Origin of the sequence: Frondihabitans sp. PhB188, assembly GCF_003752365.1 — a bacterium.
Taxonomy (GTDB): domain Bacteria; phylum Actinomycetota; class Actinomycetes; order Actinomycetales; family Microbacteriaceae; genus Frondihabitans.
The window spans coordinates 490,988-593,192 of sequence record NZ_RJUO01000004.1 but is presented as its reverse complement, the minus strand read 5'-3'; the positions used below and the strand labels follow the sequence as shown (position 1 = coordinate 593,192).

The window sequence follows — 102,205 nt, the reverse complement described above, 5'->3', positions numbered from 1 at the left end:
AAGGACCAAACGCACCCGAAACCCGACGATCTAAACCATCTTCGCCCGAGGCAACTTTGAAACCTTATCCACCCGATCGGGCCCTGTCAAACCCGGTTCTAGACCGATGTTCAACTAGACTTCGACACTCTCGAGAGAGCTTCGCACCCAGTCCGAGGACTGGCGGTTGGAGTCTTGCTTGCTCCTCCGCATCCCACTGAAGTGAGGGGAGAAGGTGTCCCGCTTGAGGAAGGTTAGCAGCTATCTGAAGCGACAAGCACTTCAACCAGCGGCCCGTTTCCGTTCCTTTGGGGTGACAAGAGAAAACAATACGTGTCGATCCCGTTTCCGGCAAATCTCGACCGCATCCCGGGCGTGTCGCGCGACACCTGCCGCCTAGACACAGCCAAGTCCGCAGAAACGGCTCGTCCCCTCCCGAGTACAGGAGGGGACGAGCCGTGTCTGCGGGGCCAGCCGGCATCGCACTAGATCCGGGCGCGCGCCGGGTTGATCAGCGAGCCGAGGCCTTCGATGGCGATCTCGACCGTCGATCCCTCGGTGAACGGGCCGACGCCCGCCGGGGTCCCCGTCAGGATGATGTCGCCGGGGAGGAGCGTGAAGACATCGCTGACGTAGGCGACGAGTTCAGGAATCTTGTGGATCATCTGCATCGTCGACTCGCTCTGCAGCAGCTCGCCGTCGACTCGCGACTGGATCTTGAGGTCGCTCCAGTCCAGCTCGGTCTCGATGTACGGGCCGATCGGGCAGAAGGTGTCGTAGCTCTTGCCGCGGGTCCACTGTCCGTCCGACTGCTGCGGACCGCGGGCCGTCACGTCGTTGGCGATCGTGTAGCCGAAGACCACGTCGGCGTAGTCCTCCGCCTTGACACGCTTGGCGACGGCGCCGATCACGATGGCCAGCTCGCCCTCCAGGTGGATCTCGCCTTCGACCGGCGGGATCTGGATCGGGTCGCCGGGGCCGACCACGGTGGTGTTGGGCTTCAGGAACATCACCGGGAACTCCGGCGCCTCCTGGCCCATCTCGTCGGCGTGGTCGTAGTAGTTCAGCCCGATGCCGACGACCTTGGAGCGCGGGATCACCGGCGCGAGGATCTTCGTGCTGCGTAGGGGCACGCGCTCCCCCGTCGTCTCGTAGCCGGCGTACATGGGGTCTCCGGCGAGGACGACGAGGTCCTCGCCGTCGACGACGCCGAAGCGGGGGTCTTCACCAGGACTAGCAAAACGCGCGATCTTCACGCCCCGAGCCTATCCCGGCACTACAGGACGCCGTCGCTCCACGGGTCGGGGTTGCCGAAGCGGTGTGCGGTGACGGCGACGGCCTGCTCCCGGAGGAAGGGCAGGAGCTCGAGGCGGGGCGCTGCCGTGACCGGCTGGGCGTACACGGCGACGGACGGGTCGCCGGCGAGGGCGACGTGGACCGCGGCGACAGCGGTGGCCGGACCCACGAGCCGCAGGCGCGTCGCACCGAGCGCACCCCGCGACAGCAGGTCGGCGAACTCCGTGTCGGCGGCAGGCGCCGACAGCCTCGACCCGAGCGCCTCGACGACCGACGCCGGGAGCTCGACCGCCGAGCTGACCTCGACCGGCGCCCCCGCGCGGAGTGCGGCGCACAGCACGCGCGCGAAGTCGGCCACGGAGCCGCCTTCGGCGAGCCGCACGGCCACGGGGAGGGGGCGGTAGCGGAACACGTTGCGCTCGAGGCCGACCCCGGACACGTCGACGGCGGCGCCGAAGGACGAACGCCAGGCGTGCTCGTCGGCGGTGGCCGCCGCCCGGAGTTCCTGCGCCCCGAACGCCTCGACGATCTGCCGCACGGCGGGCATCAGGTCGACAGGCGCCGGCTCTGTCAGGAGCGCCGGCCGCCACGAGCCGAGGTGCACCAGGTAGTTCGGGCCGCCGGCCTTTGCTCCGGCGCCGACCGTGGAGCGCTTCCAGCCGCCGAATGGCTGGCGGCGCACGATGGCCCCGGTGATGCCGCGGTTGACGTAGAGGTTGCCGGCCTCGACGCCCTCGGCCCAGGTGGCCAGCTCGTCGCTGTCGAGCGTGTGGATGCCCGCGGTGAGCCCGAAGTCGGTGGCGTTCTGCAGCTCGATGGCCTCGTCGAGGGTCGCCGCCGTCATGATGCCGAGCACCGGCCCGAAGTACTCGGTGCGGTGGAACGGGCTGCCCGGTGCGACCCCGGTGCGGATGCCCGGCGACCACAGGCGGCCGGAGTCGTCGAGGCGACGCGGCTCGACGAGCCACTTCTCGCCCGGCGACAGCACCGTGAGGGCATCGAGCAGCTTGCCCGCGGCGGGTTCGACCAGGGGCCCCATCTGCGTCGTCGGGTCATCGGGCAGCCCCGCCCGAAGGCTCGAGGCGGCGTCGACGAGCTGGCGCAGGAAGCGCTCCGACGTCGCCACCGACCCGACCAGAATGGCCAGGCTCGCCGCCGAGCACTTCTGCCCCGCGTGCCCGAACGCCGACTTGACGACGTCGGAGGCCGCGATGTCGAGATCGGCGCTCGGCGTCACGACGATCGCGTTCTTGCCGCTCGTCTCGGCCAGCAGCGGCAGGTCGTGCCGCCACGAGCGGAACAGCTCGGCCGTCTCGAAGGCCCCGGTCAGGATCACGCGATCGACCTCCGGGTGCGACACCAGCTGACGCCCGAGGTCGCCCTCGTCGATGTCGACGAGGCGAAGCACGTCGCGCGGCACCCCCGCCGCCCACAGCGCCTCGACGAGAACGGCGCCGCAGCGCTTCGCCTGCCCGGCCGGCTTGATGATGACCGAGCCGCCCGCAGCGAGCCCCGCCAGGGTGGACCCCGTCGGGATCGCCACCGGGAAGTTCCACGGCGGTGTGACGACCACGAGAGCAGGGGGCAGGAACTCGGCCCCGTCGACGAGGTCGAGCTCTTCGGCGAGACCCGCGTAGTAGTTCGCGAAGTCGATGGCCTCCGACACCTCGACATCGCCCTCGGCGATGGTCTTGCCCGTCTCGCTTGCGGCGACCTCGATCAGGTCGGCGCGACGGCGACCCAGCTCGACGGCGCAGCGGCGCAGCACCTCGGCTCGGCCGGTCCCGCCCAGAGCGGCCCAGGAGGGCGCGGCGGCGACCGCTCCCCGGACGACCGACTCGAGCGTCGCGGAATCGATGATCCGTGCCGCGTCGATGGTCGCGACGCCGAGCTCGGACGACGGGACAGCGGCGAGGATCGCCCGGCCCCAGTCGCGGTTCGCGGTGAGTGCCGGGTCGGTGTCGGGCTCGTTGTGGAAGGTCTGACGCACGGCGAGCTGCTCGGTCGGCCTCGACTGCAGCCGGTGTGGCGCGGGCACCTCGTCTGTCGCTGCGCCGAGTGCCGCCAGGAAGCGATTCTTCTCGCGCTCGAAGAGGGCCTCGCTCGTGGCCAGCTCGAACACGGCCGACATGAAGTTGTCATGCGAGGCGTTCTCTTCGAGGCGGCGGATCAGGTAGCTGATGGCGACGTCGAACTCGCGCGGGTGCACCACCGGCGTGTAGAGGAGGAGCCCGCCGACGTCGGCCTTGACCAGCTCGGCCTGCCCCTCGGCCATGCCGAGCAGCATCTCGAACTCGACCCGATGGGCGACGCCGCGCTCGACGGAGAGCAGGTGGGCGAAGGCGATGTCGAAGAGGTTGTGCCCCGCGACGCCGAGGCGGACGGCGCGGGTGCGATCCTGCGTCATGGACCAGGAGAGCACCCTCTTGTAGTTGGCATCGCTGTCGAGCTTCGTGCCGTACGTCGCGAGCGGCCAGTCGTGGACGGCGGCGTCGACGAGCTCCATGGCGAGGTTCGCGCCCTTCACGACCCGCACCTTCACCGCCGCGCCGCCCGAGTCGACGCGTGTCGTGGCCCAGGCCGAGAGCCGCTGCATCGCGGCGAGCGCGTCGGGCAGGTAGGTCTGGAGCACGATGCCGGCCTCGAGCGAGTGCAGCTGCGGCTGGTCGAGCAGGCGCATGAAGACGGCGAGCGTCAGGTCGAGGTCGCGGTACTCCTCCATGTCGAGGTTGATGAACTTGGGCGATGGCGACTGCGCCGCGATCTCGTACAGAGGCGTGAGCCGCTCGACGACGCGCTCGACCGTCTCGTCGAAGGCCCACATCGACAGCTGGCTCACGATCGACGACACCTTGATCGACACGTAGTCGACGTCGGGCCGCTCGAGCAGCGCCTTCGTCCCGGCCAGCCGGTGCTCGGCCTCGCGGTCGCCGAGCACGGCTTCCCCCAGCAGGTTGAGGTTGAGGCGGGTGCCATCGGCCTTGAGCGCCGCGATCGCCCTGCCGAGCCGCTCGGGCCTCGCGTCGGCGATGAGGTGGCCGACCATCGAGCGCAGCACGCGCCGGGCGACGGGTACGACCACTCTCGGCGCGGCGGGTGCGAGCAGGCCTCCTGCGCGGACGGCCACCCTCATGTACCAGGGCAGGAACTCCGGTGCCCGCCTGGCCAGGTCGGCCAGGTTGCGTGCCGCTACCGAGAGGTCCTCGGGGCGCACGACCCGATCGACGAAGCCGATCGTGAACGCCAGCCCGGCCTCGTCGCGAAGGACCTCGGCGAGCAGCTCGGCCGAGCGAGTGCTCGGCGACGAGCTCGACTCGTGGACCCAGCGATGCGCGAGCGCGACCGCTGCTTCGCCCAGGTGGGTCGGGACGGGGGTGCTGAGGGACTCGTCAATGTCGGACACGCGGCAAGGATAGGAGCAAAACTTGCCGCTCGGCAAGGTCTGTAACGAGTTATTCACACGTGGGGAAATCCGCTCATAGAAATTCCACTGATGCTGATATATTGTCGGCCACCACCGCGGGGCGACCACGATCTGGAGGCACTGATGACGATCATCGAGGCGCGAGGACTGACCAAGCGCTACAAATCCAAGTCCGGGCCCGTCCACGCCCTCGACGGACTCGACCTGTCGGTGCCGCGGGGCACGGTCAAGGCGCTGCTCGGCCCCAACGGAGCGGGCAAGACCACCACGGTGAAGGTGCTCACCACGCTCACGCGTCCCGACGAAGGCAGCGCGACCATCGCCGGCATCGACGTGCTCGCCGATCCACGCGCCACCCGGCGGGTCATCGGCGTCTCGGGCCAGTACGCCGCCGTCGACGAGAACCTCACGGGCTTCGAGAACCTGGACATGATCGGCCGCCTCTACCACCTCGGGCGAGCCGAGTCGCAGCGGCGAGCGCGCGAGCTCGTCGACATGTTCGACCTGACCGCCGCCGGCGACCGGCCGGTCAAGGGCTTCTCGGGCGGCATGCGGAGGCGCATCGACCTCGCTGGCGCGCTCGTCACGAACCCGGAGGTGCTCTTTCTCGACGAGCCGACCACCGGACTCGACCCGCGGTCGCGCCTGTCGCTCTGGGGCATCATCACCGACCTGGTGAAGGAGGGGACGACCGTCCTGCTCACCACGCAGTACCTCGAGGAGGCCGACCAGCTCGCCGACGACATCTCCGTCATCGACGGCGGCCGGGTCATCGCCGAGGGCACGTCCGATCAGCTCAAGGAGCAGGTCGGCGGCCACCGCGTCGTCGTCTCGCTGATGACCTCCGATGCGAGAGAGGAGGCCGTCCGCATCCTCACCCGATACGGCGACGGCGAGCCCGTCGTCTCGAGCGACGGCCGCACCGTCGACGTCGGCGTGACGAACGGCCCGCAGTCGCTGCAGAGCGTGCTGGCCGACCTCGAGGCATCGGGCATCGAGCTCCACGACGCCGGCATGCGGCGCCCGACCCTCGACGACGTGTTCCTGCGCCTGACCGGCCGGAGCACCGAGGTCAACGCAGGCGATCCCGACGAGACCGCCGGCCCCTCGGGCACGAAGCCGAAGAAGCCTAAGAAGCCGAAGCGTTCGAAGGAGAAGGCAGCGTGACCGCCGTCATCGCCCCCGGCAGCCCCCGCGTCGCACCCGCGACAGGGGTGGCCAGCTGGTTCTCGGACGGCTGGGCCGTCACCAAGCGCAACCTCATCAAGATCAAGCGCTCCCCCGACATGCTGATCTTCGCCGTTCTGCAGCCGATCATGTTCGTGCTGCTCTTCAGCCAGGTCTACGGCGGGGCGATCGCCGTCAAGGGCACGGACTACACGCAGTTCCTGATGGCGGGCATCTTCGCCCAGACCGTCGTCTTCGGAGCGACGTTCTCGGGGTCGGCGATGGCCAACGACCTCAAGAACGGCATCATCGACCGCTTTCGCACCCTGCCGATGTCGTCGTCGGCCGTTCTGATCGGGCGGACGAACTCCGACCTCGTGCTCAACGGGATCTCGATGGTGATCATGATGGCGACCGGGTTCGCCGTAGGCTGGCGGGTGAACGGCACGCCGCTCGAGTTCCTTGCCGGCGTCGGGCTGCTGCTGCTCTTCAGCTACGCGTTCAGCTGGGTGATGGCCCTGCTCGGCATGAGCGTGAAGTCGCCCGAGACGATCAACAACGCCTCGTTCATGATCCTGTTCCCGTTGACCTTCGTCTCGAACGCCTTCGTGCCGAGCGACACGCTGCCCACCGCGCTGCGCATCTTCGCGGAGTGGAACCCGGTGTCATCGCTCGTGCAGACGGCGCGCGAGCTGTTCGGCAACGAGGGCTCCACCCCGACCCCCGACGTGTGGACGCAGCAGCACTCGCTGGCCACCGTGCTCATCGGGATCGCGGTGATGCTCGTCGTGTTCGTGCCGTGGTGCATCCGACGGTACGAGTCGATCAGCTCGCGGTGAGCGCGGCACCGGCGAGCGCCGCCTCTAGCGTTCGGCCACGAGCCGGTCGAGCTCGTCGAGCGGGACCGTCACGATCGTGACGATCACGAGCCGCATCGCCTCGGCGACCTTGACGGCGTCCCGGTCGTAGAGCCACTGCAGCTGCAGGCCGTCCTGCACGGCGAGAACGACTCGGGCCGCTGTCTCCGCCGTGAAACCAGGCGCGAGCAGGCCGCGCTCTTCGGCGACCTCGAGGTACTGCGTCGTCGAGGCGATGATCCGCTCGTAGAAATCGGCGTAGTAGTCGTGCGCCGGGTGCTCGGGAGACGTCGATTCGGCCGACGCAGTATTGAAGAGCTGGATGACGCCGGGCACGCCGACGTTGTACTCGGCGAGCTCGACCAGCTCGCCGAGCCGCATTCCTCCCGGATCGTCGAAATGCGTGCGAAGGCGCTCGTCGCGGCGACGGAGGACGGCCAGCAGCAGGGCGTCCTTCGTCGGGAAGTAGTGCATCAGCGACTGGTGCGAGACGCCGCACTGCCGCGCGATCTCGCGGAGCGACGCCCCGTGAAAGCCGGACTGCCCGAACACGGGCAGCGCCGCGTCGAGGATCGCCTCGCGCTTCGCCACGCCCTTGGCATAGCTGCCGCGGCGGGTGGCGACGCGCTCGTCGTCTGCGGTCGTCTCGATGCTCACGACACCGACGATACGGGAGGTCGGCGTGAGTAGGCTCTGCCGGGTGAAGCCCGTCGACCCTGCGACCGGTGCGGTTCGCAGCAGATCCCGGCGCCGATGAACTGGTCGCTGCTGCGCCGCCCGGCTTTCCGAGCGCTCTGGTGGGGCCGGCTCCTGTCGTGGGTCGGCAGCGGTGTCGGGCCGGTGGCGATCGTGTTCGCCGCTATCGACCTGGGTGCCGGAGTCACGGTGCTCGGCATCGTGATCGCGTGCCGGTCCATCCCGAACGTCCTTCTCGTGCTGTTCGGCGGAGCGGTGGCCGACCGGGCACCGAAGTGGGCGGTGGCGGTGACGGCCTCCGCCGTGTCGGCGGCCTCGCTCGCCGCGCCGGCGCTGCTTCTCGCGACCGGCGACGCCAGCCTGCCGCTGCTCGCCGGAGCCGCGGCCGTGAGCGGCGCCGGCTCGGCGTTCTTCGCTCCGGCCACGGGGGCGCTGCTCCGCGACGTCGTCGAGGCCGAGCAGCTCCGCGACGCGACGATCCTCAACCGGCTCGGCATGAACATCGGCCTCGTCGCAGGCACGGCCCTCGGCGGCGAGCTGGTCGACATGCTCTCGCCCGAGATCGCGCTGGCGGTGGGGTCTCTGCTCTTCACGGCCGCCATCCCCGTCTTCGCGGGCCTCCCCCGGCGAGCGCTGGGAGCGATCCGCGGCGGCTCGTTCGCGCACGACCTCCGCGAGGGCATCGCGTTCGTCCTCCGCACCCGCTGGCTGCGCTCGACGCTGGCTCTCCTCTTCGTCGCCCAGTTCGCCTTCGCCGGGGGCGTGCAGGTGCTCGGCCCTTTTGCCGCCGACGCCTCGTTCGGCCGGTCGCTGTGGGGCTTCGCCGGAGCCGTCCAGACCGTCGGCCTCGTCGTGGGAGCAGTGGTGGCCGGCAACCTGCGCGGCCGGCTGCGTCTGGCCACCGCGACCCTCGGCGTCGCCGGCATGGCGCTCCCCCTCGGAGTCCTCGCGCTCATCCTGACGGTCGACCCGGTCGTGATCGACCCGCTGCACTGGTTCTTCTGGCTGAGCGTCGCGTTGGCCGGCGCGAGCATCGGGCTCGAGATCTTCACCGTCCCGCTCGACGTGATGATCCAGCGCCAGGTGCCCCGCCCGTACCTGGCCCGCGCCTACGCCTGCCTCACGCTCGCCTCGCTGGCGGGAATGCCCGTCGGCGAGCTCGTGGTCGGCCCGGTCGTCGGCCTGATCGGCGCACCGCTCACTCTCTGCGGTCTCGGCACCCTCGTGCTCCTGGCGGCAGCCGCGGTCGCCGTGAGCCCGCGGGTGCGCCGGCTCGACCGCTCGAAGGCTTAGAGCAGGAACTGCCCGCCGACCCGCAGCCGCCCTCCGAGCGCACGGCATCCACGCCGTCAGACCGAGAAGCCGCCGTTGCTCGTGATGAGCTGCCCCGACACCCAGGCCCCCTGCGGCGACAGCAGGAAGCGCACCAGGTCGGCCGTGTCGGACGGCCGTCCGAGGCGGCCGGTGGGCTGGCGGGCGGTGAGGGCCTCCCTCGTCTCGTCGTCCATCCACCCGGTGTCGATCGGGCCGGGGTTGAGCGCGTTGGACGAGATGCCGAGGTGCCCGAGCTCGCGCGCCGCGGCGATGACGATGCGATCGAGGGCGCCCTTGCTCGAGCCGTACGGCATGTTGTCGACGACGTGGTCGCTGGTGAGGGCGACGATTCGCCCGCCGGGGCCGGTCACCTGCTCGGCGAAGCCCTTGATCAGCAGCCACGCCGCCCGGACGTTCACGGCGAAGTGGCGGTCGAACGCCTCGACGGTCGTGTCCAGGATCCCGGAGTCGACGCTCTCGGAGTGCGACAGCACGATCGCGTCGATCGGCGCGAGGGCGGCGGCCGCCCGGTCGACCAGCGTCGACGCGTCTGCGGCATCGGCGAGGTCGGCTTCCATGACGACGGCCCGGCGGCCGAGCGCCTCGATGTCGGCGACCAGGGCGGGGACATCATCCGGCCGGGAGCCCCAGCGCATCCGCTCCTCGTAGGCGGCGTTGGTCACCAGCACGAGGTCCCAGCCGTCTTCGGCCAGGCCCAGCGCTGTCGCGGCGGCGATGTTCTCGCGGCGGCCGGCGCCGGTGAGCAGGACTGTTCGGGACGTCTTCGTCATGCCGCCATCCTGCCAGGCCGCCATCCTGCCAGGCTGCCTGACTACCGGCGGCGAGGGCTCAGCGGCGGCGCTTGCGCGACGGGCGCGGCACGAACTTGCGGGGCTTCGCCGCCGGTCGAGGCGCTCGCGCGGGCTTCGCCGGAGCCGGCTCCTCGACGGGGGCGCGGTCGCGCGAGCTGTTCGCGGTGCGGCCTCGCACGACGCCGATGAAGTCGCCCATGGCGTCCGACTGGTCGCCCTCCGGCCAGACGAGGGCGATGGTCGTCGGCGGAAGCCCGTCGACCTGCCGGTTCACGGCACCCTTGCGACCGTAGAGACGAGCGAGCGACTGGGGCATCACGGCGACGCCCGTGCCGGTCGCGACGACGCCCACCGCCTGGTCGAGGTCGAGGGTCGGGTCGAGGTCGAACCGGGTCTCGCCCTCGAGATCGGCGAGCGCGACGAGCTTGTCGTCGGCGAGGACGTGCTCGCGGGGCAGCACGACGAACGGGAGCTCCTCGTAGAGGGGGATGGCATGCAGGCCGGAGCCCCGGAGCGGAAGGCGGGCGAAGGCCATGTCGGCCTGGCCCTCGGTCAGGGCCGTCTCGAGTTCCTGCGCCGTTGCAGCGATCAGGACGAGCGGGACGTCGGGGTAGCGCTCTTCCCAGATGCGCGACCACTTGCCGAGGGTCACCCCTGGCACGAACGCGATACGGAGCTCCACGCCCGAAAGGCTACCCTGGGGCAATGACCACCGAGAACAGCGATCAGCCGGACACCGCTCAGACGGCTCCGACCACGAAGTCGCGCGCGTCGCAGACCATGAAGCCCTTCACCGCCGCCAAGAAGCTCGGAGTGCACCTGCCGGCGACGCCCCAGGAGTTCCAGGACGCCCCGGTGACCCGCGAGCAGTTCGCCGATCTGCAGAGCGACCCGCCGGAGTGGCTCGTCGAGCTGCGCCGTACCGGGCCGCACCCTCGCCCCGAGGTCGCTCGCAAGCTCGGAATCACCATCTCGGGCCTGGCCCGCGGCGGCGTCGAAGACGCCCTCACCACCGACGAGATCCAGGCGCTGCTCGAGGAGATGCCGTTCTGGCTCTCTCAGGAACGCTACAACCTCGCGCAGGTGCGCGACGAGGAGATCCGCATCCGCCAGCGCGACGAAGAGCGTGCGGCGAAGCGAGCGGCCGAGGGCGAGTAGCCCCGCGGCTCTCCTCGGGAGATCGGCGCCCCCCGGGTCCTGAAGGTCGGCGCCTCGGGCATGTCTCACGTTGTCATGGCGTCCGTTAGTCTGTGGCCGTGAGTCAGTACGCGCTGGCCGTCGATATCGGCGGCACCAAGGTCGAGTCCGCCCTCGTCGACGCCGACGGGCAGCTGCTCGACGGCAGCCGAGATCGTCGCCCGACGGGGCACGGGTCGACGTCCGACGAGCTCGCGGATGCGGTCAGAGCCGTCGTCGCGCACGCGCTCGCGGCCCTGCCCGAGGGCGCCGTGATCCTCGGCACGGGCATCGGCAGCGCCGGCCCGGTCGATCTCGCCGCCGGAACGGTCTCGCCCATCAACCTCCCGGCCTGGCGCGGCTACCCCATCGTCGAGCTGGTCGCCTCGCTCGTCGGGCCGGGCGCTCCGGTCACCCTCCGCCTCGACGGGGTCAGCCTCGCCCTCGCCGAGCACTGGGTCGGCGCCACGCAGGGCATCGACAACGCCCTCGCCATCACCGTGTCGACAGGCGTCGGCGGCGGCCTCATCGTCAACGGCCGCCTGCTCTCGGGCGGCACCGGCAACGCGGGTCACATCGGCCAGCTGCAGGTGCGCACGCGCCCCGAGGGCGAGTCGTCGGAGTCGGTCACCCTCGAAGTGCTCGCGTCCGGCCCGCACACCGTGAGATGGGCGCAGGAACTCGGGTGGTCGGGTTCCCGAGGCGAAGACCTGGCCCGAGACTATGCGGCCGGCGTCGAGCTGGCCGTCGCCGCCGTGCGCCGCTCCGCCACCGCGCTCGGCGAGGCCATCACGTCGGTGACGACGCTGCTCGACCTCGATGTCGTGGCCGTCGGCGGCGGGTTCTCTCGGGTCAGCCCCGACTACCTCGACCTCGTGCGCGCCGTGATCGACGAGGCCGCGTACAACCCGTACGCCACGCGGATCCGGGTCGTCCGTTCGGGTCTCTCCGACGAGAGCCCGCTCATCGGGGCGGCCGCTCTCGTGCACCAGGCCCACCTGCTCGGCTAGTCCACAGCTCGGCAGCGTGCGCCCCCGAGCCCCGTCACATCTTGGGTTCGGCGCGTTTCTGGCGTGCGAATTCTGCGGGATTCTCATCGCCGTTCCAGACGGTGATGATGCCCCAGGCGACGGCGGCGATCGGCACCGCGAGGACGGCGCCCACGATTCCGCCGATGATCGTGCCGGCCGTCAGGGCGATCAGGACGACCAGCGGGTGCAGCGACAGCGAGCGCGCCATGACGACCGGCTGGAGGAAGTTGCCCTCGAGCTGGTTGACCGCGACGACGATGATCACGACGATCACGGCGGGCCAGAAGCCAGCGGCGACGAGGGCCACGAGCGCGGCCAGGACGCCGGCGACGGTCGCGCCGACGAGCGGGATGAACGCCGAGAGGAAGACGATGACCGACAGCGGCAGGGCCAGCGGGATCTGCAGCGCGAAGAGGCCGATGCCGATTCCGATGGCGTCGACCAGAGCGACCGTGGCAGTGCCGCGGACGTAGCCGCCGAACGTGGAGACCGTCTTCTGGCCGACCCGCTGAGCACGCTCGAACTGCTCGCCCGTGAAGGGACGCTCGAGGAAGGCCCAGATCTTCGGGCCGTCTTTCATGAAGAAGAACAGCACGACGACGAAGAGAGCCAGCCCCGTGACGAAGCTCGTCGCGGCCGAGACGCCCGCGAAGGCGCCGCTGGTGAACGTGCTGCTCTGGACGAAGTCGACCAGGGAGTCGAGCGCCGTCTGGATCTGCTTGTCGCTGATGTGGAAGGGGCCGTTCTTGGCGAAGTCCTGCAGCTGGGCGATGCCCTGGGTCGCCGAGTCGACGAGCTCCCCCACCTGGTTCTGGATCGCGTTCACGATGAGCCAGACGACGAGGCCGAGCACCACGACGATCGCGACGAGGGCGATCCAGGTCGCGAGGATCGAGGGGACGCCGTGGCGGCGCATGAGGTCGAGCAGCGGGTACATGGCCGACGCGATGATGAGCGCCAGGATCACCGGGATGACGACCAGGCTGAGCTGTGTCATCGCGAAGACGAGGCCGGCGGCGACGATCACCACCAGGATGATCTGGAGGCTGCGGGTCGCGAGTCGGCCGAACGCGTCGGACCAGATGGTGCGCTGCGCCGACCATGTCAGGGCACGCTGCTTGTCGAGGGGTTCGGGTGGCCGTGTGTCTTCGGCCCCGCTGCGGCGCGGAAGGATTGCATCGAAAAGGCCCACGTGGTCTTCTGCTTTCGTCGTCGTCCGGTAACCGTACCGGCGGTCGCCGACGGCCGCCCGGACCTACTTCTTCTTGCTCGACTTGGTCGGAGTCGGAGTCGGCGTCGGGGTCGGCGTCGCCGTCGCGGTGTCGGTGTAGCTGTTGCCGGCCGCGGTCACGATGAAGTTGCTGAACTCCTCGTTCGTGAACGGCGTCGTGTACTTGTACTGCTGGCCGTTGACGAGGACGGTCGGCGTACCGGCGACCTTCTTCACGTCGGTGCCGTCGAGCGGGCCGGTGAGCGCCTGCTGCGTCGCGGTCAGGACCCACGGCGCGTACGTCTGATCGGTGACGCACTTCTGGATCTTGTCGGTGTCGGTGATACCGGAGACGCCCTTGATCAGGGTGACGAGCTGCGCGTTCGTCAGCCCCGCGGTCTGCTCTTCAGGCTGGCGGTCGAACATCGCCGTGTTGAAGTCGAAGAAGGAGTCGGGCGAGTACGTCGCTACGCAGGCTGCCGACGCGGCTGCACGCTGGGAGTACTTGGTGCCGAGCGACGAGTTCGTCAGGATGGCGATCGGATGGTACTCGACGGTCGCGGCGCCCGACTGCACCAGGCCCTTGATGTAGTCGTTGTTGGCCTTCTCGAAGCCTCCGCAGACGGGGCAGAGGTAGTCGAGGTAGATGGAGATCTTCACCGTGTCGGCGCTTCCGGCGGTCGCTGTCGACGTGGGATCGGCCGACGCCGACGTCGTGGTCGAATCGCCCGAGACGAGCTTCAGCCCCTTGCCGATGGTGATGCCGTTGCCGGCCATGTTGCGCGGGTTCGTCGCCGCATCGGGAACGGAGCTGACGACTGCGTAGCCGACGCCGACGATGAGCGCGACCACGACGACCGCGACGCCGGCGATGAGGGCCCAGCGGCCCCGTCGCGCTCGGGCCTTCTGCCGAGCTCGGGCCAGCCGTGCCTTCTCGCGTGCCACCTGGCGGCGGTCGCCGCGCGAGGGTCGACCGGATCCGGAAGGCGAGCCGTTGTCGTTGTCAGTCATGGAACAGGTTCTCCGAGCGCGGCCGAGAAGCGGCGACGCAGATGCTGGGGATCGACGAGCGATCAGTGAACAGCCGTCGAGGGAATGGCCGGACGAGGCCGACATCCTCCAGGTTATGAGGATCCGCTGGGAAAAGTCCAAGCGGCGACGAGGGGCGAATTCGTTCTACCCCCGTCCGGGGGGTGTACGGGACGGTTCGGACTGCCATAATGAGCGAGGCCATCACCGTGGATTGCCTCGGTGATAGTCATCCATTCACAACGGATCGTCCGGCACGTACCTGCCGGTGAAGGAGAAACATCATGGCGTCAGTGACGTTCGAAAAAGCAACCCGCCTCTACCCGGGCTCGACCCGCGCTGCAGTCGACCAGATCGACCTGCAGGTCGCCGATGGCGAGTTCCTCGTGCTCGTCGGCCCCTCGGGTTGCGGCAAGTCCACCACCCTCCGCATGCTCGCCGGCCTCGAAGAGGTCAACTCGGGCGACATCTTCATCGGCGACCGCAACGTCACCGACGTGCCGCCGAAAGACCGCGACATCGCGATGGTGTTCCAGAACTACGCGCTGTACCCGCACATGACCGTCGCCGAGAACATGGGCTTCGCGCTCAAGATCGCCGGCGTCGGCAAGGACGAGCGCGCGACCCGCGTCCTCGAGGCCGCCAAGCTCCTCGACCTCGAGCCCTACCTGGCCCGCAAGCCGAAGGCCCTCTCGGGTGGTCAGCGTCAGCGCGTCGCCATGGGCCGCGCCATCGTGCGTCAGCCCCAGGTCTTCCTCATGGACGAGCCGCTGTCGAACCTCGACGCCAAGCTCCGCGTCCAGACGCGCACGCAGATCGCGTCCCTCCAGCGCCGTCTCGGCGTCACCACGGTCTACGTCACGCACGACCAGACCGAGGCGCTCACCATGGGCGACCGCATCGCCGTCCTGAAAGACGGAGTCCTCCAGCAGGTCGGCACCCCCCGCGACCTGTACGAGAAGCCCGACAACGTGTTCGTCGCCGGCTTCATCGGCTCGCCCGCGATGAACCTGCTTCCGGCCGACATCGTCGACGGCGGCGTCCAGTTCGGAACGAGCGTCGCATCCGTCGAGCGCGACATCCTGTCGCAGGCCACGCAGAAGAACGTCACCGTGGGCGTCCGCCCCGAGGACGTCGTCGTCTCGACCACGGGCGAGGGCCTGAAGGTCGCCGTCGACGTCGTCGAAGAGCTGGGTGCCGACGGCTACCTCTACGGTCACGCCGACGTCAACGGCCAGCGCGCCGACATCGTCGCCCGCGTGGACGGCCGCTCGCACGCCAGCGCCGGCGACACTGTCTACATCACCCCGCAGGCACACCACCTGCACGTCTTCGACACCGAGTCGGGCCTCCGCCTCGGCGACAAGGCAGTCGTCTCCGCGTAATCTCGCTTCACCGCATGGCCCGTCGTCGCCGACCTTCATCGGCACCGGCGGGCCTTGCTCGTTTCCCCTCGAACGGACCCCCGTGACCTCGCTCAACATCACCTCGGCCACCGCCGACCCGGCTCTCCTCGACCTCCCCTGGGACCTCCCCCTCGACGTCTGGCCCGAAGACGCCATCGCCACCCTGCCCAAGGGCATCTCGCGGCACCTGGTGCGCTTCGCGTACCTGAGCGGCTACGTGATCGCCATCAAGGAGACGTCGGGCGAGATGGCCCGCGGCGAGTACGAGATGCTCCGCACGCTGCAGCGCCTCGACATCCCGTGCGTCGACCCGCTCGCCGTCATCACGAACCGTCGCGATGGAGACGGCAACGAGCTCAACCCCGTGCTCGTCACGCGCCACCTCAAGTTCTCGCTCCCCTACCGCGCGCTCTACTCGCAGAGGCTCCGCCCCGACACGGCGGCCCGCCTTGTCGACGCGCTGGCGCTGCTGCTCGTGCGGCTGCACGTCATCGGCTTCTACTGGGGCGACGTCTCGCTCTCCAACACGCTCTTCCGCCGCGACGCCGGCGCCTTCGCCGCCTACCTCGTCGACGCCGAGACCGGCAAGCTCTACCCCGGCGGCCTCTCGAACGGCCAGCGCGAGAACGACCTCGAGGTCGCGCGCGTCAACATCGCCGGCGAGCTGCTCGACCTCGAGGCGGGCGACCGTCTCGACGAAGACCTCGACGCCGTCGAGGTGTCGAACGGCATCGTCGCCAAGTACCGCAGCCTCTGGGTCGAGCTGACGGGCACGGAGACGTTCTCGAACTCCGAGCGCTGGCGCATCAACGACCGCGTCGAGCGCCTGAACGACCTCGGCTTCGACATCGAGGAGCTCGCCATCAAGACCACCGAGGGCGGCACGCAGGTGCGGATCCAGCCCAAGGTCGTCGACGCCGGGCACCACTCGCGGCGCCTGCTCCGGCTCACCGGGCTCGACGCCCAAGAGAACCAGGCCCGCCGCCTGCTGAACGACCTCGACTCGTACCGCTCGAAGAACAACCGCGCCGAGCTCGATGAAGAGATGGTGGCGCACGAGTGGGCCGCCCGCGTCTTCGAGCCGGTCATCCGGTCGATCCCGCGCGACCTGCGCGGGCGCCTGGAGCCGGCCGAGATCTTCCACCAGCTGCTCGAGCACCGCTGGTACCAGTCGCAGGCCGAGAACCGCGACGTGCCGATCGCCGAGGCGCTGACCTCCTACGTCAACGACGTGCTGCGGCACCGCCGCGACGAGCAGATGGTGATCGCGCCGCCGACGGGCGCCATCACCCTCCCCGTGGCCATCCAGGAAGAGAACGCGCAGGCTGCCGAGGCCGAGGAGGACTGGCGCAGCAAGGTCTGAGGGCGCAGGAACTCGCCCCCGCCCCGAAATTCACGGAGTCTCTCGGCCGGCCGCTAGCCCGGTCGGCACGACCGGCCCGGCGCAGGCAGAATCTCCGTGAATGTACGGGGCTACTTGCGTTCGGCCCGCAGATTGCTGATCTCGTAGAGGGTGACGCTGGCGGCGATACCGGCGTTGAGGCTCTCGGCCGCAGCGGTGATCGGCACGGACACGATGGCGTCGCAGGTCTCGGTGACGATGCGCGACAGACCTTTGCCCTCCGAGCCGACGACGATGACGAGGGGCTGATCGGCGAGCTCGAGCCCGGGGAGCTGCACGTCGCCGCCGCCGTCGAGGCCGAGCACGAACACGCCCGCCTCTTTGAACGACTTCAGGGTCTGCGTGAGGTTCGACGCCATGGCCACCGGGACGCGGGCAGCGGCACCCGCCGACGTCTTCCACGCCGACGCGGTCACTCCGACGCTGCGGCGCTGGGGCACGATGACGGCCTGACCGCCGAACGCCGCGACGGAGCGGATGATCGCGCCGAGGTTGCGCGGGTCGGTGATGCCGTCGAGCGCGACGAACAGCGGCTTCTGACCGCGGCGACGCGTCTGCTCGAGCAGCTCCATCGGGTGCGCGTACTCGTAAGGCGGCACCTTGAGCGCGAGACCCTGGTGCACCGAGTCGGGGCCGGTGAGGCGGTCGAGCTCCGGGCGCATGACCTCCAGCACGGGGATGCCGCGACGGGTGGCCAGCGTCAGCACCTCCTTGACGCGGTCGTCCATCTCGAGGCGGGCGGCGATGTAGAGCGTCGACGCCGGGATGCGCGCGCGCAGGGCCTCGAGCACCGAGTTGCGGCCGGTCACGATCTCGCTGTCGTCGGAGGCCTTCTTCGAGCGCGGCGGAACGGTGCGGTCGACGGCGGTCCGGGCCGTGCGGATCGGACGCTCAGCCTGGCTGCCGGCCTTGCCGCGGGCGGAGGCCAGGCGATCCTGCGCCGCCTTGCGCTTTCCGGCGGGGTGGTACGGACGGTCTTCGGCCTTCGGCGTGGGCTTCTTGCCCTCGAGGGCCTGGCGACCCTGGCCGCCGGACCCGACCTGCTTGCCCTTGCCGCCCTGGCGGACGGCGCCCGGGCGACCCTTGCGCTCACCTGACGTGTTCTTCATTGTTCAAGACTCCAATGCGACCCCGAGGGGCTGTCTTCGATCGTGATGCCCGCAGCGGCCAGGTCGGCTCGAATGCGGTCGGCGTTCGCGAAATCCTTGGCGGCCCGGGCGCTGTTGCGAGCCTCGAGCAGCTTGTCGACCAGGGTGGCCAGCGCGGTGTGCGCGGCGCCCTCGTCGGACCCCCTCCACTCGGGAGCGTACGGGTCGAGCCCGAGGACCTCCACCATGGCACGGGTGTGCTGCCATTCGCGCGCGGCGGTGTCGAGGTCGTCGTCGTCGAGGGCCGCGTTGCCGCGGCGGACGCTGTCGTGCAGGGCGCCGAGGGCCTGGGGCACGTTGAGGTCGTCGTCCATGGCCTCGGCGAAGGCGTCGGACACGACCCGGCTGCCGACTCCGACGAAGCGGGTGCCGGCCAGGCGGCGACCGGCCCGGCCGAGGAACACCTCGACGCGGTCGAGTGCGGCCTCGGCCTCTTCGAGGGCGCCGTCGTGGTAGTCGATCGTCGAGCGGTAGTGCGCCGCGGCGAGGAAGTAGCGGACGACGATGGGGCGCGCCATGGCCAGGAACTCCGATGCGAAGATCGAGTTGCCCAGCGACTTCGACATCTTCTGGCCGTCGACGTTCACGAGGCCGTTGTGCATCCAGTGGTGCGCGAAGTCGTCGCCCGCGGCCGTCGACTGCGCCAGCTCGTTCTCGTGGTGCGGGAAGCGCAGGTCGAGCCCGCCACCGTGGATGTCGAATGCGGCGCCCAGGTAGCGCTTCGACATGGCGGAGCACTCGATGTGCCAGCCCGGGCGGCCCGGGCCCCACGGCGACTCCCAGCTCGCCGACTCGGGCTCGCCGGCCTTGGTGCCCTTCCAGAGCGCGAAGTCGCGCGGGTCGCGCTTGCCGCGCGGATCGGCGTCGGTCGCCGACACCATGTCGTCGAGCTTCTGATTGGTCAGTGCGCCGTAGGTCGGCCACGAGACCGTGTCGAAGTAGACGTCGCCCGAGCCGTCGGGCGCCGGGTAGGCATGGCCTCGCTCGATGAGAGTCGCGACGATGGCCTGCATCTCGGAGACGCTCGCCGTCGCGCGCGGCTCGTAGGTCGGCGGCAGGATGCCCAGCGCCGTGTAGCCGGCGGTGAACTCGAGCTCGTAGCGGTAGGCGCGCGCCCACCACTCCTCCGCGGTGTCGGCGGCGAGGTTCAGGATCTTGTCGTCGATGTCGGTCACGTTGCGCACCAGCGTGACGCGCAGCCCGCGGTAGGTGAACCAGCGGCGCCACAGGTCGTAGACGAGAGCCGAGCGGAGGTGGCCGATGTGCGGCGACGACTGCACCGTCGGGCCGCAGACGTACAGGCCCACTTCACCGTCGACGAGCGGGACGAAGTCGGTGATCGACTGCGCGCGGGAATCGTAGAGGCGAATGGTCACCGCCACAGCCTAATCGGCGTGCGGCTCGCGAGTCAGCGCCGGCAAGCCGAGCCAGCGCCGGCATGGACCGCTCAGCGGGCGGCGACCTCGACGAGCGCCGTCGCGATGACGGTCACGCCCTCGCCGCGGCCGGTGAACCCGAGGCCGTCGGTCGTCGTCGCCGAGACCGAGACGGGAGCGCCGACGATCGCGGTGAGCGCCGCCTCCATCTCCATGCGGCGAGCGGCGAGGCGCGGGCGATTGCCGACGACCTGCACCGACACGTTCACGATCCGGGCTCCGGCCTCGGCGAGCAGCTCGAGCGTGCCCTCCAGGAAGACGGCGCCCGACGCACCGGCGTAGCGCGGGTCGGCCGTTCCGAACCGCGACCCGATATCGCCCAGCCGGGCTGCCGACAGGATCGCGTCGACCATGGCGTGCGCGACCGCGTCGCCGTCGCTGTGCCCCGCCAGCCCGGGCTCGCCCGGCCAGTCGAGCGTGCCGAGGCGAAGCGTCTGGTCGGCGTCGAAACCATGGACGTCGATCCCCACCCCCACACGGTGCTCGACAGGGGCATCGGGCGCAGGAACCGCACTGCCCCCGGCGAGCATCTCGGCTCGCTGCAAGTCCCACGGCGTCGTGATCTTGAACGCGTCGTGCGAGCCCTCGACGACGACGACGTCGTGCCCGGCGGCGGAGAAGAGGGCCGCGTCGTCGGTGTGGTCGACCTCCGCTTCGGCGTACGCGGCGTCGAGCGCCGCCCGCGGGAAGCCCTGAGGCGTCTGCATCGCGACGAGCTCCGACCGGTCGACGGTCTCGGCGACGAGGCCCGAGGATGTGATGCGCTTGATCGTGTCGCTGACGGGGAGCCCGGGAACGACGCCCCCACCCGTCTGCTCGACCATCAGGGCGACCGCCTCGAACTGGGCGGGCGGCGTGAAGCAGCGCGCTGAATCGTGAACCAGGACGGTGGTGACCGCGGGGGCGACGGCGGCGAGGCCGGCCGCCACGGAGGCCTGGCGGGAGGGGCCGCCCGCGACGACGGTGACGAGCGGGGCGGCGTGGCCGGCGGTGGTGGCGGCGAGTTCCTGCGCCCGGGTCGTCAGGCTCGGCGGGACGACGAGGACGATCTGGTACGGCACCGGGCACCGGAGGATGCCGCGGATCGACCACTCGAGGATCGTGCGGCCGGCGACCTCGACGAACGCCTTCGGGAGCCCCTGCGCCAGGCGGGTGCCGCTGCCGGCGGCGACGACGACGACCGCGCGGCTCGGAGCTTCGCCTACGATGCGAGGACCTCGTCGAGGACGGTCTCGGCCGCCGCCTCGTCGGTGTTCTCGGCCAGGGCGAGCTCGGACACCAGGATCTGCCGCGCCTTCGCGAGCATGCTCTTCTCGCCGGCGGAGAGGCCCTTGTCGTGGTCACGGCGCCACAGGTCGCGGACGACCTCGGAGACCTTGATCACGTCGCCGGAGGCCAGCTTCTCGACGTTCGCCTTGTAGCGACGCGACCAGTTCGTGGGCTCTTCGGTGAAGGGAGCGCGCAGCACGTCGAACACCTGCTCGACGCCCTCGCGGCCGATGACGTCGCGGACGCCCACCAGGTCGACGTTCTCGGCCGGGACCTCGATGACGAGGTCGCCCTGCGTGACCTTGAGGGTGAGGTACAGCTTCTCTGCGCCCTTGATGACGCGCGTCTTCACAGCCGTGATCTCTGCCGCACCGTGGTGCGGATAGACGACGGTCTCGCCGACCTCGAACTGCATGCTGGGGCTCCGTTCCGGTGGCCCAGATTACCATGCGGGCGCCCTACCAGACCCGCCCGTGACATCGACGAGGGCCGCTCTAGGCTAGGCTGGGAGAGCATTCGAAACCCGTTCTGGAGGAACCTGTGAGAGCACGCACCACGGCAGCCGTCGTCATTGCCGGAGCCGTGATGGTCCTCACCGCGGGCTGCAACTTCATCAGCCCCCAGGCCACCACCGAGCACTACGACGCGAGCGACGGGGTCAGCATCAACGTCGGCGACGTCGAGGTCCGCAACGCGATCGTGTTCACCGACAACGGCGACGAGGCCAGCCTCAGCGTCACGCTGCTCAACGAGGGCTCCTCCGACGCCAACGTGAAGATCCAGTACGAGTCGCTCGGGTCGCCGAAGACCGTGAGCGTCGACGTCCCGGCCGGCGAGACCGTCAGCCGCGGCACGCAGGGCGGTGACGAGCAGATCCTGATGAACGGCATCGGCGAGCAGGCCGGCTCCCTCCTCAAGGTCTACATCCAGTACGGCTCGTCCACCGGCAAAGACCTCAAGGTGCCCGTGCTCGACGGCTCGTTCGCCGAGTACGCGACGCTCCTCCCGTCGCCGGTCGCGACCAATGACGTCGTGCCGACCGACTCGGCGACGCCGACTCCGTAGCGATCAGCCCACCCCCCGCACTTCTCACGAAGGCCCCCACCTCGCGGTGGGGGCCTTCGTCCTCCTGCGCTGTGCGCGCTCAGATGATTGGGCGGGTGCCCGTCAGCTTCGGCGCGTCTCCGGAGACGCCCCGAAGCCGACGAACCCCCGCCGATAGCGGGACACGATCACTGAGCGAAGGGCGAGACGGCAGCGGTCTCGACGGCGGACACGTACGTGCCATCTTGGTCGACAAGGACGGTGACGGGCCGGCCCGTGCCTGTCATCGCATCAATTTCAGCGCGTGTCTGCAGCCCTCCAAGCGATTCGAGCTGCTGCAGGACGGGATCAGCCGCCTGCAATCCCCCTCCGGCCGTGGCCGACCGAGCACTTGTTGCCCCAGTGGCGAGCATCAGCCCGCACGTAGTAGCCGTGACTACAGCGGCCATGTATTTCTTCATGCATTTCTCCTAGCGTCGCCCCTACGGCGCTCAAAGAATACACATGTGAAACGTCAGGCCTCGATGCGATAGCCGAGACCGCGGACCGTCACGAGCGCCTTGGGCTCGGAGGGGACGGACTCGATCTTCGAGCGGATGCGCTTGATGTGCACGTCGAGGGTCTTGGTGTCGCCGAAGTAGTCGGACCCCCAGACGCGGTCGATGAGCTGACCGCGGGTCAGGACGCGGCCAGCGTTGCGCATGAGCAGCTCGAGGAGCTCGAACTCCTTCAGCGGCATGGCGATGTCCGTGCCGCGGACCGTGACGACGTGGCGCTCGACGTCCATCGAGATCTCGCCGGCGGTCAGGGTCGAGTCGCTCAGCTCCTCGAGGTCGACGCGGCGGCGAAGGACGGCCCGGATGCGAGCCAGCAGCTCGCGCGTCGAGTACGGCTTGGTGACGTAGTCGTCGGCGCCGAGCTCGAGCCCCACCACGATGTCGACCTCGCTGTCCTTGGCGGTCAGCATGACGATCGGCACCTGCGAGCGGTTGCGCAGCTCGCGGCAGACCTCGGTGCCCGGCAGTCCCGGCAGCATCAGGTCGAGCAGCACGAGGTCGGCGCCCTCCCGGTCGAACGCCGCGAGCGCCTTGGGGCCGTCGTCGGCGACCGTGATCTGGTAGCCCTCACGCTCCAGGATGAACGCGAGGGGCTCGCTCAGGGATTCTTCGTCTTCGACGATCAGGATGTGGGTGGGCATGTCAGTTGTCTCCTCGGACGGGGACCGTGGCCGTTGAGGCCTCGGGAAGACGGATGGTGAAGGTGGATCCGGAGCCGAGCTGCGACCACAGGCGGATGTCGCCGCCGTGATTCTGCACCACGTGCTTGACGATCGCGAGGCCCAGGCCGGTGCCGCCGGTGCGACGCGACCGCGCAGGGTCGACCCGGTAGAAGCGCTCGAAGATGCGCTCGCGATCGGCATCGGAGATGCCGTCGCCCTGGTCGGTGACCGCGACCTCGACGATCCCCTGGTCGGTGATTGTCGCCCCGATGCCGATCCGCGAGCCGTCGGGCGAGTAGTGGACGGCGTTCGCCACGAGGTTATGGACGGCCATGGCCAGCTGATCGGCGTTGCCGACCACGGTGGCCTTCTTGCCGCCGCGGGCGAGGATCTCGATCCCTCGCGCGTCAGCCTCGACGCGATTGCGCTCGACGGCCGCCCGGATGACTGTGCGGATGTCGACGATCGACGGCTCGGACAGCGGATCGACCGCCTGCAGGCGCGAGAGCTCGATGATGTCCTGCGTCAGGCGTCCGAGTCGGAGCGACTCGCGAGTGAGGCTCTTGGCGAAGTAGCGCACCTGCTCCTCGTCGTCGGCGGCCTGCTCGAGGGCCTCGGCCAGGAGGCCGACCGCGCCGATCGGAGTCTTGAGCTCGTGGCTGATGTTCGCCACGAAGTCGCGACGGACCTCCTCGAGGCGGTGCGACTCCGTGTTGTCCTGAGCGAGGACCAGTACGTAGCGCGTACCGAGCCGGGCGGCCCGGACATGCATCCGCAGGTCGGTCTCCTGGCGGAGGGTGCGCGCGATCAGGAGGTCTTCGGTCACCGGGTCCTCCGAGAGCCGCGCCCGCTCGATGAGGTCGACCATCTCCGAGTGCGACACCTGCTGCATCGCGACGAGGCCGTGGGCGATAGCCATCGCGGAGGCCTTCTGGACGTTGTTCGACGGATCGACGACGAAGCCGGCGGTGTCGAGCGCGTCGAGAATGGCGCCGACGCCATCGGGAAGGGACACGTCGCTGAGAGCACGAGCCCGACGACCGCGTTCGGCCGCAAAGAAGATCAGGAGAACGAGCCCCGCGCCGATGACGATGCCGAATGCCAGGGAGATCGGCACCAGCCAGGGGGAGTACATGGTTCTCAGGTTAGTGAACAGCAGGTGGACCGCCAGTGCCGCGGTGTCGGCGGCCGCACTAGGTTGGAGACTGTTCTCCTGCGGCTCACCGGTCGTTAACCTGGGCGGTGGAGGCTCGGTCACACTGCGCGGGCGAGATTCTGCGGATCGAGACAGATAATTCTTGACGGGCGCGTCCTGAACCAGGACGCCCCGCACCATGCGGCATGCCGCAACGAAAGGGTCGACCAAGACAATGCGCGAGGTATTCCAGCTAGAGCTCCAGGAGGTCCAGGAGCGGCTCGTAGAGATCTCGTCGATGGTTGCCGTCTCGATCGAGAACGCCACGCGCGCGTTCGGCGAGTCGAACGTCAGCCTGGCCGAGCAGGTCATCGTGGACGACGAGCGGATCGACTCCCTCGCCATCAGCCTCGACGAGCTCGCCATCGACATCCTGGCCCGCCAGCAGCCGGTCGCCCGCGACCTCCGCATCGTCGTCAGCGCTCTCCGCATCTCGGCCTCGCTCGAGCGCATGGGCGACATGGCCGAGCACATCGCCCAGCTCGCCCGCTACCGCTTCCCCGAGAAGGTCGTGCCGAAGAGCCTCCGCCCCACGTTCACCGAGCTCGGCCAGCTCGATGTCGCGATCGCGAAGAAGCTCACCGAGCTCCTCACCACCGAAGACATGCGTCTCGCCGAGGAGATCCGCAACGACGACGACCGCATCGACGAGCTGCACCTGAGCGTCTTCGACAAGGTGCTCGGCGAGACCTGGAAGGGCGCTCCGGCCGACACTGTCGACGCCACGCTGGCCAGCCGCTACCACGAGCGCTTCGCCGACCACGCGGTCTCGATCGCCAAGAAGGTCCAGTACCTCGCGACCGGCGACTGGGTCGGCGCCGAGGTCTAGGTCCGCGAGAAAAGGGGGCCTCGAGCACTGCTCGAGGCCCTTTTCAGTTGCGTCTCGGTTTGCGTTCAAGTCTTGACGACAGTCATTTCGAGGGCAATGATTCGAGCGTGTCAAATCTCCAAGGTCCACCGGCGGACCGCAGGCAGTTCCCGCCTGCCGGGCAGAGTCCCGGCTCGCAGACCTCCCTCCGCAAGCGCAATCAGCAGCGTGTCGTCGAGACGCTCATGCGCGTCGGGGCATCTACTCAGGCGGATCTCGCCCGCCGCACCGGACTCAGCACCGCGACCATCTCGAACATCGTCACGTACATGGCGAAGAACGGCATGGTCAGTCTCACCCCGACGACCAGTTCCGGCCGCAGAGCGGTGTCGGTGCAGCTCATCACCCAGAACGGCACGGTCGCCGCGGGGATCGGCTTCGGCCGCCGGCACCTCAGGGTCGTGCTCGTCTACCCCGACTACACGATCGCGGCCGAGGAGAACGTCGTCCTCGAGCAGAAGTACGATCCGCGCCACGGCTTCGACGTCGCCAAGCAGGTCCTCACTCGCCTGATGGAGCAGACGGGGGTCTCGTGGGAGGCGCTCTCGGGTGTCGGCGTCGGCATCCCGGGATCGATCGACCGCCGCGACCTCATGCCCGTGATCGGCACCGTCTGGGCCGAGTGGGCGTTCGTCGACGTGGTCGTCGAGCTCGAGGACCGCCTCGGCGTCCCAGTCGTGCTCGACAACGACGCCAACCTCGGCAGCGTCGCCGAGACGATCTGGGGGCTCTACGGCGGCACCCGCAATCTCGTGTACCTCAAGGTGGGCTCCGGCATCGGCGCCGGGCTCATCCTGAACGGGCAGCCGTTCAACGGGGCCACCGGCGTGACCGGCGAGGTCGGGCACGTGCAGGTCGTGCCCGACGGTCAGGCCTGCCGCTGCGGCAACCGCGGCTGCCTCGAGGCAGAGGCCTCGATCACCGCGATGCTCGACCGGCTCGGCACCGTCACGCCCATCCAGTCGACGGAGCAGCTCGTCGCCTCGGTCCAGGCGGGCGACGTGGCGGCCCTGCGCGTCATCGAGGATGCCGGCCGTCTCATCGGCCGCGTGGTCGGCGACCTCGCCAGCATCATCAGCCCGGAGGTGATCGTGCTCGGCGGCCCCCTGGCCGTGCTCGGCGACACCCTCCTCGAGCCGATCTCGCGCTCCTTCGCGCGTCACGTCCTGCCACTGGTCCGCGACGCGACCGAGATCGTGGCCTCCACGCTCGACGATCGGGGCGAGGCGCTGGGCGCCGCGGCCCTGGTCTTCCACCAGGCGGCAGTCCGCGTTATCTGAACCTTGCTCGCCTTCAGGCCGCAACGGGAGTAGACCGAATGTGAGCGCTCCCAATGGCAGAGGTTCGTGAAGCCGTTACAAATTCGTTGCGTTAACCTTTTGACGCCAGCGCCGGATCGGCCTACTGTGATCCCGGGCCAAGTGGCCAGCGGGGCGACGAAGCTCAACCCGACAACGATGTCTTTAGAAAAATGGCGGTGCACAATGGCTGGTTCACCAACCATCCTCGAGATGCGCTCGATCACCAAGGAGTTCCCTGGTGTGAAGGCCCTCTCTGACGTGAACCTGACCGTGAAGGCCGGCGAGATCCACGCGATCTGCGGCGAGAACGGTGCAGGCAAGTCGACCCTGATGAAGGTCCTCTCGGGCGTCTACCCCTTCGGGACGTACTCGGGCGACATCGTCTACGAGTCGCAGGTCGCCCAGTTCTCGGGCATCAAGCAGTCCGAGGCCGCAGGCATCGTGATCATCCACCAGGAGCTCGCGCTCATCCCCGAGCTGTCGATCACCGAGAACATCTTCCTCGGCAACGAGCCCGGCAAGCGCGGCGTCATTAACTGGATCGAAGCCCAGCGCACGGCGAAAGACCTGCTGGCCCGCGTCGGACTCACCGAGAACCCCGACCAGAAGATCAAATCGCTCGGCGTCGGCAAGCAGCAGCTCGTGGAGATCGCGAAAGCCCTCAACAAGAGCGTCAAGCTGCTCATCCTCGACGAGCCCACCGCCGCGCTCAACGAGCAGGAGTCGCAGCACCTCCTCGACCTCATCGTCGGCCTCAAGGCCCGCGGCATCACCTCGATCATGATCAGCCACAAGCTGAACGAGATCGAGCAGATCGCTGACACCATCACGATCCTCCGCGACGGCAAGACGATCGAGTCGCTCGACGTCAAGGCCGACGGCGTCAACGAAGACCGCATCATCCGCGGCATGGTCGGCCGCTCGCTCGAGAGCCGCTTCCCCGACCGGACGCCGAACATCGGCGAGAAGTTCTTCGAGGTCACCAACTGGACGGTGCGCCACCCGCTCGACCCCGAGCGCCTCGTCTGCAAGAACGAGAACTTCTTCGTCCGCCGCGGCGAGATCGTCGGCTTCGCGGGCCTCATGGGCGCCGGCCGCACCGAGCTCGCGATGAGCATCTTCGGCCACTCGTACGGCACCTTCGTGTCGGGCGAGGTCTACAAGGACGGCCGCGAGATCCGCACCGACACGGTGGCCCACGCCATCAAGAACGGCATCGGCTACGTCTCCGAAGACCGCAAGGCCCTCGGCCTGAACCTGCTCGACACGATCAAGCGATCGACGGTCGCCGCGGGCCTCCCCAAGATCACGCACAACGGCGTCGTCTCCTCGGTCGAGGAGTACGAGGTCTCCGAGCGCTACCGCCGCAGCCTCCGCACCAAGGCCTCGAGCGTCGACCAGGGCGTCTCGAAGCTGTCGGGCGGCAACCAGCAGAAGGTCGTCCTCGCCAAGTGGATGTTCACCGACCCCGACCTGCTGATCCTCGACGAGCCGACCCGCGGCATCGACGTGGGCGCCAAGTTCGAGATCTACGGCATCATCCAGGACCTCGCGGCCCAGGGCAAAGCCGTGATCCTCATCTCCTCCGAGCTCCCGGAGCTCCTCGGCCTCTCGGATCGCATCTACACGATCTTCGAAGGCTCCATCACCAATGAATTGACCGCAGCCGAGGCCGACCCCGAGTCGCTGATGGTGAGCATGACCTCGAAAAGGACAACGGTTCGATGACGAACATCAAGAAGAACATCGACAGCATCCTCGGCAACAAGGGGGGCGGGATCAGCCAGTACGGCATGATCATCGCGCTGATCGTGATCATCATCGGCTTCCAGATCTGGACCGGTGGCAACACCCTCGCTCCCGGAAACGTCATCAACGTCTTCCAGCAGTACTCGTACATCCTGATCCTGGCCATCGGCATGGTGATGGTCATCGTCGCCGGTCACATCGACCTGTCGGTCGGCTCCGTCGCGGCGTTCGTCGGCATCATCGTGGCGCAGGCCATGGCGGTCTGGCACTGGTCGTGGTGGGCCGCGATCATCCTCGGCCTCGTGGTCGGCGTGCTCGTCGGCGCATGGCAGGGCTTCTGGGTCGCCTACGTGCGAGTCCCCGCGTTCATCGTGACCCTCGCCGGTCAGCTGATCTTCCGAGGCGCCAACCAGGCCATCGGCAACTCGACCGCCGTGCCGGTGCCCGACGACTTCCAGAACATCGGCAACGGCTACATCAGCGACTTCGGCCCCAACACCGGCTTCAGCAACGGCACCCTGCTCCTCGGCATCGTCACGATCGTCGCGATCGTCATCTTCGAATTCCGTGCCCGCAACAACCGCGTCAAGATGGGCGCGCAGCCGGCTCCGCTGTGGACCAGCATCGTCCGCATCGTCGTGCTCGGCGGCGTCACCGCCTACGCCACCATCCTGTTCGCCTCGGGTCGCCCCAACACGTCCGTCCCGATCGTCGCGATCATCCTCGGCGTGCTCGTCATCATCTACGGCTTCGTCACGAACACCACCACCTTCGGCCGCCACCTCTACGCAGTCGGCGGCAACTCGAACGCCGCGGTCCTCTCGGGCGTCAACTCGCGCCGCGTCAACTTCCTCGTCATGCTCAACATGTCGGTGCTCGCCGCCGTCGCCGGCATGGTGTTCGTCGGCTACTCGGGTTCGTCCGGCCCGGCTGACGGAACCGGCTGGGAGCTCGACGCGATCGCCGCCGTCTTCGTCGGTGGAGCCGCGGTCGCGGGTGGCGTCGGAACCGTCGTCGCCTCGATCATCGGTGGTCTCGTCCTCGCGTTCCTGGCTAACGGCCTCTCGCTCAAGGGCATCGACACCAACCTGGTCCAGATCATCCGCGGTCTCGTCCTCCTGATCGCCGTCGCGTTCGACGTCTACAACAAGACTCAGGGCCGCCCGTCGATCACCGGCTACCTGACCCGCGGCTTCGGTCGCAAGAACAAGAAGGACGACGGACCCACGTCCGGCGGCCTGAAGGGCTCCGGCGCGCAGCCGCAGTCGATCGACCAGGACTCACAGGTTTTGCTTCCCTGAGCGGCGCACTCGCAGGCCCCTCAGGCACCAGCAGAAACACGGGATGCACCACTCGTCCCACAGCACCGGATGCACCAGCACCCACACCACGTGCGCCCAGGCGCACACCACCACAGAAATGAAAGAAGCCTTTCAATGAAGAAACAGCTCATCGGCGGCCTCGCGGTCGCTGCTCTGACCGTCGTCACGCTGACCTCGTGCTCCGGAACCGCCCGCGGCGGCTCGGACTCGGGTTCGTCGGTCGACATCCCCAAGGGCTCGACCATCGGCGTCGCGCTGCCCGCCAAGACCTCGCAGAACTGGGTGCTCGCCAAGGCCGCGTTCGAGAAGTCGCTCGCCGCCGCCGGCTTCAAGGCCGACGTGCAGTACGCCGCCGCCTCGTCGACGGTCACCGACCAGCAGAACCAGATCTCGGGCATGGTCACCAAGGGCGACAAGGCGATCATCATCGCCGCCCAGGACGGCTCGCAGCTCGGCACCCAGGTCAAGCAGGCCAAGGACGCCGGCATCCCCGTCATCGCATGGGACCGCAACATCACCGGCACGAAGAACGTCGACTACTACGTCGCGTTCAACAACTTCAAGGTCGGCCAGCTGCAGGGCCAGGCGCTCCTCGACGGTCTCGCCAAGCTGAAGGGCGACGGCCCGTACAACATCGAGCTGTTCGCCGGTTCGCCCGACGACGCGAACGCCCCGGTGTTCTTCAACGGCGCCATGGACGTGCTCCAGCCGAAGATCGACGACGGCACGCTCAAGGTCGTCTCGAAGCAGACCACCTTCAAGCAGGTCTCGACGCAGGGCTGGCTCGCTCAGAACGCCCAGTCGCGCATGAGCAACCTGCTCCAGGCCGACTACTCCGGTTCGACGAAGCTCGACGGCGTCCTCTCCCCCAACGACACCCTGGGCCGTGCGATCCTGCAGGCCACGAAGTCCGCTGGAAAGCCCAACCCGGTCGTCACGGGTCAGGACTCCGAGACCGCGTCGATCCCGCTCATCATGAACGGCACGCAGTACTCGACCATCTACAAGAACACCGACACCGAGGCTCAGGCCGCGGTCGACCTCGTCACCACCCTCTCGAAGGGCGACAAGCCGAAGACGGTGCTCGACAAGAAGAACAACTACAACGGCGTCAAGACGGTTCCGGCCATCGAGCTGACCCCGATCCTCATCACCAAGGACAACGCGGTGAAGGAGTACGCCAACAACTCGACCCTCGAGGCGCTGGCCAAGGCCGGTCAGTAACACCTCCCGGCTCGCACAGGACCCCCGCTCGGCTTCGGCCGGGCGGGGGTCCTTGCGTCGAGGCGCGGGCGCAGGAACTCCCTGCCGTCGATCAGCTGAGCCGTCATCGGCGGGTACTCCTCCGTTCGGGCTCACCCCCGGAGGCCTGCCCGTTCCGGCGGGCACCCGCGAAGCGCCCCCTACTGCCGCGCGGCGATCTCGCGGTCGAGCCACTCGCCCAGCAGCTCGCGCTCCGGCACCGACAGCGACTCGAGCGAGGGCGCGACAGCACGCAGGGCCACCGCAGCGGCCAGGACGCCTGCGTCTGCGGGCGGGCCCGCCGGCGCGTCGGTCAGGATCTGAGCCAGCACGGCCTCGTACATCGCATCGGCGGTGCCGAGGTCGTAGCGCTCGAGGACGCTGGCCCGTTCGTCGCCGACCGGGCCGCGCGCCAGCGTCGTGGTGATCGCGCCGACGCCCGCCGAGCTGATCATGTCGACGGCGCGGCTCTCGCTGACGCGGAGCCGCCCGGTGAGCGCTACGCGGTGGAGCCTCGCCTCGAGCACGCGCTGCCCGGCCTTCGCGGACGGCGAGTGGCGCACCCGCAACGGGTCGCTGAGCAGGGAGAAGAGGGCCGGGCTCGACAGTCCGAACTCGAGCTGAGCCGTCCAGCCCGCGCGAAGGTCGACGAGCGGATCGATGTCGCCGGCCTCGGCATCGGCCACGACCGCCGCCTTAGCCGAGACGAACTCCTCCATGACCGTCTCGGCGACGGCCTCGAGCAGGCCCTCCTTGTCGCCGAAGATCCGGTAGATGGTCGGGGCCTGGACGCCCGCGGCCTGGGCCACACCCCGCGTCGTGACGGCGACAGGCCCCTCGTCGCGGAGCAGCCGGGCAGCCACGTCGACGATCCGGGTGCGTGTATCGGCACGGTCGCTGGCCTTGGCGGTCTCGGTCATGAATCGACGATAACGCAGTCTTGCTATCACTGTGTTTCCGCTGGTAGCGTTCCACGGTATTCATCGATAACGGTGATTCGTCGAACGCACGAGAGGCACACCCATGATCGTCATCACCGGAGCCACCGGCGCGCTGAACGGCGCGACCGTCGACCAGCTGCTCACGAGGGTTCCCGCCGCCGAGCTCGCAGTCGTCGCGCGCGACGTCGCGAAAGCCCAGCGCTTCGCCGACCTCGGCATCGACGTGCGCCGCGGCGACTACGCCGACGCTGAGTCGCTTCCCTCCGCGTTCGACGCCGCCGATCAGCTGCTGCTCGTGTCGTCCAGCGACCCCCGCGCCGATGCCGTCGAGCTGCAGCGCACGGCCATCGGCGCCGCCGCAGCCGCGGGCGTCGGCCGGATCCTCTACACGAGCCACCAGGGCGCCGCCGCCGATACCCCATTCGGCCCGGGCCGCGATCACTACGCGACCGAGAAGCTCCTCGCCGAGTCCGGCGTTGCATGGACCTCGCTCCGCAACGGCTTCTATGCCCACAGCCTCGCCTGGCTGCTCGGCCCCTGGCGCGAGACCGGAGTGATCGAGGTGCCCGCCGACGGACCCGTCTCGTGGACCTCGCGCGGCGACGCGGCCGAGGCTGCGGCGCATATCCTGACCGCGGCGACTCCGCGCGAGGGCCTCGTCACGATCACGGCGAGCGCCGCCCCCACCTTCGTCGAGGTCGCCGCGATCGCCTCCGAGCTGACCGGCCGCGAGGTCACGACCCGCGTGGTCGACCCGGAGGAGTGGGTCGCCCGTCAGGTGGCAGCGGGCCAGCCGGAGTTCCTGGCGCGATTCATGCTGGGCATGTACGAGGCTGCCGACTTGGGCTTCTTCGCCGGCACCGATCCCCTGCTCGGCGAGCTGCTCGGGCGCCAGCCGGTCACGGTGCGCGACGTGCTGGCCGCCCCGGCACCCCAGGGGCACTAGGCGGGGCGCCGGCGGAGACGCGAGCGGCCCCGCCGTCGGGGTGCGACGGCGGGGGCCGATTCCTGCGCCCGTGTCGGGACTCAGATGGACGAGGTCAGGCCTCTTGCAGCGTGGCCTCGGCGCGCTCGGGAGTGCCCTCGGCGAGACCCGTGGCGATGGCCCGGCGCGATGTGAGCCACAGCACCACAGCGGCGACGAACACCAGGATCTCGGTGACGGTGAGCGACCAGATGATTCCGCCGAGGCCGAACCAGAGGTTGCCGAAGATCACGATCGGGATGAACAGGACACCCTGCGCCATCGAGATGACGATGGCCGCCGTGGCACGGCCGGTCGCTTGGAAGAGCGAGGTGAGAAGGCCGGTGAAGCCGTTGGCGATCATGGCGACGAGCTGCGCCGTCATTATGGTGGCGCCGATGGCCAGCACCTTCGGGTCGCTGACGAAGGCCGAGAAGATCGGGTCGCGGAAGACGAAGACGACGACGGCCGAGACGACGGTGATCGTTCCGACAGTCAGTGCGCCGGCTCGGAGCGCCGAGGCGAGACGAGCGCCGTCGCCCTTGCCGAACGAGTAGGCGAGGAGCGGCAGGATGCCTAGCGTGACGCCCATCACCAGGAACTCCGGCACCTGAGCGATGCGGACGGCGACTCCCATGGCGGCGAGCGGGCCGTCGCCGTAGCCGGCGGCGAGGTTGTTGAGCACGAGCGACGTGACGATGAGGAAGGCCGACTGGAGCAGCTCGCCGACTCCGACGCCGAAGACCGGCTTGACGATGGCGGGCGAGAGGCTGAACCACTTCGGCGCCAGGCTGATGTGCTCGCTATGGCGGGTGAGCCAGGTGACGAAGTAGACAATGGTGACGACGTTCGAGAGGCCGATCGCCAGAGCGGCGCCTGCGACGCCCCAGTGGAGCACGAGGATGAACAGCACGTCGAACACGAGGTTCGCGACGGTGGAGGCGATCAGGCCGATCATGACCTGGCGGGCTGCGCCCTCGGCGCGCACGATCTGCTCGAGGCAGAACGCGGCGGCCAGCACGGGCACGAACGCCAGCATCACGCCGACGAAGGCGGCTGTCGGTGCGACGGCCACCCCGTGGGCGCCGAGGACCCCGACCAGCGGGTGCAGGAGCACGAGGCCGAGGCCGCCGAGCACGACGCCGACGACGACAGCGCCCCACACCGCGAACGACGCGACGTGCTTGATGTCGCCGGCCTTCTCGGGATCGTTCTCGCTGGCTCCGAGGAGGCGCGAGATGAGTGCGCTTCCGCCGACGCCGAAGACGCCGCCCACGGCCATGACCAGGCCGAGGATCGGCGAGCCGAACGTGACTGCGGCGAGGAGGGCGGTGTCGTGGAGCGAGCCGATGAAGCCGGCGTTGATGACGTTGTAGACGGCGCCGACGATCATCGCGGCGGCCATGGGCACGCAGAGGTGCAGGAGGGCACGCACCATGGGTGCGTTGGAGAGGTACCACCGGTTGGACCGCGCGGACGTCTCGACGTTCGGGGAGGGGGTTTCGGTGCTCATGACTGCTCCTTTCCGGGCAGGGCAAAGCTTCTCGTCGACGGGGCCGACGAAGAGAGAGGTAAGAGGGAGCGCTACTCGGGCCGGGTCGGCTGCGGAAGCACGGAGGTGATCTTGGCGAGCAGGTCGTGGAGCGTGACACGCTCGGCCTCGTCGAGGGGGGCGAGGATCGACTCCTCGGCATCGCGCATGGCGACGTCGAATCCGTCGATGAGCTCGACGCCGGCCGGGGTGGCGAACACGCGCTTGCTGCGCGAGTCGCCCCCGGAGGTGCGGCGCTCGATGAGCCCTCGCCGTTCGAGCCCCTGCAGGAGGCTCGACACGCTCGCGGCGCTCGTCCGGGTGATCGCAGCGATGTCGCGCTGGATCGATCCGGGGTTCTGAACGAGGAATCCCAGTGCGAAGCTCTGCTCGTGCGTGAGCTCGCGCTCGCGAATCCAGTCCATGCCGGCTTCGCGCTGCGCCCAGCCGATCCAGCGCAGGAGGTCCAGGCTGGTCGTGAGGGGTGGGGTGTCCGCGTTCATGGTTAGAACTCTAACCGTTCGAGTTCTAACTGTCAATACTCGAACCTTTAGCGGGTGGCGAGGTGGCCTTCGCCGTCGCACGGCGGACGGCGACCCGACGACGAGGGCCATCTCGAGCCCCGGCGGGCACCGACGTAGGGGACCGTTCGATCTCCAGCGCCGCCCGCGGCACGCCCGCCGACCCGGGGCTGCCGCCCGGCATCGGCGTGTCCTTCGTCGGCCACGGGATCATGCTCGTCGTGCTCGTCATCCGAGCGATCTTCGGCATCATCGCGTCGGTCGCCGCGGGGCGTGGAAGGTTCTACCGCTACCCGGTTCGCGAAGGCGTCGGGGCGCGGCGCACGGCCGAGGTGGCCCCTGCCGTCACCTCGCGGACGCCGACCCGACGCGGGAGGCCACCTCGCGGACGCCGACCCGACGCGGACCGGACGCGGCGCACGCCGGCGCGAAGAGCGCCGACACATCCGGCAGGATTGACCCATGGCCCAGGTCGCAATCATCGTCAACGGCACCCCCGATCCCCGCAAGACCGAGATCGCCCGCGCGCTCGGAATCCTGCTCGGGTGCCCCGTGCTCGACCCGTCCGTCGTTCAGGAGGCGATCACGAAGCAGACCGGCCCGGTGGCACCGCGTGAGGCCGTGCGCACGCTCGGCGTCGAGACCGTGTGGCGGACGGCTGGGCTCATCGAGGCGGGCGTGATCGTCGACGCGACCCTCACGGCCGACGACGCCGAGACCGTTCGCGCCGGCATCGCGACGGCCGGAGCCCCCCGCGTCGTCGAGGTGTGGTGCGGCCCGGACGGCGGCGCACTGGACATCACGCCGCTCGTCGAGGTCGACGATGTAGCGACCGTCGACATGGACGCCCTCGTGCAGCAGATCAGCGCCCTGTTCGTCTAGCTGCCGCCCGCGACCCGCGCCGCTGAGCCGCTGAACTGCGGCAGCGCGGCAACGCGGAGGCGCTGAAGCCTCCCGATCGGCGCCAGCGATAGTCCCCGGACACCTGTTCAGGCCGATCTCGAGGGTCGAGCGGAGCGGGCGGGCGGGACGGGCGCGGCGGAGCGGGCGGGGCGGGCGGAGCTACAGCAGCCGCCGCTCCAGCGCCCACGCCGTCAGCTCATGGCGCGACGAGAGCTGCAGCTTGCGCAGCACGCTCGACACGTGCGTCTCGACGGTCTTGATCGAGATGAACAGCTCGCTCGCGACCTCCTTGTAGGCGTAGCCGCGCGCGATGAGGCGCATCACCTCGCGCTCGCGGGCCGAAAGGCGGTCGAGCTCGTCGGCCGCGTCAGCCTGCTCGCCGCTCGCGGCCCCGAAGGCGTCGAGCACGAAGCCCGCCAGCCGCGGCGAGAACACGGCGTCTCCCCCGGCGACCGCACGCACGGCGGCACTCACCTCGGCACCCGAGCTGGTCTTCGTGATGTAGCCGCGGGCGCCGCCCCGGATGACCCCGACGACGTCCTCTGCCGAGTCCGAGACGCTCAGCGCCAGGAAGCGCGTGCCGGGAACCCGCGACACCGTCCGCTTCAGCACCTCGGCCCCTCCACCGCCCTGCCCTCCGGGAAGATGCACGTCGAGCAGCACGACGTCGGGCTTCCGCACCAGGATCTCCTCGACGGCGGTCGGCACGTCGGCGGCCTCGGCGAGGACGTCGAGGTCGGGATCGAGGTCGGCGCGGAGTCCCGACCGGAAGATGGAGTGGTCGTCGACGATGAGCACCGAGATGCGCGGGGCCTGGTCGGCGCCGGGGAGTTCCTGCGCGTCGGTCATTCGTCGTCTGCCTTCTCGAGATGGAGCTGCACTTCGGTGCCCACGCCGCCAGCGCCCGGCCGCACGCGGGCGGTTCCGCCGGCGCGGCGCATGCGACCCAGTATCGACTCCCGCACGCCGAGGCGGTCTTCGGGCACGTCGTCGAGCCGGAATCCGGGGCCGCGATCGCGCACGAAGACGTCGACCGAGGCCCGCGTGCTCTCGAGGTAGACCGACACCTCGCCGCCGGCGTGGCGCGCGGCATTGAACATGGCCTCGCGGGCGGCCGCGGCAAGCTCGCCGGTGCCGAGCTCGCTCGTGTCGCCGACCACGACGACCTCGATGCGCACGGCGTAGTCGAGCTCCAGGGCGGCGGCGAACTCGCGGAGCTCTCCGGCCAGGTCGCGCCCGGAGGAGGTCGCGCCGGCGTAGAGCCAGTCGCGGAGCTCGCGTTCCTGCGCCCGGGCGATGCGCGCCACCTCGCTCGAGGCGCCCGCCCGGTTCTGGATCAGCGCCAGCGTCTGCAGCACCGAATCGTGCAGGTGCGCGGCCATCTCGGCGCGCTGCTCGTCGCGGACAACCGCGGTGCGGCGGTCGGCGGCATCTCGACGCAGCGTGAGCACCTGCGGCCCCACGGCGACGGCCGCGGCGGCAGCGGCGACCACGGCGACCAGCAGCCACAGCCACCCCGCCCGCGGCAGTGTCGCGGTCGCCGCCAGCAGCACTGCCACCAGCACGAGACCACCGAAGACCCCGACGCGCAGGAACTGCGCCGACCGCCGCCCCTCCCCCGTCAGCGGCGGCTCGATCGACCGCGACCACCCGACCGCGCCGAGTCCCAGCGCGACCGCCAGCGGCACCGTCACCCCGAACGCCGACGTCGTGCCGGCCCTCAGGGTCACCCCGAACGCCCCCGCCACGAGCACCGCTGCGGATGCGACGAGAAGCGCCGGGACGGAGACCGTCCGGGTCGGCGTCGTATCGCCGGGACGGACGGGCGTCAGCGCCCACAGCCACAGGTAGAGCAGGACGCCCGCCCCGGCGGCGAGGTTCGACAGCACGAAGGCCCACCGCACCGCGGACGGGCTCCAGCCGAGGTGCTCGGCGACTCCGGCGCTGACCCCGCTCACGACGCACTCGCGCGGACGCGTCACCACGCGCGCGGATCGAGGGGTCGGAGTGGTCACCCCAGAATCAAACCATCCGCGGGCTGGTCATCGGGGGCTCGGGGCCGGATCTCAGGGTGCGATCAGGGTGTCACCCCATAGCGGGGACCGCGACGCGGGGCCACCATCGGAGCATGTCAGATCACACCTCCTCTCCGTCCCCGGGGGCCTCGACCTCCGGACGACCCGCGCCGACTCCCGGCCAGGGCTTCTTCGACTGGGTGCGGCGCCTCGGGATCGTCCGTGGCGACGCCTGGGTCGGCGGCGTCTGCGGCGGGATCGCCGCGCGCCTCGGCATCGACCCGCTCATCGTCCGCGGCATCGCCGTCGTCGTCGCACTCCTCGGCGGGCCCGCCTTCCTCGTCTACGCGATCGCCTGGCTCCTGCTCCCCGACGAGGTCGACCGGATCCATCTGCAGACCCTCATCGGCGGTGTGTTCGAGGCGGCGACGGCCGGCGTGATCGTGTTCGTGCTGCTGTCGTTCCTGCCGTTGGCGCAGGGCGTGTGGTGGGCGGCCGCCTGGCCGTTCGGCAGCAGCATCGGCTGGGCCGACAGCCTGGGGCGCGTCTTCTGGAGCGCCCTGGTCATCGGAGCCATCGTGTGGCTCGTCGTCTGGGCGACGCGGCGAGCGGGGTGGAACGGCCGCTCGTGGGGGGCGTCGGCTTCTCAGGACGCACCGTCCAGCGCTTCGGCCCCCGCTGCTCCGGACTCTGCTGCGCCGGCCCCAGCTGCTGCGGCGGCCGCGGACGCCCGGACCATGGCGGCCAGCTTCCTCGACAAGGAGCCGGCGGGCGCCGCACCGACCGCACCACCTCGTCCCGCGGCCGGCGCGACCCCGGCCGCCGTCGACGAGTGGCGCGCACGGCAGGACGAGTGGCGCGCCCGCTACGACGAGTGGAAGGACCGGCAGGCCGACTCCAACCGCGCCGCCCGCGAGCAGCGGAACGCCGAAGCTGCGGCGCGCAGCGCCGAGGCCTTCGAGCGGGCCCGACTCGACCGCATCGCCAACCCGCGCATCAGCGGCTCCTTCGTTGCGATCACGCTCGGACTCGCCCTGATGGCCGGTGCGATCTGCGTGGCGGTGGGCTGGTCGATGCCCGGGGTCCGCGGCTGGGAGGCGGCGGTCGGCACGGCCGCAGCGACGGTCGTCGTCGGCCTGGCGATGATTGTCGCCGGTGCCCTGAAACGACGGAGCGGCGTCCTGGCGTTCTTCGCCATCGTGCTGACCGTGGTCACCGCGATGCTGCTCCTCGGCACGACCTTCATCGGTCGCGGCTACTCGCTCTACTTCACGTACTGAACCGAAAGCGATCATCATGAACGACACCAGCACTCCGGCTACGCCGTCGCGCGAAGGGCCCTCGGGCCCGGCTTCAGAACCCGCCACCGCGCCGTTCGCCGCCACCCCGTTCGCCGCCCCGCCGGCCCCCTCGACTCCGGCGCTCCCCCGGGTCCGCTGGGCCGGGATCGTCTGGGGCGCCGTGTTCGCCGCCCTCGGCATCACGGTCATGAGCGTGCTGTCGAGCGACGCCTCCCGCTACTCCTTCGCCGTCTGGGCGCAGAGCCTCGGCCCGTGGGGGGCCGGCCTCGTGGCGGTCGTCGCGCTCGGGGCACTGCTGCTCGTGACCGGCGTGCTCGGCGCGATCGCGCGAGCTCAGCGGGCGCGCTGAGCCTCCGCTCGCTGAACTTCCGCTCGCCGACCCTCCGCTCGCTGACCCTCCGCCCCGCCTGAACTCTCCGATCCGGGCCAAACCCTCCGAACCGGGCCGAACCCTCCGAATCGGCCACCGGACCCGCCCGCGGACGGGTGCTCAGCCCGGATCAGGGGGCCTAGCGTGTCCGGGCCTAGGACGACCAGGCCTGACGCACCCCGGCCTGACGCTCCCGGGCCTGGCGCACCCGGGTCAGGCGCCGAGCGCCCCCGTCACGAACCGGAGCGCATCGGCCTGCGAGACGCCGAGCCGCGCGATCCTCTCCGCGTAGGCCTGAGCGGCCTCCTGGGCCTGCTGCGCGGCGACCTCGCCCTGAGCCTGCACGACCGTCCCGTTGCGTCCGCGTGTCTCGACGAACCCGTCGGCTTCGAGCTCTCGGTAGGCGCGCGCCACCGTGTTGGGAGCGATCCCGAGGTCCTCGGCAAGGCGGCGCACCGTCGGCAGTCGCTGGCCCATGGGGAGGGTGCCGTCCCGCACCTGCTCGGCGAGCTGGAGGCGCAGCTGCTCGAAGGGCGGTACCGGCGACCGCGGGTCGAGGACGATCATGCGTGCCGCGCCTGGGCGCTCTCGCGTTCTCGACGCGCTTGACGCTCCTCCGGCGTTCCGCGCCGCGCGTTCGGCCACAGCTGCGTGAGGTACCAGGTCGGGGTCGACCGGTAGATCCAGGCGAACACCGCGTACACGCCCAGAAGAGACAGCGCCACTCCGATCGACAGGCCCGACGGGCTCGCCGGGCCCGGCGTGATCACCGTCCAGTACGAGCCGAGGCCGACCGCGAGCACGGGCGCGTAGAGCATGGCGCGGAGAGCCGACGAGGTGAGAGCGTCGTTCCAGACGAGCTCGTCGGTGGAGGTCGACGGACGCCCCCGCCGCACGAGTCGGCGGCCGAGCACTTCGAACAGGATCAGGCACGCGACGGCGATCACCACCAGGACCTCGCCCGGCCCGACGCTGAGGCCCGGGCCTCGCAGCGCGCCCTGCTGCCAGCGGACCACGGCGACGGTCACCGCGGCGAGCACCACGACCGCCCAGGCGAGCCCTCTGAGCAGAGAGACGATGTAGTCCGAGATCGTCACCACGTCGGCGCGTGCGATTCGCGGTCGATCGTCGAGTCGCGTCTCGGCCCGTAGCGCCGCCCACGCCGTTCCCAGGGCCGTCCCAGTGGCGGAGCCAGCAAGGACGACGTACAGGGCGACCAGCTGCTCGTTCATGTCGCCGCGGGTCCAGCCGTAGCCCCACGATAAGAACACGCCGGGCACCAGCCCGATGACACCGCCGATGCTGCTGGCCAGGAGCCGCGAGGCCACTCGGTCGCGGATCATGCCGTCGAGCTCGTCGGGCACGCCGAGCCCGACGCGTTCGGCGAGCTTGCCGATCCGCCAGGTCTGGAACGCAGGAACTCGCGAGAGCACCGCCGTGCCCACCAGCAGGCCGCCCAGGATGACGCACTCTGCCACGAAGAAAAGACTCATCGACCACTCCTTTGTAGCGATGATTGTCTCAATGTGTTGCTACAAAAGCAACACTGCAGATGTACGCCCTACTTCTTGCCCTGCGCGGCGACAGCAGCAGCACCGGCGGCAGCGGCCTCGGGGTCGAGGTACCTGCCCGGGCCGGTCGGGTGGAAGTCGTCGTCGAGCTCGTAGACGAGCGGGATGCCGGTGGGGATGTTCAGCTCGGCGATCTCGTCGTCCGAGATGCCGTCGAGGTGCTTGACCAGCGCGCGCAGCGAGTTGCCGTGCGCAGTGACAAGCACGACGTCGCCGGCGGCCAGGCTCTCCGTGATGTCGCTCTCCCAGTAGGGGATCATGCGCTCGATGACGAGTGCGAGCGACTCCGTGCGGGGGGCGTCGATCCCGAGCTCGGCGTAGCGCTTGTCGTGCGCCTGCGAGAACTCGCTGTCGTCATCGAGCGGCGGCGGCGGCACGTCGAACGAGCGGCGCCAGGTCTGGAACTGCTCGGGGCCGTACTCCTCGAGGGTCTGCGCCTTGTCTTTGCCCTGGAGGGCACCGTAGTGACGCTCGTTCAGACGCCAGGATCGCTTGACGTCGATCCAGAGGCGGTCAATCTCTTCGAGAGCGATGTCGGCCGTCTGGATCGCCCGGGTCAGGCGCGATGTGTAGAGGATGTCGGGCAGCAGGTCGGCGTCGCGGAGAAGCTCGCCGGCGCGCTTCGCCTCGGCGATACCCTGCTCGCTCAGGCGGACGTCGACCCACCCGGTGAAGAGGTTCTTCTGATTCCACTCGCTGTTGCCGTGCCTGAGGAGGATGAGGGTCGAAGTCATGGCCACGATCCTATCGCCGCCTCTCGGCAGGCGACGCCGTCTTACGATGGGTGCCATGCCGATCGGTCAGGTCACTCGGGGGACGACGGGCGCGAACCGTCTTCGCCGCGTCGATCGGTGGATCGCCGCGCTTCCCGAGTTCCTGCGCTCCCCTGATCCGCTCGTGGTCGACCTCGGCTACGGTGCCAGCGCGACGACTCCGCTCGAGCTGCACCAGCGCCTCTCGCGGGTGCGCGACGACGTCGAGGTGATCGGCATCGAGATCGAGCCGGAGCGCGTGGCGACAGCATCGCTGTCGGCGAGGCCCGGGGTGTCGTTCCGGCTCGGCGGCTTCGAGGTGCCGCTCGACGGCGACCGGCGGCCCGCAGTGATCCGCGCGTTCAACGTGCTGCGGCAGTACTCCGAAGCAGATGTCCCCGCCGCCTGGGACCTCATGACGTCGCGCCTGGCTCCTGACGGGGTGCTCGTCGAGGGCACCTGCAACGAGGTCGGCCGGGTCGCGAGCTGGATCGACCTCACCGCCGACGGCCCGCGCACCTTGACTGCCTCGCTGCATCTGGCGTCGCTCGAGACTCCGTCGATCATCGCCGAGCGGCTTCCCAAGGCGCTGATCCACCGCAATGTCGAGGGTGAGCGTGTGCACGCCTTCCTCGACGACCTGAGCCGGAACTGGCAGTACAACGCCGGGCTCGCCGTCTACTCGCCGGTGCAGCGGTGGCTCGCCACCGTCGATGCCATGCGCGACGGGGGCTGGCCCGTGCTGCACGGCCGCACCCGCTGGCGTCTCGGCGAGATCACGGTGCCGTGGGCCTCGGTCGCGCCGGCTCCTGCGACCCTGCCGCCGGGGGCGCAGTAGCGGCCAGCTCAACCCCCGTGCTCGCCGGGCCGGACGCCGGCTAGAGCGCCGGCAGACGCCCGCGGGCGTCGTCGTGCGCCATCCCCGTCGCCATGAGCAGGTCGATGACGAGCGGGCGCAGCATCAGCACGAGCACGGTCTCGCCGACCGGCGCTCCGGGCAGGACGAGAGCCGGGTCGAGCCTGCCGCCGACGGCCTCAAGCGCGTCACGGGCAGCGGGCCGCTTCTCGACGTCGGAGAGCGACTCCCCCAGCACCTGGGTCGCGACGGCGATCCGCGAGACGAGGTCGGCCAGCTCGGGACGTCGTCGGCCGTCGCCGATCGTCGTGTCGATTCGGCGCGTGACGACCCGCAGGTTGCGGACGGCGAGGTCGAGGTAGCGCAGCAGGCGGGCCTCCTCGGTCACGGCAGGGAGCCGCCGCCTCAGGAAGGGCGAGATGCGCGAGATCGACTGCGCCGTTCCGAGGGTCGCCGCCCAGTCGTCGAGAAGCGGCTGCGTCGCCCGCAGCCGGTCGAGCGCCGCGTCGGCCCGGCGCACGTCGTCATGCCGCAGAGCGGCGACGATCGCGGCGAAGGCGGGCTCGAGCTCGGCGAAGAGACGCCGGGCGTCGGCGCGAGCGAGGCCGATCGGGTCACGCGGGATGATCGCCGTGACAGCGATCGCGACGGCGCCTCCGACCAGGCCGTCGAGCGACCGGGTGAAGGGCCCTCCCGCAGGATCCGGCAGCAGCATCACGAACATCGACTGGGTCGCTGCCGCCACCGCGAACGCGCTCGACGCCGAGAAGAACCTGGCGATCACGAGCGCGGCGAGCAGCACGACGCCGTACTGCCAGACGCCCTTGCCGAACACGATGAGCAGCAGCTCGCTCAGGGCGATGCCGATGACGACGCCGATCGCATTCTCGAGCACCCGCCGGGGGCGTGCGTCGCGGGCGAACCCGAGCGACGAGATGGTGACCGTCACGGCCAGGATCGGGATGGCATGCCCGATTCCGTAGTGCGTGATGGCGTAGGCCGCGCCCGCGGCGAGGACGATCTGGATTATCGCCGGGATCGACGACCGGACCCGGGCGAGGGAGGTGACGAGATCGGTACGCGAGAAGAACGGGACGCGCACGGTCAGCGCCGCACGGCTCCCAGGCGCGGCAGACGCGGGACACCCGCGGCGGCACCGGCCTCGGGAGGCACGATGACCTCCTGCGCGGCCGCGATCTCGATGCCGTCGGCGCGCACGACGAGCTGCGCGCTCACGTCGACCGTCCGCTTGACGACAGCCAGCGCGATCGGGCCCAGCTCGAAGTGGATCGCGTTCGACGTGATCGAGCCGACCTCGTTCTCACCGGCGAAGACGGGGGATCCCGGCGCCGGCAGCACGGTGTCGGAGCCGTCGAGGTGCAGCATCACGAGGCGTCGCGGCGGGTGCCCCAGGTTGTGCACCTTCGCGACGGTCTCCTGGCCGCGGTAGCAGCCCTTGTCGAGGTGGACGGCCGACCGGAGCCAGTCGAGCTCGTGGGGGATCGTGCGCTCGTCGCGCTCGTGCACGAGGCTGGGCCGCCAGGCGGCGACGCGGAGCGCCTCGAGGGCGAGCGAACCGGCCACGGGCACGCCGGACGCCGCGACCTCGGCCAGCGACTCGGGGCTCACGACGGTCTCGCGGTACGACCAGTCGCGCGCGGGGTGGGTGGCGGCGTCGGAGTAGCCCACGCCGCCGACCGCGATGGACGCCCACGGGTCGAGCCAGACGAGCGGGACGCCCGACGGCGCGGCGGCGGGAAGCCCGAGCTCGCCGAACGAGCCGAGCACGGCGAAGTCGGCGCTGCGGTCGGCGACCTCGACGCGGAGCATGAATCGCATCCGGTCGAGCCAGACGGCGAACGACTCGACGGCAGCCGCGTCGACGAGGAGCCACGTCGTCTCGCCGTCGTCGACGACACCGGCAGCGTGCTCGACACGGCCCGAGGGATCGAGGAGGAGCGTCTCGGTCGAGACACCGGGAGCCAGCCTCTTGAGGCTCTGGCTGGTGAGCGAGTCGAGCCACGAGAGGCGGTCCGGGCCTGTGACCGTGATCAGACCCCGGGACGGCACCTGGACGACCGCGGTGCCGGCGCCCAGCACCCTCTGCTCCACCAGCGGATTGCCGAAGTGCGCGGCGACGCCCGTCGCCTCGTCGGCGACGAAGCCGGGCCGGGTGGAGAACGGAGAGGGAGTGCTGATCGACGCGTCAGTCGACATGAGCGAGCCGCCCCGATGCATGGGTGCGGAGCTCGTGGCCGAGCGCCGCTACGTCCCACGCCCAGAGGAGGTGGTTGTCGACGAGGCCGTACATGCGGGTGGCCGCCGAATACTCTTTGGCGTTGCTCGACCGCACGACGGCGTCGGTCGAGAGGTCGATGCGCGGGCCCTTGACCCGGCCGAGGTAGAGCTCGTTGACACCCGTCGGGTGCACCAGCGACACCTCGAGGTTGAAGCCGTCGTCCGGGGTGCGCAGGACCTCGACGGCGCGAGCGGTCGTGAAGGGCTGAATGCCGACGCCCGGGAGCATGCCGGGACCGCGGTCGCCCTCTTCGGCGGGGCGGTCGAGCCGCCAGTAGCCGGTCTCGCTCACCAGCGGCGTGCGCTCATCGTCGAGCAGCCAGCTGTACGAGCTGTAGTTGAGGAACGGCAGGCCGTCGTGACTGAAGCTCACGCGCTGCCCGAACTCGTGGGTGCGTCGCGAATCGGGGTCGTCGCCCGTCTTGTAGTCGACGACTCCGGTGCCTTCCCAGACGCCGAGGAGCCACGACAGGGGCACGAGCTCGGCCGGCAGATCGGTGGGGATGTCGATCATGCGGCGCCGATCTCAAGGGCCACTAGCGCTGTCCTTTGAACAGCTTGACCAGAACGGTGACCGCGACGAAGGCGATGCAGAGGGAGGCCAGTACGAGCAGGCCGATGTAGAACATCTCGAGGGGAAGCAGCGAGTCCATATCATCCATGCTACCCGCGACCCCCGTCAGAGCGAGAGAAGAGCGAGGACTCCGGTTGCGATTCCCAGCACCACGAGACTGCCGCTCAGGCTCAGCATCGTGCGGTCGACGAGGCCGTCCTTCTCCCGCGTCGCCAGCTGCAGGCAGAATGTCACCAGGATCGAGGCCCCGAGCACCAGAGGCAGCCAGGTCAGGAACCCGTCGCCCTTGACCGTCAGACCGACCACGATCGCCCCCGCGAGAGCGACGCACCAGACCGGAATCGTCGTGGCGAGACGGAGACGGGTGCGGCGCGAGATGGTTTCCACGACCACCATCCTCCCCCACTCGAGCCTTGCGGGCACCCACTAGGGTTATCGGGGGCAAGTTCGGCGTGACTTAGAATCGTCGAGAGTACATCTACTGGAGGTCGTGTGGCGCAGCTCTTGGTCCTGACCTCTTCCGGTACGTCTGAAGTCCTTCCGGCGCTGGCTCTCCTCAGCCACCGCACCCGGCAGATCCCCGCAGAGCCCGCGCACCTCGTGAACGCCCCGTCGAGCGACCTCATCTTCGTCGACGCCCGCACCGACCTCTCCAGCGCCAAGGCGCTCTGCAAGATCCTTCGCACCACCGGCGTCACCGTTCCCCTTGTCCTGGTGCTCACCGAGGGCGGCCTCACCGCCGTCAACTCCGAGTGGGGCGTCGACGACGTCATCCTCGAGTCGGCCGGCCCCGCCGAGGTCGATGCGCGCATCCGCCTCGTCACCGGCCGCCTCGCGCAGAGCCAGTCGGGCTCCAAGATCCAGGCCTCCGGCGTCGTGATCGACGAGGCCAGCTACTCGGCCAAGGTCCACGGCCGCCCGCTCGACCTCACCTTCAAAGAGTTCGAGCTCCTCCGCTTCTTCGCGACGCACCCCTCGCGGGTCTTCACGCGCGAGCAGCTGCTCAGCGAGGTGTGGGGCTACGACTACTTCGGCGGCACCCGCACCGTCGACGTCCACGTTCGGCGCCTTCGCGCCAAGCTCGGCGACCTCGAGTCGCTGATCGGCACCGTGCGAAACGTCGGCTATCGCTTCAACGTCTACGACGACGACCAGCGAGATGTCCTCACCTCATAGTGCGCTGACGACGCTGGCCGCCGAGGCGGCGGCGGCGGACGGCGCTCCTCCTTTCTCCGACCAGGCACTGGTCGAGGCGCGCTCGGGCGACGCCCGCGTGATCGGCGGCGACGACGCCGCCGCGATCCTGCGCCCGGGCGAAGCCGAGCTCGTCGTGCGTCCGTCCGCGCGCGGCAGGGGCCTCGGAACCTCCCTGCTCCACTCCGTGCTCGACGCGACCACCGGCCCGCTCGCCGTCTGGGCGCACGGCGACCACCCGGGTGCGCGCCGTCTCGCCGAGGGGTTCGGGTTCACCCCCACGCGTCGGCTCCTCCAGCAGCGCGCCTCCGTCCCTTCGGGATTCACGGCGCAGGAACTCCCTGGCGGCACCACCGTCCGAGCGTTCCGCCCCGGCGCCGACGACACCGCCTGGCTCGAGCTCAACGCCCGCGCGTTCGCCTCGCACCCCGAGCAGGGCTCCCTGACGCAGCTCGACCTCGATGCGCGAATGGCCGAGGAGTGGTTCGACGCCGACGACTTCCTCCTCCTCTCGCTCAGCGACGAGCTCGTGGCGTTCGCCTGGCTGAAGGTGGAGCCGGACGCCTCGGTCGGCGAGTTCGCTGCGCCCATCGGCGAGTTCGCTGCGCACATCGGCGAGTTCGCTGCGCCCATCGGCGAGTTCTATGCCGTGGGCGTCTCCCCGGATCACCAGGGCGAGCACCTCGGAGGAGCAGTGGTCGACGCCGGCCTGGCACGCCTGGCGGCGCGCGGCGTCGCGACCGCGTCCCTCTACGTCGAGGGCGACAACGACGCGGCCCTCGGCCTCTACGCGACCCGCGGCTTCACCGACCACGCGATCGACGTGCAGTACTCCCTCGCCCGCTGACCTCGCCGCCCGCCCGCCCCGGCACTTCGTCGGGGTACTGCAGGGCGACGATCCCGAGCGGAAGAGCAAGGACGATCGCCACCACGCCGACGGCGACCCCCGATCCGGTGATGGTGACCGTGGGCGTCGCGCTGACATCTCGAACGCCATCGAAGGTCGCGACGAGCGGGATGCCGATGCTCGTGCCGTTCGCGAAGGCGACCGCTGCCAGCACCATGCCGACGACCACCACGACTCCGATCGCGATCAGGAGAGCGCAGACGACAACGAAGACGCGATCGATTCTGGGAGACATGCGTCGGGACGAAGGGCCACCCGTTTCCCAGTCGGGGAGCCGATCGGCGAGACCTATGTCAATCACTGACCACGACCTCCGGGCCGACGGTTGCTACGGGTGGAAACGCGAAGCTGATCATCGTGATGACCGGAATGGCCGTGATGACTCCGGCAACCACCCAGAGCATCACCATCGCGCGCTTCGACTGACGCACAGTCGTGAAGCGCGCGGCGAGCGCGACCAGAAGACCCCCGCCCGGGACGATGGCGCCAAAGACGATGATTCCCAGAACGAATAGGGCCACCGCACGACCGTCCACGGCGACCTTCCCGACCGGCACTGCCTCAGGACGCACGGCTCGTCATCGTTCCGTTGGCCTTCAGCATCATGGACATCGCCAGCGTCCAGTTGATCGGACTGCCGTTCGCCACCGCCTGCACCTTGTAGGTCTCGCGGTTCACGACGTTCGCGCCGGAACGCGGCTGAGTGCAGGCGACCGTAGCAACGTTCACCCCGAAGCCCCAGCTGCCGGCGACACCGCAGGAGTGCGATCCTTTCTTGCCTCGGTACGTCTGCTCCTTCGACCAGGCCCTCGCACCGTCGTAGTAGAACGTGCCCTTGTGAATCTCCTTGTACGTCCCGCCGTACTTCGTCTGACTCCACGCCTTCGAGCGGACCGTGCCGGCTTTGACGGCGCGAGCGAAGCCAGTCTGGTCCGCGTCGACCACGACGTCGTCGAGCTCGGACGCATCGACGACGATCGTGGGGCCAGACGTCGACTCCGTCACGACGGAGCAGACGCTCGCGACCTCCGTCATCGATCCCCCCACCTCGACCACGGCCTGCTTGCAAGCCGAATCCACTTCTGTGGCGCGCCCACTCCTCGGCTCCCCATCAGCGGCAGAGGCCGGCAGCGCATTCGCCCCGACGAGAAGCCCGACAACCGCGAGTCCGGCAACGATCCTGCTCTTCACAACCCCTCTCAATCCCCCTGCGGCCATTCATTAATACATCACACACGGATTCCACCGCAATGCGGCCGGAGTTACGAACAGTTCACGCTCGGCCGCACGGTCGGGCACCGGCGGGTGGCAGGATTGAGCAATGGACAGCGAACCCTACGTTGACGGCGCAGCCGTGAGCAACGACCTCATGGACGATTTCGACGACATCGTCTCGTTCGACGGCGATGGCACCCTGCCCACCGACCGCTTCCTCGACCGCGAGATCAGCTGGCTGGCGTTCAACCAGCGCGTTCTGGAGCTCGCCGAAGACCCCACGACGCCGCTTCTCGAGCGGGCCAACTTCGCCGCCATCTTCGCCAGCAACCTCGACGAGTTCTTCATGGTGCGCGTCGCCGGTCTCAAGCGCCGCATCTCGACCGGCCTCGCGGTGCCCACCAACATCGGCACGGCCCCGAAAGACGTCCTGGCCTCGATCAACCGCAAGGCGTACGCCCTGCAGGCCCGGCACGCGGCGGCCTTCCAGGACTCCATCAAGCCCGACCTCGACACCGCCGGCATTCATGTCGAGATGTGGTCCGACCTCGCCGAGGCCGACCGCGCGACCATGCACGACGTGTTCTCGAACCAGATCTTCCCCGTGCTCATGCCGCTCGCGGTCGACCCGGCGCACCCCTTCCCCTACATCTCCGGCCTGTCGCTGAACCTCGCTGTTCGCGTCCGCAACCCGAAGAACGAGAAGCAGGAGTTCGCGCGCCTCAAGGTGCCCCAGGTGCTCCCGCGGTTCGTGCAGCTCCCCGACGACTCGAGCGGCCGCCTGCGGTTCATCCCCCTCGAAGACCTCATCGCGAACCACCTCCAAGACCTCTTCCCGGGCATGGAGATCATCGAGCACCACGTCTTCCGCGTCACGCGAAACGAAGACGTCGAGATCGACGAGGACGAGTCCGAGAACCTCATCCAGGCCCTCGAGAAAGAGCTCCTGCGCCGTCGTTTCGGTCCGCCGATCCGTCTCGAGATCACTGAAGACATGGATCCCGTGACGCTCGAGCTCCTCGTCCGCGAGCTCGACATCACCGACCAGGAGGTCTACCGCCTCCCGGCGCCGCTCGACCTCGCCGGTCTGTTCGAGATCGCCAAGATCACGAACCCCGAGCTCCACTTCGCCAAGCACCTGCCGACCACTGCCGTCCAGCTGCTCCCGACCGAGCCCAACATGAAGCCCGACATCTTCGCGAGCATCGGCCGACGCGACGTGCTGGTGCACCACCCCTACGAGTCCTTCGCGACGAGCGTCCAGGCCTTCCTGGAGCAGGCCGCCGCCGACCCCAACGTGCTCGCCATCAAGCAGACGCTCTACCGGACGTCGGGTGACAGCCCGATCATCGAGGCGCTCATCGACGCCGCCGAGGCCGGCAAGCAGGTGCTGGCCCTGGTCGAGATCAAGGCCCGCTTCGACGAGCAGAACAACATCACCTGGGCCCGCAAGCTCGAGAAGGCCGGCGTCCACGTCGTCTACGGACTCGTCGGCCTGAAGACGCACTGCAAGCTCGCCCTCGTCATCCGCCAGGAGAAAGACGGCCGGCTGCGTCACTACACGCACATCGGCACGGGCAACTACAACCCCAAGACGAGCCGCATCTACGAAGACCTCGGCCTCTTCACCGCCGACGATCAGGTCGGCAAAGACGTCACGCGCCTGTTCAACGAGCTGTCGGGCTACGCGATCGAGAAGAAGTTCAAGCGCCTCCTCGTCGCACCGCTCCACCTGCGCAAGGGGCTCATCAAGCGCATCGCCGTCGAGGCCGAGAACGCCGCCGCGGGCAAGCCCTCGGGCATCCGCATCAAGATCAACTCGATGGTCGACGAGGAGATCATCGACGCGCTTTACCACGCGAGCAACGCCGGGGTGCCGATCGACATCTGGGTGCGCGGCATCTGCGCGCTGAAGGCGGGCATCCCCGGTCTCAGCGAGAACATCCGCGTCCGCTCCATCCTGGGCCGCTACCTCGAGCACTCCCGCCTGTTCTGGTTCCACAACGAGGGCGACCCCCAGGTCTACATCGGCAGCGCCGACATGATGCATCGCAACCTCGACCGTCGCGTCGAGGTCCTGGTCCGCCTCGTACAGGACGACCACCTGGCCGAGATCTCCGCGCTCTTCGACCTCGCCATGTCGCCCGAGACCACCTCCTGGCACCTCACGCCGGACGGCGAGTGGACCAGGCACGCGCGCGGTGACGACGGCCAGATCCTCTCCGACATGCAAGACGGCCTCATGCGGCAGATCAGCAAGAGAAGGCGCTCCGCCCGGTGAGCATGCGAGACGCTTCGACGGTCCACCCCGGCGCGCACTCCTCGGCGACCACCGTCGTCGCCGCGGGAGCCGTGTGCTGGCGCATGGTGGAGGGCAAGGTCCGGGTGCTGCTGATCCACCGCGACCACCGCCACGACGTCTCCTTCCCGAAGGGCAAGGTCGATCCCGGCGAGTCCACCCCGCAAGCCGCCGTGCGCGAGATCGCCGAAGAGACGGGCTACCGCGTCGGCCTCGGCGCCCCCCTCGGCACAGCCGAGTACCTGCTGCCCGGAGGGCGCGACAAGGTCGTCCACTACTGGGCGGCCGAGGTGACCGACGAGCAGCATGCCGCCGCCGGCGTCTTCGCACCGAACGACGAGGTGGCACGGATCGAGTGGGTCCCGATCGCCAAGGCCCGCCACCAGCTCACCTACGAGCGCGACGCCGAGATCCTCGATCGCTTCGCCGACCGCGTCGCTGCCGACCAGGCCAGGACGTTCGCCATCGTCGCCCTTCGCCACGCCAAGGCCATCTCGCCCGGCGAATGGGCCGGGAGCGACTCGACGCGGCCTCTGCTTCCCGCCGGCCGCAAACAGGCCAGGAGCGTCGCGCCCGGTATCGCGGCCTGGCGCCCCCGGAAGATCGTCAGCAGCACGGCCGCCCGGTGCCTCGCGACGGTCGAGCCCCTGTCGACGGCGACGCGCGTCGGCGTGAAGGACAGTGATGCGATCAGCCAGGACGCCTACGAGTCCGGCACCGATGACATCGCCGGCGCTGTGAAGAAGCGGCTCAAGAAGCAGGTCGACGCCGTGCTCTGCAGCCACGGACCCGTGCTGCCCGAGATCATCCGCCAGGTGGCGTCGCAGACGCGCGGCGGCCACCGCCTCGATCTGAGGCAGTACGCGTCGCTGGGGCTGGCCGACTACACCGTGCTTCACGTCGCGCACTCGGACGGCACGCTGGTCGCCGTCGAGACGCACGGTCCGACCGTCTAGCGACCACCCCGAGTTCCTGCGCCCGATTCGGGCCCCGCGCCCGCGCTCATCGCGACGAGGCGGACCGTGAACGGCTCATTACTCCGCGGCGGCCTCGAAGCCGCGATGCCCGGCGCTTGTTCCCCCGGCGTTAACCTTCCGTTCACCCAATCGGACGAACGTCGTTAACGCGCAAACGTAGCCTCGCTCGCGGGTCAGCACCGGCCCGATGCTCGACGAGGTCCAGCGCCTGAGGCACTGCGATGCGACGAGCAGGTCCAGCATCACGACACGACTTCCCCGAAAGGAAATCTGTGAACATCAAGCGAGTTGGCAGCATTGCCGCCATCGCCCTCGTCGGCACCATCGCGCTCTCCTCCTGCGCTTCGAACGAGGATGCCGCCCCCGGCAGCTCGTCGAGCGGCGGAACCAGCCTGTCCGGCACCATCAACGGCATCGGCTCGTCCGCCCAGGGCGTCGCCGAGACCACCTGGGCCGCAGGCTTCCAGGAGGCCAACGGAACCGGCGTCACCGTCAACTACGACCCGCAGGGCTCCGGCGCCGGGCGCACCAGCTTCATCTCGGGTGCCGCCGACTTCGCCGGCTCCGACGCCGCTCTCTCGGACGACGAGATCAAGTCGACCTTCGCCGGCTGCGCAGCCGACTCGAAGGCCATCGACCTCCCCGTCTACATCTCCCCGATCGCCGTCGCGTACAACGTCGACGGCCTCAAGGACCTGATCCTCGACGCCGACACCATCGCCGGCATCTTCAGCGGCAAGATCACCAAGTGGAACGACTCGGCGATCACCAAGCTGAACCCCGACGCGACGCTGCCCAGTGCCTCCATCACGGTCGTGCACCGCTCCGACGACTCGGGCACCACGCAGAACTTCACCGAGTACCTCGCCGCCGAGGCGAAGTCGGTCTGGACGAAGCCCGCTTCGCAGACCTTCCCCTACTCGGTGGGTGACGCGGCCAAGGGCACCTCGGGTGTCGCCGACGCCACGAAGAACTCGAAGAACTCGATCACCTACATCGACGAGTCGGCCGCAACCGGCCTCTCGGTGTCGCAGCTCGTTGTCGGTGGCACCGCCACCAAGATCAGCGCCGACGGTGCTGCCGCTGTCGTCGCGAAGTCGCCGCTCGTCGAGGGCCGCGCCGACAACGACCTCGCCATCAACATCGACCGCACCCTCACGGACTCGGGCGACTGGCCGATGGTCCTGGTCTCGTACATGATCGCCTGCGACACGTACAAGGACAGTGCCAAGGGCGACCTGGTCAAGGCCTACGCCACCTACGCCGCGAGCGACGCCGGCCAGAAGGCCGCCGCTGCTCAAGCCGGTTCCGCTCCCCTCGACAGCGACCTCGCTGCCAAGGTCGCGACCGCCGCTGCGACGATCAAGTAGCACCCGCTCCACCCAGCATCACCTGGTCCGGGTCGCGGCCCCCGCGGCTGCGACCCGGACCTCCTCTGATTCACCTGGCATTCGCCCAACGCGCTTCACCACCCGACAGTCATGCGGCCCCCGGCCAGAGCAGGATTTCACTTCATGACCGCTTCCGCGGAAAGCCCCACGAAGACCGCCACTCCCCCGAAGGCGGTCATCCGGATCGGCGACCGGGTGTTCTCGCTCGCGACCGTGCTGTCCGGCTCCCTGATCCTGGTCGTGCTGGCTGCGACCGCTGTCTTCCTGATCGTCCAGAGCCTCCCGGCGCTGACGGCGAAGCCGGGCCAGATCCCGAACGACGCGGCCAACTTCTGGGTCTACGTCGGCCCGCTGGTCTTCGGCACCGTCTGGGCGGCCCTGCTCGCGCTCATCATCGCGACCCCGCTCTCGATCGGCATCGCGCTCTTCATCTCGCACTACGCGCCGCGCCGGATCAGCCAGCTGCTCGGCTACATCATCGACCTCCTGGCGGCCGTCCCCTCCGTCGTGTTCGGCCTCTGGGGCGTGCTCGTCCTGGCCAAGTTCATCCAGCCGTTCTACACGACACTGGTCAACACACTGGGCTGGATCCCGCTCTTCCAGGGTCCGGTGTCGGGCACCGGCAAGACGATCCTCACCGCCGCCATCGTGCTGGCCGTGATGATCCTGCCGATCATGACCGCGGTCATGCGCGAGATCTTCCTCCAGGCCCCGCGCCTCCACGAAGAGGCCGCTCTGGCCCTCGGCGCGACGCGCTGGGAGATGATCCAGATGGCCGTCCTGCCGTTCGCCCGCTCCGGCATGGTGTCGGGCATCATGCTCGGCCTCGGTCGCGCGCTCGGCGAGACCCTCGCCATCGCCATCGTCCTGTCGCCGGCGACGGTGATCAACGTCTTCCTGCTGACGAGCCAGAACCCGAACACCATCGCGGCGAACATCGCGACGCAGTTCCCCGAGGCCCAGGGCGTCGCCCTGAACACGCTCATCGCGTCCGGCCTCGTCCTCTTCGTCATCACGCTGCTGGTCAACATGGCCGCGCGATTCATCGTCAACCGCCGCAAGGCCTTCTCGGGAGCCAACTGATGTCGGTCGCCGTCCGCAACACCAGCGCGAACACCCTGACCGCCGGGAAGCTCCCCAAGGGCGCACCGTGGGGCCTGCTCATCGTCAGCTGGCTCATCTTCATCGGCGTCTTCGCTCTTCTGCAGGCATCCGGCACGACCACGGACTTCAACGTCGTGGGCGCCTTCTTCTTCGGCACGATCCTCTTCGACATCCTCATCGTCGTCATCTCGATGGTCGTCGAGGGCGGTCGCAAGGCGAAGGACCGCCTCGTCACCTCGCTGGTGACGACGGCCTTCATCATCACGCTGCTGCCGCTGATCTCGCTGATCTACACGGTCATCTCGCGAGGCGTCGCACGGTTCGACTCCGCCTACTTCAACGAGTCGATGCGCAACGTCATCGGCGCCGGCGGCGGCGCGGTCCACGCCATCGTCGGAACCCTCGAGGTCACCGCCTTCGCCGCGCTCATCTCGATCCCGATCGGACTGCTCACCTCGATCTACCTGGTCGAGTACGGCCGCGGTCGCCTGGCCCGCGCCATCACCTTCTTCGTCGACGTCATGACGGGCATCCCGTCGATCGTCGCCGGGCTCTTCGCCTACTCGCTCTTCGCCCTCTTCGCCGGCCCCTCGATCCGCGCCGGCATCGTCGGCTCGGTCGCGCTCAGCGTCCTGATGATCCCGGTCGTCGTCCGGTCGTCGGAGGAGATCCTCAAGATCGTGCCGAACGAGCTGCGCGAGGCCAGCTACGCGCTCGGCGTGCCGAAGTGGCTCACGATCGTGAAGATCATCCTGCCCACGTCGATCGCCGGCCTCACGACAGGCGTCATGCTCGCCATCTCACGCGTCATCGGCGAGACCGCGCCGCTGCTGATCACCACGGGCTTCACGACGAGCATGAACTACGACCTCTTCAGTGACCGCATGATGACGCTCCCCGTCTTCGTCTACACGCAGTACGCGAACCAGGGTCCTGACGCGACGCCGTTCCTCGAGCGCGCCTGGACGGGCGCCCTGGTGCTCATCCTGATCGTCATGGCGCTGAACCTCCTCGCTCGCCTGATCGGCCGCCTCTTCTCTCCCAAGCTCCGCTAGACAGCGGAAGCAACAGCCTCCGCTAGACAGCGGAAGCAACAGCCTCCGCTAGACAGCGGAACTAACAGCCTCCGCTAGACAGCGGATGCAACAGCCTCCGCTAGCCAGCAATCTCGACTAAGGAAACCGTGTCCAAGCGCATCGAAGTCAAAGACCTCAACGTCTACTACAGCAAGTTCCGCGCTGTCGAAGACGTCAACATCACCATCGAGCCCCGCACCGTCACCGCCTTCATCGGCCCGTCCGGTTGCGGCAAGTCGACCTTCCTCCGCACCCTCAACCGCATGCACGAGGTCATCCCCGGCGCGTACGTCGAGGGCGAGGTGCTCATCGACGGCAACGACCTGTACGGCGAGGGCGTCGACCCGGTGCTCGTGCGCCGCCAGGTGGGCATGGTCTTCCAGCGTCCGAACCCGTTCCCGACGATGTCGATCCGCGAGAACGTGCTCGCCGGCGTGAAGCTCAACAACCGCCGCATGGGCAAGGTCGAGGCCGACGAGCTCGTCGAGAAGTCGCTGACCGGCGCCAACCTCTGGAACGAGGTCAAGGACCGCCTCGACAAGCCCGGCTCCGGCCTCTCGGGCGGTCAGCAGCAGCGCCTCTGCATCGCGCGCGCCGTCGCCGTCTCGCCCGACGTGATCCTCATGGACGAGCCCTGCTCAGCCCTCGACCCGATCTCGACCCTCGCCATCGAGGACCTCATCGAGGAGCTCAAGCAGCAGTACACGATCGTCATCGTGACCCACAACATGCAGCAGGCCTCGCGCGTCAGCGACAAGACCGCGTTCTTCAACATCGCGGGCACCGGCAAGCCGGGCAAGCTCATCGAGTACAACGACACTGCGACGATGTTCTCGAACCCGTCGGTCCAGGCCACCGAAGACTACGTCTCGGGCCGCTTCGGCTGATCGGCGGCCACGCGCCAAAGGCGTGAGCCCCAGTCGTCTGACTGGGGCTCACGCCTTTCGCGGTTGCGCTCCCTCACACACAGAGAGGCGCAGGAACTTCCTGGCGGCGGCTAAGCGCTCTGCAGCGCGACCACCGGCGTCGAGGTCGGCTGCTTCGACCCTCCGGCCGGCTCGACCGTGATGCCCACGGTGTCGCCCTTCTGCAGGTCGCCCTGGAGCACCTGCGTCACGGAGTTGCCGTTGACGGCCATGGTGCCGGCCGACTTGACATCGGAGCCCTTGATGTACCAGAGCTGGTAGGTCTTGCCCGAGGGCAGGGCCGTGGCGCCGTTGACGACGACAGCCGAGCGCTGGAGGTCGTTCGACCAGTACAGGGTCGCCTTGCCGCCTGTCGAGAGGTCGGACGCCGTGTGCTGCACGTCGCTCGCGGCCAGGATCGCGCCGACGTCGCCGGCCGCGATCGGAGCGCTGCTCGTCGACGGAGACGGGGTGAACTGGTTGGCCATGCCCACGCCGCCGAAGAACAGGCCGACGGCTGCGGCTGCGCCGATGAGGAGCACGCCGGGACGCATGAACCAGCGCTGACGCGCCAGCGGGATGGGCTCGAGGATCTCGGCCTCGGTCGATGCGGCGGGGGCGTCGGCGGCGGGCCGGCGTTCCTGCGCCACATCCGTGACGTCGGGAGCGGAGAGCCGGGGCAGCTGCGGCGTCGAGCCGATGAGGTCGAGGACGCTCGCACGGAGAGCCGGCGAAGGAGTGATGGGCTCGACGGCGTAGCCGAGGAGCAGGGCCGTGTCGGTCAACTCGGCGGTCTCCTGTCTGAGGTCGGGGTCGTCCGCGAGGCGGGCTTCGAACGCTTCGCGCTCGGCCTCGTCGAGGGCGTTGAGCGCATATGCGCCGGAAAGGGTGTCGATGTCAGGGTTCATGGGGCCGCCGCCGGACGTCGAGCTGTGCTTGCTCATGACGCCACTCCTAGTTCGTCGCGAAGGCGGATCATGCCGTCGCGGAGTCGGGTCTTCACCGTGCCGATGGGAACGTGAAGCATGTCGGAGACCTCGCTGTGCGAGAAGCCCCCGTAGTAGGCGAGAGTCACAGCCTGTCGCTGCAGCTCCGTCAGGCGGCCGAGCGCTCGCTCGACCCGCTCGTGCTCGATGCGGATCTCGACCTGCTCGGTGACCGAGTCGTAATCGGTCTCGAAGTCGCGGATTCCGATCTTGGTGTCGCGGTCGCGGCTCGACTGGCTGGCCCGCACGCGGTCGACCGCTCGGCGGTGGGCCATCGTGAGCATCCAGCTCGAGGCCCCGCCCTTGTTGTGGTCGAAGCGGGTCGCGGTCTGCCAGATCTCGAGGAACACCTCCTGGGTGACCTCTTCGGACTGCGAGTGGTCTTTCAAGAGTCGCTTGATCAAGCCCAGCACGCGGGGTGCCGTCATGTCGTACAACTGCGCGAAAGCGTCGCGGTCGCCTTCGGCAACTCGCTCGAGGAGTGCCTCGGGAGTCGGCGGGACTCCCGTGTCACGCCCGGGATCATCCATATCTCGGCTCACAAGCTCCAGCATGTCAGGTTGCACCTCCATCCGCACTTGTCGTGGTTGTCGGCGCTGGTACTGAGGTGGCCCTCCCGCACGAACGCCGTCTGGGATGGCCGGAGCCCGGGTGCGTGCGAGAGGACCACCTCGGTGAACCGGACCTAGGGAGTCCGATTAGCGCCTGGTGGAGATGTTTGCGGGTTGTTCTCTCGCAAGGTGTTCGGCACCGCGGCCCAGGGGGTTTGGCCTGCCTGGGAGGTTTCTTGAAAGACCTCGTTAGCGAGAAAGCGCCGGGCCGCAGAAACGCCTCTCGGCGCGAGGCCGCTCGAAGCGGCTAATTTTGGAGCCCGGGGTTTGCTGCGGCCCGGCGACATCCACTGTAGCGAGAACCTCGACCGCGGGCCGGGGAGTCCGCACAGAGCGAACTCGGGAATAGCCGGGCGTGTGTCTTGCTCGTCTTGTCGAGGCTGCCGTCTAATCCAGGCTGCCGTCGCGCCACCGGGCCGAGCAGGCGTGCAGGTCGGTCGCCAGCTCGGTGAGGCGGAGCGCGCGACGGGTGAGCTCGACGGAGCGGTCGGGCTCGATGACGTCGAGGTCGTCGGCGACGCTGGCCGCACCCGACGCCGCCAGACGGGCGAAGGCGGCGCCGCGCTCGAGAGCGAGGCCGAAGTCGCCCTCGAAGACGCCGCGCAGGATACGGTCGGCGAGCTCGAGAATCTCCTCCGGGCTGGCCGGCATCGGCGCACCCGCCACGATCGGGTCGATGGTCGCGCTGATGCGGGAGCCGCGCTCGAACAGGTAGGTGATGTCGTCCGGGCTCTGGCGGATCACGGCGCGCAGCAGGTAGATGCGCCAGAGCGCGCCGGGCAGGCTGTGCGGGGTCGCGCCAGCCCACAGCTCAGCGAGCGCGTCGATCCCGTGCGAGTCGGTGAAGGCGACCAGGCGGTCGAGGATCTCGGGGGTGGGATCGTTGCGGACCCGCGCCAGAAGGGCCGCGGCCGACTCGTGGGCGACGCGGTGCATGACGGCCGGGTCGTCGCCGCCCTGGAACGCCTCGAACTCGTGGCCGGCGAACTGCGTGGGACGGTGGAAGTCGCGTGGGGGCACTCGCCCAAGGGTACGCCTGGTCGCCCACGAGGTTGCTAGGCTTGATGACTGCACGGGCCTCTAGCTCAGTCGGTAGAGCATCGGACTTTTAATCCGTTGGTCGTGGGTTCGAGCCCCACGGGGCCCACTCGTTTCGTAACGGCGGCGACGTTGCCTTCTCAGACAGCTGCGGGGCCGTCCGCCGGGTCTGTCGCCCGCTGGAGGGCGGCGACTAGGGGGCCGGGGAGTAGGCGACGCCCCACCGGCCGGTCCAGGTCTCGCCGGGGGCGAGCCACACCAGGCCCTCGCCCGAGACCAGCGCGTTGGCCGGAGCACTCATCGGCTCGGCCGCGAAGGCCAGGCCCTTCACGCCGTCGCGCGGGAAGTTGCGGGGCGTGAACACCTGCATGTACGGGTACGCGGCGTCCATCCACATTGTCGTCGACGAGCCGTCGGGGGCCGCGAGCGTGATGTGGCGGTGCCCCTCGCCGTCGGTGGCGATGTCGGTGTAGCCGGCGTCGATGTCGAGGTCGCCGAGCAGCGGGGAGCCGGTCAGGTCGAACGGAGTGCCCGCGACGGGCGCCGTGCCGACGGGGATGCTGCGGACGTTCGTCTCGAAGCGGGTGGCGGCGTCGAGGGTGACCCGGAGGGAGGCGGGGTCGTGGCCGCCGACACGGAAGAACGGGTGGGCCCCGACGGCGATCGGCGCAGTTCCTGCGCCCCGGCCGGTCACGGTGTGCGTGACGACCATGCCTCCGTCGACGAGCTCGTGCCGCACGGTGGTGTCGAGGCGGAACGGGTAGCCGTGCTGCGGGAAGACCGACGCCGACTGCGTGATCGCGTGCTCTTCGACCGAGACGGCGCGGTAGGGCGAGAAGCGGAGGAGGCCGTGGCTGGCGTTGCCCTTGGCGACCTCGGTGATGTCGAGCTGCTGGGGCTTGCCGTCGAGGGTCCAGGTGCCGCCGTCGACGCGGTTGGGCCACGGGACGAGGGTGATGCCGGAAGCCGACGGGGGCGCCTCGTGCTCGGAGAAGGTCTCGGCGACGGCCACTCCGCCGACCTCGAGGGCGCGGAGACCCGCGGCGACCTCGGTGACGATGGCCGTAACGACGCCGCCGGGGGCGTCGAGTCGGAGGTGGTACTGCTCGCCGGTGGGCGGGGCGACGTCGGTCACGCGGGACTCCTAGGTCGGGATGTCAGCTGGAAAGAGGCGCATCCGCCTCGACCACGGCGAGCCCGGCCGCTCGGAGGGCGGCCACGCTCTCCGTCGAGGCACCGGCGGTGACGAGCCCGTCGAACCTGTCGAGCGGACCGATCACGCCGAGATGCGCTTCTCCCATCTTGCCCCCGTCGGCCACGATGATCGAGCGCCGGGCGGTCTTGACCATGAGGCGCTTGAGGTCGGTCTCGGGGAGGTTCACGTTGGTGACCCCGTGGTCGACATCGATCCCGGTGCAGCCGAGGAAGGCGATGTCGGCGGTGATGCCGTCGAGCACGGTGGTCGCCAGGGGATTCACCAGCGAGTGCTGCAGCGGGCGGAGCGTGCCGCCGGTGACGATCACCGTCAAGCGCGGCACGGCGCGCTCGAGCTCCAGGGCGATCGTGAGGCCGTTCGTCACGACGGTCACGCCGATCAGGTCGGTGCGCTCGAGGAGGGCGAGAGCGACCTGCGTCGTCGTCGTGCCGACGTCGAGCACGACGCACTGGCCGTCGCGCACCATCGCGGCGGCTGCGACCCCGATGGCGCGCTTGGCGTCGGAGCCGACGGCCTCGACCTCTTCGAACGACCGCTCGACGGGGGCCTGGTCGACGGCCATCGCTCCCCCGTGCACGCGGACCACGCGCGAGGACGCCGCGAGGGCCTCGAAATCGGTGCGGATCGTGACCTCGGAGGTGCCGAACTCGCGCGCCAGGTCGGCGGTGCGGGCGAAGCCGTGCGCCTCGACGTAGGCGACGACCCCATCTCGCCGACGTGCGGCTGTGGCGCCGGAGGTGGATTCCATGACCCGATCTTCGTATACTTTCAACTGCCTTCGCAAGCGAAAGACGCACTGCGGCCTGGCACCGTGCACACCCAAGGAGGGGCATGCCCATCGCGATCCGCCCGACCGTCCTCGCCGACGGTCGCGAGCTCATCTACTTCGACGACGCCGACACGACGCTGTCGCCGGAGCGCAAGCCCGACCTGCGCCCGCTCGACCCGCGCCCCGAGACCGCGACGATGCGGCAGGACGTCCTGACGGGCGAGTGGGTGTCGATCGCCGCATCACGTCAGAACCGCGCCTTCCTTCCCCCGGCCGAGCTCGACCCGCTGGCTCCGGCCAGCGAGACGAACCCGTCCGAGATCCCCGACAACTACGACGTGGCCGTGTTCGAGAACCGCTCGCCGTCGTTCGGCCCCGAGCTCCCGCCCGACGCCGCCAACCCGCCGCACGACCTCGCCGACCTCTCGTCGCTCGGCTTCGGCCGCACTCGCACGTCGGTCGGCCGCTGCGAGGTCGTCTGCTTCAGCCCCGACACCTACGGCTCGTTCGCCGGGCTGTCGGAGTCACGCGCCCGCACGGTCGTCGAGGCGTGGGCGCACCGCACCGAGGCGCTCAGCGCGCTGCCGGGCATCCAGCAGGTCTTCCCGTTCGAGAACCGCGGCGAGGCGATCGGCGTCACGCTGCACCACCCGCACGGCCAGATCTACGCCTACCCCTACGTCACGCCGCGCACCCAGCGCCTCCTCACGAGCATCGACCAGTACGGGCCGACGCTGTTCGCCGACCTGCTCGAGAGCGAGCGCACCGGCCCGCGCGTGCTTCTGTCGGGCGAGCACTTCACGGCGTTCGTGCCGTTCGCCGCGCGCTGGCCCGTCGAGATCCACCTGCTGCCGCACCGCCACGTACCCGACTTCGCCGGGCTCACCCCCGACGAGCGCGACGAGCTCGCCGTGATGTACCGCCGCCTGCTGCGCGGCGTCGACGCGCTCTACGACGACCCCACGCCGTACATCGCCGCGTGGCACCAGGCGCCGATCAACGTCGGTCGCGATACGGTGCGTCTCATGCTGCAGATCACGTCCCCGCGCCGGGCGGCGACGAAGCTCAAATTCCTGGCCGGCTCGGAGGCCGCGATGGGCGCCTGGATCGGCGACCTCGTCCCCGAGAAGAGCGCCGAACTGATCCGAGAGGCAATCGAGCGAGCATGACGTCACCATCTTCTTCCGAGAGCAGCGCATCTTTCGAGGGCGCCACCTCCTTCGAGGGCGCCTTCGACACCGCCGTCGTCGGGCGCTGGGCGGCCCCCGGCCGGGTCAACCTGATCGGCGAGCACACCGACTACAACGACGGCTTCGTGCTTCCGCTCGCGATCGACCGCGACACGACCATCACCGTCGGAGTCCGCGACGACCGCCTCCTCCGCGTGGCCTCCTCCTTCGAGGCCGGCGTCCACGAGATCTCGCTCGACGACCTCGACACGACGCAGATGTCCGGCTGGTCGGCCTACGTCTTCGGCATCGCGTGGGCTCTGCAGCAGAAGCTCGGGGCGCAGGGTACTGACGCGCAGGGCAGTGATTCGCAGGAACTCACCACCGCCGCCGGCCTCGACATCTGGGTCGACTCCGACGTTCCCGTGGGCGCGGGCCTGTCGTCGTCCGCGGCCATCGAGTGCGCCGTCGCCGTCGCCCTCACCGACCTCTGGCACCTCGACGTGACCCGGCCGTTCCTGGCCTCCGTCGGGCAGCTCGCCGAGAACGACGCCGTCGGAGCCCCCACCGGCATCATGGACCAGTCGGCGTCGCTGCTCGGCCGGGCCGACTCCGCCGTCTTCCTCGACTGCCGCAGCCTCGACGCCGAGGTGATCGACCTCGGCTTCTCCGCCGCCTCCCTCGAGCTGCTCGTGATCGACACCCGCGTCGAGCACGCGCACGCCACCGGCGGGTACGTCGACCGCCGCGTCTCGTGCGAGCGCGGAGCCCGCGAGATGGGCGTGTCGTCGCTGCGCGACCTCGACGTCGACGACCTGCCTCGCGCCGCCGAGGTGCTCGACGACGAGACGTTCCGCCGCGTGCGGCACATCCTCACCGAGAACCGGCGCGTGCTCGACACCGTGCGCACCCTCCGCGAGAAGGGCCCGGGCGCCATCGGCGCGCTGCTCGACGCCTCCCACGCGTCGATGCGCGACGATTTCGAGATCTCGGTGCCCGAGCTCGACCTGGCCGTCGCGACGGCGCAGGCCACCGGCGCCGTCGGCGCACGCATGACCGGCGGCGGCTTCGGCGGCTCGGCGATCGCGCTCGTGCCGACCACCGCGCGTGACGCCGTGACGGCGGCCGTGCTGGCGGCGTTCGCCGCCGCGGGGTATCGCGAGCCGACGGTCTTCGCGGTGCACGCCGCCGACGGGGCGCGACGGGTCTAGCTCGCTCTCGAAGCCGGCCGCCCCGAGTTCCTGCGTCCCCGGGTCGCGGGTGCGCTCACTGCGCCTGGCGGGGCCGCGCCTGGCGGGGCCGCGCCTGGCGGGGCCGCGCCTGGCGGGGCCGCGCCTGGCGGGGCTGCGCCTGCGTTGCCCGCCCCGCCGAATCGGCACGATCCCGCCTAACAGACGGCGGGGCTCTGCCGTTCCGGCGGGTGTCCGCGCCCGAACCCACGGGGCTAAGCCGTTCCGGCGGGCACCGGCCGGTCCGGCGGGGCCACCGCCAGCCAGCGGCCACGCCCGCCGAATCGGCACGATCCCGCCCAACAAACCGCGGGGCTCTGCCGTTCCGGCGTGTATTCGCGCCCGAACCCACGGGGCTAGGCCGTTCCGGCGGGCACCGGCCGTTCCGGCGGGGCCACCGCGGCCAGCGGCCAGCCCCGTCGAATCGGCCCGATCCCGCCCTTAAGACGGCGGGGCTCTGCCGTTCCGGCGGGGCCGCGCCCGGAGCCGCGGGGCTTAGCCGCTCCGGCGGGTGTCCGCGCCCGAATCCACGGGGCTAAGCCGTTCCGGCGGGTACCGGCCGGTCCGGCGGGGCCACCGCCGGCCAGCGGCCACGCCCGCCGAATCGGCACGACCCCGCCCAACAAACCGCGGGGCTCTGCCGTTCCGGCGGGTGTCGTGTCCATGACCGCGCGGCGAAGTGCCGGTGGGACGTTCTCAACAGGGCCGCTCCTCACGGCGGGCTCTCCACAGATCGGCGGATCGTGCCGCGCGGGGGCGAGGCCATCGGACACCATCGGTGCATGACCGACGAGCTCCCCCTGATCCTCCGCACCGCCGACCGCCGACGCACAGGTCTCGACGACCGAGGGCTCCGGACCGACCACGCTCGGGGGCTCCTGCACCGGGTCGCTCCGGGAAGCTACGTCGACGCTGCCGAATGGCGCGCGCTGTCCGAGCGCACACAGTACGAGGTCGTGATCCGGGCGCAGATGGCGCGGTTGTCGCCCGACGTCGTCGTGTCGCACGACTCGGCGGCGGCCCTCTGGCGGATGCCGTCACTCGACGGCTGGCCAGGCCGCGTGCACGTGATCGACCCGGCGCGCGAGACCCCGTTGACGCGCGGACTGGTGGCTCGGCACGTGGGCCCCTTGGACGAGGCCGATGTGGTGGGCGGCCGGGAGTTCCTGGTCACGAGTGTCACGCGAACCGCCCTCGACCTCGCGCTTCGCGACGGCTTCCTGGTCGCGCTGCTCGTGTTCGACCACGCGCTCCGCTACTACGGCGTCACCCAGGACGATCTGCGGGCGGCGCTCGGCCGACGCGAGAAGGCCCGGCGCCGGGTGGCCGTCAGTCGCGCGATCGACTTCGCTTCGGCCGACTCCGAATCGCCGGGCGAGTCGATCAGCCACGCGCAGATGCTGCTGCTCGGGTTCGAGCCGCCCGAATTGCAGAAGGAGTTCACGGAAGACGATCGCGTCGTGGCGCGAACCGACTTCTACTGGAGCGGGGTCGGCGTCGCAGGAGAGTTCGACGGAGACGAGAAGTACCTCTCGGCCGCGATGCGCGGGGGCCGGAGCGCCGAGCAGGTGGTCGTGGACGAGAAATGGCGGACGGAGGAACTCCTCGACCGGCACGACGTCAACCGGGTGGTGCGCTGGAACTACCGCGTGGCCCGGACGCCCGCTCTGCTGGAGGAGCGACTCCGGCGTGCCGGTGTGCCGCGACGGAGCCCCGCCGGAGCGGCACCGCCCCGCCGAAACGCTGGAGGGGATGTGCCGATTCGGCGGGGCTGAGGCCAGCACGGGGGCGGGGCCGCGGGCAGGGCGCCGCCGCCGGGGCGCCGCAGGGCCGCGGCTAGCGGCGCTCGGCCGCCTCGACCACGTTCTTGAGGAGCATTGCGCGGGTCATCGGGCCGACTCCGCCGGGGACGGGCGAGAGGTGCCCCGCGACGGAGGCGACCGACGGGTCGACGTCGCCGCGCAGCTTGTACTTGCCGGTCTCCTCGTTCAGCACTCGCGTGATGCCCACGTCGATGACCGCGGCGCCGGGCTTCACCCAGTCGGGCTTGACCAGGCCGGCGACCCCGGCCGCGGCGATGACGATGTCGGCGCGGCGCACCTCGGCTGCCACATCGACCGTGCGCGAGTGGGTCAGGGTCGCCGTCGCTTCCAGGCGCGTGAGCAGGAGCCCGAGGGGGCGCCCGACCGTGAGACCCTGGCCGATGATCGTGACGTGACGCCCCGCGATCGGGATGTCGTAGGCGCGGAGCATCTCGACGATGCCACGCGGGGTGCACGGCAGCGGGGTGTCGATCGAGCCCTTGCCGCCGGGCACGGCCAGCACCAGCTCGCCGAGGTTCAGCGGGTGCAGCCCGTCGGCGTCCTTCGACGGGTCCATCAGCTCGAGCATCGACGTCGGGTCGATCCCGTCGGGCAGCGGCAGCTGGATGATGAACGCCGTCACGAGGGGGTTCTGGTTCATGAACCGGATGGCGTCGCGGATGTCGCTCTCGGACGCCGTCTCGGGCAGGTCGAGGCGGATCGACTCGATGCCGACCTCGGCGCAGTCGCGGTGCTTGCCCGCGATGTACGAGAGCGAGCCCGGGTTCGAGCCGACCAGGATCGTGCCGAGCCCCGGGTCCACGCCGGTCGCCTTGAGGGCGGCGACGCGCTCCCGGAGGTCGTCCTTGACGGACGCCGCCAGGGCGGTGCCGTCGATGGAGACTGCCCGGCTGACGCCGATCTCTGCCGACATCAGGCGTAGAGCGGGAAGGCCTCGGTGAGCGCCTTCACGCGGGCGGCGAGGGCCGCGATGTCGGGGTTCGGCATCAGGGTCAGCGCGATGATGTCGGCCACCTCGGTGAACTCGACGTCGCCGAAGCCGCGGGTCGCGAGCGCCGGCGTGCCGATGCGGACGCCCGACGTGGTCATCGGCGGGCGAGGATCCCACGGCACCGAGTTGCGGTTGACGGTGATGCCGACCTCGTGGAGGAGGTTCTCGGCCTGCTTGCCGTCGACCTCGCTGGCGCGGAGGTCGACGAGCACGAGGTGCACGTCGGTGCCGCCGGTGAGGACGTCGACGCCGGCGGCCTTCGCGTCGGCCTCCATCAGCCGCGAGGCGAGCAGCTTGGCACCGCGGATGGTGCGCTCCTGGCGGTCCTTGAACTCGGGCTCGGCCGCGAGCTTGAACGCGGTCGCCTTGGCGGCGATGACGTGCATGAGCGGTCCGCCCTGCTGGCCGGGGAAGACGGCCGAGTTGAGCTTCTTGAAGAGCGACTCCTCGTTGGAGAGGATCACGCCCGAGCGCGGGCCGGCGAGCGTCTTGTGCACCGTCGACGACACCACGTGGGCGTGCGGGAGCGGCGACGGGTGGAGGCCCGCGGCGACGAGCCCGGCGAAGTGCGCCATGTCGACCCACAGGTACGCGCCGACCTCGTCGGCGATGGCGCGGAACGCGGCGAAGTCGAGCTGGCGGGGGTACGCGGACCAGCCGGCGATGATGACCTTCGGCTTGTGCTCGAGCGCCTGCTGGCGGACGGTCTCCATGTCGATCAGGTAGGTCTTCGGGTCGACCTCGTAGGCGACGGCGTTGTAGAGCTTGCCCGAGAAGTTCAGCTTCATGCCGTGCGTGAGGTGGCCGCCGTGCGAGAGCTCGAGGCCGAGGATGGTGTCGCCGGGGGTCGCGATCGCGGCGAGGACGGCCGCGTTGGCCTGTGCGCCGGAGTGCGGCTGGACGTTGGCGAAGTCGGCGCCGAAGAGCTTCTTGGCACGCTCGATGGCGAGGTTCTCGGCGATGTCGACGAACTCGCAGCCGCCGTAGTAGCGGCGGCCCGGGTAGCCCTCGGCGTACTTGTTCGTGAGCACGGAGCCCTGCGACTCGAGCACGGCGCGCGGGACGAAGTTCTCGCTGGCGATCATCTCGAGGTAGTCGCGCTGGCGGCCGAGCTCCTGCTCGAGGACCGCTGCGATCTCGGGGTCGACCTCCGAGAGCGGGGCGTTGAAGGTGGAGGGCAGGCGATCTGAGGTGACAGTCATGGAAAGCTCCAATGCACACGGATAGAAGGAGATGGTCCAGCGGCAGCCCAGGCGTACGGCTGCCGACCGTGTGAGTCGCTCCCCGGTGGTAGACCACCCGAACGCCAGTTGCGACTCCTGGAGCATAACAACTCACAGGCACGGCTCTCAATAAGTCGTGCCACCCTGGACTCTGTGAGCATGACCCTCGACGAGACCGACCTGCGTCGTCTCGAAGCCCCCGACGTCCCCTGGGTGACGCTCGTCTGGGACGACCCCATCAACCTGATGTCGTACGTGTCGTTCGTCTTCCGCACGTACTTCGGATTCCAGTCGAAGGAGGCGGAGCGGCTGATGATGCAGGTGCACACGAAGGGCAAGGCCGTCGTCGCGACCGGCGCACGGGAGCAGATGGAGATGCACGTCGAGGCGCTGCACGGCTACGGACTCTGGGCGACCGTGTCGAAGGCCGACGAGTGAGCCTGTTCCCGTTCTCCCGGAAGCGCGACGGCGTCCACTTCTCGTTCGCCGGTCACGAGAGGTCGCTCATCGAGCAGCTCGTCTCGCAGATCGTGACCCTGCTGGAGGAGCGCGACGAGGCCGACCCGGCCGTCGCGCGCCTGCTGCCCGCCGGCTATCGCGGCGACGACGACGCCGATGCGGAGTTCCGGCGACTGACGGTCGACGATCTCACGGCGCGCAAGGTCGAGACGGCGACGCTCGTGCTCGAGACCCTCGCGGGAGACCCGAAGGCGCCGCTGTCGAAGGAGGCCGAGCAGGCCTGGCTGCGCACGCTGAACGACGTGCGGCTCACGCTGGGCACGCGGCTCGGCGTGACGGCCGACGGCTTCGACGCCCCGGCCGACCAGGAGGCCGCCTACCTGCGGGCCGTCTACGAGTGGCTGGGCTTCGTGCAGGAGACCCTGGTCAGGGCCCTCGACCGCTAGGCGCCGAGGCGCCGCGCCTCTCGTGCAGCCCTCCGAGCGGCCTTCCGCCGGGCATCCCGGCGCGTGAGCAGGCGGTCGGAGAGCAGCACGACGGCGAGCATGACGACCGCGATCACGATGTAGAGGCGCGGCAGCGCGCCCAGCCCGGCGCCGGACAGCACGAAGCCGCCGACGAGCGCGCCCGAGCCGATGCCGAGGTTGAACGACGACGTGTAGAACGACGAGGCGAGGTCGCGGATGCGGGCCGGGGCCATCTGAAGGAGGCGCGTCTGCAGCAGCGGGGGCAGGGCGCCGAAGGTGATCCCCAGCACCACGAACACCACGAACGAGGCCACGGGGTTGCCCTCGAACACCAGGAGGCCGACAACTGTGACGGCGACGAGCGCCATGAACAGCGGGATGCTCAGCGACACCCGCTTGCCGAGCACGAGCCCGACGAGCAGGAGGCCGAAGGCGCCGGCGATCCCGTAGGCGAACAGCGCGACGCTGAGCGAGTCGCCGGTGAGCCCGCTCGACCGCGTCAGGAACGGGGCGACGTAGGTGTACAGCGAGTAGTGCCCGACCATGAAGAGGCCCGTCACGATGCACGTGAGCACCACGCCGAGCACGCTCGGGTCGACCTCCTCTCGGGGCAGGCGTCCGTTGCGGATGATCGGGATCGAGCCGGTCGCGAGGGCGCCGGGGCCGACCGGCGTCGCACCGGTCATGGCGTCGCTGGCCTCGCGCCGGAGGGTCGCGGCGTCTTCGGCACCCGATCCGACGTCGGGCAGGAGCCGCCAGACGAGCACGGCCCCGACGACCATGAGGCCGGCGAGGATGCCGAACGCGATCCGCCAGCCGACGGCCTGGCCGAGGGCCGTCCCGAGCGGCACGCCCAGCACGAACGCCAGGGTTCCGCCCGACGACGACACGGCGAGCGCCCGACCGACCTGCTCGCGCGGCACCAGGTGGGCGGCGTAGGCGCCGGTGATGGCCCAGAAGACGCCGTGGGCGAGTCCTCCGACGACGCGGGCGGCCACCATCCACGCGTACGTGGGCGCCAGCGCGGTGCCGACGGCGCCGATCGCGATGATCAGGATCAGGCCGACGAGCAGGCGGTGTCTCGGAAACCGGGCCGTCAGCGAGGTGAGGACCGTGCTGGTGCAGACCACGGTGAACGCGAAGACGGTGACGAGCAGCCCCACGGCCGACTCGCTGACGTGCAGGTCGCGCCCCATCTCTGGCAGGAGGCCCGTGGGCAGCATCTCGCCCGAGATGGAGAGAAACGAGGCGATGGCGAGGGCCAGCAGACCGGCCCAGGGAAAGCGGGCACGGGTGGTCGTCGTCACCGGAAAAGCCTAGTGGCAGGTCGGACGAGTACAACGGACCGGTGGACGAGAAGACCTGCCGATCGTGCGGACGGCGCATCGAGCGGCGCGCGAAGTGGGCGAAGAACTGGGACGAGGTCGCGTACTGCAGCGACGCCTGCCGCAAGCGGAAGGTGCGCCCGGTCGACCGGGAGCTCGAGGCGAGCATCCGCCGGCTCCTGGAGGCACGCGCCGCGACGTCGACCATCTGCCCGTCCGACGCGGCTCGCGACGTCTACCAGGGCGACGACGAGGGCTGGCGAGAGCTGATGGAGCCGGCCCGTCGGGCGGCGAGGCGCCTCGTCGCCGCGGGCGAGGTCGACATCACCCAGGGCGGCAGCGTCGTCGACCCGTCGACCGCGAAGGGCCCGATCCGCATCCGGCGGCACCGCTAGGTTGGTCGGCGTGCGCCGAGTCCTGACCGAGAGACCATGGCTCGCGGTGCTCGCGGTCTACGCCGCGTCGCGCGTGCTGTCGTCGGCTCTCCTCGGCGCGATGTTCGCGCTTGCGACCGCTCAGGGCTGGACGTTCGCGAGCCACCGGTCGAATCCGTCGTTCTTCACGTTCTCCGGCTCCTGGGACGCCTCGTTCTACAAGACGATCGCCGAGCACGGGTATCCGACGACGCTCCCGGTCGACGCGAGCGGCCACGTGGTGCCGAACCCGTGGGCCTTCCTCCCGGTCTTCCCGGGGATCGTCCGGTTCGTGTCGGGCGCGACGGGGCTCGGCTTCTATCCGGCGGGCGTCGTGGTGGCGATGCTGTTCGGCGCCGGGGCCGCCCTGATGCTCTACCGCGTGCTGGTGCTGCGAGTTCCTGCGCCCCGGGCCCTGTTCGCAGTCGCGCTGTTCTGCGTGGGGCCCATGGGGTTCCTGCTGCAGGCGGCGTACGCGGAGAGCGCCTTCCTGTTCTTCCTGTTCGCGGCGCTGTGGTGCCTGCTGACGCGGCGCTACCTCGCGCTGATCCCGTTCGCCGTGCTCGCCGCCTTCACCCGGCCGGGGATCCTCGCGCTGGCCCTGGCGCTCGGCGTCCACCTGCTGATGCGGTGGCGGTCGCGGGAGACCGACCCGCTTCCCGGGCGCGACGTCGTGCGGATCGTCGTCGCGGGAGCCGTGACGTGCGCTGCCGGCCTGGCCTGGCCGCCGATAGCCACGGCTGCGACCGGCCACCCGAGCGCGTACCTCGACACCGAGCTGTCGTGGTGGGTCGGCTTCGTCGGCCGGCGGCACTTCACGCCGCTCACGCCGTGGTTCACGATGGCGTCGACATATCTGGGGTGGGCGGGCGTGGCCGTGGTGCTCGCCGCGATCGCTGCCGGCGTGTTCTGGCTGACCCGCAGATCGACGCAGGAACTCGGCCGCGACCTCGTAGCGTTCACGGCCTCGTACTGGCTGTACCTCGTCGCCGTGTTCCTCCCGCAGCAGAGCCTCGTCCGCCTGATGATGCCCGTCGCGCCCCTCCTCGGCAGCGAGCTCTTCTCGAAGACGCGCCGCCGACGCGTCGTCGTGCTCGCGTCGGCCGTCGTGCTCCAGGCCGTCGCGGTCGTGCTGCTCTGGTTCGTCGGCTACCCGTGACCGATTTATACAGCTAGACTGTAGATCTCCGTGACTGCAGAGTAGGCGATCCCCCACGTACAAAGAGACCGGCTTCGGCCCCCGCTTCGTCATCCCGATCCTGTTCGGGCCCCTTCTGAACCCGATCAACACCACCATGATCGCCGTCGCGCTGGCGCCCATCTCGAGAGACCTCGGCATCGGCAGCGACCAGGCCATCTGGCTGGTGTCGTCGCTCTACCTGGCGAGCGCCATCGCACAGCCGACGATGGGCAAGCTGGCCGACCGGTTCGGGCCGAAGAAGATCTTCCTGATGGGGATGGCCGTCGTCATCGTCGCCGGCATCCTGCCCGCGGTGCTCCCGACGTTCGGGGCGGCTCTCGTCTCGCGCGTCCTGATCGGCATCGGCACCTCGTCGGCCTACCCCGCGGCGATGAGCGCGATCCGCAACCAGTCCGACCGCCTCGGCATCGTGACGCCGCCGCTCGTGCTCGGCGGGCTGTCCATCTCGTCGCTCGTGTCGGCCGCGGCAGGCCCTCCGCTCGCCGGCGTGCTCATCGGCGCCTTCAGCTGGCACGCGATCTTCCTGGTCAACGTGCCGCTCGCCGGCATCGGCCTCGTGCTGGGCGCGCTGTGGCTGCCGTCCGACCGGATCCGCCCGATCCGCGCCACCCCGCTGCCGATCCGCCAGGCCATCGACCCCGCCGGCCTCGCCCTGTTCGCGATCACGATCGGCAGCCTGCTGGTCTTCCTGCTCGACCTGTCGTCCGGGCTCTGGTGGCTCCTCGTCGTCACGGCGCTCGCCCTCGCGGCGCTGATCCTGTGGGAGCGCCGCGCGGTCGCGCCGTTCATCGACGTGCGGATGCTCGCCTCGAACGGCGCGCTGACCCGCACCTACCTGCGCCTCTTCCTGCTCTACGGGATCGCCTACACGATGACGTACGGCTTCTCGCAGTGGGTGCAGGACGTCGCGCACATCTCGTCGCAGACGGCCGGCCTGATCCAGCTGCCCGGCGCGATCCTGGCGGGCGTCGCCTCGTTCTGGTTCGCCCGCAAGGCCGGCGTGCGCCTGCCGCTGATCGCGGCGGCCGTCATCCCCCTCGTCGGCGGCTTCATCGTGCTGTCGCTCACCGGCGGCTCGCCCGTCTGGCTGTTCGTGGTCGCGACGGTCTTCTTCACCATCCCGCAGGGCCTCGCGTCCGTGTCGAACCAGGCGGCCCTCTACCGCCAGGTCGACCCGGCGACGATGGGCGCCGCGGCCGGGCTCTCGCGCACGAGCATCTACATCGGCGCCATCGCGTCGACCAGCCTGATCGGCGTCGCATACGGCGACGCCCCGACGACCGGCGCCCTCCACGAGCTCGGCTGGGTCATCGTCGGGATCGCGGTCGTGCTGAGCGCGCTGACCATCCTCGACCGCGCCCTGCGACGGGGGCGCGCCCCCGTCGTCGCTCCGGAGCCCGAAACCGTGCCGGCAGCCTAGGCCTGGCCTCTATCCTGGACCGGTGAGCGAAACCCACTGGACCCTGACCCTCGTCTGCGAAGACCGCCCGGGAATCGTCCACGCGATCAGCGGCGCCGTGGTCGACGCCGGCGGCAACATCACCGAGTCGCAGCAGTTCTCGAGCCACGACACCGGCACGTTCTTCATGCGCCTGCAGGTCGTCTCCGAGACGGGCCGCCAGACGTTCGTCGACGCGCTCGCGCCGGTGACCGAGCGCTACGGCATGGAGTGGAAGCTCGACGTCGTCGGCCGCCCCCTCCGCACGCTCGTGCTCGCGAGCAAGGCGGCGCACTGCCTGAACGACCTGCTGTTCCGCCAGCGCGCCGGGCAGCTCCCGGTCGAGATCCCGCTCGTGCTCGCGAACCACCCCGACCTGGGCGGCCTCGCCGAGTTCTACGGCGTGCCGTTCGAGCACCGCCCCGTCGTCGGCCCGGAGCTCAAGGCCGAGTTCGAGCGCCGCGTGCTCGACGTGGTCGAGGAGCACGACGTCGAGCTGGTCGTCCTGGCCCGCTACATGCAGATCCTGTCGCCCGAGCTGTGCGCGGCGCTCGAGGGACGCGCCATCAACATCCACCACTCGTTCCTCCCCGGCTTCAAGGGGGCCAGCCCCTACCGCCAGGCGCACGCCCGCGGGGTGAAGCTGATCGGCGCCACCGCGCACTTCGTCACGAGCAACCTCGACGAGGGCCCGATCATCGAGCAGAACGTCGTGCGCGTCGATCACACGCGCACCCCCGAAGACCTGATGGCGATCGGCCAGGACGAAGAGAGCCGCACGCTCACCCAGGCCGTCCGCTGGTTCGCCGAAGACCGGGTGCTGCTCGACGGCGCCCGCACGATCGTGTTCCGCTAGCGAGGCGCCGTGTTCGACACTCCCAAGCGCAGGCCCGGTCGCGGCGGCGGCGACGGCGGTCGGGGCTTCACGCTGACCGCCAACGACGTGCTGCGGCTCGTGCTCGAGCTGTTCGCCTTCTTCAGCCTCGGCTTCTGGGGCTACTACGCCTGGCCCTACCCGTTCCCGGCCTGGTTCTTCATCGTCGGCGCCCCGCTGTTCGCCATCGTGCTCTGGGCGCTGTTCCGGTCGCCGAGGGCGCCGGTGAAGACCGACCCCGTCGGGCGCGCCATCGTCGAGATCGCCGTCATGGGGTCGGCGGCGTACTGCTGGGTGAGCCTCGGCTACCCGCTGGTCGGCGCCGTGTTCGCCGTCGTGGCGCTGGTGTCGGGAGTGGTGAACTTCCGCCGCGAGAACCGCGCATGAGGTCGTTGCTGCGCGATGCGGCGGTGCTCGATGCGCGGGGTGAGCGGGCGAGTTCCTGCGTTCTCATCGAAGCGGGGCGGATCGCCGCCGTCGGAGGCCCCGGCGACTTCGTGGGCGCCGTCGTCGACGAGGAAGTCGAGCTCGGCGGCGCGACGCTCACGCCCGGCCTCATCGATCTGCACGGCCACGGCGGCGGCGGCTTCTCGTTCGACGACGGCGCCACCGACCCCGCGGCGTTCGCGGCTGCGCTGGCCGTGCACCGCGCGCACGGCACCACGCGCTCGGTGATCAGCCTCGTCGCGAATCCGGTGCAGGAACTCCGCGCCTCCCTCGCCGCGATCAGCGACCTCTGCGCGTCCGACCCCCTCGTGCTCGGCGCGCACCTCGAGGGCCCCCTCCTGTCGCCCGGCAACTGCGGGGCGCACAACCCGGCTTTCCTCTCGGCCCCCGACGGTGCCGTTCTCGACGCGCTGCTGGAGGCCGGCGGCGCCGCGCTCCGTCAGGTCACCGTCGCCCCCGAGCTGCCGGGAGCGCTCGATGCCATCGCGCGGCTGTCGGGGGCGGGCGTCGCCGTGGCACTGGGGCACACCGTCGCCGACTACGCCACGACGCGTGCGGGCTTCGACGCCGGCGCGCGGCTGCTGACGCACGCCTTCAACGCCATGCCCGGCATCCACCACCGCGCCCCGGGCCCCGTCGTGGCCGCGGTCGACGACGGGCGCGTGACGCTCGAGCTCATCCTCGACGGGGTGCACGTGCATCCGCGGGTCGCCGCGATGCTGTTCGCCGCCGCCCCCGGCCGCATCGCGCTAATCACCGACGCGATGGCCGCCGCCGGTGCGGACGACGGCGAGTACCGTCTCGGCTCGCTCGACGTCACGGTCGCCGACGGAACCGCCACGCTGTCGGGAACCGAAACGATCGCGGGCTCGACCCTCACGCAGGACGCGGCGCTGCGCCTCGCGATCGACCAGGTCGGGCTCCCGCCGGCTCACGCGGTGGCCGCCCTCACCCTCACGCCGGCCGCCGCGCTCGGCCTCGAGCGCACGCTCGGCCTCGTCGAGCCGGGCTTCGCCGCCGACCTCGTCGCGTGGACGCCCGGCTGGACGGTGGAGCGCGTCTGGGCCGCGGGGTCGCCGATCGTGCCATGATCGTCGGATGACAACGACGTCACTCCTGTTCATCGGCGGTACCGGCCAGATCAGCGCCTCGTGCGTCCGAGAGGCGTGCGCGAACGGGATCGCGGTGACTGTCCTGAACCGAGGCACGACCCTGTCGCGGGAGCTGCCCGCCGGGGTGGAGGTCATCACCGCCGACATCCGCGACGAGGACGCCGTCCGCACGGCCCTCGGCGACAGGCGCTTCGACTCGATCGCCGACTTCATCACGTTCACGCCCGCCGAGGTGTCTCGCGCGGTCCGGCTGTTCGGCGACCGGACCGAGCAGTACGTGTTCATCAGCTCGGCGTCGGCGTACCAGAAGCCGCCGGCCCGGCTGCCGATCGATGAGGCGACCCCGCTGCACAATCCGTTCTGGCAGTACTCGCGCGACAAGATCGCGTGCGAGCGGCTGCTGCGCGACGAGCACGCCGCGGGGCGCATCCGGGTGACGGTCGTGCGGCCGTCGCACACGTACGACCGGACGCAGGTTCCCCTGCTCGGCGGCTGGACGGCCATCGACCGGATGCGCCGCGGCCTGCCCATCGTGCTGCACGGCGACGGGACCTCGCCCTGGGCGATCACGCACTCCGACGACTTCGCGACCGCGTTCGTGCACGTGCTGGGTGCGCCGGAGGCGATCGGCGAGGCGTTCAACATCATGTCGCCCGAGCTGCTCACCTGGAACTCCATCGCGCTGGACCTGGCCGACGCCGCCGGCGTGGAGGTACCCCATCTCGTGCACCGGACGACCCACGATCTCGTGCAAGAGGCGCCCGTCTGGGACGAGGCGCTGCGCGGCGACCGGAGCCACGCCGCCATCTTCGACACCTCGAAGATCGAGTCGCTCGCCCCCGGCTGGGCGCCGCGCATCCCCTTCGCCGAAGGGGCCCGGCGCATCCTGGCCTGGCACGACGCCGACGCGAGCCGCCGGGTCGTCGACCGGGATGTCGACGCGCTGTACGACCGCCTCACCGCCTGAGCCCGGGGGCTCGAGGGTGTCCCCCGAAGGTCCGACTGCGCCGGTGCCGCCCGGCCCCTAGCCTCGGGGTATGAACTCAGGCGCGCGCGGACTCACCGAGCGGATCGCCATCATCTCGGGGATGGTCGGCGGTCTGTTCCTCATCGCCGCGATCACTCTCGTGCTGACGACCGCGCCCATCATGGCCGCGGCGATCTGCCTTCCGATCGGGTTCGTCGGACTCCTGCTCGGCATCGGGCTGACCCTGTACCTGCGTCGTGGTGTCGCTGGCGACACCTGGCCGAGGTCGGGTCGCAAGGCGCCGCGCTAGCGGGACCCCTACCCCGCACAGCGCCACCGCGCCCTCGCCTCGTGCGGGGGCGTGCCGTGGTTGCGCGGCTTCCGGCGTGCCGTCCTCGTCGCCCGGGTCAGAACCGCGTCTCTATCGTCGACGTCACCAGAGGCAGGCCGCGGGCCTCGCCGAGGTGGTCCTCGATGACGGCGATCTCGTTCCACTTGTCGATCGTCGTGCACGGGTGCGAGATGCCGAGCCGTACAAGGTCACCCACGGCGAGCGCCGACTCGGGCGGCACGGTCACGAAGGCGTGCTGGTCGTTGAGGCCCGTGACGACGGCGCCCTGCGCGGCACCCGGCACGCGGCGGGCGTCGGAGCCCTGCACGCGGTACGCCTCGATGACCAGCGGCAGGCCCTCGTCGTCGGCGGTGTCGCGACGGCCGACGTTGAGGAGCGCCAGCGTCGGCTCGGGCCGGGAGAGCACGCTCGCCCAGAGGTCGAGGGCCGGGCGGAACGACTCCGCCGCGTCGAGCCGCTCGAAGGGCGTGAGCCGGCGGTACAGGTCGTGGTCGTGCGTGACGTAGGAGCCGGAGCGGAGCACCACTCGCGTCCGTGCACCGCGGAGCCCCTCGGGGTCGTGCCGGAAGCCCAGAGCCTCGACGACGCGGTCGAAGTAGACGCTGCCGCCGGCGGTCAGGATCACGTCTCCGCCGCGGGCGAGCCACGGGCCGAACGAGTCGCCGTCGAGCAGGTCGCGGAACTCGATCATCGTCGCCAGGTAGTCGTCGATCAGCTGCAGCGCCGCCGAGTCGGTGCCATGCGTCAGGGCCCCCTCGTAGCCGGCGACGCCCGCCAGCACCAGGTGGTCGGCCTCGCCCACCGCCGCCGCCACAGCGAGCGCCGCCTCGATCGTGCGCGCCCCCGTGCGGCCGCCCGCCGCGCCGATCTCGACCAGGATCGGCAGCGACCGGTCCGGCGCGATCCGGGCCAGCGCCTCATCGACGAGCCGGACGCCGTCGACGGAGTCCAGCCACATCATGACCTCGCTCCCCGGCCGGGCCAGGCGGGCCAGCGCGTCCGGGGCGAAGGTCGTGCCCGCCATGATGATGTTGGCGATGCCGGCCTCGCGCGCGACCTCGGCCTGGTAGGCCGTCGCGACGGTGAGGCCCCAGGCGCCGGCGTCGATCTGCCTCAGCCAGACGTCGGGCGACATCGTCGTCTTGCCGTGCGGGGCGAGGTCGACGCCGGCCTCGCGGCACCAGCCGGCCATCGTGTCGATGTTGTGCCGAAGCACCTCCGAGTCGATGGTCAGGACGGGTGTCGGGAGCTCCCCGAGGGGGATGGGCCAGGCCCTCCCGGTGAACGCGACCTTCGACGGCTGCTCGGCGCTGAGTGTCATGGGCCTGATCCTTCGCTCGGGTGGGTGGTGCAGTAGCGTCGTTGGGTAGGACGAACGCGATGCACGACAGGATGGACCCCACGATGGCCGAGAGCAAGATCCGCGTCGAGACGACCGGAGCGCCCACCCCTATGACGGCATTCTCGCAGGGAGTGAAGAAGGGCGGGTTCGTCTCCGTGTCGGGCCAGGGGCCGCAGGATCCCGCCACCGGCGAGTACCTCCACCCGGGCGACGTCACCTCGCAGACGATCCGCACGCTCGACAACGTCAGGGCCATCGTCCAGGCCGCCGGGGGCACCTTCGACGACGTGCTCTCGCTCCGCGTGTTCCTGACCGAGCGCCGCGACTTCGCCGAGATGAACGCCGCCTACGCCGAGTACATCCGGGCCAACGTGCCGTCGGGCGTGTACCCGACCCGCACCACGGTGTTCGTCGAGCTGCCGAACGAGGCCATGCTCGTCGAGATCGACGCGCTCGCGGTCGTCGGCTAGCTCCCCGCTTTCAGGGCTGGGTCAGCGCCTGGCCGGGACCCTCGCGTGCGCGGCCAGCCAGTGCGCGACGCCGTCATCGGCGTTCGAGCCGATCACCCCGGTCGCCGCCTCGCGGACCTCCGCGCTCGCGTTCGCGACCGCGTACGACGCGTCCGCGACCCGGAACATCGCCAGGTCGTTGCGGTTGTCGCCGAACACCACGACGCGGTCCGCGCCGAGCAGGCTCTTCAGCTCGAGCACCCCGTGCCCCTTGTCGGCGCCGGGCGCCGCCAGCTCCAGCCAGTAGATGCCGGGCAGGTAGGTCTCCTCCTGGAGCGTGGCCGTGACGTGACCGGCGAACTCGCGCTCGATCGTCCGCCGCACCGGCTCGAGGTCTGACTCGGGAGCGAGCGCGACGATCGAGAACGTGCCCTCGCGCGTCAGGTCGGCGGGGCTGTCGACGGGCCGGAACCTCGGGTCGTCGCCCCGGTCGCCGAGGTACCAGGCGATCCCGGGGCCCTCGTGGCCTCGCACCCAGCCGACCGTATCCGCGTGCTCTCCGGCGCCGGCGACGGTCTCCTCCGAGGCCTCGGCCGCAGGATCGAGCGAGTACACCAGCGGCGAGGTCCCCGTGCGCGCGAACACGTCGAGGATCCCGTCGACCACGGCTGTGTCGAGCACCCGCTGAACGAGGGTCTCGCCGGTCGAGAGGTCGACCACGAACGCACCCCCGTAGACGCAGGCCGGGCCGCGCAGGTCGAGGTCGCCGACCACGCGGCGCAGCGACACGGCCGAGCGGGCCGTCGCCACGGCGACGTGCACGCCGTGCGCGACGAGGCCGTTCACGGTGTCGACGGTGAAGGCGCTCGGGCTCGCCTCGGGCCCGAGCAGGGTGCCGTCGAGGTCGCAGACGTAGAGGGTGGTCACGCCCTCATTGTGTCTCGCCCGCCTTCGGGCCTCTCGCCCCAGTGCTGGGGTGTCGCTGCACGCGGGCCTCCCGGCCGCCGGGGGGGGGGGGGGGGGGGGGGGGGGGGGGGGGGGGGGGGGGGGGGGGGGGGGGGGCGGGGGGGGGCGGGGGGGCGGCCGGCCGGGGGGGGGGGGGGGGGCCCCCCCCCCCCCACCCCTCACCGGCTTCGACGGCGTGCTGTTGACTGGAGAGAACAGACGGGCGGCGCTTGTGCGACGCCGTGAGAGGCACTCCATGACGCGACCGCACGTCCTGATCTCCGGCGCGAGCATCGCCGGCCCATCGCTCGCCTTCTGGCTGAGCCGCTACGGCTGGCGCACCACTGTCGTCGAGCGGGCGCCGGCGTTCCGCGAGGGCGGCCAGAACATCGACGTGCGCGGCGCCGCCCGCGAGGTGCTCCGACGCGCCGGGCTCGAGAAGGCCGTCAAGGCCGCTACGACGGGCGAGCTCGGCACGCGCTTCCTCGGCGCTGGCGGCGCGGTCGTCGCCGAGTTCCCGGCGACGGCGTCCGAGACGAGCGGCGCGACTGCGGAAGTCGAGATCCTGCGCGGCGACCTGTCGCGGATCCTGGTGGAGGCGACCAGCGACGCGGGGTCCGGCGCGACACGCGGCACGTCCGGCACGTCCAGCACGTCGGCCGTCGCACCCTCCGCCGGCACCACCGAGTACGTCTTCGGCGACCGCATCACTGGACTCGACGACACCGGCGACGGTGTCGATGTCACGTTCGAGCACGGCGAGCCGCGTCGGTTCGACCTCGTGATCGCGGCCGACGGCATCGGCTCGTCGACCCGTCGGCTGGTCTTCGGCGACGAGGCGGTGGTCCGGCCCCTCGGCATGGAGATGACGTACCTGACGATCCCGCGCACCGAGTCGGACGTCGACTGGTGGCGCTGGTACAGCGAGCCCGGCGGGCTCGCAGTCACCCTGCGGCCCGACCGCCACGGGACCACCCGCGCCGTGCTGACGTCGATCCTCTACGACGACGAGGCGACGCAGCGCGACAGCCGCCGGAGCCCCGACGAGCAGCGGGCCCGCCTTCGCGACCAGTTCGGGAGCTCCGGCTGGGAGGCGCCGCGGGTGCTCGACGAGCTCGACAGGGCCGACGACGTCTACTTCGAGTCGGTCGGCCAGGTGCATGCGCCGAGCTGGTCGCGAGGCCGGGTCGCCCTCACCGGAGACGCCGCCTGGTGCGCGTCCCCCCTCAGCGGCATGGGCACGAGCCTCTCGCTCGTCGGCGCCTACGTGCTCGCGGGCGAGCTCGCCGCCCACGTCGATCACCGCGACGCGTTCGCCGGCTACGACCGGATCATGCGGCCCTTCGTCGACCAGGCCCAGAAGCTGCCGCCGGGGGTCCCTCGCGTCGCCAACCCGCGCACCCGGGCAGGTCTCGCGGCGTTCCACACCGGCCTCCGCGTCGCATCGAGCCGCGTCGCCTCCCGTCTCGGCGCCAAGCTCTTCTCCCCGCCCGCCGACAAGATCGCCCTCCCCGACTACGCGCACCTGGAGAGGTCCCCTCAGTCGTCCCTCTAAAGCCCGGTGAGGGGTCGCTAGTTGCTCCGAACCACCCTCTCGCCCGACAACGAGCGACCCCTCACCCGCTTTTGTTGGGGCCAGCAGGGGCAGCAGGGGCGGGGCGCAGGAACTGGCCGGCCGACGCCGCACCCACGCGCACCCCGCCGACCCACACGCCGGCGAGGCCCGCCGGGCTGCGCCGCGGGTCGTCGTACGTCGCCCGGTCGGCGTAGGCGCCGAGGTCGACGAGCTGCAGGTCGGCCGCGGCCCCGACCTCGATGCGGCCTCGTCGGGCCAGCCCGAACCGGTCGGCCGTGGCCGAGGTCATCCGCGCGAGGGCCGCGTCGAACGGCAGCACCCCCAGGGTCAGCGCCCGCGGGAAGGTGCCGTAGAGCCGGGGGTGCACGAATCCGGCCTCGCGCGGGAGCCCGTCGCTGCCGACGAGCGTGTGCGGCCACGCGAGGGCCTGCCGCACGCCGTCGGGGTCGGTGTGGAAGACGACGACGGTGAGCTGCCCGGCGGCCCCGACGACGAGGTCCGCGAGTGCGTCGAGGGGGTCTTGCGCCCGCGACGCGGCGATGGCGGCGACCGACAGCCCCTCGTACTCGGCCATCGTCGCGGGGAACCCCGCCAGGAGGATGCGGCCGGGCCCGACGGCGGCCCACTGGTTCTCGAGGGCGGTGGCGGGCCACGGGTGGTCGAGCCGCGCGAGGAGGGGCCGCCGCGTCGTCGGGTCGGACAGGAGCGCGACCAGTGCGCCCTGGGCGTCCGGCGGGAAGAGCGAGGCGACGGTCGTCGACCCGGCGTCGTACGGGTAGACGTCGGCCGTGACGTCGATCCCCTCGTCGCGGAGCGCATCGAGGTGGTCGATGATCGCCGGCATGCCGCCGGCGTTCGCGGGCCCGGTGACCTTGAGGTGGCTGATGTGGAGGCGAGCACCGGTGGCCCGGGCGAGGTCGGCCATCTCGTCGATGGAAGCGCGCAGGTGGTCGGCCTCGTTGCGGATGTGCGCCACGAGCAGGCGGTCGTGCCGTGCGGCGGCGGTCGCCAGCGCGAGCAGCTCGTCGCGGGTGGCCTCGTCACCCGGTGCGTACATGAGGCCGAGCGAGATGCCGGCTGCGCCTGCGTCGAGGGCTGAGGCCGCAGTTCCTGCGATCGCATCGACTTCAGCCGCTGTGGCCGGGCGGCGTTCGAATCCGAGGGCGGCGGCTCGCAGCGGAGCATGAGGCACCAGCGCCACGGTGTTGACGGCTCGGGCCTCGGCGGCGATCTCGGCGAGATAGTCGCCGAACGTGGGCCAGTGGCGGTCGGGGAACGGCCCGAGCACAGGCGTCGCGCTCTCGGCGAGGCCGGGCGACGACGGTGCGACGCCGAGCCCGCAGTTGCCGAGCACAGTCGTCGTGACGCCCTGGCCGGTCTTGGGGTCGAGGCCGCCGGGGCGGAACAGCGCGGCGTCGTCGTGCGAGTGCGCGTCGATGAAGCCCGGGAGCATCGCCCGGCCGGACGCGTCGACGACCTCGGCGCCGACGGGTGCCGGTGCACCTGCTTCGACTGCCGTGATGAGGCCGGCCTCGACGACCACGTCGGCCGGTCTGCTCGGCGCGCCGGTGCCGTCATGGACCGTCGCGCCGCGGAAGACCGCTACTCGAACCGCTGCCACGTCGGCTTGTTGGCGTACGTGTAGTCGTAGTAGTCGCGCAGGGTGAGCCGGGCCGCCGCCGCCTCGTCGACGACGATCGTCGCGTGCTCGTGGAGCTGGAGGGCCGACCCCGGGCACATCGCCGAGAGCGGTCCCTCGACCATCGCCGCCACCGCATCGGCCTTGGCTGCCCCCTGCGCGACCAGCACGACGCGCTTCGCCTCGAGGATCGTGCCGAGCCCCTGCGTGAGGCAGTGCGTGGGAACGTCGGCGGGATCGTCGAAGAAGCGGGCGTTGGCTTCGCGGGTCGACGGGGCCAGAGTCTTGATGCGGGTGCGCGAGGCGAACGACGACGAGGGCTCGTTGAAGCCGATGTGGCCGTTCGCGCCGATCCCGAGAATCTGCACGTCGATACCGCCGGCAGAGCGGATCGCCTCGTCGTAGTCGCGCGTCGCCGCCTCGATGTCGGAGGCTCGCCCGTCGGGGACGCGGACCCTCGACGGGTCCATGCCGAGAGGCCCGACGACGTCGCGGGCGATGACCGACGCGTAGGACTCCGGATGGTCGAGCGGGATTCCGACGTACTCGTCGAGCGCGAAGCCCGACGCTCTCGACAGATCGAGGTCGCCGGCGTCGACCAGCGCCGCGAGCGACTCGTAGATGCCGAGCGGCGACGAGCCGGTCGCGAGCCCCAGGACGGCCTCGGGCTTCTCGCGCGACACCCGCGCGATCAGGGCCGAGGCCGTGCGGCCGACCTCGGCGGGGGTCGGCTTGACGATGACCTCCACGCGCTACTCCGCGATGTTCGCGACGAGCTCGGCGATGAACGCCGCGCGCTCCTCGCGAGTGGACGGACGACCGGGAACCCCCGGACGCATCTGCCACGGCAGCGGCCCCGACGCCTTCCGGTACTCCACGCCGATCGCGTCCAGCCGGGCCAGGTGCGCCTCGAGGCGCGGCTCGAACTCGGCGAAGTCGCGATCGCCCTCGGTCCAGACGGCCTCGGCGAGCGCGCACAGGCGAGGGAAGACGAGGTAGTCGACGGTGCGGGGCGAGTCCATGTGCTCGGTCCAGATGTTGCCCTGGCCGCCGAGCACGTGGGCGGCCTCGTCGGCGGTGAGCTGCGCGGGGACCGGCTCGAACGCGTAGACGTCGGCCACGGTGAGCGGGATCGAGACGGGGATGGGCTCGTCGGGGTCGGTCGACTGGCGGTAGTCAAGGTAGACCTGGTCGTCCGGGCAGGCGACGACGTCGTGACCGCGCTTCGCCGCCGTGACGGCACCCGTCATGCCGCGCCACGAGGCGACGATCGCCGACTCCGAGATCTCGCCCTCCAGGATCTCGTCCCAGCCGTAGATGCGGCGGCCCTTCGCGGTGATGTGCGCATCGAGCTCGCCGATGAACCAGGTCTGCAGCTCGGCCTCGTCGGTGAAGCCGCGCTCGCGCATGATCTCCTGCGTGCGCGCGTCGGCCTTCCAGGCGTCGCGCGGGCACTCGTCGCCGCCCACGCCGATGATCGGCGACGGGAAGAGGTCGAGGATCTCGTCGAAGACGTCTTTGTAGAAGTCGACGGTCGACTGCTCCATGTTGAGCACGTCGTGGATGATGCCCCAGGCGGGGTAGACGTCGAGCTGCTTCGACGGGTCGAGGCCGAGCTCCGGGTACGCGGCGATGGCGGCCTGGCTGTGGCCGGGCACGTCGATCTCGGGCACGACCTGGATGTGGCGGGCGCTCGCGTAGGCGACGACCTCGCGGATGTCGGCCTTCGTGTAGAAGCCGCCGTGCGGGCGGTTGTCGAAGGTGGCGTCGGGGCCCGCGCCGACCTGCGAGTTCTTGCGCCACGACGCGACCTCGGTGAGGCGCGGGTACTTGTCGATCTCGATGCGCCAGCCCTGGTCCTCGGTGAGGTGCCAGTGGAGCACCGACAGCTTGTGCATCGCCATCAGGTCGATGAAGCGGAGCACGTCGTGCTTCGGCATGAAGTGCCGGGCCACGTCGAGCATCGCGCCCCGCCAGCCGAATTTCGGGGCGTCGACGATCGTCACGGCCGGGAGGGTCCAGGCCACGCCCTCCACACGGGCTCGGCGGTACGACTCGGCGGGCAGGAGCTGCAGCAGCGTCTGGATGCCGTGGAACACGCCGGCCGCATCGCCGCCCTGCACGACGACGCCGTCGACGGTGACCTCGAGGCGGTACTCCGACGCGCGGAGGTCGGCGGCGAGGCCGAGCACGATGGCGCGGTCGGCGAGGTCGGCGTCCTTCAGCGGGAGGCCGGTCGACGGGCGGAGCGCCGCCTGCAGAAGCGCGGCCTCGCCGTCGAGGGCCTCCGGCGCGACCACGCGGGTGCGGGCGTCGAGGGCGAAGGAGCCGGTGCCCTCCACCAGGCTGGACGGACGGGGAACGAGTGAGATCGTCATCGGTACTGCTATCCCTTCACGGCGCCGGCCGACATGCCGGACACCAGATTGCGCTGGATGATCATGAAGAACACGACGACCGGCAGCGAGAACAGCACGGAGGCCGCCATCTGCCCGCCGAAGTCGGTGCCCGAGGTCTGAGTGGTGAACGACGCCAGCCACACCGGCAGCGTGTAGTGGCTCTGGTCCTGCATGAACGTGTAGGCGACGATGTAGTCGTTCCACGCCGCGATGAACGCGAAGACGCCCGAGGCGATCACGCCCGGCATGACCAGCGGGAAGAGCACCCGGGTCAGGACCTGCCACGTCGACGCCCCGTCCATCCGGGCGGCCTCCTCGACCTCCATCGGGATGGCCAGGAAGAACCCGCGCATGACCCAGATGGTGAATGGCAGGACGGCCGCGACGTAGGCGAGCATCAGGCCGACGTAGGTGCCGACGAGTCCGATCTGGCTGAAGATCAAGAACTGCGGGATCAGCAGGGCCGTCGCCGGCAGCATCTGGACGACCAGGATGACGACCATGATCGAGCGGCGCCCGCGGAACCGGAAGCGCGAGAGAGCGGCTGCGGCGAACAGGCCGAGCAGGATCGAGAGGACGACGGCACCCGACACGACGATCGCCGAGTTGCGCAGGTAGACGAGGAAGTCGCCCTGCGTGAACGCGACCGCGAAGTTGTGCAGCGTCGGGTGGTGGGGATAGAACTCCGGCTTGGACGTCATCGCCTCGGTACGGGGCTTGAAGGCCGTGTTGATCATCCAGTAGACCGGAAAGATCCAGACGATCGAGAAGACGACCGCGATCGTGTGGCTGATCCAGCGCGGGCGCTTGCGGCGACGCGTCGACTTCACCGCTGTCGGCGCTGATGCGGGGGCGTGGTCGGAGACCTCGTCGGTCGAGAGGCGGGGCGCGGTCGTGGTCACAGGTCTTCTCCCGAGCGGATCAGGTTGCGGATGTAGAACACGGTGAGGATCAGCAGGATCAGCGTCGTCACGACCGAGATCGCGGCGCCCTGCCCGAGATGGAACCCGACGAAGGCCGTCGTGAACGTGAAGACGCCGAGGGTGGAGGTCGCATCGTCGGGGCCGCCCTGCGAGACGAGCCAGATCTGGTTGAAGACGTTGTAGTCCCAGATCACCGAGAGGATCGTGACGAGCAGGAGGGTCGGCTTGAGGAAGGTCAGGGTGATCGTCTTGTAGACGCCCCACTCGGAGGCGCCGTCGAGACGCACGGCCTCCTTGAGCTCGGTGGGAATCTGCGTCTCGGCCGCGTAGAGGGTGAGAGCGATGAAGGGCACCGCCTGCCAGACGATGAGCATCCAGATCGACGCGTACGAGAGGAAGGCGTTGTTCGACCAGTCGACGTTCGTCATGTCGCCGAAGACGTGCAGCTGCGTCAGGAACCAGTTCATGACGCCGTAGCCGGGCTGGAACAGCCATTTCCACACCAGCGAGGAGGCGACGTTGGGCATGCCCCACGCGAAGATCAGGACGATCGTGACGACGTAGCGCATCACCGTCGACAGCCGTGTCAGGAGGTGCGAGACACCGGTGCCGATCACGATGCTGCCGGCGACCATCGCGGCCGTGAAGAGCACCGTGCGGATCAGCGACCACCAGAAGTCGGGATCGGTGAACAGCGACAGGTAGTTCGCGATGCCGACCGAGTCGTAGGCGCCGGTGTAGAGCGTGCGCTGGTCGTAGTCGGTGAACGAGGTCACGACCAGGTAGATGATCGGTGCGACGAGCACCGCCAGCAGGACGATTCCCGCCGGGCTGAGCAGCCACAGCGGCGCGAGGTTCCTGCGAGGCCCCTTCGCCGCTCTGCGGAGGCCGGGGTTCACGGTCGAGATGGCCATTCGGTGCCCTTCGGTCGATCGGTGGAGCGCGATGAGAGGAGACGAGCGGGGCGGCGCCGGAGCGCCGCCCCGGCCCGTCTACTTCGCGTTGAGCGTCTTGTCCGCTGCGGTGTCGAAGCTCGACGCAGCCGATTCAGGCGTCTTCGAGCCCGAGGCGACGGCCGAGAAGAGCTGATTGATGCTCTTGTCGCCCTCCAGGCCCGCCCACTCGCCCGAGGCCGGAGTGGCCTTCGAGTTGAGAGCCGCGTTGAAGAAGCCCTTGTCGATGTCGCTCAGCGTCGAGTCGGCCGCCTTGATGCCGTCGGTGCTGTTCGGGATCCAGCCGTCGTTGCCGTAGACCCACTTCGACTGGACCGACGGGCTGGCCGCGATCTTGGCCCACTGCAGCGCGAGGTCGGTGTTCTTCGACTTCGCCGCGATGCCCCAGTCCGAGCCGCCGAGCATGACGGGCTGCGTCTTGCCCGACTTTCCGGGGAAGGGGAAGGTGCCGATGTCGCTGTCCTTCAGCTTCGGGTTGGCCTTCTTGACGAGGTCCACGTACCCGTTGGTCGAGAGGATGGCGCTGGTCTTGCCGTCGGCGAAGATCTGCGTGAAGTCGGGGCTGTCGGTGTCGAGCGTCCGAGAGGCCTTCGACGAGTACGCGTTCTGGAACTCCTTGAAGTCGGCGAGACCCTGCTGCGCCTTCGAGTCGCCGAGACCGGCGGTCCACTTGCCGTCCTTCTCGGTGGCGATCTCTCCGCCGGCATCCCAGACGAACTGCATTCCGGCGTACCACTGCTGGCCCGGCAGGTAGAAGGGAGAGAAGTCGGAGGTCGACTTGTTGGCGGCCGCCACCTTGTCGAGGTCGGCGGTGAGCTCGTCGTAGGTGGTCGGAGCGTCGGTGACGCCGGCCTTCGCCCACGTCGTCTTGTTGTAGATGACCGCGCGGGCGCCGGCGAAGCCGGGCAGGCCGTAGAGCTTGCCGTCGACCGTGGCGGGCTCCGAGAGCCCGGTCAGCCAGGTCTGCCCCTGGGCGAGGTCCTTCTTGTACGGCGTGAGGTCGAGCAGCGCGCCGTTGGCGGCGTAGCTGGCGACCTGCGTGTTGCCGAGGTCCATGACGTCGGGCGGCGTGCTGGTGGCGAGCGCCGTCGAGATCTTGGTGGTGATGCCGTCCCACTGCTGGATCTGGACGTCGACCTTGGCGCCCGTCTTGGCAGTGAACTCCTTGTTGATCTCGGCGATGGTGGCGTCGGTGTAGTCGCCGGTCATCACCCAGACCTTGAGCGTCTTGCCGTCGCCCTTGGTGGTGGGCACCGACTGCGTGCCACCGCCGGAGGTGCCGGCGTTGCCGCTGCTGGAACAGGCGCTGAGCGCCACGACGGCGGCGAGGCTGAGGGCCCCGACCGCGGCGATCTTCGAAATACGCACTTTCTAACTCCTCGTGGTGAATGTGATCGGAAGGGAAGAGAACAGGTCAGGAGACGCCGAGCTCGGCCTGGAGGACGAGCGAGGCACCCCCCAGGAGGACGAGATCGGTGTCGCCGCCGGACGTGCGCAGGGTGAGACCCCGGCCGACGGCCGAGAGCGTGCGCGCCTTGACGGTGGCGAGGGCGGCCTCCGCGAACGGACCGTCGAGCAGGGCGGCGGGGCCCGACAGCACGACCTCGTTGAGGTTCAGGGCGCTGATCACCGGGGCGGTGACGATCCCCAGAGCTCGGCCCGCACTGCGAAGTGCGGCGTCGCGTTCCTGCGCCGGAAGACCTGCCACGCGGTCGCTGAGGTAGCGGGCGCCGACGACCGTCTCGAGGCAGCCGCGGCGACCGCAGGTGCAGAGGGCGCCCTCGCTGCCATCGGCCGACGAGTCGACGGTGACATGGCCCATCTCGCCGGCGGAGAACTGCTCGCCCTCGACGAGCGAGCCGCCGATGATGAGGCCGACGCCGACGCCGTGCTCGATCGTGATGACCATCAGGCTGAGGCCGGGCACGTCGCGGAAGGTGTGGACGCCGAGAGCGGCGACGTTCGCGTCGTTGGCGACCCGGACAGGCACGCGGAAGTGCTCCTTGAGACGCTGCTTCAGAGGCAGGTCGAACCACTCGAGGTGCAGGCCCTCGCGCACGACGCCCTGGTCGTCGACGATGCCGGGCGAGCCGACGCCGATGCCCAGGATGCGGCGGGTGGTCAGCGCGGCCAGGCGCTCGCCGAGTCGGATGACCCGGGCGATCGCGTCGTCGCCCACGGCGCCGTCGATCTCGAGCTCGGCGCGGTCGACGACCTCGCCTCGGAGGTTGACGACGGCTCCGACGAAGCGGTCGGCGCTGGAGAGGTCGAGCACGATCATGTGGAACGCGTCGGCGTTGATCTCGACGAGGGTGGCGGGCTTGCCCACCCTGACGTCCGCGCGCTGGCCGATCTCGGAGACGATGCCGTCGGCCTCGAGCTCGGCGACGAGCACCGACACCGTCGGGCGGGTGAGGCCCGAGTGGCGGGCGAGGTCGGCGCGGCTCATGGCGCCGTTGTGGAAGAGCGCCTGGAGCACCAGCGAGCGGTTGTGCACGCGGTTGTGCTGCGGCAGCGCCTTGACCGACACCCGTCGGCGACGCGGTGCCTGCTCCACGATCTCGCTTGTCATTCTCTCGCCTCTCGAAGGCCCGGACGGGCTGGTTGTGTTAGTAAATTGCCCTTACAAACAAAAGTCAAGAACTCTTTTCGGATGTAACCGAGACGAAACGTGCCCGTGATTTGAAGGATTTGTGACGCGCGAATCTTGCGCGCCATCGGATTCGTAAGATTTACTAACAAACATGCACGCCTCGACCCGCCCTTCCCCCGGCGCCCCGCGCGGAGCCCGCCGATGAGGGCCGGCCTCGACATCGGCGGCACCAAGATCGACGCGGTGGCGGTCGACTCCGACGGCACGGTCACCGGCAGCCTCCGTCTTCCGACCGGTTTCGGCGAAGAGGAGGTCGTCGCGGGAGCCGCCGCCGCGGTCGAGGGTCTCCGCCGACTCACGGGCGCCTCGCTCGACAGCATCGGCGTCGGGATCCCCGGCCTCGTCGACCCGGCCACCGGGCGGGTGCGGCACGCGGTCAACCTCGGATTCCACGACACCCCCTTCGGCGAGGCGCTCGAAGCCCTCACGCACACGCCGGTCGCCGTCGAGAACGACGTCAACGCGGCGGCCCTGGGCGCCGTCCACCTCATGGGCCTCGAGGGTCCCGTCGCCTACCTCAACCTGGGCACCGGATTCGCCGCCGGCCTCGTCTTCGACGGAGCGCTCTGGCGCGGAGCCCGCGGCGTCTCCGGCGAGATCGGCCACATCCCCGTCGACCCGCAGCGCGACCTCTGCCTGTGCGGCCAGCGCGGCTGCCTCGAGACCGTCGCGGCCGGCTCGGCGATCGCCCGCCTCTGGCCCACCAGCCACCCCTACCCGGCGCAGGACCTCTTCCGCGCAGCCGCCGACGGAGACCCGCACGCCGTCGCCGTCAGCCGCCGAGTCTCCGAGGGAGTCGCGGCCGCCGTCCGCCTGCTCGTGCTCACGGTCGACGTCGAGCGGGTCGTCATCGGCGGCGGAGTCAGCCACGTCGGCGCACCCCTCCTCTCGGCCGTCCGTCTCGTGCTCGAGGAGTGGGCCGCCGCCTCGACGTTCCTCGCCTCGCTCGCCCTCCCCGACCGCATCAGCCTCCTGCCCGAGGGCCTGCCCGTCGCCGCGGTCGGCGCCGCCATGCTGGGGCGACCCTCCTCGGTGGTCCGCAGCGCCTAGCTTCGGGGCCTGACTCCGCCCGGCCCGGCCGCTGCGCTCCCGCGGGCCCGCGCCCCGTCGCGCCCGGCCTCGGGCCGTCGTGCCGCCCGCCGTCTTCCCCGCCCCGCCGCCGCCGCGCCGCCGCGCCGCCGGGCGCGCCCCACCGCCGCCGCGCCGCCGCCGCGCCGTCCCCGCCGAGATGGCCGCCGCCGTCGCCTCGCGACGCCCAGCCCGACGACGCGGGCCACCTCGCGGACCGGCACGCGCGCGACGCGGCGGGTGCTCGCCGTCGAGTGCGCAGTTCCTGCGCCGAATCGCCCCCTGAGCCGCAGATTCCACTCACCCGGTACCCGGCCCGACCTCACCCGCCGCGAGATGGCCTCGCGCGTCGGGTCGGGGCGACCGACCCGACGACGGCGGCCACCTCGGCGGCCCTACGGGCACCTCGCCCGCGCCACAGACCACCCACCTATCCCGAGATGGCCCTCCGGGTCGCCGCGGGGCCGGCGCCCCGACGACGACGGCCATCTCGCACCACCGCACCCCACCCATCCCGAGGTGGCCCTCCGGGTCGCCACGGGGCGACCGACCCGACGACGGCGGCCACCTCGGCGGCCCTACGGGTACCTCGCCCGCGCGACAGACCACCCCACCCATCCCGAGGTGGCCCTCCGCGTCGCCGCGGGGCCAGCACCCCGACGACGGCGGCCACCTCGCGCACGGCGAGGCGCGGCGGCGCGGCGCACGGTCCGGCGCCGCGGTGCACGGTCCGACGCGACCCGGAGCGCGCAGCTGGGCGCGGGCACGGCGGCGCGCACCCGCGGCCGGCCCGGCGCCGCGCGGGCACGCCGCGACGCACGCACCGAGCACGACGAAGGCCCCGCGCACCACGCGCGGGGCCTTCGTGCAGCGGAGCTAGAGCGCCGCGAGCGCCTCGTTCAGCGTCGCCGACGGACGCATGACTGCCGAGGCCTTGGCGTCGTCGGGACGGTAGTAGCCGCCGATGTCGACGGGGCTGCCCTGCACGGCGATCAGCTCGCCGACGATGGCCTCTTCGGCGCCGCCGAGCACTCCGGCGAGGCTGGCGAAGTCGGCCGCGAGATCGGCGTCGGCCGTCTGCTGCGAGAGCTCGTTCGCCCAGTACAGCGCCACGTAGAAGTGGCTGCCGCGGTTGTCGATCGTGCCGATGGCGCGCCCCGGCGACTTGTTCTCGTCGAGGAACGACGCCGTCGCGCGGTCGAGCGTGTCGGCGAGGATCTGCGCGCGGGCGTTGCCGGTCGTCGTCGCGAGGTGCTCGAAGCTGGCCGCGAGGGCGAGGAACTCGCCCAGGGAGTCCCAGCGCAGGTAGTCCTGCTGGACGAGCTGCGTGACGTGCTTCGGAGCGGAGCCGCCCGCGCCGGTCTCGAAGAGGCCGCCGCCGTTCAGCAGGGGCACGACCGACAGCATCTTGGCCGAGGTGCCGAGCTCCATGATCGGGAAGAGGTCGGTGAGGTAGTCGCGGAGCACGTTGCCGGTCACCGAGATGGTGTCCTCGCCGCGGCGGATGCGCTCCAGCGAGAAGGCCATGGCGTCGACGGGCGAGAGGATCTCGATCTGCAGGCCCTCGGTGTCGTGGTCGCCGAGGTACGTCGTGACGAGCGTGATGAGCTGCGCGTCGTGGGCGCGCGACTCGTCGAGCCAGAACACGGCGGGGGCGCCGGTGGCTCGGGCACGCGTGACGGCGAGCTTGACCCAGTCGCGCACGACGACGTCCTTGGTCTGGCACATGCGCCAGATGTCGCCGGTCTCGACCGCTTGCTCGAGCAGGACCGCGCCCGAGCCGTCGACCACGGTGACGGTACCCTCGCCGGGAAGCTGGAACGTCTTGTCGTGCGAGCCGTACTCCTCGGCGGCCTGCGCCATGAGGCCGACGTTGGGCACGGAGCCCATCGTGGTCGGGTCGAAGGCGCCGTGCGCACGGCAGTCGTCGAGCACGGCCTGGTAGATGCCGGCGTAGCTCGAGTCGGGGATGACGGCGAGGGTGTCGTGCTCGGCTCCGTCCTTGCCCCACATGTGGCCGGAGGTGCGGATCATGGCGGGCATCGACGCGTCGACGATGACGTCGCTCGGCACGTGCAGGTTGGTGATGCCGCGGTCGGAGTCGACCATGGCCAGCTCAGGCCCCTTGGCGAGGACGGCCTCGAAGGCGGCCTTGATCTCGGCGCCGTTCGACACCGAGTCGAGCCCGACGAGGATGGCGTTGAGGCCGTCGTTCGGGTTGAGGCCCGCTGCGGCGAGGTCGTCGCCGTACTGCTGGAAGACCTCGTCGAAGAAGACGCGGATGACCTGGCCGAAGATGATCGGGTCGGAGACCTTCATCATCGTGGCCTTGAGGTGCACCGAGAACAGCACGCCCTCGGCCTCGGCGCGAGCCATCTGCTCCTTGAGGAAGGAGCGGAGTGCCGCGACGTGCAGGACGGTGGCGTCGATGACCTCGCCCTGCGTGACGGGCACGGCCGAGCGGAGCACGGTCTTCGTGCCGTCGGCCGCCGTGAACTCGATCGAGACGCTGCCCTCGGCGGCGACGACCGTGCTTTTCTCGTTCGAGCGGAAGTCGTCGTGGCCCATGGTCGCGACGTTCGTCTTCGAGTCGGGAGACCAGGCGCCCATGCGGTGCGGGTGCTTGCGGGCGTACTGCTTGACGCTGGCGGGAGCGCGGCGGTCGGAGTTGCCCTCGCGCAGCACCGGGTTGACCGCGGAGCCCTTGACCTTGTCATAACGCGCGCGGACATCGATGTCTTCGTCGCTCTGCGGCTCGTCGGGGTAGTCGGGCAGGTCGAACCCCTGCGAGCGCAGCTCGACGATCGCGGCCTTCAGCTGCGGCACCGATGCCGAGATGTTGGGCAGCTTGATGATGTTGGCCTCGGGCGTCTTCGCGAGGGCGCCGAGGGCGGCGAGCTCGTCGGGTTCGACCTGCTCAGGCGTGAGGCGCTCGGGGAAGTGTGCCAGTATCCGTGCGGCGAGCGAGATGTCGCGGGGCTCGACCTCGACGCCGGCCTTGGCGGCGTACGCCTCGACGATGGGGAGGAACGAGTACGTCGCGAGCCGCGGGGCCTCGTCGGTCAAGGTGTAGATGATCTTGCTCATGCGAGTGGCGACTCCTTCGTTGGGCGGCCCGCCGCGGCTTGTGGCCCGGCAGAATGTCTTGATATCAAGATACCTTGTCGACCCGTGAGACCGCTGGCATCTCCGTCCACACTATTCGCTCGCCACCCCCTCGACGGAGTTATCCACAGGCGGGCGTAGGAACTGCGCTACGCCGCCACCGGGCTCGACGCCACGGGGCGCCCCGTGAGCCGCAGCGCCACCGCGTCCCCGAACAGGAACTGCTGCTCGACACCGTGCTGCACCGACACGATCGTGTCGTCGTCCAGGCGCACCGTCGTGCGGCGGAGCGAGCCGAGGAAGCTCGTCGATGCGACGGTCCCGGTGATGTCGGCCGGCGCGGCCTGGTCGAGGGGCACGAAGACCATGTCCTCCGGGCGGACGTAGGCCAGCACCTCCCCGTCGGGCAGCGTGGGGTCGATCGACGGCAGGCTGGCACCGCGCACCGTGATGGTGCCGCTCCGGAGCGTTCCCTGCATGCGGTTGCTGACGCCCACGAAGTCGGCGACGAACGGCGTCCGCGGCGTCAGGTACAGGGCCTCGGGGGTTCCGATCTGCTCGATCTCGCCGGCACGCATGACGGCGACGCGGTCGGCGACGGCGAGCGCCTCCTCCTGGTCGTGCGTGACGAAGACGGTCGTGATGCCGAGCTCGGTCTGGATACGGCGGATCTCCTCGCGGAGCGACACGCGCACCTTCGCGTCGAGCGCCGACAGCGGCTCGTCGAGGAGGAGCACGCGGGGGCGCGTGACGAGGGCGCGGGCCAGCGCGACGCGCTGCTGCTGGCCGCCCGACATCTGGTGCGCGTAGCGCTCGGCCAGGTGGTCGAGTCCGACCATCTCGAGCGCTTCGCGAGCCCGGACGGCGCGGTCAGCGGCCGAGACGCGGCGCATCTGCAGCCCGAACTCGACGTTCTGCAGCACGGTCATATGCGGGAACAGCGAGTACGCCTGGAACACCATTCCGATATCGCGCTTGTTCACGGGCGTCGACGCCACGTCGACGCCGTCGATGCGAATCGAGCCGGCGTTGATCTGCTCGAGGCCGGCCAGGGCTCGGAGGGCGGTCGTCTTGCCGCAGCCGGAGGGACCGAGCAGGGCGATGAACTCGCCGGGCGCGATGGAGAGGGACAGCTCGTCGAGGGCCCGAGTTCCTGCGCCCGGGTACTCCTTGACCACGCCGATCAGCTCGACGGTGGCGCCGTCGCCGAGGCGGGACAGGACGGGTGCGGGGCTGGTGGAGGTCATGGCTGGACCCTTCTGGGACGACGGCGGCGCGAGCCGGGGCTGGCGGCGCCGAAGCGGCCGATGATGAGGAGGATGACGAAGGCGAACACGAGGGCGGCGAGCGCGAAGATCGTCGCGACGTAGGAGTCGGTCTGGCTGATGAGCAGCAGTGCCGTCTGGAACGTGTTCTGGCTGAGGAAGGCGGCGATCGTGTACTCGCCGAGAACCACCGCGACCGTGAGGAACACGGCGGAGATGACGCCGCGTCGCATGTTCGGCAGAATGACGCGGTAGATCGCGACCGGCCAGCTGGCGCCGAGCGACCGGGCGGCCTCCGTGAGGGTGACCAGGTCGAAGGCAGCGATGTTCGTCGCGATCGGGCGGTAGGCGTAGGGCAGCACGATGATGCCGACCGCGAAGGCGAGGGTCCACGGCTGGCTGCCGAAGACGGCGGCGACCCGCTGGTAGACCGGCACGAAGCCGACGACGAGGACGATCGAGGGGACCGTGATCGGCAGGATGCAGACGAACTCGAGCACACGCCGCACCCTCGGGTAGCGGAGCTCGACGAGAAGCATCGTCGGCAGCAGGATCAGCAGGATGATCGCGACGGTGAGAAGGCAGATCAGGAGCGAGTTCCTGATTCCCTCGAAGAGCGGCTCGTAGCTGATGCCGAGGGCGGGATCGGTGTGGAAGATCGACGCGTAGTGCGCGAACGAGTAGACGCCGGGCTTGCCGCTGGTGCGGAGCGTGAACTCGAACATGGCGCCCAGCGGCACGAGGAAGACCAGGCCGACCGCGATCAGGATGATCAGGCGGGCCGCCTTGCTCGGCTCGGCCCCGACGCGGGGCGTCCTGCCCCGTCGGGGCGAGGGGCTGGGAACGGTGGTCGGCTCGACCGCGGTCGAGGTCAGCGGGACGGCGCTCATCGCTGCCACCTCGCGGCCCGGCGTTGGAGGAGCGAGTAGAAGAACATGACGACGACCATGATGACGAGCATTCCGAGGGCCAGGACGCCTGCCGTGTTGGAGACGCCGACGATCGTCTCGCTGGTGAGCTGCTGCTTGATCGAGAGCGGGACGATGCCGCCCTGGCTCAGGAGCGCGGCGGCCGTGGCGAAGGACGAGAAGCAGTTCGCGAACAGGAGCAGCACGCTGCCGAAGAACGCGGGGGCGAGGACGGGCATGGCGATCCTGGTCCAGTACTGGCGGCGGGTGGCGCCGAGGGTCGCGGCCGCCTCGCCCCAGGTGGACTTGAGGCCCTCCATCGCGGGCATGAAGGTCAGGACCATCAGCGGCACGGAGAAGTAGGTGTACGGCAGGATCAGGCCCGGGATCTTGTACAGCAGGGCCCCGTCGGCGTTGATGTCGAACCCGAAGGTGTTCTTGAGGTACAGCGTCACGATTCCCTGGAAGCCGACCGTCGCGATGAACGCGAAGGCGAGCATGACGCCGCCGAACTGCGCGAGCACGCTCGACGCGGAGTCGATGACCGTGCGCAGCATGCCCTCGGCCTTCGTACCGAGGAGGGCGAAGCAGACGAGCGCCCCGATGACGGCGCCGACGACCGCGCTGACGGCCGAGACCAGGAGCGAGCCCTGGAACGACTTGATGATGACCGGGTCGGTCAGCGCCTTCAGGTTGGCGAGGGTGAATCCGCCGTCGGCGCCGAAGAACCCGCTGGCGACCGCGATGACCGCAGGGATCGCCAGGAAGATGACGACGTAGGCGGCGAACGGCGTGAAGCCGAGCCAGGCCGCGCTCCGGCGCCGAGGGGCGGTGCCCCCGGCGCCGGTGCCGGTCTCGATGGAGGACGACGCGATCGACCCGCGAGCGCGGGGTCGTGCATCGGGAATCGATTGCGTCGTCATGATGGCTAGTTGACCGCCTTGGCCCAGCCGGCCGTGAGGAGCGCGGCGGCTTTGGTGGCCTGGTCGCTGGTCAGCTGGACGAAGTCGCTGGGAGCCTCGCCGACCGTGGCCAGGGTGTCCTTGTCGACCGTTCCGGCCTTCTCCATCGCGGCGAGAGTGGAGGGGTAGGCGCCGGCAGCCAGGTAGAGGTTCTGGACCTCGGGGGTGTAGAGGTACTCCTCCCACAGGCGTGCCGCGGCGGGGTGCGGGGCGTCGGCGTTGATGGCCTGGTTGTAGTACGAGCCGAGAGCCGTGCCCGGCAGGACGACCGTCTTCCAGTTCGGGTTGCCGGCCGAGCCGCCCGCGGGACCCCAGGCGAGGTTGTTGTAGCTCCACTGGAGCACGACAGGGGTCTCGCCCGAGTTCACCGTGGCCTGCGTGGGCAGGGTGGAGTTGAAGTTGCCGTCCGACTTGAGGGTCTTGAAGAAGTCGATGCCGGGCTGGATGTCGTCGGCCGAGCCGCCGTTTCCGAGCGCGGCCAGGTAGACGGCCGAGGCGGCCTCGTTGGCCTGCGTCGGGTCGCCCTTGATCGAGACCTTGTTCTTGTACTCGGAGCCGAGGAGGTCCTTGATCGACGTCGGGGCGGTCTTGATGACGCTCGAGTCGTAGCCGACCGACATGAGGCCGGTGTAGTCGTAGTACCAGGTGCCGTCGGCGTCCTTGAAGTCGTCGGGGATGTCCGACCAGTTCGAGACCTTGTACTTCGCCAGCAGGTCGGTGTTGTCGTTCAGGACGGCCGTGCCGAGGTCGAAGACGTCGGGAGCGGTCGACTGGCCCTTGAGCGACTTGGCCGCGGCGACCTCGTCGGCCGACGAGCCGTTCGGGTTGGCCGAGGTGATCTTGATGTCGGGGTACTTCTTCTCGAAGCCGGCGATGATCTTGCCGTAGTTGGCCCACGACGGCGGAAGCGTGATGACGTTGAGGGCGCCCTCGGCGTTGGCGGCCTTGACGAGGCCGTCCATGCCGCCGAAGTCGGCGGCGCTGGTGGCGGTCTTCGCGGTGGCGATCGCCGACGGGTCGGAGCCGGCGTTCGACGAGGTCGAGCAGCCGGTCAGGACGATGGCGACGGCAGCCGTGAAGGCGAGACCGGCGGCGATACGACGCGGTGTCGTGGAAAGGGCAGGCACTGTGAATTCCTCCAAGATCGCCGCAGGGGTCCGTGGTGCCGGACAGTAGGGATCCGCGGGCTGATCGGGGCAATGGTTGCCGTCCCCCGTTACGGGGACACGCTGGGTCGGTGAACGGTTTCCCAACACTCGGCAACCGTTCTCTCGCCCGGCCCGGGCCGTTCCGACCCCGCCCCTACGCTCGGACCATGATCGAATTGGCTGTCTTTGACATGGCAGGAACGACCGTCGACGACGGCGGCGCCGTGTACCGCGCCCTCGCCACAACCGTCACCGAAGCGGGGGCGACGCTCGATGACGCCGACCTCCAGACGTGGATGGGAACCGACAAGGTCACCGCCATCACAGCCCTCCTCCGCCTCGGCGGGGTCGAGCCTTCAGGCGCCCTGGTCGCCGAGCGCTTCGACCGCTTCAAGGACGCCCTCGCCGAGTCGTACCGCGACGAGCCGCCGGTCGCGTTCGACGGCGTGGCCGAGGCCCTGGGAGCCCTCCGCGCCCGCGGCATCAAGGTCGCGCTGACCACCGGCTTCGACCGCGACGTGGCCTGGGCGCTGCTCGACTCGCTGGGGTGGGGGCTCGCCCGAACCGCCCCTCAGCCCGGGGCGCAGGGCCCGACGGTCCAGGAGAGTGGCCCGCAGGGCAGTGGCCCGCAGGGCAGTGGCCCGCAGGAACGGGCCGTCGTGCTCGACGCCGTCGTGACCACCTCCGACGTCGCGGCCGGTCGCCCGGCGCCGTACATGATCCACCACGCCATGGAGCTCGCCGGCGTCGAGGCCGTCTCATCCGTCCTCGCCGCCGGCGACACCCTCGTCGACCTCCGCGCCGCTCGCAACGCCGGGGTGATCGCCGTCGGAGTGCTCACCGGAGCCCTCGGTCGCGCGGAGCTCGAGGCCGAGCCGCACGACTACGTCCTCGACGGCGTCGTCGACGTGCCCGGCCTCGCGGAGTGCCGGCCGGCGGAGCTCGTCGCCCGGTAGCGCGACGGAGGCCTCAGCGGCTAGGCCGGCTTCACCCGAAGCGTCACCAGCTGGAATGGCCGGAGCGTCAGCTCGATGGGCGTGGCGGCATCCCAGCCGCCGTCGCCCCGGTCGCGCTCCAGGAGGTCGGTCGTCCACGCGGACGTGATCGGCACGCCGAAGCCCACCGTCGCCGTGGCTCGCCCGCCCTCGGCCTCGTAGAGCCGCACGATCAGATCGCCCGACCGGTCTTCGGCCAGCTTGACCGCCTCGGCGAACACGGCCGGCGAGGACACCGTCACGAGCGGCTCGACGACGTCGACACCCGCGCCGTCGATCGTCCGGACCGGCAGGTTCACGCGGTAGCCCTCCGCCGCGGCGTCGAGAACGCCGGGCGCGACGCCGAGGACGGTGCGGAGAACGTGGCGACCCTGGTCGGCCGTCGGGTCGGGGAAGCGCGGTGCGCGCAGCAGCGACTCGCGCACCAGCGTCGTGGTGCCGCCGTCATCGCGGGTGGTCCGCGTGATGTCGTGGCCGTAGGTCGAGCCGTTGGCGACGGCTATGCCGAAGCCGGGCTCGCCGACATGGACCCAGCGATGGGCGATGGTCTCGAACCGTGCGTAGTCCCACGACGTGTTCACGGCCGTGGCCCGCTTCATGTGGCCGAACTGGATCTCGGAGGACGCCTGGTCGGCCCGCACGTCGAGTGGGAAGGCCAGCTTGAGCAGCTTCTCGCGCTCGTGCCAGTCGATGACGGTCTCGATCTGGAGCGCGTGATCGCCGGCCTCGAGCCAGTACCGCTGAGTGAACGTCGATTCGCCGTGCACGTGGGTGACCTCGACGGTGCGGTCCGTGACGAGCACCTCGGTGGGGGTCCGAAGCTCGACGCGGTTGTTCTGGTAGTGCCGGTCGATGTCCCAGGCGTCCCACTGGTTCGGGGTGTCGCGGTAGATCTGCAGCACGGAGGCCGATTCGCCCGGGGCGACGAGGTCGCGGCCGGTGTCCAGGTCGCGCAGCGACACGAGGGCGCCGGAGTCGTCGAAGCGCGCGGAGACCTGTCCGTTGTCGAGGACGACCCCGCCGTCCACCCGCCGCGGCGCGATGCTTCTCGTCGTCGCGGCCACCGCGGCTCCCAGCGCGGGCACGCCTCCGGCGGTGACGGGGCTCGCGTTGAACGTGAGCTGCTTCTCGCCGTCGCCCGCGAGCGCCTTCTGCGCGGTCGCGATGATCTCCTCGAGCTCTCCCGTGATGCGCGCGTAGTTCTCCTCGGCCTGCTGGTGAACCCACGCGATCGACGACCCCGGAAGGATGTCGTGGAACTGCTGGAGCAGCACGGTCTCCCAGATGGCCGTGAGGTGCTCGTACGGGTAGTCCCGGAGCCCGGCGACTGCGGCGGCGGAGCTCCAGAGCTCGGCCTCGCGGAGAAGGTGCTCGCTGCGGCGGTTGCCCTGCTTCGTGTTGGCCTGCGAAGTGTAGGTGCCCCGGTGCAGCTCGAGGTACATCTCGCCCGACCACACGGACGGAGCGGGGAGCGTCGCCTTGGCCTCGTCGAAGAACTGCTTCGGCGATCCGATCGTGACCTTCGGCGAGCCCTCGAGATCGCGGGTGCGGGCGGCGGCGGCGAGCATCTCGCGGGTCGGCCCGCCGCCGCCGTCGCCCCAGCCGAACAGGGCCAGCGACACGTTCGACCGGCCCTTCTCGGCGTACTGGCGCTGCGCTCGGGCGAGGTCGGCGCCCGACAGGTCGGAGTTGTAGGTGTCGCTCGGCGGGAAGTGCGTGAAGATGCGCGAGCCGTCGATGCCCTCCCAGAGGAACGAGTGGTGCGGCATGCGGTTGGTGTCGTTCCACGAGATCTTCTGCGTGAGGAACGAGTCGGAGCCCGCCGAGCGCGCGATCTGCGGCATGGCCGCGGTGTAGCCGAACGAGTCGGGCAGCCACACCTCGGTGGGCTCGTAGCCGAACTCGCGCAGGAAGAATCCCTTTCCGTGCACGAACTGACGGGCGAGAGCCTCGCCGCCGGGCATGTTGGTGTCGCTCTCGACCCACATTCCGCCCACCGGCACGAATCGGCCCTCGGCGACGCGGGCGCGGATGCGCTCGAACAGGGCCGGGTAGAACTGCTTCATCCAGCTGAACTGCTGCGCGCTCGAGCAGGCGAAGACGAAGTCGAGATCGGTGTCCATGAGCTGGAGCACGTTCGAGAAGGTCCGGGCGCACTTGCGGACTGTCTCGCGGGTCGGCCAGAGCCAGGCCGAGTCGATGTGGGCGTGGCCCACGGCGGTGACGGCGTGGGCGCTGGCGTAGGCGGGCGACGACAGCACGGCGGCGAGCGCAGCGCGACCTGCGGCGGCGGTCGAGGCGACGTCGTCGGGATCCACCACGTCGCAGACATCCTCGAGCGCGCGGAGGATCTCAGCGCGACGAGGAAGGCTCGGCTCGAGCTCGCGCATCAGGCCGAGCAGGCTCCACACGTCGCGCTCGAGCTCGTAGACGTCGATGTCGCGCTCGACGACGTCGACCTGACGGAGCGTGTAGATCGGGTCGGTGCCGGCGGTCGCCTTGTCGCCGAGCGGGGTCGGGATGTAGAAGAAGTTGCCGCCGACGTCGGGGTTCGACGCGGCCTCGATATAGAGGTCGATCGCATCGCCGGGGCCGAGATCGATGAGCCCGCCGTCGAGAGGCACGTAGCCGTTGAACGGCTCGATGGCCTTCACGATGTCGCCAGCGGGCGTGTAGACCAGGCCCTCGGCCTGGAAGCCGGGCTGGCGGCTGCTGAAGCCGAGGTCGACGAGAAGCTCGATCGCTGTTCCGTCGCCTCCCCAGCCGTCCGGGACGACGCCGGTCACGTGGAACCAGGTGGTGCCCCACGGCTTGCTCCACGGCATGCCCACGCTGAAGGGCACATACTGCTGCGCGACAGCCTCGGTGAACGGGACGGGCTCGTCGGGCACCTCCCAGGCCTCGATGGAGAGAGCGCGGGTGCGGCGGTAGACGGCTGGGACGAGGCGTTCCAGGACGAAGCGATCGACTCGGACTTCGACGGATGCGCTGTTGTCATGCATGGGTGGACTCCAGATTCTGCCCGCGGGCAGGACGAGGGTGGCGGTGGTGGATCGACACGGGGTGGCTGCGGGGGGATGCGACTGTGGAGACTTCGGTTCGTGCTACCCCTTCACGGCCCCAGCCAACGCGTTGCCGCTTTGCCTGTGCTGTGCTGAACATCCTGGTGCTCCCTTGCTCCATAGAGGGGCCTCGCACCGGCGAGATCGACCGGCGCGAGCGGCCCTGCTCGGCGCCATCGCCGAACCGCTCGGCATTACTCAATCGTATGGAGTAATCCGTGTCAACCCCTTCTGGAGAGGTTGTGGAGAACGCTTCAGACCGAGATCAGCATCGCCGACGGACGCGGCGAGAAGGCGTAGTCGAGCACCAGGCAGGCGGCCCCGACGGCGGCGACGTCCTCCCCGATCGACGACCGGTCGAAGAGCAGCGAGTGCGTGGGGATGAGGGCCGGGTCCGTCTCGACGGCGGTCGGCAGGACGGCCAGGAGCGCGTCGCCGATCTCGTC

Annotated in this window: 96 protein-coding genes, 1 tRNA gene and 1 riboswitch (1 of these 98 only partly in view); of the genes, 44 read left to right on the top strand and 53 right to left on the bottom strand. The window is 70.1% G+C overall.

Annotated features, from left to right (window positions below; translation table 11 throughout):
• Positions 1-464: 464 nt before the first annotated feature.
• Both EDF46_RS14975 and EDF46_RS14970 read right to left on the bottom strand, forming a co-directional pair.
• Positions 465-1,235, bottom strand: a complete 771-nt coding sequence (locus EDF46_RS14975) for a fumarylacetoacetate hydrolase family protein (protein WP_123507087.1) — start codon at positions 1,233-1,235, stop codon at positions 465-467.
• A gap of 20 nt (positions 1,236-1,255) precedes the next feature.
• The gene (locus tag EDF46_RS14970) at positions 1,256-4,678 is read right to left on the bottom strand and encodes a bifunctional proline dehydrogenase/L-glutamate gamma-semialdehyde dehydrogenase (protein WP_233580052.1); all 3,423 of its coding nucleotides are present in this window, start codon (positions 4,676-4,678) and stop codon (positions 1,256-1,258) included.
• 144 nt (positions 4,679-4,822) lie between these two features.
• Between EDF46_RS14970 and EDF46_RS14965 the strand changes: the two genes are divergently transcribed.
• Complete coding sequence (locus tag EDF46_RS14965) at positions 4,823-5,866, top strand: ATP-binding cassette domain-containing protein (RefSeq protein WP_123507085.1); 1,044 nt, start codon at positions 4,823-4,825, stop codon at positions 5,864-5,866.
• A complete protein-coding gene (locus EDF46_RS14960; protein WP_123507084.1) occupies positions 5,863-6,705 on the top strand; it encodes an ABC transporter permease in 843 nt (280 codons plus the stop codon). The genes EDF46_RS14965 and EDF46_RS14960 overlap by 4 nt, the downstream gene beginning before the upstream one ends.
• 24 nt (positions 6,706-6,729) lie before the next feature.
• Here EDF46_RS14960 and EDF46_RS14955 read toward each other — a convergent pair whose 3' ends face one another.
• On the bottom strand, positions 6,730-7,380 hold the full coding sequence (locus EDF46_RS14955; RefSeq protein WP_158614269.1) for a TetR/AcrR family transcriptional regulator: 651 nt from the start codon (positions 7,378-7,380) through the stop codon (positions 6,730-6,732).
• Positions 7,381-7,476: 96 nt separating this feature from the next.
• Between EDF46_RS14955 and EDF46_RS14950 the strand changes: the two genes are divergently transcribed.
• The gene (locus EDF46_RS14950) at positions 7,477-8,712 is read left to right on the top strand and encodes an MFS transporter (protein WP_123507083.1); all 1,236 of its coding nucleotides are present in this window, start codon (positions 7,477-7,479) and stop codon (positions 8,710-8,712) included.
• A gap of 56 nt (positions 8,713-8,768) precedes the next feature.
• On the opposite strand, the gene EDF46_RS14945 is transcribed toward EDF46_RS14950, so the two are convergent.
• Together EDF46_RS14945 and EDF46_RS14940 are read right to left on the bottom strand one after the other, a co-directional pair.
• Positions 8,769-9,524, bottom strand: a complete 756-nt coding sequence (locus tag EDF46_RS14945; RefSeq protein ID WP_123507082.1) for an SDR family oxidoreductase — start codon at positions 9,522-9,524, stop codon at positions 8,769-8,771.
• A 58-nt stretch (positions 9,525-9,582) separates the two neighbouring features.
• Positions 9,583-10,227: a LysR family substrate-binding domain-containing protein gene (locus EDF46_RS14940; RefSeq protein WP_158614268.1), complete on the bottom strand. Its 645-nt coding sequence runs from the start codon at positions 10,225-10,227 to the stop codon at positions 9,583-9,585.
• A 98-nt stretch (positions 10,228-10,325) separates the two neighbouring features.
• On the opposite strand from EDF46_RS14940, the gene EDF46_RS14935 reads away from it, so the two are divergent.
• Both EDF46_RS14935 and EDF46_RS14930 read left to right on the top strand, forming a co-directional pair.
• Positions 10,326-10,703 carry a DUF5997 family protein gene (locus EDF46_RS14935; RefSeq protein WP_199738294.1) on the top strand — a complete coding sequence of 126 codons (378 nt, stop codon included), beginning with the start codon at positions 10,326-10,328 and terminating at the stop codon, positions 10,701-10,703.
• A gap of 98 nt (positions 10,704-10,801) precedes the next feature.
• Entirely contained in the window at positions 10,802-11,731 is a 930-nt protein-coding gene (locus tag EDF46_RS14930; protein ID WP_123507130.1) for an ROK family protein, read from the top strand.
• Positions 11,732-11,765: 34 nt separating this feature from the next.
• Here the strand turns inward: EDF46_RS14930 and EDF46_RS14925 are convergent, their stop codons facing one another.
• Positions 11,766-12,944, bottom strand: a complete 1,179-nt coding sequence (locus tag EDF46_RS14925) for an AI-2E family transporter (RefSeq protein ID WP_233580051.1) — start codon at positions 12,942-12,944, stop codon at positions 11,766-11,768.
• A 63-nt stretch (positions 12,945-13,007) separates the two neighbouring features.
• Positions 13,008-13,973 carry a thioredoxin domain-containing protein gene (locus EDF46_RS14920; protein WP_158614267.1) on the bottom strand — a complete coding sequence of 322 codons (966 nt, stop codon included), beginning with the start codon at positions 13,971-13,973 and terminating at the stop codon, positions 13,008-13,010.
• 302 nt (positions 13,974-14,275) lie between these two features.
• Here EDF46_RS14920 and EDF46_RS14915 point away from each other — a divergent pair, with 302 nt between their 5' ends.
• Complete coding sequence (locus EDF46_RS14915; RefSeq protein ID WP_123507078.1) at positions 14,276-15,376, top strand: ABC transporter ATP-binding protein; 1,101 nt, start codon at positions 14,276-14,278, stop codon at positions 15,374-15,376.
• An 82-nt stretch (positions 15,377-15,458) separates the two neighbouring features.
• Complete coding sequence (locus EDF46_RS14910; RefSeq protein WP_123507077.1) at positions 15,459-16,760, top strand: DUF4032 domain-containing protein; 1,302 nt, start codon at positions 15,459-15,461, stop codon at positions 16,758-16,760.
• Between the two features lie 110 nt (positions 16,761-16,870).
• Here EDF46_RS14910 and rlmB read toward each other — a convergent pair whose 3' ends face one another.
• The 4 genes from rlmB to EDF46_RS14890 form a co-directional block, all read right to left on the bottom strand.
• Positions 16,871-17,908, bottom strand: a complete 1,038-nt coding sequence (gene rlmB / locus EDF46_RS14905; RefSeq protein ID WP_123507076.1) for a 23S rRNA (guanosine(2251)-2'-O)-methyltransferase RlmB — start codon at positions 17,906-17,908, stop codon at positions 16,871-16,873.
• Positions 17,905-19,323, bottom strand: coding sequence for a cysteine--tRNA ligase (cysS, locus tag EDF46_RS14900; protein WP_123507075.1), 1,419 nt, complete (start codon positions 19,321-19,323; stop codon positions 17,905-17,907). Before cysS ends, rlmB begins: the two co-directional genes overlap by 4 nt.
• Before the next feature lie 71 nt (positions 19,324-19,394).
• Positions 19,395-20,591, bottom strand: coding sequence for a 2-C-methyl-D-erythritol 4-phosphate cytidylyltransferase (gene ispD / locus EDF46_RS14895; RefSeq protein ID WP_123507074.1), 1,197 nt, complete (start codon positions 20,589-20,591; stop codon positions 19,395-19,397).
• Positions 20,585-21,067, bottom strand: coding sequence for a CarD family transcriptional regulator (locus EDF46_RS14890; protein ID WP_123507073.1), 483 nt, complete (start codon positions 21,065-21,067; stop codon positions 20,585-20,587). Before EDF46_RS14890 ends, ispD begins: the two co-directional genes overlap by 7 nt.
• A gap of 125 nt (positions 21,068-21,192) precedes the next feature.
• Between EDF46_RS14890 and EDF46_RS14885 the strand changes: the two genes are divergently transcribed.
• Positions 21,193-21,717 (top strand): hypothetical protein, encoded by a 525-nt coding sequence (locus tag EDF46_RS14885; RefSeq protein WP_123507072.1) that lies wholly within the window; start codon positions 21,193-21,195, stop codon positions 21,715-21,717.
• Positions 21,718-21,884: 167 nt separating this feature from the next.
• On the opposite strand, the gene EDF46_RS18050 is transcribed toward EDF46_RS14885, so the two are convergent.
• The 3 genes from EDF46_RS18050 to EDF46_RS14875 are packed head-to-tail and all read right to left on the bottom strand — an operon-like array spanning position 21,885 to position 24,050.
• Positions 21,885-22,157: a hypothetical protein gene (locus EDF46_RS18050; RefSeq protein ID WP_148061229.1), complete on the bottom strand. Its 273-nt coding sequence runs from the start codon at positions 22,155-22,157 to the stop codon at positions 21,885-21,887.
• Between the two features lie 53 nt (positions 22,158-22,210).
• A complete protein-coding gene (locus EDF46_RS14880) occupies positions 22,211-22,894 on the bottom strand; it encodes a response regulator transcription factor (protein ID WP_123507071.1) in 684 nt (227 codons plus the stop codon).
• 1 nt (position 22,895) lies between these two features.
• A complete protein-coding gene (locus tag EDF46_RS14875; protein WP_123507070.1) occupies positions 22,896-24,050 on the bottom strand; it encodes a cell wall metabolism sensor histidine kinase WalK in 1,155 nt (384 codons plus the stop codon).
• 235 nt (positions 24,051-24,285) lie between these two features.
• Here EDF46_RS14875 and phoU point away from each other — a divergent pair, with 235 nt between their 5' ends.
• The 5 genes from phoU (at position 24,286) to EDF46_RS14850 (ending at position 30,574) form a co-directional block, all read left to right on the top strand.
• Positions 24,286-24,939: a phosphate signaling complex protein PhoU gene (gene phoU / locus EDF46_RS14870; RefSeq protein ID WP_123507069.1), complete on the top strand. Its 654-nt coding sequence runs from the start codon at positions 24,286-24,288 to the stop codon at positions 24,937-24,939.
• Between the two features lie 107 nt (positions 24,940-25,046).
• Positions 25,047-26,258: an ROK family transcriptional regulator gene (locus tag EDF46_RS14865; protein ID WP_233580050.1), complete on the top strand. Its 1,212-nt coding sequence runs from the start codon at positions 25,047-25,049 to the stop codon at positions 26,256-26,258.
• A gap of 204 nt (positions 26,259-26,462) precedes the next feature.
• Positions 26,463-28,007, top strand: coding sequence for a multiple monosaccharide ABC transporter ATP-binding protein (gene mmsA / locus EDF46_RS14860; RefSeq protein WP_123507067.1), 1,545 nt, complete (start codon positions 26,463-26,465; stop codon positions 28,005-28,007).
• Complete coding sequence (mmsB, locus tag EDF46_RS14855) at positions 28,004-29,329, top strand: multiple monosaccharide ABC transporter permease (protein WP_123507066.1); 1,326 nt, start codon at positions 28,004-28,006, stop codon at positions 29,327-29,329. Before mmsA ends, mmsB begins: the two co-directional genes overlap by 4 nt.
• A 135-nt stretch (positions 29,330-29,464) precedes the next feature.
• Positions 29,465-30,574 carry a sugar-binding protein gene (locus tag EDF46_RS14850; RefSeq protein ID WP_123507065.1) on the top strand — a complete coding sequence of 370 codons (1,110 nt, stop codon included), beginning with the start codon at positions 29,465-29,467 and terminating at the stop codon, positions 30,572-30,574.
• Between the two features lie 179 nt (positions 30,575-30,753).
• Here the strand turns inward: EDF46_RS14850 and EDF46_RS14845 are convergent, their stop codons facing one another.
• Positions 30,754-31,512 (bottom strand): TetR/AcrR family transcriptional regulator, encoded by a 759-nt coding sequence (locus tag EDF46_RS14845; protein ID WP_123507064.1) that lies wholly within the window; start codon positions 31,510-31,512, stop codon positions 30,754-30,756.
• Between the two features lie 103 nt (positions 31,513-31,615).
• Here EDF46_RS14845 and EDF46_RS14840 point away from each other — a divergent pair, with 103 nt between their 5' ends.
• Complete coding sequence (locus tag EDF46_RS14840) at positions 31,616-32,479, top strand: NAD(P)H-binding protein (protein ID WP_123507063.1); 864 nt, start codon at positions 31,616-31,618, stop codon at positions 32,477-32,479.
• A 94-nt stretch (positions 32,480-32,573) separates the two neighbouring features.
• Here the strand turns inward: EDF46_RS14840 and EDF46_RS14835 are convergent, their stop codons facing one another.
• Together EDF46_RS14835 and EDF46_RS14830 are read right to left on the bottom strand one after the other, a co-directional pair.
• Complete coding sequence (locus EDF46_RS14835; protein WP_123507062.1) at positions 32,574-34,010, bottom strand: MATE family efflux transporter; 1,437 nt, start codon at positions 34,008-34,010, stop codon at positions 32,574-32,576.
• Positions 34,011-34,081: 71 nt separating this feature from the next.
• Positions 34,082-34,531: a MarR family winged helix-turn-helix transcriptional regulator gene (locus EDF46_RS14830; RefSeq protein ID WP_123507061.1), complete on the bottom strand. Its 450-nt coding sequence runs from the start codon at positions 34,529-34,531 to the stop codon at positions 34,082-34,084.
• Positions 34,532-35,011: 480 nt separating this feature from the next.
• Here EDF46_RS14830 and EDF46_RS14825 point away from each other — a divergent pair, with 480 nt between their 5' ends.
• The gene (locus tag EDF46_RS14825; RefSeq protein WP_123507060.1) at positions 35,012-35,431 is read left to right on the top strand and encodes a hypothetical protein; all 420 of its coding nucleotides are present in this window, start codon (positions 35,012-35,014) and stop codon (positions 35,429-35,431) included.
• A 180-nt stretch (positions 35,432-35,611) separates the two neighbouring features.
• Here the strand turns inward: EDF46_RS14825 and EDF46_RS14820 are convergent, their stop codons facing one another.
• Positions 35,612-36,301: a response regulator transcription factor gene (locus EDF46_RS14820; protein ID WP_123507059.1), complete on the bottom strand. Its 690-nt coding sequence runs from the start codon at positions 36,299-36,301 to the stop codon at positions 35,612-35,614.
• Positions 36,298-37,467, bottom strand: coding sequence for an ATP-binding protein (locus EDF46_RS14815; protein WP_123507058.1), 1,170 nt, complete (start codon positions 37,465-37,467; stop codon positions 36,298-36,300). Before EDF46_RS14815 ends, EDF46_RS14820 begins: the two co-directional genes overlap by 4 nt.
• A 113-nt stretch (positions 37,468-37,580) precedes the next feature.
• On the opposite strand from EDF46_RS14815, the gene EDF46_RS14810 reads away from it, so the two are divergent.
• Together EDF46_RS14810 and EDF46_RS14805 are read left to right on the top strand one after the other, a co-directional pair.
• Positions 37,581-38,747 carry a PspC domain-containing protein gene (locus EDF46_RS14810; RefSeq protein WP_123507057.1) on the top strand — a complete coding sequence of 389 codons (1,167 nt, stop codon included), beginning with the start codon at positions 37,581-37,583 and terminating at the stop codon, positions 38,745-38,747.
• Positions 38,748-38,763: 16 nt separating this feature from the next.
• Complete coding sequence (locus tag EDF46_RS14805; protein ID WP_123507056.1) at positions 38,764-39,117, top strand: hypothetical protein; 354 nt, start codon at positions 38,764-38,766, stop codon at positions 39,115-39,117.
• A gap of 234 nt (positions 39,118-39,351) precedes the next feature.
• Here EDF46_RS14805 and EDF46_RS14800 read toward each other — a convergent pair whose 3' ends face one another.
• The 3 genes from EDF46_RS14800 to EDF46_RS14790 all read right to left on the bottom strand — a co-directional run bounded on the left by EDF46_RS14800 (position 39,352) and on the right by EDF46_RS14790 (position 41,449).
• Positions 39,352-39,705, bottom strand: coding sequence for a GntR family transcriptional regulator (locus EDF46_RS14800; protein ID WP_123507055.1), 354 nt, complete (start codon positions 39,703-39,705; stop codon positions 39,352-39,354).
• On the bottom strand, positions 39,702-40,631 hold the full coding sequence (locus EDF46_RS14795) for a hypothetical protein (RefSeq protein ID WP_123507054.1): 930 nt from the start codon (positions 40,629-40,631) through the stop codon (positions 39,702-39,704). The genes EDF46_RS14800 and EDF46_RS14795 overlap by 4 nt, the downstream gene beginning before the upstream one ends.
• A gap of 68 nt (positions 40,632-40,699) precedes the next feature.
• Positions 40,700-41,449 (bottom strand): phosphoglyceromutase, encoded by a 750-nt coding sequence (locus EDF46_RS14790; protein WP_199738287.1) that lies wholly within the window; start codon positions 41,447-41,449, stop codon positions 40,700-40,702.
• 40 nt (positions 41,450-41,489) lie between these two features.
• Between EDF46_RS14790 and EDF46_RS14785 the strand changes: the two genes are divergently transcribed.
• Entirely contained in the window at positions 41,490-42,299 is an 810-nt protein-coding gene (locus EDF46_RS14785) for a class I SAM-dependent methyltransferase (RefSeq protein ID WP_123507052.1), read from the top strand.
• Between the two features lie 40 nt (positions 42,300-42,339).
• Here the strand turns inward: EDF46_RS14785 and EDF46_RS14780 are convergent, their stop codons facing one another.
• From EDF46_RS14780 to EDF46_RS14765, 4 genes are all read right to left on the bottom strand, one after another.
• The gene (locus tag EDF46_RS14780) at positions 42,340-43,419 is read right to left on the bottom strand and encodes an aromatic acid exporter family protein (RefSeq protein WP_123507051.1); all 1,080 of its coding nucleotides are present in this window, start codon (positions 43,417-43,419) and stop codon (positions 42,340-42,342) included.
• A gap of 2 nt (positions 43,420-43,421) precedes the next feature.
• Positions 43,422-44,534: a folate-binding protein YgfZ gene (locus EDF46_RS14775; protein WP_123507050.1), complete on the bottom strand. Its 1,113-nt coding sequence runs from the start codon at positions 44,532-44,534 to the stop codon at positions 43,422-43,424.
• A complete protein-coding gene (locus EDF46_RS14770; protein WP_123507049.1) occupies positions 44,524-45,129 on the bottom strand; it encodes an FABP family protein in 606 nt (201 codons plus the stop codon). Before EDF46_RS14770 ends, EDF46_RS14775 begins: the two co-directional genes overlap by 11 nt.
• A 165-nt stretch (positions 45,130-45,294) precedes the next feature.
• Positions 45,295-45,576 carry a hypothetical protein gene (locus EDF46_RS14765; RefSeq protein ID WP_148061228.1) on the bottom strand — a complete coding sequence of 94 codons (282 nt, stop codon included), beginning with the start codon at positions 45,574-45,576 and terminating at the stop codon, positions 45,295-45,297.
• Between the two features lie 105 nt (positions 45,577-45,681).
• Between EDF46_RS14765 and EDF46_RS14760 the strand changes: the two genes are divergently transcribed.
• Entirely contained in the window at positions 45,682-46,365 is a 684-nt protein-coding gene (locus tag EDF46_RS14760) for a winged helix-turn-helix domain-containing protein (RefSeq protein WP_123507047.1), read from the top strand.
• Positions 46,349-47,230: a mycothiol synthase gene (mshD, locus tag EDF46_RS14755; protein ID WP_123507046.1), complete on the top strand. Its 882-nt coding sequence runs from the start codon at positions 46,349-46,351 to the stop codon at positions 47,228-47,230. The genes EDF46_RS14760 and mshD overlap by 17 nt, the downstream gene beginning before the upstream one ends.
• Here mshD and EDF46_RS14750 read toward each other — a convergent pair.
• From EDF46_RS14750 to EDF46_RS14740, 3 genes are read right to left on the bottom strand one after another with little or no spacing between them, the layout of a single operon-like run.
• Positions 47,187-47,525 (bottom strand): hypothetical protein, encoded by a 339-nt coding sequence (locus tag EDF46_RS14750; protein WP_123507045.1) that lies wholly within the window; start codon positions 47,523-47,525, stop codon positions 47,187-47,189. The genes mshD and EDF46_RS14750 overlap by 44 nt on opposite strands.
• 58 nt (positions 47,526-47,583) lie before the next feature.
• Complete coding sequence (locus EDF46_RS14745) at positions 47,584-47,862, bottom strand: hypothetical protein (RefSeq protein WP_148061227.1); 279 nt, start codon at positions 47,860-47,862, stop codon at positions 47,584-47,586.
• Complete coding sequence (locus tag EDF46_RS14740) at positions 47,852-48,325, bottom strand: hypothetical protein (RefSeq protein ID WP_148061226.1); 474 nt, start codon at positions 48,323-48,325, stop codon at positions 47,852-47,854. Before EDF46_RS14740 ends, EDF46_RS14745 begins: the two co-directional genes overlap by 11 nt.
• A gap of 286 nt (positions 48,326-48,611) precedes the next feature.
• Here EDF46_RS14740 and EDF46_RS14735 point away from each other — a divergent pair, with 286 nt between their 5' ends.
• The 6 genes from EDF46_RS14735 (at position 48,612) to pstB (ending at position 56,239) form a co-directional block, all read left to right on the top strand.
• On the top strand, positions 48,612-50,786 hold the full coding sequence (locus EDF46_RS14735) for an RNA degradosome polyphosphate kinase (RefSeq protein WP_123507042.1): 2,175 nt from the start codon (positions 48,612-48,614) through the stop codon (positions 50,784-50,786).
• Positions 50,787-50,788: 2 nt separating this feature from the next.
• Positions 50,789-51,760, top strand: a complete 972-nt coding sequence (locus EDF46_RS14730; RefSeq protein ID WP_123507041.1) for an NUDIX domain-containing protein — start codon at positions 50,789-50,791, stop codon at positions 51,758-51,760.
• Positions 51,761-52,053: 293 nt separating this feature from the next.
• On the top strand, positions 52,054-53,151 hold the full coding sequence (pstS, locus tag EDF46_RS14720) for a phosphate ABC transporter substrate-binding protein PstS (RefSeq protein ID WP_123507039.1): 1,098 nt from the start codon (positions 52,054-52,056) through the stop codon (positions 53,149-53,151).
• 144 nt (positions 53,152-53,295) lie between these two features.
• Positions 53,296-54,255: a phosphate ABC transporter permease subunit PstC gene (pstC, locus tag EDF46_RS14715; protein WP_123507038.1), complete on the top strand. Its 960-nt coding sequence runs from the start codon at positions 53,296-53,298 to the stop codon at positions 54,253-54,255.
• A complete protein-coding gene (gene pstA / locus EDF46_RS14710) occupies positions 54,255-55,331 on the top strand; it encodes a phosphate ABC transporter permease PstA (protein ID WP_123507037.1) in 1,077 nt (358 codons plus the stop codon). The genes pstC and pstA overlap by 1 nt, the downstream gene beginning before the upstream one ends.
• A gap of 128 nt (positions 55,332-55,459) precedes the next feature.
• Positions 55,460-56,239, top strand: a complete 780-nt coding sequence (pstB, locus tag EDF46_RS14705) for a phosphate ABC transporter ATP-binding protein PstB (RefSeq protein WP_123507036.1) — start codon at positions 55,460-55,462, stop codon at positions 56,237-56,239.
• Positions 56,240-56,349: 110 nt separating this feature from the next.
• Here pstB and EDF46_RS14700 read toward each other — a convergent pair whose 3' ends face one another.
• The 3 genes from EDF46_RS14700 to EDF46_RS14690 form a co-directional block, all read right to left on the bottom strand.
• Positions 56,350-57,201 carry an anti-sigma factor domain-containing protein gene (locus tag EDF46_RS14700; RefSeq protein WP_123507035.1) on the bottom strand — a complete coding sequence of 284 codons (852 nt, stop codon included), beginning with the start codon at positions 57,199-57,201 and terminating at the stop codon, positions 56,350-56,352.
• Complete coding sequence (locus EDF46_RS14695; RefSeq protein ID WP_370454116.1) at positions 57,198-57,797, bottom strand: sigma-70 family RNA polymerase sigma factor; 600 nt, start codon at positions 57,795-57,797, stop codon at positions 57,198-57,200. The genes EDF46_RS14700 and EDF46_RS14695 overlap by 4 nt, the downstream gene beginning before the upstream one ends.
• 444 nt (positions 57,798-58,241) lie before the next feature.
• Positions 58,242-58,874, bottom strand: coding sequence for a DNA-directed RNA polymerase subunit beta (locus tag EDF46_RS14690; protein ID WP_123507033.1), 633 nt, complete (start codon positions 58,872-58,874; stop codon positions 58,242-58,244).
• A gap of 54 nt (positions 58,875-58,928) precedes the next feature.
• Between EDF46_RS14690 and EDF46_RS14685 the strand changes: the two genes are divergently transcribed.
• Positions 58,929-59,001, top strand: a tRNA-Lys gene (locus EDF46_RS14685).
• Positions 59,002-59,085: 84 nt separating this feature from the next.
• Here the strand turns inward: EDF46_RS14685 and EDF46_RS14680 are convergent.
• A complete protein-coding gene (locus EDF46_RS14680; RefSeq protein ID WP_123507032.1) occupies positions 59,086-60,027 on the bottom strand; it encodes an aldose 1-epimerase family protein in 942 nt (313 codons plus the stop codon).
• Between the two features lie 22 nt (positions 60,028-60,049).
• Positions 60,050-60,856 (bottom strand): DeoR/GlpR family DNA-binding transcription regulator, encoded by an 807-nt coding sequence (locus tag EDF46_RS14675; protein WP_123507031.1) that lies wholly within the window; start codon positions 60,854-60,856, stop codon positions 60,050-60,052.
• Between the two features lie 83 nt (positions 60,857-60,939).
• Between EDF46_RS14675 and galT the strand changes: the two genes are divergently transcribed.
• From galT to EDF46_RS14655, 3 genes are all read left to right on the top strand, one after another.
• Positions 60,940-62,046 (top strand): galactose-1-phosphate uridylyltransferase, encoded by a 1,107-nt coding sequence (galT, locus tag EDF46_RS14670; protein ID WP_123507030.1) that lies wholly within the window; start codon positions 60,940-60,942, stop codon positions 62,044-62,046.
• Positions 62,043-63,257 (top strand): galactokinase, encoded by a 1,215-nt coding sequence (galK, locus tag EDF46_RS14665; RefSeq protein WP_123507029.1) that lies wholly within the window; start codon positions 62,043-62,045, stop codon positions 63,255-63,257. Before galT ends, galK begins: the two co-directional genes overlap by 4 nt.
• Positions 63,258-64,057: 800 nt before the next feature.
• The gene (locus tag EDF46_RS14655; protein WP_123507028.1) at positions 64,058-65,050 is read left to right on the top strand and encodes a hypothetical protein; all 993 of its coding nucleotides are present in this window, start codon (positions 64,058-64,060) and stop codon (positions 65,048-65,050) included.
• 61 nt (positions 65,051-65,111) lie between these two features.
• On the opposite strand, the gene EDF46_RS14650 is transcribed toward EDF46_RS14655, so the two are convergent.
• Together EDF46_RS14650 and glyA are read right to left on the bottom strand one after the other, a co-directional pair.
• Positions 65,112-66,011 carry a bifunctional methylenetetrahydrofolate dehydrogenase/methenyltetrahydrofolate cyclohydrolase gene (locus EDF46_RS14650; protein ID WP_123507027.1) on the bottom strand — a complete coding sequence of 300 codons (900 nt, stop codon included), beginning with the start codon at positions 66,009-66,011 and terminating at the stop codon, positions 65,112-65,114.
• Positions 66,011-67,291 carry a serine hydroxymethyltransferase gene (gene glyA / locus EDF46_RS14645; RefSeq protein ID WP_123507026.1) on the bottom strand — a complete coding sequence of 427 codons (1,281 nt, stop codon included), beginning with the start codon at positions 67,289-67,291 and terminating at the stop codon, positions 66,011-66,013. Before glyA ends, EDF46_RS14650 begins: the two co-directional genes overlap by 1 nt.
• 38 nt (positions 67,292-67,329) lie before the next feature.
• Positions 67,330-67,413, bottom strand: a riboswitch (ZMP/ZTP riboswitch).
• Positions 67,414-67,471: 58 nt separating this feature from the next.
• Here glyA and clpS point away from each other — a divergent pair.
• Positions 67,472-67,750, top strand: coding sequence for an ATP-dependent Clp protease adapter ClpS (gene clpS / locus EDF46_RS14640; protein WP_123507025.1), 279 nt, complete (start codon positions 67,472-67,474; stop codon positions 67,748-67,750).
• Positions 67,747-68,217 carry a DUF2017 domain-containing protein gene (locus EDF46_RS14635; protein ID WP_158614266.1) on the top strand — a complete coding sequence of 157 codons (471 nt, stop codon included), beginning with the start codon at positions 67,747-67,749 and terminating at the stop codon, positions 68,215-68,217. The genes clpS and EDF46_RS14635 overlap by 4 nt, the downstream gene beginning before the upstream one ends.
• Here the strand turns inward: EDF46_RS14635 and EDF46_RS14630 are convergent.
• Positions 68,214-69,545, bottom strand: a complete 1,332-nt coding sequence (locus EDF46_RS14630; protein ID WP_233580049.1) for an MFS transporter — start codon at positions 69,543-69,545, stop codon at positions 68,214-68,216. The two genes, EDF46_RS14635 and EDF46_RS14630, sit on opposite strands and share 4 nt — an antisense overlap.
• A gap of 41 nt (positions 69,546-69,586) precedes the next feature.
• Between EDF46_RS14630 and EDF46_RS14625 the strand changes: the two genes are divergently transcribed.
• The 8 genes from EDF46_RS14625 (at position 69,587) to EDF46_RS14590 (ending at position 76,325) form a co-directional block, all read left to right on the top strand.
• The gene (locus EDF46_RS14625) at positions 69,587-69,958 is read left to right on the top strand and encodes a DUF3253 domain-containing protein (protein ID WP_123507023.1); all 372 of its coding nucleotides are present in this window, start codon (positions 69,587-69,589) and stop codon (positions 69,956-69,958) included.
• 10 nt (positions 69,959-69,968) lie between these two features.
• Positions 69,969-71,135 carry a hypothetical protein gene (locus tag EDF46_RS14620; protein WP_233580048.1) on the top strand — a complete coding sequence of 389 codons (1,167 nt, stop codon included), beginning with the start codon at positions 69,969-69,971 and terminating at the stop codon, positions 71,133-71,135.
• Between the two features lie 34 nt (positions 71,136-71,169).
• Entirely contained in the window at positions 71,170-72,597 is a 1,428-nt protein-coding gene (locus EDF46_RS14615; RefSeq protein WP_370454122.1) for an MFS transporter, read from the top strand.
• A gap of 22 nt (positions 72,598-72,619) precedes the next feature.
• A complete protein-coding gene (gene purU / locus EDF46_RS14610) occupies positions 72,620-73,471 on the top strand; it encodes a formyltetrahydrofolate deformylase (RefSeq protein WP_123507020.1) in 852 nt (283 codons plus the stop codon).
• 9 nt (positions 73,472-73,480) lie between these two features.
• Entirely contained in the window at positions 73,481-73,876 is a 396-nt protein-coding gene (locus tag EDF46_RS14605) for a YrdB family protein (RefSeq protein ID WP_123507019.1), read from the top strand.
• Positions 73,873-75,027, top strand: coding sequence for an N-acetylglucosamine-6-phosphate deacetylase (gene nagA / locus EDF46_RS14600; protein WP_123507018.1), 1,155 nt, complete (start codon positions 73,873-73,875; stop codon positions 75,025-75,027). The genes EDF46_RS14605 and nagA overlap by 4 nt, the downstream gene beginning before the upstream one ends.
• A gap of 7 nt (positions 75,028-75,034) precedes the next feature.
• Positions 75,035-76,015, top strand: coding sequence for an NAD-dependent epimerase/dehydratase family protein (locus EDF46_RS14595; protein WP_123507017.1), 981 nt, complete (start codon positions 75,035-75,037; stop codon positions 76,013-76,015).
• Positions 76,016-76,085: 70 nt separating this feature from the next.
• Complete coding sequence (locus EDF46_RS14590; RefSeq protein ID WP_123507016.1) at positions 76,086-76,325, top strand: hypothetical protein; 240 nt, start codon at positions 76,086-76,088, stop codon at positions 76,323-76,325.
• Between the two features lie 97 nt (positions 76,326-76,422).
• Here EDF46_RS14590 and EDF46_RS14585 read toward each other — a convergent pair whose 3' ends face one another.
• On the bottom strand, positions 76,423-77,688 hold the full coding sequence (locus EDF46_RS14585; RefSeq protein WP_123507015.1) for an alanine racemase: 1,266 nt from the start codon (positions 77,686-77,688) through the stop codon (positions 76,423-76,425).
• Between the two features lie 59 nt (positions 77,689-77,747).
• Between EDF46_RS14585 and EDF46_RS14580 the strand changes: the two genes are divergently transcribed.
• A complete protein-coding gene (locus EDF46_RS14580; protein WP_370454113.1) occupies positions 77,748-78,179 on the top strand; it encodes a RidA family protein in 432 nt (143 codons plus the stop codon).
• A gap of 21 nt (positions 78,180-78,200) precedes the next feature.
• Here EDF46_RS14580 and EDF46_RS14575 read toward each other — a convergent pair whose 3' ends face one another.
• A complete protein-coding gene (locus tag EDF46_RS14575) occupies positions 78,201-79,085 on the bottom strand; it encodes an HAD family hydrolase (protein ID WP_158614265.1) in 885 nt (294 codons plus the stop codon).
• Between the two features lie 274 nt (positions 79,086-79,359).
• Here EDF46_RS14575 and EDF46_RS14570 point away from each other — a divergent pair, with 274 nt between their 5' ends.
• Positions 79,360-80,658 (top strand): FAD-dependent monooxygenase, encoded by a 1,299-nt coding sequence (locus tag EDF46_RS14570; RefSeq protein ID WP_123507013.1) that lies wholly within the window; start codon positions 79,360-79,362, stop codon positions 80,656-80,658.
• A 61-nt stretch (positions 80,659-80,719) separates the two neighbouring features.
• On the opposite strand, the gene EDF46_RS14565 is transcribed toward EDF46_RS14570, so the two are convergent.
• The 7 genes from EDF46_RS14565 to EDF46_RS14535 form a co-directional block, all read right to left on the bottom strand.
• The gene (locus EDF46_RS14565) at positions 80,720-82,300 is read right to left on the bottom strand and encodes an amidohydrolase family protein (protein ID WP_123507012.1); all 1,581 of its coding nucleotides are present in this window, start codon (positions 82,298-82,300) and stop codon (positions 80,720-80,722) included.
• Positions 82,282-83,067, bottom strand: coding sequence for a glucosamine-6-phosphate deaminase (gene nagB / locus EDF46_RS14560; RefSeq protein WP_123507011.1), 786 nt, complete (start codon positions 83,065-83,067; stop codon positions 82,282-82,284). The genes EDF46_RS14565 and nagB overlap by 19 nt, the downstream gene beginning before the upstream one ends.
• Before the next feature lie 3 nt (positions 83,068-83,070).
• Complete coding sequence (locus EDF46_RS14555; protein WP_123507010.1) at positions 83,071-84,696, bottom strand: beta-N-acetylhexosaminidase; 1,626 nt, start codon at positions 84,694-84,696, stop codon at positions 83,071-83,073.
• Positions 84,697-84,704: 8 nt separating this feature from the next.
• The gene (locus tag EDF46_RS14550) at positions 84,705-85,619 is read right to left on the bottom strand and encodes a carbohydrate ABC transporter permease (protein WP_199738286.1); all 915 of its coding nucleotides are present in this window, start codon (positions 85,617-85,619) and stop codon (positions 84,705-84,707) included.
• Positions 85,616-86,554, bottom strand: a complete 939-nt coding sequence (locus tag EDF46_RS14545) for a carbohydrate ABC transporter permease (protein WP_123507009.1) — start codon at positions 86,552-86,554, stop codon at positions 85,616-85,618. The genes EDF46_RS14550 and EDF46_RS14545 overlap by 4 nt, the downstream gene beginning before the upstream one ends.
• Before the next feature lie 78 nt (positions 86,555-86,632).
• The gene (locus EDF46_RS14540; RefSeq protein WP_123507008.1) at positions 86,633-87,961 is read right to left on the bottom strand and encodes an extracellular solute-binding protein; all 1,329 of its coding nucleotides are present in this window, start codon (positions 87,959-87,961) and stop codon (positions 86,633-86,635) included.
• A gap of 46 nt (positions 87,962-88,007) precedes the next feature.
• Complete coding sequence (locus EDF46_RS14535) at positions 88,008-89,165, bottom strand: ROK family protein (RefSeq protein WP_123507007.1); 1,158 nt, start codon at positions 89,163-89,165, stop codon at positions 88,008-88,010.
• A gap of 222 nt (positions 89,166-89,387) precedes the next feature.
• On the opposite strand from EDF46_RS14535, the gene EDF46_RS14530 reads away from it, so the two are divergent.
• Positions 89,388-90,296 (top strand): ROK family protein, encoded by a 909-nt coding sequence (locus EDF46_RS14530; RefSeq protein WP_123507006.1) that lies wholly within the window; start codon positions 89,388-89,390, stop codon positions 90,294-90,296.
• An 894-nt stretch (positions 90,297-91,190) separates the two neighbouring features.
• Here the strand turns inward: EDF46_RS14530 and EDF46_RS14525 are convergent.
• The 5 genes from EDF46_RS14525 to EDF46_RS14505 all read right to left on the bottom strand — a co-directional run bounded on the left by EDF46_RS14525 (position 91,191) and on the right by EDF46_RS14505 (position 97,681).
• The gene (locus EDF46_RS14525; RefSeq protein WP_123507005.1) at positions 91,191-93,401 is read right to left on the bottom strand and encodes an NADP-dependent isocitrate dehydrogenase; all 2,211 of its coding nucleotides are present in this window, start codon (positions 93,399-93,401) and stop codon (positions 91,191-91,193) included.
• Between the two features lie 167 nt (positions 93,402-93,568).
• Positions 93,569-94,666 (bottom strand): ABC transporter ATP-binding protein, encoded by a 1,098-nt coding sequence (locus EDF46_RS14520; protein ID WP_123507004.1) that lies wholly within the window; start codon positions 94,664-94,666, stop codon positions 93,569-93,571.
• Positions 94,663-95,574 carry an ABC transporter permease gene (locus tag EDF46_RS14515; protein WP_123507003.1) on the bottom strand — a complete coding sequence of 304 codons (912 nt, stop codon included), beginning with the start codon at positions 95,572-95,574 and terminating at the stop codon, positions 94,663-94,665. The genes EDF46_RS14520 and EDF46_RS14515 overlap by 4 nt, the downstream gene beginning before the upstream one ends.
• Complete coding sequence (locus EDF46_RS14510; protein WP_123507002.1) at positions 95,571-96,515, bottom strand: ABC transporter permease subunit; 945 nt, start codon at positions 96,513-96,515, stop codon at positions 95,571-95,573. Before EDF46_RS14510 ends, EDF46_RS14515 begins: the two co-directional genes overlap by 4 nt.
• A gap of 5 nt (positions 96,516-96,520) precedes the next feature.
• Positions 96,521-97,681 (bottom strand): ABC transporter substrate-binding protein, encoded by a 1,161-nt coding sequence (locus EDF46_RS14505; RefSeq protein WP_199738285.1) that lies wholly within the window; start codon positions 97,679-97,681, stop codon positions 96,521-96,523.
• Between the two features lie 188 nt (positions 97,682-97,869).
• On the opposite strand from EDF46_RS14505, the gene EDF46_RS14500 reads away from it, so the two are divergent.
• Entirely contained in the window at positions 97,870-98,658 is a 789-nt protein-coding gene (locus EDF46_RS14500; RefSeq protein ID WP_123507001.1) for an HAD family hydrolase, read from the top strand.
• A 20-nt stretch (positions 98,659-98,678) separates the two neighbouring features.
• Here the strand turns inward: EDF46_RS14500 and EDF46_RS14495 are convergent, their stop codons facing one another.
• On the bottom strand, positions 98,679-101,699 hold the full coding sequence (locus tag EDF46_RS14495) for a glycoside hydrolase family 38 C-terminal domain-containing protein (RefSeq protein ID WP_123507000.1): 3,021 nt from the start codon (positions 101,697-101,699) through the stop codon (positions 98,679-98,681).
• Positions 101,700-102,013: 314 nt separating this feature from the next.
• Positions 102,014-102,205 carry the end of an ROK family transcriptional regulator gene (locus EDF46_RS14490; protein WP_123507124.1) on the bottom strand. The gene runs 1,050 nt beyond the window's last position, so only the last 192 of its 1,242 coding nucleotides appear in the window; the start codon falls outside the window, past its right edge; it ends in the stop codon at positions 102,014-102,016.

Bases quoted from the DNA above. Each gene is read 5' to 3' on its own strand.
- EDF46_RS14595 (WP_123507017.1), top strand. From the start codon at position 75,035: ATGACAACGACGTCACTCCTGTTCATCGGCGGTACCGGCCAGATCAGC.
- EDF46_RS14830 (WP_123507061.1), bottom strand. From the start codon at position 34,531: ATGAACGCGGACACCCCACCCCTCACGACCAGCCTGGACCTCCTGCGC.
- EDF46_RS14520 (WP_123507004.1), bottom strand. From the start codon at position 94,666: ATGACCTCCACCAGCCCCGCACCCGTCCTGTCCCGCCTCGGCGACGGC.
- EDF46_RS14820 (WP_123507059.1), bottom strand. From the start codon at position 36,301: ATGACCGACGCGCAGGAACTCCCCGGCGCCGACCAGGCCCCGCGCATC.
- EDF46_RS14750 (WP_123507045.1), bottom strand. From the start codon at position 47,525: ATGTCTCCCAGAATCGATCGCGTCTTCGTTGTCGTCTGCGCTCTCCTG.
- nagA (WP_123507018.1), top strand. From the start codon at position 73,873: ATGAGGTCGTTGCTGCGCGATGCGGCGGTGCTCGATGCGCGGGGTGAG.
- EDF46_RS14785 (WP_123507052.1), top strand. From the start codon at position 41,490: ATGGGTGCCATGCCGATCGGTCAGGTCACTCGGGGGACGACGGGCGCG.
- EDF46_RS14590 (WP_123507016.1), top strand. From the start codon at position 76,086: ATGAACTCAGGCGCGCGCGGACTCACCGAGCGGATCGCCATCATCTCG.
- EDF46_RS14730 (WP_123507041.1), top strand. From the start codon at position 50,789: ATGCGAGACGCTTCGACGGTCCACCCCGGCGCGCACTCCTCGGCGACC.
- mmsB (WP_123507066.1), top strand. From the start codon at position 28,004: ATGACGAACATCAAGAAGAACATCGACAGCATCCTCGGCAACAAGGGG.
- EDF46_RS14875 (WP_123507070.1), bottom strand. From the start codon at position 24,050: ATGTACTCCCCCTGGCTGGTGCCGATCTCCCTGGCATTCGGCATCGTC.
- EDF46_RS14805 (WP_123507056.1), top strand. From the start codon at position 38,764: ATGAACGACACCAGCACTCCGGCTACGCCGTCGCGCGAAGGGCCCTCG.
- mshD (WP_123507046.1), top strand. From the start codon at position 46,349: ATGTCCTCACCTCATAGTGCGCTGACGACGCTGGCCGCCGAGGCGGCG.
- EDF46_RS14835 (WP_123507062.1), bottom strand. From the start codon at position 34,010: ATGAGCACCGAAACCCCCTCCCCGAACGTCGAGACGTCCGCGCGGTCC.
- EDF46_RS14965 (WP_123507085.1), top strand. From the start codon at position 4,823: ATGACGATCATCGAGGCGCGAGGACTGACCAAGCGCTACAAATCCAAG.
- EDF46_RS14495 (WP_123507000.1), bottom strand. From the start codon at position 101,699: ATGCATGACAACAGCGCATCCGTCGAAGTCCGAGTCGATCGCTTCGTC.
- EDF46_RS14535 (WP_123507007.1), bottom strand. From the start codon at position 89,165: ATGACAAGCGAGATCGTGGAGCAGGCACCGCGTCGCCGACGGGTGTCG.
- EDF46_RS14580 (WP_370454113.1), top strand. From the start codon at position 77,748: ATGCACGACAGGATGGACCCCACGATGGCCGAGAGCAAGATCCGCGTC.
- EDF46_RS14795 (WP_123507054.1), bottom strand. From the start codon at position 40,631: ATGAGTCTTTTCTTCGTGGCAGAGTGCGTCATCCTGGGCGGCCTGCTG.
- EDF46_RS14775 (WP_123507050.1), bottom strand. From the start codon at position 44,534: ATGTCGACTGACGCGTCGATCAGCACTCCCTCTCCGTTCTCCACCCGG.
- EDF46_RS14510 (WP_123507002.1), bottom strand. From the start codon at position 96,515: ATGACGACGCAATCGATTCCCGATGCACGACCCCGCGCTCGCGGGTCG.
- EDF46_RS14515 (WP_123507003.1), bottom strand. From the start codon at position 95,574: ATGAGCGCCGTCCCGCTGACCTCGACCGCGGTCGAGCCGACCACCGTT.
- EDF46_RS14840 (WP_123507063.1), top strand. From the start codon at position 31,616: ATGATCGTCATCACCGGAGCCACCGGCGCGCTGAACGGCGCGACCGTC.
- EDF46_RS14825 (WP_123507060.1), top strand. From the start codon at position 35,012: ATGGCCCAGGTCGCAATCATCGTCAACGGCACCCCCGATCCCCGCAAG.
- EDF46_RS14935 (WP_199738294.1), top strand. From the start codon at position 10,326: ATGAAGCCCTTCACCGCCGCCAAGAAGCTCGGAGTGCACCTGCCGGCG.
- EDF46_RS14920 (WP_158614267.1), bottom strand. From the start codon at position 13,973: ATGACTGACAACGACAACGGCTCGCCTTCCGGATCCGGTCGACCCTCG.
- EDF46_RS14695 (WP_370454116.1), bottom strand. From the start codon at position 57,797: ATGCTGGAGCTTGTGAGCCGAGATATGGATGATCCCGGGCGTGACACG.
- glyA (WP_123507026.1), bottom strand. From the start codon at position 67,291: ATGACTGTCACCTCAGATCGCCTGCCCTCCACCTTCAACGCCCCGCTC.
- EDF46_RS14650 (WP_123507027.1), bottom strand. From the start codon at position 66,011: ATGTCGGCAGAGATCGGCGTCAGCCGGGCAGTCTCCATCGACGGCACC.
- EDF46_RS14740 (WP_148061226.1), bottom strand. From the start codon at position 48,325: ATGACGGAGGTCGCGAGCGTCTGCTCCGTCGTGACGGAGTCGACGTCT.
- mmsA (WP_123507067.1), top strand. From the start codon at position 26,463: ATGGCTGGTTCACCAACCATCCTCGAGATGCGCTCGATCACCAAGGAG.
- EDF46_RS14810 (WP_123507057.1), top strand. From the start codon at position 37,581: ATGTCAGATCACACCTCCTCTCCGTCCCCGGGGGCCTCGACCTCCGGA.
- EDF46_RS14525 (WP_123507005.1), bottom strand. From the start codon at position 93,401: ATGAGCAAGATCATCTACACCTTGACCGACGAGGCCCCGCGGCTCGCG.
- EDF46_RS14700 (WP_123507035.1), bottom strand. From the start codon at position 57,201: ATGAGCAAGCACAGCTCGACGTCCGGCGGCGGCCCCATGAACCCTGAC.
- phoU (WP_123507069.1), top strand. From the start codon at position 24,286: ATGCGCGAGGTATTCCAGCTAGAGCTCCAGGAGGTCCAGGAGCGGCTC.
- EDF46_RS14915 (WP_123507078.1), top strand. From the start codon at position 14,276: ATGGCGTCAGTGACGTTCGAAAAAGCAACCCGCCTCTACCCGGGCTCG.
- EDF46_RS14585 (WP_123507015.1), bottom strand. From the start codon at position 77,688: ATGACACTCAGCGCCGAGCAGCCGTCGAAGGTCGCGTTCACCGGGAGG.
- EDF46_RS14675 (WP_123507031.1), bottom strand. From the start codon at position 60,856: ATGGAATCCACCTCCGGCGCCACAGCCGCACGTCGGCGAGATGGGGTC.
- EDF46_RS14845 (WP_123507064.1), bottom strand. From the start codon at position 31,512: ATGACCGAGACCGCCAAGGCCAGCGACCGTGCCGATACACGCACCCGG.
- pstC (WP_123507038.1), top strand. From the start codon at position 53,296: ATGACCGCTTCCGCGGAAAGCCCCACGAAGACCGCCACTCCCCCGAAG.
- EDF46_RS18050 (WP_148061229.1), bottom strand. From the start codon at position 22,157: ATGAAGAAATACATGGCCGCTGTAGTCACGGCTACTACGTGCGGGCTG.
- EDF46_RS14945 (WP_123507082.1), bottom strand. From the start codon at position 9,524: ATGACGAAGACGTCCCGAACAGTCCTGCTCACCGGCGCCGGCCGCCGC.
- EDF46_RS14555 (WP_123507010.1), bottom strand. From the start codon at position 84,696: ATGACGATCTCACTCGTTCCCCGTCCGTCCAGCCTGGTGGAGGGCACC.
- EDF46_RS14850 (WP_123507065.1), top strand. From the start codon at position 29,465: ATGAAGAAACAGCTCATCGGCGGCCTCGCGGTCGCTGCTCTGACCGTC.
- EDF46_RS14735 (WP_123507042.1), top strand. From the start codon at position 48,612: ATGGACAGCGAACCCTACGTTGACGGCGCAGCCGTGAGCAACGACCTC.
- EDF46_RS14530 (WP_123507006.1), top strand. From the start codon at position 89,388: ATGAGGGCCGGCCTCGACATCGGCGGCACCAAGATCGACGCGGTGGCG.
- EDF46_RS14880 (WP_123507071.1), bottom strand. From the start codon at position 22,894: ATGCCCACCCACATCCTGATCGTCGAAGACGAAGAATCCCTGAGCGAG.
- EDF46_RS14890 (WP_123507073.1), bottom strand. From the start codon at position 21,067: ATGCAGTTCGAGGTCGGCGAGACCGTCGTCTATCCGCACCACGGTGCG.
- rlmB (WP_123507076.1), bottom strand. From the start codon at position 17,908: ATGAAGAACACGTCAGGTGAGCGCAAGGGTCGCCCGGGCGCCGTCCGC.
- galK (WP_123507029.1), top strand. From the start codon at position 62,043: ATGACGTCACCATCTTCTTCCGAGAGCAGCGCATCTTTCGAGGGCGCC.
- EDF46_RS14545 (WP_123507009.1), bottom strand. From the start codon at position 86,554: ATGGCCATCTCGACCGTGAACCCCGGCCTCCGCAGAGCGGCGAAGGGG.
- clpS (WP_123507025.1), top strand. From the start codon at position 67,472: ATGACCCTCGACGAGACCGACCTGCGTCGTCTCGAAGCCCCCGACGTC.
- EDF46_RS14500 (WP_123507001.1), top strand. From the start codon at position 97,870: ATGATCGAATTGGCTGTCTTTGACATGGCAGGAACGACCGTCGACGAC.
- EDF46_RS14655 (WP_123507028.1), top strand. From the start codon at position 64,058: ATGACCGACGAGCTCCCCCTGATCCTCCGCACCGCCGACCGCCGACGC.
- pstA (WP_123507037.1), top strand. From the start codon at position 54,255: ATGTCGGTCGCCGTCCGCAACACCAGCGCGAACACCCTGACCGCCGGG.
- EDF46_RS14570 (WP_123507013.1), top strand. From the start codon at position 79,360: ATGACGCGACCGCACGTCCTGATCTCCGGCGCGAGCATCGCCGGCCCA.
- EDF46_RS14770 (WP_123507049.1), bottom strand. From the start codon at position 45,129: ATGATCGACATCCCCACCGATCTGCCGGCCGAGCTCGTGCCCCTGTCG.
- EDF46_RS14950 (WP_123507083.1), top strand. From the start codon at position 7,477: ATGAACTGGTCGCTGCTGCGCCGCCCGGCTTTCCGAGCGCTCTGGTGG.
- EDF46_RS14800 (WP_123507055.1), bottom strand. From the start codon at position 39,705: ATGATCGTCCTCGACCCGCGGTCGCCGGTACCGCCCTTCGAGCAGCTG.
- galT (WP_123507030.1), top strand. From the start codon at position 60,940: ATGCCCATCGCGATCCGCCCGACCGTCCTCGCCGACGGTCGCGAGCTC.